This is a genomic window from Seohaeicola sp. 4SK31 (assembly GCF_028802875.1).
GTDB lineage: Bacteria > Pseudomonadota > Alphaproteobacteria > Rhodobacterales > Rhodobacteraceae > Seohaeicola.
This window is the reverse complement of the sequence record NZ_JARAMP010000008.1, coordinates 1-111757: the sequence shown is the minus strand read 5'-3', so window position 1 is coordinate 111757 and position 111757 is coordinate 1. Positions and strand designations below refer to the sequence as shown.

Genomic DNA, 111757 nt, shown 5'->3' with positions numbered 1-111757 from the left:
TGCAAAGGGCAAGGACACCCCTGCCCCGCCCTTCTTACGTGTCCATCTTCAGCGCGTTGATGAAGGCCTGCTGCGGGATCTCGACCTTGCCGAACTGCCGCATCTTCTTCTTGCCCGCCTTCTGCTTGTCCAACAGCTTGCGCTTGCGCGTCGCATCGCCGCCATAGCATTTCGCGGTCACGTCCTTGCGCAGGGCCGCCAGCGTTTCGCGCGCGATGACCTTGCCGCCGATGGCCGCCTGAATCGGGATCTTGAACATGTGGCGGGGGATCAGCTCTTTCAGCTTTTCCACCATCGACCGGCCCCGCATCTCGGCCCGCTCGCGATGCACCATGATCGACAGCGCATCCACCGGCTCGTCATTCACCAGAATCGACATCTTGACCAGATTGTCTTCCTGATAGCCGGTCAGCTGATAGTCGAAACTGGCATAACCCTTGGTCACCGATTTCAGACGGTCGTAGAAGTCGAACACAACCTCGTTCAGCGGCAGGTCATAGACGACCATCGCCCGGCTGCCCGCATAGGTCAGATCCATCTGCACGCCGCGCCGGTCCTGACACAGCTTGAGCACGTCACCCAGATAATCATCGGGCACAAGGATCGTGGCCTTGATGCGCGGCTCTTCCAGATGATCGACATAGGTCAGGTCGGGCATGTCGGCGGGGTTGTGCAATTCCTTCATCGTGCCGTCACGCAGATAGACGTGATAGATCACCGAGGGCGCGGTGGTGATCAGGTCGATGTCATATTCCCGCTCGATCCGGTCGCGGATCACCTCAAGGTGCAACAGCCCCAGAAAACCGCAGCGGAAGCCGAACCCAAGTGCGGCCGATGTTTCCATCTCATAGGTGAATGACGCATCGTTCAGCGCCAGCTTCTCGATGGCATCGCGCAGATCCTCGAACTCGGAACTGTCCACCGGGAACAGGCCGCAGAACACCACGGGCTGCGACGGCTTGAAGCCGGGCAAAGCCTTGGTCGCGCCCTTCTTTTCATGGGTGATCGTGTCACCCACACGGGTGTCGCGGACCTGCTTGATCTGGGCGGTGATAAAACCGATCTCGCCGGGTCCAAGCTGATCGACATTCTGCATCTGCGGGCGGAACACGCCGATCCGGTCCACCTGATGGACCGACCCGTTCTGCATCATCGTGATCCGGTCGCCCTTCTTCAGCACCCCGTCCATGATCCGCACCAGCACGACCACGCCCAGATAGGCGTCATACCAGCTATCCACCAGCATGGCGGTCAGCGGGGCATTGCGGTCCCCTTTGGGCGCGGGCAGGCGCTTGACGATCGCCTCCAGCGTCTCATGGATGCCGATGCCGGTCTTGGCGCTGACCCGGATCGCGTCCGAAGCGTCGATGCCGATCACATCCTCGATCTGCGCGGCCACGCGGTCACAATCGGCCGCGGGCAGGTCGATCTTGTTCAGCACCGGCACGATCTCATGATCCGCGTCCAGCGCGTGATAGACATTGGCCAGCGTCTGCGCCTCGACCCCTTGGGTACTGTCCACCACCAGAAGCGAACCTTCCACGGCGCGCATCGACCGGCTCACCTCATAGGCAAAGTCGACGTGACCGGGCGTGTCGATCAGGTTCAGCACATAGGTCTGCCCGTCATCGGCCTTATAGTCGATGCGCACGGTGTTGGCCTTGATCGTGATCCCGCGCTCACGTTCGATATCCATGCTGTCGAGCAGCTGTTCCTTCATGTCCCGGTCCTGCACGGTGCCGGTGGATTGGATCAGCCGGTCGGCCAGGGTGGATTTCCCGTGGTCGATATGGGCAACGATGGAGAAATTGCGAATGCGCGAAAGCTCTGTCATGCAGAGGGATATGATGGGGAAACGGCCTTTGGTCAAGGTGGCTTGAGGGGGGCGTTGCGACCACGGAAAACCGCAGCGGAAATGTCTTGACCGACCAGGGGCCTCGGGCCACCAACACGGGGCTTGCCCTGCGCGCGTCAAGCTGCGGGGGCCGCGTGAACCAGTTCATGTTTTGGAGCGCCGCAGAAAGGGCGTCGTGGCCTGTCTCGACATCACCGGCAACCTGCCCAATCCGGGGCATGAGATGACATCACGATTACCGTGACGCCTCCTGACAAGGGCGGGATGGTGCCACAGGTTCTCAAACGCGTCAGGGCATCCATGGCGGCAGCATCGCCCTCCGAGGGAGGATAGATCCCGCGTCTGGGTGCCGCAGGCCATGCAAGCCAATTGAAAAGGCCTCTGTCCTGCGGCATAGTCGCGCCAGAGCAGATGCGCCGCGCGCAACATGGCCGCAAAGGCCGGGGCAGCGGTTTTCAGACAAGAGGCGTGGAATGAAGCAGTTTCTGATGGCCGCCGTGATGGCCGTGGCCCTTACCCCTGTGACGGTCGTCATGACCCCCTCGATGGCCATGGCCGGACCGATTGACCGCGCCTGCATGGCTTCGGATCGCAGGGCCCGTTCGCCGCGCCTGTGCGCCTGCATCCAGCAGGTCGCCGATCAGACCCTGTCGCGCAGCGATCAGCGGATGGCGGCCAAGTTCTTCCGCGATCCGCAGATGGCACAGGATATCCGCCAGTCGGACAACCGCAATCACGAGACGTTCTGGCGCAAATACCGCGCCTTCGGCGAGACAGCCGCCGCCATGTGCAGCTGATCCGTCACGACGGGGGGCTGTCCGCCCCCCACGTCGAACGTTGTTCGACGCCCCCCCGAGGATATTTCCCGCAAGAAGAAACGGCAGACCCTGTTTCTTCTTGCCTCAAATATCCATCACGCAAGACTGGCCCCGCAGAGGCTCATCCGCCATCGGACGCGCGTGCAAAATCCGCGATGCAGGCCGTCAGACAGTCCAGACTGTCCGTCCAGGGCAGATCTCCGGGCAGCGCATGGGTCAGCAGCGACAGTTCGGTGCAGGCCACCAGCAGGTGATCCGCCCCTTGCGCGCGGGCTGCCCCGGCCAGCGCCGCCATGTCCGGGCTCAATGCGGCGACAGGCTGCCCCGCCTTGACCGCCCGGATCAGGGCCAGAAGCGGTGCTTCATCCTCAAGCCAGACCGGGGCAAGGCCACGCGCGGCAAAGGCCGCATCAAAGACAGCCGCCATCCGTGTGGCCGGCGAGGCAAGCATTCCCGGCCGGGTCACGCCTGCGCGGACAAGGTGATCGGCACTCGCCGTGATCATGTCGAGGAATGGCAGGTCGGTCGCCGCGCGGATCGCGCCCGCATAGTGATGCGCCGTATTGCAGGGCATGGCCAGCGCCTGCGCCCCAGCCGCCGCCAGATCCCGCGCCATCTGCGCCAGAACAGGAGCCGGGTCCGGTCCGCGCCCTTCGATCAGCCGCGCGATGCGGCTGGGCACCTGCGGGTTCTGATGCACGATCAGGGGGATATGATCCGCATCATCCAGCGGGCCGGTGGCAGCACGCGCCACAACACCCATGCATTTCTGCATCATGAGAATCGTCGCCTCGGGCCCCATGCCACCCAGAATACCGACCCGCCGCATCATGACAGGCTCACCCGCAGCCTTGCGACACACCTTTCAGCCCCTGAATACCATTGCCGGACCGGGTGGGGTCCGGCCACCTCATCTCGCTGGTCGCGGGCGCGGGGAAGTGTCGCAAGCGTCATGTCTCATCCTGTCCTGGGTGTCGCCAGTCTGGACATGGCATCGCATTTGTCCAGCCGGATCTGCGCGGCGCGGGCATGGCCCTCCATCCCCTCGATGCGGCTGATATGGGCGGTGACGCGCGCCAGATCGGGCAAGGCCGCACCGCTGACCTGCTGCCATGTCACGCATTTGAGGAACTTGTGCACCGACAGTCCCCCCGTATACCGCGCCGCCCCCGAAGTGGGCAGCACATGGTTCGGCCCCGCCGCCTTGTCGCCAAAGGCCACAGTGGTGTCTTCGCCCAGAAACAGCGATCCATAAGCGCGCAACCGGGACTGCCACCATCCAAGGTCCCGCGCCTGCACATGCAGATGCTCGGGTCCGATCCGGTCCGCGACCACGGCCATCGCCTCGGGCGTGTCGCACAGAATCACCTCGGCCAGTTCGGACCAGGCGGTCGTTGCGGCGCTGCGGTTGGGTTCGGGCAGATGGGCCAGACAGCCCGGCACCCGCGCCATCACCGCCTCGGCAAGTGCCGCACTGGTCGTGACCAGCCAGACCGGAGAGTTCGCCCCATGTTCCGCCTGACTGACCAGATCCAGCGCCACCAGTTCGGGATCGGCGCTGTCATCGGCCAGTACCATGGAATCGGTCGGTCCCGCGAACATGTCGATCCCCACGGTTCCGAAAATCTGGCGCTTGGCCTCGGCCACATATTGATTGCCGGGACCGACAATGATGTCCGCCGCACGCGCACCGAACATCCCCTGCGCCATGGCCGCCACGGCCTGCACACCGCCCAAAGCAAGGATGTGATCCGCCCCCGCCAGATCCATCGCATAAAGGATCGGCGCCGGGATGCCCTGCCCCGCCCGCGGCGGCGAGGCGGCGGTGACATGGGCCACGCCTGCCACCTTGGCCGTGGTGATCGTCATCAGCGCGCTGGCGATATGGGCATAGCGTCCACCCGGCACATAGGCCCCGGCCGCGGCCAGCGGGATATAGCGTTGCCCTGCGGTCAGACCGGGGCGCAGATCCACCTGCATGTCGGTGCAGGTGGCGCGCTGCGCCTCGGCAAAGCGGCGGATATTCTCATGCGCCCAAGCGATATCGTCGCGCAACGCCTGCGGCACAGTCGCGCTGAGGCGGGCCACCGTGTCGGGGTCCACCACGATCGGGCCGTCCCAGCCGTCCATCCGGCAGGCCAGATCGCGGGCCGCCGCCTCGCCATCGCGAGCCAGCTGCGCCAGCAGATCGCGCACCACCGCGGTTGTTTCGGCCTGCGCCTGAGGCGGCTGGGGGCGGGCGGTTTTCAAGTGTCGCATGGCCATGGCGCAGGTTCCTTCCTTGCGGCCATTGGGCGGCAGAACCGGACATCGGGCAAGAGGCAAGACAGACCCGAAAGCCCCATTTTCAAAGCCGCGAAAGACGGTTTCAGGAAAGCCGAAACCCCGCGCATCAGACTTGCGCCCATAGGGATGCGGGCTACTCTGGGTCTGGCGCATGACAGTGCACGGAAAGGGAAAGATGAAGCAGATCGTGATCCTGACAGGGGCCGGCATATCGGCGGAAAGCGGGCTTGGCACCTTTCGCGATGAAGGCGGCCTTTGGGCGCAACACCGGATCGAGGATGTGGCCACGCCCGAAGGCTTCGCCCGCGATCCTGCCCTTGTGCATCGCTTCTACAATGCGCGCCGGGTGCAGGCGGCTGCCGCGCGCCCCAATGCCGCCCATGACGCTCTGGCCCGGCTGGAACGCGACTATCCCGGTCAGGTCACCGTCGTGACGCAGAACGTGGACGGCCTGCACGAGGCGGCGGGCTCTGTCCGGGTGCTGCACATGCATGGCACCTTGGCGGGGGCGCTCTGCGCCGCCTGCGATCATCGCTGGACCGCCCCGCCGGAAATGGCACCGGGCCAGCCCTGCCCCGTCTGCGCCGCCCCCGCCGCACGGCCCGATGTCGTCTGGTTCGGCGAGATGCCCTATCACATGGACGACATCTGGGATCTGCTGCGGGCGGCGGACATCTTCGCCGCCATCGGCACCTCGGGGCAGGTCTATCCGGCGGCGGCCTTCGTGCAGGATGCCGCCCGCGCCGGGGCCCATACGGTCGAGATCAACCTTGATCCCTCTGCCGTGGTCTCGGACTTCGCCGAGACGCGCTTCGGCAAAGCCTCGGTCGAGGTGCCGCGCTGGGTGGACGGGCTGCTGCACCGCTGAAGAACCGCAGGGCCGGCCTCCGCCTGCCACGCAGGCCGGTGGGGTCAGGACAGATGCGCGAAGGCCACGACCCAGATCGACAACACCACCCCACAGATCAGCGTATAGGCACCATTCCAGACCAGCCCGACGCGGGTCGCGCTGATACCGCCAAAGGAACCGATCAGAAGCGTCGTCGCCGTGAAGGGCGAACTTGCGCCGCTCAGCGCCCATCCCGCCGTGATCGCAACCACAAGCGCGGTCGGCTGCACCCCAAGGTCAGCGGCGGCGGGAATCAGCGGCGCAATCAGCGTAACGGCCAGGATCGGGTTCATGCCGATCTGCCCGGCCAGCGGGATGATCCACACCAAGGCGACCAGAACGACCCAGGACGGCAGGGCCGACAGATCGAACCCGGTCGCCTGCACCATCGGCGCGAACAACTGTGCCCCCGCCGTGCCGATGAAACCCGCCATCATCAACAATGTCAGTTCTCCGCGATACCCCGGAAGCTCTTGCAGCACATAGGTCTTGATGCGCGTCCCCGTGGTGGACAGGGGCGCGTCGTCCCAATGCTGAATCAGCATCCAGACAACCGCGATACAGGGCACCAGAACCGCGACGATCCCCACCACCCGAACCTGCGTCAGCGTGCTCAGGGTCACCACGCCGACCAGCAGAACCGCCAGCAACAGCACCAGCGGCAACATCGTGCCCCATGTCCCCACCGGCGCGCTGCGGACCGGCGTGATCGTCAGCCGCGGCTTGAACAAAGTGTCCAGCGACCAGCCGATCCCCGCCAGCAGGATCGATGTCACCAGCCCCGGCACCAATGCCTTGCCCCAGGTGGCCTCGGGAATGACACTGATGGTGATCGCCACCGCAAAGGACAGCGGCGACCATGGCAAGGTCGACACGAAGGCCCGCTGTATCGCCAGCAGCATCCGCCTTATGCGATGCCCGCGGATCTCCAGATTGGGTTCGGCATTCGCATTCGTCGTCGCAAGCGACCCAAGCAGTTGCAAGGACCCATAGTTCAGCAGCAAGGCAAACGCCTGCCCACCGACCGTCAGGGCCGCATAGCGCCTGCCGGGGGGCTGACCGGCCAGAAAGGTTCCGGCCCGCTGGATCGCCGGAGAGGTCTGCGCCACCGTGCGCAGCGTGGACAATGCCGTGAAAAAGGCCCCGATGAACGCTGCGGTTTCCAGCCCGCGCGTGATGATCCCGCGCCAGTCCGGATGCGTGGCGACCAGCGCGCTGCTGATCAGCACCGCCACCGCGATAAACGCCTTGCGGGACAATCGCACCTGAAACAGCAGGATCGCCACCAGCGCAAGAACCAGCACCGGCTTGGCCGGCTGGGTCCACTCCGCCACGCCCCATTCCCGGCACACGACCAGCGCCGTGATCGCGCAAAGCAGAAGGCCGACCATCCTGTTTGCCACGCCGCCCATCACGATGACCTCTTCCTGCTTCGATGTGTCATCAGTGCAGCCTGCTTGCCCAAGTTGCAAGTTGACGCGGCTTGCAGAAACGCAAAAGGCCGGACCCGTGAAAGGTCCGGCCCCCCGACGGATCAGGTCAAATCCCGTCAGTCTTTCTTCATGCCGCCATGGGTCATGCCGCCATGCGCGCCCGCCTGCGGCTGGCGCTCCAGATCGACGGGGATCTGCACCGTCACGTCACCGGCCTGTTCGAAGGTCAGTGTCACGTCGATCATGTCGCCCTGCGCCATCGGTTCTTTCAGCCCCATGAACATGACATGATGACCCCCACGTTCCATGACGATCTGCCCATCTGCGGGCAGGTCGAACCCTTCCTCGACATGGATCATCCGCATGACCCCGTTGCTGTCCTCGCGATGGGTGTGCAATTCGACCTTTTCCGCCGCGTCCGAGGCGACACCGATCAGGCGATCCGCCGTGCCGCCCGCATTGGTGATCACCATGAAGGCCGCGCCCGTTGTCGCCATGTCCGAGGCGCTGCGGGCATAGGGGTCTTGCACCTCGATCCCGGCGGCAAGGGCGGGAAGGGCAAGGAAAACGGCCGCGCTGGCCGCAAGGATGGTGGATTTGAAAGACATCATGTCTCTCCCTTTTTCTGCTGTGAATCTGTCTGTCGGATGTGGAAACGGATCACATGACGGCAGGCGGATCACGCGCGGAAAAAGGCTGCACGGCCTGCGCGTGAACCTGCAGGCCCGTCGCGGGCCAGTCCAGCAATGACGCAGTCAGGGGACGGGTCGCCACCGCACTGCCCTGCGCCAGCATCACGATCAGCGACAGGGTGCAATCGGGGCAGATATGGGCGGGACCAACCGGCTGGCCCTCCGCATCGGTCAGAATCGTGACGGGTCCCGTCCCGGTGCACAGCACCACGGATCCCGCTGCCCCCGGCATCCCGCGCGCCACGGCCATGGACTGGGCCGTCAGGACCAGCAGCAGGGCCATCGCAATGGCGGCAAGAGGGCGGAACCGAAGCATCATCAGACCGATATATGTCCGCACGCACCCAGCGAAAAGAGGGATCTGCGCCCGCAGGCGGTCGCGCCCCTGCCACAAATGGACACAGCCCCGCCGAACCGGCAGGGCTGCTCCATAGTGAAACCGATCAAAGGGATCAGGCGGTGGCCTGTGCCTTTGCAATCTCTTTCTTGATCTTCAGCGCCGCGTCGGACAGCGTGTCGTCCTTGGCTTTCGCCAGAAACGCGTCCAGACCGCCACGGTGATCGACCGAGCGCAGGGCAGCGGCAGAAATCCGCAGCTTCACGACCCGGTTCAGGGTCTCGGACTGCAGCGACACATCGTTCAGGTTCGGCAGAAACCGGCGACGGGTCTTGTTGTTGGCGTGGCTGACATTGTTGCCAGACATCGGGCCTTTTCCGGTCAGTTCGCAGCGGCGCGACATGGCTTTATCCTCGTCTTGATCAGGGGCGCGTCGGGCGCCTTCAACACATAAGGGCACCGCGACCGGCGGCGCCCCGAATTCCGTTTGGGGTGATTAGGCGGAATCGCCACAGGCGTCAAGGCCAAAGCGGCAAGCGGAACCAAGGGCGGCGCTCACGCCGCCCCCTCCTCCAGTTCATCGCCCAGAAACCCGCCCGACTGCCGTGCCCAAAGCGCCGCATAAAGCCCGCCCGCCGCCAGCAGATCGGCATGCGTGCCCTCTTCCACGATCCGGCCCCGGTCCAGCACAACGATCCGGTCCATCTGCGCGATGGTGCTCAGGCGGTGGGCAATGGCGATCACGGTCTTGCCCGCCATCATGCCGTAAAGCGTGTCCTGCACCGCCGCCTCGATCTCGCTGTCCAGCGCACTCGTCGCCTCGTCCAGCAGCAGGATCGGCGCATTCTTCAGGATCACGCGGGCCAAGGCGATGCGCTGGCGCTGTCCGCCGGACAGCTTCACCCCGCGTTCGCCCACCTGCGCGTCAAAGCCGCGCCGTCCCGCGCCATCCTCCAGATCCGGGATGAACTCCAGAGCCTGCGCTTGGGCGGCGGCGCGATGCATCTCCTCCTCCGAGGCGTCGGGACGACCATAAAGCAGGTTGTCGCGGACCGAGCGGTGCAACAGCGCGCTGTCCTGCTGGACCATGCCGATATGGGCCCGCAGGCTGGATTGCGTGACATGGGCGATGTCCTGCCCGTCGATCAGGATGCGCCCCCCCTCTGCCGCATAAAATCGCAAAAGCAGCTTCATCAGCGTGGATTTGCCCGCACCGGACCGGCCCACCAGACCCACCTTCTCACCCGGCGCAATCCGCAGATCGACCTGCTCCAGCCCACCACCGGCACGGCCATAGCTGTGGCGGACGCCGTCCATCACGATCTCGCCTTTCGTCACCCGCAGCGGCACGGCATCCGGCGCATCGGGCAGGGTGATGGGCTGCGCGATGGTCTGCATCCCCTCGGCCACGACACCCAACTGTCGGAAAAACGTGGTCAGCGCCCACATGATCCAACCGGTCATCGCATTCAGTCGCAGCGTCAGCGCCGTCGCCGCCGCAACGGCCCCCACGCTGGCCTGCCCCTGCATCCACAGCCAGATCGCCCAGCCCACGACCCCCACGATCAACAGACCATTCAGAAAGACCAGACCGAAATCCATCTTGGAATACAGCCGCATCTCGGCCTGAAAGGTCTGACGCGCCTCCTCGATGGCCTCGCGCGCAAAGGCCAGTTCGCGCCCGTGCTGGTCGAACATCTTGACCGAATGGATATTGGTATAGCTGTCCACGACGCGGCCCGTCACCGCGCTGCGCGCATCCGACGCCGCCTCGGACGCAGGCTGCACGCGCTTGATCGCCCAGCGCATCAAGGCGGCATAGGCCACCAGCCAGACCAGCAGCGGCAGCATCAGCCGCGCATCGGCCTGCCCCAGAATCACTACCGCGCCCACCACATAGGCAATCGAAAAGGTGATGGCGTCAAAGATCTGGAACACGGCCTCGCCCGCCGCGGGCGGTGTCTGCATGATCCGGTTGGCAATGCGTCCCGCGAAATCATTCTCGAACCAGCCCACCGATTGACGCAGCACATGGGCATGCGCCCGCCACCGGATCAGCGTGCCGAAATTGGGCAGGATCGTATTGTTCAGCAGCAGCACATTCGCCGCCTGAATCGCGGGCCGCAGGATCAGGATGAAGATGACAAGGGCAATCAGCATAGCGCCATGCTCTGCCCAGACCTGCGCCGGATCGCCCTGCAACAGATCGACGATCCAGCCCATGACCCAGATCAGCGCGATCTCGACCGCCGCCACAAGAACCGAGGTGATGCCGGTGATCCAGAACACGCGCTTGAAGGGCTGCGCATAGTCCAGCATGAACCGCCACAAGGTCTGCGGCGGGTGGTCCTTTTCGGGATAGGGACCATAGGGATCGACAAGATTTTCAAAGAAACGGAACATGAGGAAAGCCTTCCGGGGGAATACGTGAAGCTAGGGCGCGGCAGCGCACCCACAATGCCCGTCAGCCGGGCCAATGTGCTCAGGTAAACCAGATCCCGCGATACATGGGGCGCATCCTCCGTCAATGGCGGCACGTTAGCGCGCCTTGTCGGGACTGTCACGCCCCTGCGGACCGAAATATCGGCAAGGCGTCGCGCATGAATCCCGCTTTCCACGCGGTCGCCCCCGCAGTATACGCGCGCCATGACTCATAACCCGCCCAGCCTTCGCCCCGACCTCGCGCCGCGCGCGCTGATCACGGATGCCCCCCGCCCCGGCCAGCCGACCATCGGCATGGTCAGCCTCGGCTGCCCCAAGGCGCTGGTGGATAGCGAACGCATCCTGACCCGCCTGCGCGCCGAAGGCTATGCCATCAGCCCCGATTATTCGGGGGCCGATGCGGTCATCGTGAACACCTGCGGCTTTCTGGACAGCGCCAAGGCCGAAAGCCTCGATGCCATTGGCGAAGCGCTGGCCGAAAACGGCCGCGTCATCGTCACCGGCTGTCTGGGCGCAGAACCCGACTACATCACCGGCGCGCACCCCAAGGTTCTGGCCGTCACCGGCCCCCATCAATACGAGGCGGTGCTGGACGCCGTCCACCGCGCCGTGCCGCCCTCGCCCGATCCTTTCATCGACCTTCTGCCCGCATCCGCCGTGTCCCTGACACCGCGCCATTACAGCTATCTCAAGATTTCCGAGGGCTGTAACCACAAGTGCAAATTCTGCATCATCCCCGACATGCGCGGCCGCCTTGCCAGCCGCCCCGCCCATGCGGTGATCCGCGAAGCGGAACGTCTGGTGCAGAACGGGGTCAAGGAACTGCTGGTCATTTCGCAGGACACCTCGGCCTACGGGCTGGACCTGAAACACGCCACCGCCAATGGTCACCGCGCCCATATCACCGATCTGGCCCGCGATCTGGGCTCGCTCGGCGCATGGGTCCGCCTGCACTATGTCTACCCCTACCCGCATGTGCGCGACCTGATCCCGCTGATGGCCGATCCCGCCTCTGGCGTGCTGCCCTATCTGGATATCCCCTTCCAGCATGCCCACCCCGACGTGCTGCGCCGCATGGCCCGCCCTGCCGCCGCCGCCAAGACGCTGGACGAGATCGCCGCATGGCGTGACATCTGCCCCGATATCACCCTGCGCTCCACCTTCATCGTCGGCTACCCCGGCGAGACCGAGGAGGAGTTCCAGACCCTACTCGACTGGCTGGACGAGGCGCAGCTCGACCGTGTCGGCTGCTTCCAATACGAAAACGTCGCAGGTGCCCGCTCGAATGCCCTGCCCGACCACGTGCCGGATGAGGTCAAACAGGACCGCTGGGACCGCTTCATGGAAAAGGCCCAAGCCATATCCGAGGCGAAACTGGCCGCCAAGGTGGGCCGCGTGATCGAGGCCATCGTGGACGATATCGACGAAGACGGGATCGCCACCTGCCGCACATGGGCCGACGCGCCGGAAATAGACGGCAACCTCTTCATCGACGAGGGCACCGCTGCACTGAACGTCGGCGACATCGTCCGCGTCGAGGTGGACGAGGCCGGGGAATATGATCTCTGGGGTCGGCTGATCTAAGGCCTCAGCCCTGCACCCTGAGATTCGCGGCACCGGGCGTCACCGCCGCACGAAAGGCCGCGCGATAGCTGCGCCCCACGGGCACACGCCCGCCCGTAGTCAGGACAATCTCGGGGCCATTCGCGCCCCTCTCGGTCCGCGCGACATGCGCAAGGTTGATCCACCACGACCGATGCACCTGCATCCCGTTCAACCCCTCAAGATCGCGCACCGCATCGCCCAACCGCATCAGCACCATGCAACTGCCTTTGGGCGTGGTAACCTCAAGATAATGATCCTGCGCCCGCACCGCCACGATCTCGCGGCCCAGATGATGGGGCAGCTTGCCCTGCAAGACTGTCGGCGCCGCTTGGCCGGACACTGCCTGCGGCACGGCGCTGGCCAACGGGGCGCGGCGCTCCTGCACCTCGATATAGGCATTGACCGCCAAGGTGACCCCGATCACCGATGGCGCGACATAGGCCGCAAGCGTCCCGATCCGCACCCCGCCTGATCCGAATGCGGTGGCCAATCCATCGGCCAGCCAGACCGTGCCCAAAACCGGCAGAACCCCCGCCGTCCCGGCCAGCAGCGCCACCAGCGCCCAGTTCCACCCCCGCGCCGCGGTCACCCGGTGGGCCAGCACCGACAGGAAGGTCATGACCAGCGACGACACCCCGATCACCATGCCCCAATAGACAAGACGTTCCGGAAAACTCAGCCGCTCCAGCGTGTAGTAAGGCCCGGCGACGGCCGCGATCAGCACCGCACCACCGACAACGATCCAGAAGGCCACGCCGCGCGCCATCCCCTGCACTTGGCGAAGCGTCAACGACATGGGGCCGTCATTCGCGGGGTTTTTCATGTCGGACACGTAACCTGCCTTGGCCTGCAACTGATCCGATTGAATAGGGTCTGCCCAGAAAGTTGCAAGCCCAAGGAAAGCAGATGACGGATACCCTTACAGACCTTGCCATCCATGCCCGCGGATTGGCCAAACGCTTCGGCCCGGTGCAGGCCGTGTCACGCATCGACCTTGATCTGGCACCGGGTCAGGCGCTTGGCCTGCTGGGCACGAATGGCGCGGGCAAATCCACCACGCTGTCCCTGCTGATGGGCCTGCGCGCCCCCGATACCGGACAGGCGTTGATCTTCGGTCATCCCGCAGGCAGCCCCGCCGCGCGCCGCCTGTCTGGCGCCACGCCGCAGGCCACGGATTTCCCCGATCAGATCACCCCGCGCGAGATTCTGACCTATGCCGCCGCCCGTTATGGCACGGCGCCCGACATTTCCGCGCTGATCCGTGATTTCGGCCTGAACGACCTGATCGACCGCCGCATCGCGGGGTTTTCGGGCGGACAGATGCGCCGCGTCGCATTGGCGCTGGCCTTCGTGGGCCAGCCTCGGCTGGTCTTTCTGGATGAACCCACATCCGGCCTCGACAGTGCTGCTCAGGATCGGTTTCGCATACAGGCCCGCGCCTATGTCGCGCAGGGCGGCGCTCTGGTGCTGACCTCGCATCACTGGGACGAGATCGAGGCCATTTGCGACACGATCGCCCTCATCGACAGGGGCGAGATCGTGCTGTCTGGCCGGATCGACACGATCCGCGCTCAGACCCGCATCACCCGCTTGGCTTTCGATCTGCCACCGGGCCGGATGCCGCCTCCGTGGTTGCTGGCCACGCCGGACGGTGCCCGCTGGCAAGCCGAAACCACCGACAGCGACACCACGCTGCGCCGCATGGTCACCGAAGGGTTGCCCTTTGCCAACCTCACCCTGCACCCGCTTGACCTCAAAGACCTGATCGACCGCCTGCAACACAAGGACAGCCGCCCATGACCCGCCACCTCTCTGCCGAAACCAAGCTGACGCTGCGCATCCTGTTCCGCCAACCGGGCTTCTGGGTGCCCACGGTCCTGTTCCCGGCCATGCTCTATGCCTTTTTCGGGGCCAACAGCGGCGGCGGGGCATGGGCCAGCCATGCGATGGCCTCTTTCGCGGTCTATGCCGTGCTGGGGGTGGGGTTTTTCCAATTTGGCGTGAGTGTCGCGCAGGATCGCGCCAGCCCCTTCGCCACATGGCAACGCAGCCTGCCCGGCCCTGCCGGGTTTCTATGGCTCGCGCGGATTCTGGCCTCTGTGATCTTCGTGGCCATCGCCGTGGCGCTGGTCGTCGCGGTATCGCTGGCCATGACCGATATCAGCCTGCCCGCCATGGCATGGGCGCGGCTGGCCGCGGTCTGCCTGATGGCCACGGTGGCCGCCACGATCATGGGCATCGCTCTGGGCTCCGTCGCCTCGGCCCGCGCGGCGGTGCCGCTGGCCAACCTGATCTATCTGCCACTGGCCTATCTGGGCGGGCTCTGGGTGCCGCCGATGGTCATGCCGGGTGTGATCAACGCCATCTCGGTCTGGACGCCGACACGGGCCATGGGCGAACTGGCTTGGGCCGCGATCGAGGGTCGCGCCTGGGCGGCACAGGATCTTGGCTTGCTGGCCGCATGGACTTTGGCCGCAGCGGCCCTTGTCAGTGTCGCGCAGATGCGCCAACGCCGCGCCCTTCTGCCTGCAAAACCACTCCAATCGTTAAAATATCCTGAAGGCCCGCGTGCAACCCATTGAATTCATTCATCTCGATTTTTGTCCCACGATGGGACAGGGCTTGTCCCGCAGCCCCGTCCCGCTACCTGCCAGGCATGACCCAGCCAGACACCCGCGTTCTCTACAACCACGCCTGCCCGGTCTGCCGGGCGGAAATCACCCATTACGCCGATTATGCCGGGCGCGAAGGTCTGGCCATCGGCTTCGATGATCTGAACCGCGTCGATCTGGGGATGTGGGGCGTCACCGCCGATCAGGCCGCACGGCGCCTGCATGTGGTGCGTGAGGGGCGGGTTCTGTCAGGCATCCCGGCCTTCATCACCCTGTGGCAGCAGATGCCCCGCTATCGCTGGTTGGCACGGATCGTGGCGCTGCCGGGAATCCGACAGGCCGCCACGCTGGTCTATGACCACATCCTCGCGCCCCTGCTCTACCGCAGCCATCTGCGACGGCAGCGCCGGGCCACGCAGACGCTCAGGCCCTGAGCGTCGCCATGATGTCCTTGTTGCGGCAATAGTCCGGTGCCTGGGCAGCATGGGGGTGCTCCGCCATCCATGCGGTGCATTCCCCTTCATGACCGCAGGCCACACAGCGCAGCACCGCCTGACGATACTCGCGCACCGCTTCGGGATGCTCCGCAATGGCCGCCGCGAAATCCACGTCCAGCGTTTCGGCCATACGGTTCATCACATCGGCGCGGTGGTCGATCTTGTTCAACAGTCCCATCAGTGGGCTCCCTTGTTTGGAAATCGGCGTTTCAGTTGTGTCAGGTCCCCCGAGATCAGACATCCCGGCGGCGGTGTTTCGGCCCGCCCGCCCGAGGCGGCAAGCCAGCTTTCGCAGGCGGCAACCAGCGGGCAGGTCCGGCAGCGGTTGACCATGGCGCGATAGTCCTCGCAGGGCAGATCCCCCCGCGCCAGCGCAGCCCCAAGATCTACCCCCATGACCCGCGCGACCGAACGCGCCAGCCAGAAATGCCGGTCCGGATCACCAAGTCCCAGAACCACGCCCATACGCGCGCCTCCGCCCGTCGCTTCAGCGCCGTCCGAGATCATCAAAGACCCCGGCGTTCCGGCAGTAATAGGGTGTGTCCGGTGCAGGGTGATCGGCGCCAAGAGCCTCCCTCTCGGCAAGGAAACCCTCGCAGCCTTTGGGATTGGCGCAACCCGTGCAGCGCAGCACCATGTCGGGCAAGGCATCCACGGCCAGCTGACCGCGCATCACGGCTTCTTCCAGATCCACGCCCCGCGCGCTGGCCATCCGGTCCACCAAAGCCGCGTGGCGGCGCAATGTGTTCTGTGACGGCATCTGCTTCTCCTCACCCAGTCCCATCTCCGAAAGCGGATGGGATAGCGTCAGGAAAGCACGACAGGCGGGGTGCGCGCCTTGACCTGAATCAAGCGCGCGGATCACGGACGCCGCAATGGATCAAACGAAGTTAGAGACCCATCCCCGCAGCGGTGCGTCGCACGGTGGCGACGCGGTCGGCATTGGGGGGATGGCTGCCCAGAAACCGGTCGCCCGGATCAGGGATGCGATTGAAGAACTCGGACCCGCGCAGCGGATCAAAACCCGCCCGCGCCGCCAGAACGGTGCCCAGAGCATCGGCCTCCAGTTCGAATTCCTTGGAATAGGTGCGCGCGCCCACCGTGGCGCCCAGCTCCTGCGCCGAGCGGATCGCCCCGGTATCGGCCCCCGTCAGCGAAGCCAGTCCGGCAAAGATCACCGCACCGGCAGCGGCGTTCTGCTGCTGGCGCGGGATATGACCCGCGATGTGATGCGCCGCCTCATGCGCCATAACAAAGGCCAGTTCGTCCGCGTTGCGCATGTCGTTCAACAGCGCCACGGTGAAACCGATCACCGGGTTGCCGTTGCGGTCCAGCGTCTGGAAGGCATTGGGCGGCTGGCCGGGGCGGCTGTCCACCACGATCTGGAAATCGCAGATCGTATTGGCACGCTGACGGCGGCATTCCTGCTCGGCCACCGGCTGCACACGGGCCTGGACCTGCTGGAACAGCTGCGGTGTGATCGGCTGGACAGGGCCAGAGGCGACAGGCTGCACCATGCCCGGGCGCGACGCCTCGGGCTGCGTGACCGGGCTGACGCACCCCGCCAGCATCATCATGGCCGAAAGAACAAACCAGCGCATCTGCATCCCTTTTGTCAGAAAACCGAAGTCTATCATTAGCAGCCCCACAGCGGGACGCCAGACCTGCTCACGCGCAGTTGACATGACATGGGTCCCGCGCGCGCGTGATCCCGCTGACAGGCCGGGCTTGCATTGACTAATTCCTGCCGTAAGCTGGCGGCATGTTTACTATCGAACACGAATTCGACGCCACCGTGATCACCCTTGTCGACGAGGGTGAAAGCCATTTGCAGGAAGATGTCATCGTCAATGCCTTCGAGGATTGCGTGACCATCGAACAGTTCGATCCCAGACTGAACGAGATGCGGCGCGTCACGCTGTCGATGACACAGCTGCGCGATCTGGCCGCCGCGCTGAACCTGCCCGAAGGCGTCTATCACCTGCGCCGCGAGACCTGAGGGCGACAGGCTTCTTTTTGCCCTAAATATCCCCGCCGGAGGCATCCGCCCGTGCCGCGCGCACCACGCGTGAGGCCGATGGACTTTCCGCCGCGGGCGGGGATATTTGACGCAGGACGCAACAGGCGGGGATGACATGGGGACGGGTTTTTTCTGGGATGAGCGCTGCTTCTGGCATGCGGGCGGAAACTATGCGCTGACGCTGCCGCTGGGCGGGCTGGTGCAGCCTCTGGCGGCGGGGGGCCTGCCCGAAAATCCCGAGACCAAGCGGCGGCTCAAGAACCTGTTGGATGTCACGGGCCTTTCGGATCATCTGGACATGCGCCGCGCCGCGCCCGCCAGTTGGGAGGATCTGGCCCGCGTGCATCCGGAAGAGTTTCTCAAGCGCTTCAAGGACATGTCCGACATGGGCGGCGGCGAGCTGGGCCTGCGCACGCCCTTTGCCAAGGGCGGGTTCGAGATCGCGGCCCTTTCGGCGGGTCTGGCCAAGGCGGCGTTGCTGGCGGTCTGGAATGGCGATTGCGAAAACGCCTATGCTTTGTCGCGCCCGCCGGGGCATCACTGCCTGCCGGACTGGCCGAACGGCTTCTGCCTGCTGAACAATATCGGCATCGCCATCGGTGCGGCGCGCGCCGCTGGCCATCATGGCCGCATCGCCGTGATTGACTGGGACGTGCATCACGGCAACGGAACCGAAGCGGTCTTCTATGACCGCGCCGATGTCCTGACCATCAGCCTGCATCAGGATCGCAACTATCCCACCGACACCGGTTTTGTCGAGGATCGCGGACAAGGCGAGGGGATGGGATTCAACCTGAACATTCCCCTGCCCCCCGGCGCGGGCCATGTCACCTATCTGGCCGCGATGGAGCGGATCGTCCTGCCCGCGCTGGACCAGTTCCGCCCCGACATGATCATCATCGCCTGCGGCTATGACGCGGGCTGTTTCGATCCGCTGGCGCGGATGCTGGCCACCGCCGACACCTTCCGCATGATGACGCGGCAGGTGATGGCGGCGGCCGAAAGGCTATGCGCGGGGCGGCTGGTCATGGTCCATGAGGGCGGATATTCCGAGGCCTACGTCCCCTTCTGTGGCCATGCCGTCATTCAGGAACTGGCGCGCAGCGACATCGACGCCCCCGATCCCATGGCGCCCATCGTGGCAGCCCGGCAGCCGTCGGCGCGGATGGACGCCTTTGTCGGGTCGCTGATCGACGAGATGGCGCAAACCCTGCTGCCCCTGCCCGCGCAACCTTGACCCCGCGCGCCGCAGCCCCGACATAAGAGACCAAGCCAGTCCGCCCGCCCCGCCGCGCGGACCAAGCGACTGCCCCGAGGTCAACAAAGGACCCCCGATGCCTGATCCCAATCCCGCCGCTCTTGATTTCCTGCTGAACCGGCGCTCGCGCCCGGCAAAGACCCTTGGTCTGCCCGTGCCCACGCCCGAACAGTTGATGCCGATCCTGACCGCCGCCAGCCGCAGCCCCGATCACGGCAAGCTCGAGCCCTGGCGCTTCATCGTGCTGGAAGGGATCGCCCTGCGCCGTCTGGGCGACCACGCCCGCGCGCGCGCCACGGCCCTTGGGCTGGACGGCGAGCAGGCCGACAAGGGCGCGCAGCAGTTCGAAACGGGCCATCTGGCCGTCGCGGTGATCGAGGTGCGCAAACCCTCGGACAAGATCCCCGAGATCGAGCAGACCTATGCCGTGGGTGGCGTCTGTCTTGCGCTGCTCAATGCCGCCCTGGCCAGCGGCTGGGGCGCCAACTGGCTTTCGGGTTGGCCCAGCCATGACCGTGGCTTCATGGCCGATGCGCTGGATTTGTCCGACCATGAGCGCATCGCCGGTTTTATCCATATCGGCACCGAATCCAGCGCCCCGCCAGACAGGCCGCGTCCCGATCTGGACCGGATCGTCACATGGCACAGGTCATAGGATGGGACTCGCGCTGATCCTGTCCAGCTTCGTCAAGGCGTTGCGCCAATTGGGTGATCGCCGCCTGTCGCGTGTGCTCTGGTGGGGCATCGGCCTTGCGCTGATCCTGCTGGCGCTGGCATCGGCGGGGGTGCAGGCCTTCTTGCTGTGGTGGGCGGGCGATGGGCTCACCCTGCCCTGGATCGGAGAGGTGACGTGGGTCGCCACCTTGGCCGGATGGTCCGGCCCGGTTGTCATGATCCTGCTGTCGGTGGTGCTGATGGTGCCGGTCGCCTCGGCCATGTCGGGGCTGTTTCTGGACCGGGTCGCGGATGCGGTCGAGGCCCGTCACTATCCGCAGGCAGGCCCCGGACAGGATATTCCTCTGCTGGAGGCCCTGCGCGATTCCATCGGATTTCTGGGTGTGATGATCGCCGCGAATATCGTGGCGCTTCTGCTGTATCTGATCTTCTCGCCCGTGGCGCTCTTCATCTTCTGGGGTCTGAACGGCTTTCTGCTGGGGCGGGAATACTTTACGCTTGTGGCCATACGCCATCTGGGGCGGGCCGGGGCGGCGCAGATGCGCAAACGCCACGGTGGCACGGTCTGGCTGGCTGGCGTGCTCATGGCGATGCCGCTGTCGATCCCGTTGATCAACCTTGCCGTGCCCGTGCTGGGGGCCGCCACCTTCACCCATGTGTTCCACGGGCTACGCGCGCGGGGCTGAGGCCTCCGCGCAGTCACCCTTATCCGCGCGGGGCCATTCGCCCGAACCAGTCGATATCCCGCACCGTCAGTGTGCCCGAGATGATCACATAGGCGATGATCGCCCACAGCACAAAGGCCACGGCGGTCGTGATGAGCGCGCGTTTTTTCAGCTGCGGCTCATGCGGCGCGCCAGCATGGGTGCCATGCACGATCTCGCCCACATCACCTTGGGTCTTGAGGCGGATCGGCAGCACGACCAGAAAGGTCATGAACCACAGCACCGCATAGAGTACGAGGGCGGATGTGATCGCCATCAGACCTGCTCCAACTCGACCAGACAGCCGTTGAAATCCTTGGGATGCAGAAACAGCACCGGCTTGCCATGGGCGCCGATCTTCGGCTCGCCCGACCCCAGCACCCGCGCACCCGTGGATTTCAGATGATCGCGCGCCGCGATGATGTCATCGACCTCATAGCAGACATGATGGATGCCGCCCGAGGGGTTCTTTTCCAGAAACCCGTTGATCGGGCTGTTTTCCCCCAAGGGGTAAAGCAGTTCGATCTTGGTGTTGGGCAGTTCGATGAACACGACCGTCACCCCGTGATCGGGTTCGTCCTGCGGGGCACCGACTTTTGCGCCCAGCGCGTCACGATATTGCGCCGAGGCCGCAGCCAGGTCCGGCACAGCGATAGCGACATGGTTGAGGCGTCCGATCATGGGCAACTCCTGTTCTCAAGCGGCTCTTCTGTCCGCATATGGCCTTCCCGCGCGATCAAGGCAAGACACGCCGGGGGCGGCATCGGCGCGCAGTGTGCTCAAGGCGCTGTGGGCGCGGCGGCGTTAACCCCATCTTAGGGATGATTCGACCAGTCTGAGAAGGCGAGTCGGACCTGTGTCTGGCCAAGGCCCCGCCTCGCGCCCATGGCTCACTCGGACGACAGGATGACACAATGGATGACCGCGATCCCTTCTCGACCATGCGTTTCCCCTCGGTGGCGCGGCCACTGTTGGGCCTGACCGTGCTGCTGGTGGAAGACAGCCGCTATGCCTCGGAAGCGATGCGCCTGCTTTGCATGCGCTCGGGCGCGCGGATCAGGCGGGCCGATTGCCTGACGTCGGCGCGGCGGCACCTGCAGGTCTATCGCCCCTCGGTGCTGATCGTTGATCTGGGCCTGCCGGATGGGTCGGGCGTCGATCTGATCGCCGAAGCACATGCCGCCACGCCCCGGATCGGGGTGATCCTTGGCATCAGCGCGGATGATCACGCGCGGATGCTTTGCCTTGCAGCGGGGGCGGATGGCTTTCTGGAAAAGCCTTTGCAATCGCTCGCCTTCTTTCAGTCAGAGATCCTCAGCCACTTGCCGCCGGAACGTCAGATCAACAGCCCCCGCCCGCTCCAGGACGAGGTTGTCAGCCCCGACAGCATCGCCTATCGCGATGACATGGCCCATGTCGCCGACCTGCTGGGATCCGGCGAGAATGCAGGCGTTCTGGACTATGTGACCCAGTTTCTTGAAGGCGTGGCCGGGCTGGCCGGGGATCATCCCCTGCTGGAGGCGAACAGATCGCTGCGCCTCGCACATCAAAGCGGCCGCCCGCTGCGCTCGGATCTGGCGCATCTGGCGGGGCTGTTGCAGGACAGATTGTCAGACCGGGTCGCGATCTGATCGGTGCCGGTTGCGTCACGTATGCAGGCTCCGCGTCACGTCTGCTTTACCATTTGCCCGATTGCTGCACCGCTTCCCTTCGCAAACCCGCCACAATCCGGGCGCAGAAGCATGGGATTGAACGGATGATGGCGCATCCCGCGCTCTGGAGTTGAAGATGGTGAAACGTCCTGTGGCCTTTTCGCGTGACGATTTGGGGGCGGTCAGCGCGGAATGGGTGGTGCTGGTCGCGGGCGTCCTCATGCTGGGGGTCGCGGCCTTCTTCGCGACGGAAACCGGTACGCTGGACCTGGCGCAGGGCACGGCGGACCACATGACCGACACATCCGACTGATCTGCCGCCCCGCCGCCAGCCATCCGCGCAGCAGCAGAACCTTATGACGCGGCGCCCGGGCGGACTGGTCACGGGGGACAGCCTGATGCTGAACGGCATTTCCGCCGGAACGGGATCAGATCACAGCCGATTGTCACCTGCCGGGGTTGCACCATCCTGTCCAAATGACACGGGCGGAGCCGCCCTTTACCGCCCCGCCCGTCACATTTTCAACTTTTCGCGCGCCCAGAAGGACCGCGCCGATTGCGGTCAATCCTGCGGGATCACGCGCAGGTTGAGTTCCATCAACTGCTGGCTCAGCGGCTCGCTGGGCGCGCCCATCATCAGGTCCTCGGCCCGCTGGTTCATCGGGAACAAGATCACCTCGCGGATATTCGCCTCGTCGGCCAGCAGCATGACGATCCGGTCGATCCCTGCCGCACAGCCACCATGGGGCGGCGCACCATATTGGAAGGCGTTGACCATGCCGCCAAAGCGCTTCTCGACCTCGTCCTTGCCATAGCCTGCAATCTCGAAGGCTTTGAACATGATCTCGGGCTTGTGATTACGGATCGCCCCCGACACCAGCTCATAGCCGTTGCAGGCCAGATCATACTGGAACCCGCGCACGGCCAAGGGATCGCCCATCAGCGCCTCCATCCCGCCCTGCGGCATGGAGAAGGGGTTATGCTCGAAGTCGATCTTGCCGGTTTCCGCGTCCTGCTCGTAGATCGGGAAGTCGACGATCCAGGCAAAGGCGAACCGATCCTTTTCGGTGAGGCCCAGTTCCTCGCCAATGACGGTGCGCGCCTTGCCTGCCACGCTTTCGAACTGCTTGGGCTTGCCACCCAGAAAGAAGGCCGCATCGCCTACGCCCAGACCAAGCTGCTGGCGGATCGCCTCGGTCCGCTCCGGTCCGATGTTCTTGGCCAGCGGACCGGCTGCTTCCATGCCCGATCCATCCTCGGCCTCGCGCCAGAAGATGTATCCCATGCCCGGCAGACCTTCCTTCTGGGCAAAGGCGTTCATCCGGTCGCAGAATTTGCGGCTGCCGCCACCGGGGGCGGGGATGGCGCGGATCTGGGTGCCCTCCTGCTCCAGCAGTTTGGCGAAGATCGCGAAACCAGACCCCGCGAAATGCTCGGACACGACCTGCATCTTGATCGGGTTGCGCAGGTCGGGCTTGTCGGTGCCATACCACAGCGCGGAATCGCGATAGGAAATCTGCGGCCAATCCTGCGGCGCATCGACCTTGCGCCCCCCGCCGAACTCCTCGAACACACCTGCGATCACGGGCGAGATCGTGTCGAACACATCCTGCTGCGTGACAAAGGACATCTCCATGTCCAGCTGGTAGAAATCCGTGGGGCTGCGGTCGGCGCGCGGGTCCTCGTCGCGGAAACAGGGCGCGATCTGGAAATACCGATCGAACCCCGACACCATCAGCAGTTGCTTGAACTGCTGCGGGGCTTGCGGCAGGGCATAGAATTTGCCCGGATGCAGACGGCTGGGCACCAGAAAATCCCGCGCGCCTTCGGGGCTGGAGGCGGTGATGATCGGCGTCTGATATTCGCGGAAACCCTTGTCCCACATGCGTTTGCGCATGGACGCCACCACGTCCGAACGTAGCGTCATGTTGCGCTGCATCGCCTCGCGCCGCAGATCAAGAAAGCGGTAGCGCAGGCGCGTTTCTTCGGGGTATTCCTGATCGCCAAAGACCATCAGCGGCAGTTCTTTCGCGGCCCCCAGCACCTCGATATCACGAATGAATACCTCGACCTCGCCGGTGGGGATCTTGGGGTTCACCAGTGACGCATCGCGCGCCTTCACCTCGCCGTCGATGCGGATGCACCATTCGGAACGCACCTTTTCCACCTGCGCAAACACCGGGCTGTCCGGGTCGCACAGCACCTGCGTGATGCCGTAATGATCGCGCAGGTCGATGAACAGGATGCCGCCATGGTCGCGCACGCGGTGCACCCAGCCGGACAGGCGGACCGTCTGGCCCACGTGAGAGATGTTCAAAACGGCGCAGGTATGGCTGCGATAGGCGTGCATGGGACGGTCCCTTCGGGGTAAATCGGTTGGCCCGATACACCGCGCCCGCGCTTGGAAGTCAAGGGATCAGCCCGAAAACATGGCGCTCAGCGTGTATCCCGGCGCATCTCGAACCGACAGGAGGCGTGCCCCATGGCGCAACAGCGTGTCTCGACACAGGTCAGGGCCGGATGAACAAGGCGCTGATAGAGCCGCGTAAAGACGCCCCGGTGCCAGTCGCAGACCGGATGATCCGCCACCTCGCCCCGCAACAGGGGGTTGGCGCGCAGTTCGAACACCTGCGGCGTGATCACAAGAAACTGCCCTGATCCGGCGAAGGTCCAGGCATTGCGGGCAATCGCCTGTGACAGCACCCGCGCCGAGATCCGCCACGGCAGCGCCCTCAGCAGCATTTGCACAGCCCGCGGGATGCGATGGGCCAGAATGTAATCCCCCGTCGCCAGCCCTGCCTGCCAGCCAAGGCCCGGCGCCAGATCGGGCCGGTCGCGGCGCATCGCCTGATGCAGCCGCGCCACGGGACCTTCGGGGATCATGCCGCTGCCATCGGGCAGCGCCGCAATCCCCGCTTGCGCCATCAGCACCGCGCGCCAGTCAGACCCGCCCGCCCGGTCCAGCAGCGGCACCAGTTGCAGCACCGCATTCGGCCCGATCAGCCCCGTCCCCGGCACCTGCATGGATCAGACATCCTCCATCTGATCAGCCCCGCCGCCGCAGGCTTTCACCTCGGCCCCGTTGGGCATCTTGAACCCCTTGGCCCGCTCCACCGCGCGCTCCTTGCCTTGCGCGCGCAGCGCCACGCGGCGTTCGGCAGCCCGCGCGGCCTTGTCGGCCGAGGCTTCCCAATCCTCCATCTGCGCCTCGGCGATGGTGCGGGTCTCGTCGAAATGGAAATCCAGCTTGTTCTTGGACTGCGGCCCCGTATAGCCGACCTTGCCCAGATCATAGAAGGTGCGCGCGAACCCGGCCTTCAGAAAGGCATGCAGGCATCCCAGCAGATAGCGCCGCCGAAACCCGGTGCCGCGCCACGGGTAATGGAACAGCGCCTTTTTCATGTAGAAGCGGCGGTAATTGTTCATCACCCCGTCCAGCAGCTCGCCCCGCGTCATGGCGGCGGGTTTCATGATGGGCGTCACGAAATTGTATCGGCTGAAATCGAAGACCTCGACCTGATCCTTCAACTCCTGAAACAATGGGGTAAAAGGCCAGGGCGTATACATCGACCAGTTCGCCAGATCGGGCTGCCAGTCCCAGGCCATCTTGTAGGTTTCTTCCAGCGTCTCTGGCGTCTCGTTGTCCAGCCCCACGATGAACTGCGCCTCCACCAGAATATCAGCCTCGCGCAGCAGGCGGATCGCGGTCTTGTTCTCTTCGACCTTCGTCTCCTTGTTGAAGATATCCAGCTTCATCTGCGCCGCCGCCTCGGTGCCAAGGGACACATGTACCAGCCCCGCCTTGCGATAGAATTTCAGCAGGTCCTTGTCGCGGTAGATATCGGTGACGCGGGTGTTGATGCCCCATTTCACCCGGTCCGGCAGGCCACGGTCGATCAACTCCTGACAGAATTCGATGAATTTCTTGCGGTTGATCGTGGGTTCCTCGTCGGCAAGTATGAAGAAGCCGACGCCGTGATTGTTCACAAGGTTCTCGATCTCGTCCACGACCTTTTTCGGATCGCGCACGCGGTAATCGCGCCAGAATTTCCATTGCGAGCAGAATGAACAGGTAAAGGGACAGCCCCGCGCAAGGTTCGGAATGGCGACGCGGGTGTTCAGGGGGATGTATTTGTATTTCTCCCACTCCAGAATCGACCAGTCCGGATCAATCCCGTCCAGATCCTTGACCGTGCTGGCGGCGGGCGTGGCCACGATCTGATCACCTTCCGCAAAGGCAATGCCTTTGATCTTGTGACGATCCGCAGGCCAGCGGCCATCCTCGACTGTCAACATCAACTCGGTCAGGATCTCCTCACCCTCGCCGCGCACGATCACATCGACCCAAGGGGCCTCGGACAGGACCTGCTTGAACATGAAGGTCGCATGCACGCCCCCCATCATCCGCACCGCGCGCGGGCAATGATCGCGCGCCAGCCTCAAGACGTCCTCGGCCCGGTAGATCGACGGTGTGATCGAGGTGACGCCCACCACATCCGGGTCCAGCGCCGCCATCCGCCGCGCCAGATCGTCATCCGCAATATTGTCGGTCATCGCGTCAATGAAATGGATGTCGTCGAAACCCGCACGTCGCAGGCTGCCTGTCAGATAGGCCACCCAGGCAGGCGGCCAGGTTCCGGCGATCTCGGCCCCGCCCGAGCGGTAATTGGGGTGAACGAACAGAATGCGCATGGCAGACTCCCTGAGATTTTCAGGAAATCTGACACATTAAATGTCAACTTAGATTGACACAGATCAAGCGCCCGAGGGGGCGGGCTCCATTTCCAGCCGGAATCGACAGGCATCGGCCCCGGCGGCCATGCAGGACGTCTCGACGCAGCGCAGGCGGCTATGCGCCATCCGGCGGAAAGTGTGCTGGAACAATTCCTCGTGCCAGACACAGATAGGACTGGCGCTGTGCTCCCCGCGCACAGTCGGGTTGTCGATCAACTGGAATTCGTTGGTCCCCAGAATGCTGAACTTGCCCGAGCCGCCAAAGGTCCAGGCGTTCTGCACCGCATGCCGCCCCAGCATCCAGACGGCCAGAGGATAGGGCATATTCGTCAGCAACAGACGCGCCCGCGCAGGCATCCGGTTGGCCATGATCCATTCCACCGCGTCGCGGGCTGCCTCGCGCTGAATCTCTTCCGCCGTGTCGGGATGGTTGCGGCGCAGCGACTGGTGCAGAACCGCCACCTGCCGTTCACGCACGGGCTCGCCCGGATCGGGCAGGTGCAGGAAACGCGCCTCATCCAGAAGCTGTGCCACAGCCTCTGTGCCCAGCCTCCGCTCGACCGCCGCGACCAGCGGCAAAACCGTCTGCGACCCCATCATGCCCTTGCGGCGGGGCGCGCGCAGCAAACCGGCCGTAGGGGCGGTCATGGTCGATATCCTTGCAGCTGCCGAAGCGGCGGTGCCATGTAGGTTCCTTCCCTCCGCGCCCATGTGATGGGACGGGACAGTTTCCTCATCGAAAGCGAAGATGGGTTAAAAAGGAAAAAGCGGCGTCGCAACGCCAACCATGACCCGAACTTGTCAATCAAAGTTGACATAAGTATGCAAATTCATGAATTCAAGGGCTGCGGGCCCTGCGAAAAAACCGAAGTTTCCACCGCCAAACAGGACTTGCGCCGCATCTTGGGATGTCTATAACCCACGAGAATTTGCGCGCGGGGCTGCCCCGCTGCGCCATGCTGCCGCGCGGGCGCCACCTCCCTGATGCGCCGCGCCATAAGGGGACCGACATGCCGAAAAGAACCGATATCTCCTCCATCATGATCATCGGAGCCGGTCCCATCGTGATCGGACAGGCCTGCGAATTCGACTATTCCGGCGCGCAAGCCTGCAAGGCGCTGCGCGAGGAAGGCTACCGGGTCATCCTCGTCAACTCGAACCCCGCGACGATCATGACCGATCCGGGTCTGGCCGACGCCACCTATATCGAGCCGATCACCCCCGAGGTTGTGGCCAAGATCATCGAAAAGGAACGCCCCGACGCGCTGCTGCCCACGATGGGCGGGCAAACCGGCCTGAACACCAGTCTCGCGCTGGCGGACATGGGCGTGCTTGAGAAATTCGGCGTGGAACTGATCGGCGCGAACCGTCAGGCCATTGAAATGGCCGAGGATCGCAAACTTTTCCGCGAAGCGATGGACCGCATCGGTCTGGAGAACCCCAAGGCCACCATCGTCGCCGCCCCCAAGAAGGAAAACGGCAAATACGATATCGCCGCTGGTCTGAAACAGGCCATGGACGCGCTGGAAGAGATCGGCCTGCCCGCCATCATCCGTCCTGCCTTCACCCTTGGCGGCACCGGCGGTGGCGTGGCCTATAACCGCGACGATTATGAATATTACTGCCGGTCCGGTCTGGAAGCCTCGCCCATGGCGCAGATTCTGGTCGATGAATCCCTGCTCGGCTGGAAAGAGTTCGAGATGGAGGTGGTCCGCGACAAGGCCGACAACGCCATCATCGTCTGCTCGATCGAAAACGTCGATCCGATGGGGGTGCATACGGGCGATTCGATTACCGTCGCCCCCGCCCTGACGCTGACCGACAAGGAATATCAGATCATGCGCAACGGCTCGATCGCCGTTCTGCGCGAGATCGGCGTGGAAACCGGCGGCTCGAACGTGCAATGGGCGATCAACCCCGCCGATGGCCGCATGGTCGTGATCGAGATGAACCCGCGTGTGTCGCGTTCATCCGCGCTGGCCTCCAAGGCGACGGGTTTCCCGATTGCCAAGATCGCGGCGAAACTGGCCGTCGGCTATACGCTGGACGAGCTGGACAATGACATCACCAAGGTGACGCCTGCCAGCTTCGAGCCGACGATCGACTATGTCGTGACCAAGATCCCCCGCTTCGCCTTTGAGAAATTCCCCGGCAGCCAGCCCAACCTGACCACCGCGATGAAATCCGTGGGCGAGGCGATGGCCATTGGCCGCACCATCCACGAATCGTTGCAAAAGGCGCTGGCCTCGATGGAAACCGGCCTGACCGGCTTTGACGAGGTCGAGATCGAAGGCGCACCCGAGAAATCCGCCGTGATCAAGGCCATCTCCAAGGCCACGCCCGACCGGATGCGCACCATCGCGCAGGCCATGCGCCACGGCCTTACCGATGACGAAATCCACGCGACCACCATGTTCGATCCGTGGTTCCTGGCCCGTATCCGCGAAATCGTCGAGGCCGAGGATGAGGTCCGCAAGAACGGTCTTCCTGTCACCGAATACGGTCTGCGCAAGCTCAAGATGATGGGCTTTACCGACGCGCGTCTGGCCCATCTGACAGGCCGGACCGAAGCGAACGTCCGCCGCGCCCGCCAGAACCTTGGTGTCAATGCCGTGTTCAAGCGGATCGACACCTGCGGCGCCGAGTTCGAAGCGCAGACGCCTTACATGTATTCCACCTATGAAGCCCCCGCGATGGGCGATGTGGAATGCGAAGCCCGCCCCTCTGACCGCAAGAAAGTGGTCATTCTGGGCGGGGGCCCCAACCGCATCGGTCAAGGGATCGAGTTCGATTATTGCTGCTGCCACGCCTGCTTTGCGCTGTCGGACGTGGGCTATGAAACCATCATGATCAACTGCAACCCGGAAACGGTGTCCACCGACTATGACACGTCGGACCGGCTCTATTTCGAACCGCTGACCTTCGAGCATGTGATGGAAATCCTGCGGGTCGAACAGACCAACGGAACGTTGCACGGCGTGATCGTCCAGTTCGGCGGCCAGACCCCGCTGAAACTGGCGAATGCGCTTTACGAGGAAGGTATCCCCATCCTTGGCACCACGCCCGACGCCATCGACCTTGCCGAAGACCGCGAGCGGTTCCAGCAGCTTGTCCAGCGTCTTGGCCTGAAACAGCCGCGCAACGGCATCGCCTCCACCGACGCGCAGGCGCTGGCCATTGCCGAAGATATCGGCTTCCCGCTGGTGATCCGCCCCTCCTACGTGCTGGGTGGCCGCGCGATGGAGATCGTGCGCGACATGGCCCATCTGGAACGCTACATCCGCGAGGCCGTGGTCGTGTCGGGCGACAGCCCCGTCCTGCTCGACAGCTATCTGTCAGGTGCCGTGGAAATGGATGTGGACGCGCTCTGCGATGGCAAGACCGTGCATGTGGCGGGCCTGATGCAGCATATCGAGGAAGCGGGTGTGCATTCCGGCGACAGCGCCTGTTCGCTGCCCCCCTACTCCCTGCCCCGGCACATCATCGACGAGGTTCACAAACAGACCGAAGCACTGGCGCTGGCCCTTGGCGTTGTCGGCCTGATGAACGTGCAATTCGCGATCAAGGACGACGAGGTGTATCTGATCGAGGTGAACCCCCGCGCCTCGCGCACCGTGCCTTTCGTGGCCAAGGCAACAGATTCCGCCATCGCCTCGATCGCCGCGCGTCTCATGGCAGGGGAGCCGATGTCGAACTTCCCCCATCGCGGCCCCTATCCTGCGGACGCTAAGCCCGGCACCCTGCCCATGGCCGATCCGCTGACTCTGGCCGATCCGGCGATGCCTTGGTTCTCGGTCAAGGAGGCGGTGCTGCCCTTCGCCCGCTTCCCCGGCGTCGACACGATCCTTGGCCCGGAAATGCGCTCGACCGGCGAGGTGATGGGCTGGGACGTGTCCTTCCCGCTCGCCTTCCTCAAGGCGCAGTTGGGGGCCGGCACCGATCTGCCGCGCGAAGGCAAGGTGTTCATCTCGATCCGCGACGCCGACAAGACCGCCGATATGGTCGAGGCCGCGCAGATCGTCACGGCGCTGGGTCTGACGATTGTCGCCACACGCGGCACCGCCGCATGGCTTGAGGAGAACGGCGTCGCCTGCGACGTGGTGAACAAGGTCTATGAGGGGCGCCCCAATGTGGTGGACATGCTCAAGGACGGCGGCATCACGCTGGTCATGAACACGACCGAAGGCGCGCAGGCCGTCGAAGACAGCCGCGAGATCCGCAAGGTCGCGCTTTACGACAAGATCCCCTACTTCACAACCGCAGCGGGTAGCCATGCTGCAGCCCTGGCCATGCGCGCCCGCGAAGAAGGCGATTTCACCGTAATGCCGCTGCAAGGCTGACCCGACCGGCAAGGCCCCTGAAAACCATGCATTAAATGATCATTGGATCTGGTCATTTTATGCATGAACAACGCATGTGACATTTCTGCGCCAAAGCATCAATGTCCATGGCGCGGGCAAAAACTGTTAATACTTTTTCCACCATTGGTTATATAATGTCATGGCTGCGTTTGGCTGCAGCGTTAACGAGTGTCCCCGTATCTCCAGCGGGGTTTGTTTAGATCCGTCGCGTTCTCACCCGGTCGGAGGGGATGAGGCCCGAAAGGGCAAAAGATGCGACGGATTGAACAAGGCAGCTCACGCTCTGATGGCTTGCCTTTGCCCCGCCCCGGCGGCTAGATCGCGCCCATGGCCAAGCTCTATTTCCATTACTCCACCATGAACGCGGGCAAATCCACTGTCCTGCTGCAAGCCTCGCACAACTACCGCGAACGCGGGATGCAGACCTATCTGTTGACAGCGCAAGTGGACGGGCGCGCAGGCCATGGCCGCGTCGCCTCGCGCATCGGCATCGGGCAGGAAGCGGATACATTCGCCCCCGGCGACAACCTCTTTGCACGGCTAGCCGCGCGACTGGACGCGGCCCCCATCGCCTGCGTCTTCATCGACGAGGCGCAGTTTCTGGAAGCCGCGCAGGTCTGGGATCTGGCCCGCGCCGTCGATGATCTGGGCGTGCCCGTCATGTGCTATGGTCTGCGCGTCGATTTCCGGGGCGAACTCTTCCCCGGCTCGGCCACGCTTCTGGCGCTGGCCGATGAATTGCGCGAAGTCCGCACGATCTGCCATTGCGGCAAGAAGGCCACGATGGTCGTGCGCAAAGGCCCCGACGGCCGCGCGCTGACCGATGGCGCGCAGGTCTTCATCGGTGGCAATGAAAGCTATGAAAGCCTTTGCCGCATCCACTGGCGTGAAGCCGTGGGCGACCGCCCCAAGACACAAGGCTGACGCCCCGCATCCCGCGTGCTAGGCTCGCCGCACTTGACGGAGTCCCCATGCGCGCCCTGATCCTTGCCCTGCTCCTGCTTCTGCCCGCCCTGCCCGTGATGGCGCAGGACCGCGCCGCCGTGGAACGGAAGTTCCGCACATGGCTGGATGACACCGTCTGGCCCCGCGCCCGTGCTGCAGGCGTGTCCCGCGCCACGCATGAGGCCGCGTTTCAGGGCGTCAGCCTGATGTGGGATCTGCCCGATCTGGTCCCCCCCGGCAGCAACGCCCCCGCCCCCGGCCCGCAGCGGCAGGGCGAATTCGGCAGCCCCGCCGCCTATTTCGCCCCCGCCACCGTTGCCGCGACGACCCGCGACGGCGTCAGCATGGCCCGCCGCCATGCCGCCACCCTCGCCCGGACCGAACAACAAACCGGCGTGCCCGGTCGCATCATCCTTGCCATCTGGGGTCGCGAATCCGCCTTTGGGCGCGCCGCGATCCCGCATGACGCCTATGCCGTGCTGGGCACCAAGGGTTTCATGGCGACCCGCGCGGACTACTTCACCGATGAACTCATCGCCGCCCTGCAACTGGCCGAAACCGCGCGGATCAACCCGCGCGGGCTGCGGTCAAGCTGGGCGGGTGCACTGGGACAGCCGCAATTCATGCCCTCGAATGTGCTGACCCACGCCCGTGACGGTGATGGCGACGGTCGCGCCGACATCTTCGGCTCGGAACCCGATACCATCGCCTCCATCGCAGCTTATCTGGCTCATCATGGCTGGCAGGCTGGGCGCGACTGGGGGTTCGAGGTGGTGCTGCCCCCGCAAGTCTCCTGCGCGCTGGAAGGCCCTGACCGGGGCCGGACCTTTGCCGACTGGGCCGCCATGGGCATCACCCGCACCGGGGGGCGCCCCTTCCCCGCTGCGGAGCTGCCGCGTGAAGGCTTTCTGATGCTGCCCGCAGGTCGCTTCGGTCCCGCCTTTCTGGTCACGCAGAATTTCTATGTGCTGAAAGCCTATAACATGTCCGATCTCTACGCCCTCTTCGTGGGCCATGTGGGCGACCGCATCGCCTATGGCATGGGCGATTTCACCGCGCCATGGGGCCGCGTGGGTGGCCTCATGCGCGGCGATGTCGCCGCCATGCAGAGTGCGTTGCAAGCCATGGGCCATGATACCGGCGGCGCGGATGGTCTGGCCGGGTTCCGCACGCGGCGATCCATCGGCGCATGGCAAGAGGCGACAGGCCAAAGCCCCACCTGCTTTCCCGATGCGTCGATGAAATCGGTCCTGCGTTAAACCCGCTGGATCAGCACCGATCCCACCGAATAGCCCGCGCCAAAGGAACAGATCAGCCCCATGTCGCCGGGCCGCAGATCCGCGGAATGTTTCGCAAAGGCGATGATCGACCCGGCCGAGGAGGTATTGGCATATTCCTGCAGGATATTGGGCTGCTCTCCCGGTTCCGGCTCACGACCCAGCACCTTGCGCCCGATGAAATCGTTCATCGACTTGTTCGCCTGATGCAGCCACAGCCGCCGCAACTGTGACGGCTGAACCCCTTCAGCCGCCAGATGCGCAAGGATATGGTCCGACACCATCGGCACCACCTCCTTGAACACTTTGCGCCCGTTCTGCATGAACTGCATGTCGCGCCGGTCGGCCACCCCATCGGGGCGCGAACGGCGCAGGAAACCGTTGTTGTTGCGGATATTGTTGGAAAACTGCGTCGCGCAACGGGTGGAAATCACCTTGAAATGCGCGCCCTTCGCGTCTTCCTCCCGTTCGATCACGGTAGCGGTGCAGACATCGCCGAAGATGAAATGACAATCGCGGTCGCGCCATTCCAGATGGCCCGAACAGATCTCGGGGTTCACCACGATCGCGCGCCGCGCCGATCCCGCGCGCACCATATCGGCGGCCGCCTGAATGCCGAAGGTGGCCGAGGAACAGGCCACGTTCATGTCGAAGGCAAAGCCGCCCGCGCCCAGCAACTGCTGAATCTCCACCGCCACGGCGGGATAGGCGCGTTCCATATTGCTGGCGGCACAGATCACCAGATCAATGTCGGCCCCGGTCAACCCCGCCATCGCCAGCGCCTTCCCACAGGCATCCAGCGCCATTTCCGCCATGACGCCCGGTTCCTCATCGCTGCGCTGGCGCAGCAACGGATGCATCACTTCAGGGTCCAGCACCCCTGTCTTGTCCAGCACATAGCGCTGCTCGATCCCGGATGCCTTGAAGATGAACTCGGACGAGGAATGTTCCTTCGCCACAACCTCACCAGCCGCGATCTCGGCGGCATGCGCGGCATTGTAACGATCGGCATAGGCGTTGAAGGCCGCGACAAGCTCGTCATTGGTGATGACCTGCGCGGGGGTGAACACCCCGGTTCCGCTGATAACAGGCTGATACATGGCGCGCCCCTTCCCTGATGGTGCCCCAGATCATCCCAAGGCACCGCCAAGGTCAAGAGGGCATGCCCCGCATGCCCTGCTGCCTTCCCCTGCGTCAGAGCAGATTGGGCGGCGGAGTCCCCGCGAAATGCGCGGCCAGATTGTCCAGCACCATCCGTCCCATCGCCTCGCGCACTTCCAGCGTCGAGGTGCCCAGATGCGGCAGCAGCGTCACATTATCCAGCTTTCGCAGCGCCACAGGCACGGCGGGCTCGAACTCATAGACATCCAGTCCCGCGCCTCCGATCTGTCCGGCCTGCAACACGGCGATCAGTGCCGCCTCATCCACCACATCGCCGCGGGCGATATTGACCAGATGGGCATGCGGCTGCATCGCGGCCAGAACCTCTGCCCCGATCAGATGATGGGTCTCGGCCCCGCCCGGCGTGGCCACCACAAGGATATCCACCTGCCCCGCCATGTCGGTCAGGCTGTCCACCTGCCGCGCAGGAAACTCCACCGATTTGGGCGAGCGGTTGTAGAACAGCACCTCCATTCCGAACCCGAAATGACAGCGCCGCGCGATGGCCTGACCGATCCGGCCCATGCCGACGATGCCCACGGTCTTGCCCGTCACGTGCAGGCCCAGCATCTGTGTCGGATGCCAGCCTTCCCACGCGCCGGAACGGACCAGCCGTTCTCCTTCCGCCGCGCGCCGCGCGCTCATCAGGATCAGGGTCATCGCGGTATCGGCGGTCGCATCGGTCACGGCACCGGGGGTATTGGTGACCTTCACGCCATGGGCGCGCGCGGCCTCCACGTCGATATGGTTGATCCCGACCCCGAAATTCGCCAGCATCTTGCAGCGCGGACGCCCGAATTCCGCAAATATCTCGGCCGAGAACTTGTCGCCCAGCGAGGGCATGATCGCATCATAGACCGCAAGGCCCGAGCGCATTTCGGCAGGAGTCATGGGCGTGGTCTTGTCGCGCAATTCCACGTCGAACATGGCATTTGCTGCCTCCAGCACGGAATCCGGCAAACGACGGCTGATCAGAACCTTGGGCATCAATGCATCCTTCCACCAAGCGGCACATCCAGATCGGGCGACAGCAGGACGATCCCGCCCGTCGCATCCGACACCCCCAGCACCAGCACTTCGGACATGAACGGGCCGATCTGCCGGGGCGGGAAATTCACGACCGCCATCACCTGTTTCCCGATCAACGTCTCGGGCGCATAATGGGCGGTGATCTGGGCCGAGGTCTTCTTTTCCCCGATCTCCGGCCCGAAGTCGACCCAGAGCTTGATCGCGGGCTTGCGCGCCTCTGGGAAGGGCTCCGCACGGGTCACGCGCCCTACGCGAATGTCGACTTTCAGGAAATCATCAAAGGTGATCTCAGCCACGGGACAGCTCCTTGGACCTTTCAGTGGCGGCCTTGATGGCACGGTCCAGAAGCGCGGGAAACCCGCTTTCCGGGTCCATCAGCACATTCAAGGCGGCCTGCGTGGTGCCATTGGGGCTGGTCACATTGATGCGCAACTGCGCGGGTGTCTCGTCCGTGCCTTCGGCCAGCGCACCTGCCCCGGCCACGGTCGCCCGCGCCAGTTGCAGGGCCAGATCAGGGGCCAGTCCCTGCGCCTCTCCCGCCGCCGCCATGGTCTCGATCAAGTGAAACACATAAGCGGGGCCCGAGCCTGACAGGCCGGTGACCGCATCCATCTGCCCCTCGTTCTCCAGACGCACCACCTGTCCCACGGCGGATAGCAGCGATTCCGCGGCCTCCAGCCCAGACGTGCCGGCATGGGCGTTGCCCACGATCGCGCTGATCCCGCGCCCCACGGCGGCGGGCGTGTTCGGCATGGCCCGTACGATGGGCGTTTGCGCGCCCAAGACCTCCTCGAAGCGGGCAATCGGCGTGCCTGCCGCCACAGAGATGAACAGTGTCGCGCCATTTCCCATCGCGGCCAGCGTGGGCAGCGCCGCACCCATCATCTGCGGCTTGACCGCAACGATCACGATGGCCGGATGTGGGGGAAGGTCCGCGTTGATCTGCACGCCGGTGCCGCGCAGCCAGTCCGACGGGTGGGGGTCGATCACCCAGACGCCCTTGGGCGACAGCCCCCGCGCTAGCCAGCCCGCCAGCATGGCCGATCCCATCTTGCCGCAGCCCAGAAGGACCAGCCCCCTGCGGCCAAGCTCTTGCATATCCATGGAAGTCCCCCCTCGGCTGTTTCGCGTCGGGGGGCAGTGTTACGCGCGCCCGTAGGCCTCTGCAATGGCGACCTGGATCGCATCGGCCGGGGACCGCTCGCCCCAGACGACCAGCTGGAAGGCCGGGTAATAGCGTTCCGCGCTCATCACGGCGGCATTGATCAGCGTGTCGATCTGTTCGGGGCTCGCCACCTGCTCGCCCGACAGCACCAGACCATAGCGCCAGACCATCAGCTTCTGCGCGGCCCAGAAGGTGAACGCCCCCGCCCAGCACTGATCATTGACCGCGTTCAGCGTCTCATACAGATGCGGCAAACGCGCGGCAGGCGGTTCCATCTCGAAGGTGCAGATCAGGCGCAGGGTCTCGTCATAGCTCGACCAGGCCAGTGTGATCGAATAGGTCCGCCACTGCCCCTCGACCGCCATGGCGATCTGGTCCTGACCGATCCGGTCGAAATCCCAGTCGTGATAGGCCGCGATATTCTCGACGATATCAATGGGGTGGATATCGTCCTCAAGGAAATGCTCGGATAGTGCCATGGCGCCACCTCTCTGCCTGTAGCGTGGGGGCGTTATACCGCCTCAACCGCTAGGTGCCTGCTCAAAGGACGGAGGCCATTCCCCGCGCCCCTACAAGATATGGTGGTCCAACACCCCTGCCCCTGTAAAGTGATTTCTTGGGGATAACCGCAACAAGTTGTGGATGACTCCACCAAATCCGCATGATCCTGATCAATCCACAGGCACTGGTGTCGGCTGCTTCTTCTTGCCCCAAATATCCATGACGACAGCAGCCCCGCATACCGCGCCATGAAAAACGCGCGCAACCCCGCAACCGGGGCGCGCGCGCCGCATGTCTCAATCGATCCGGAAAGGGCTTACTTGCCCTTGCCCTCCAGCGCATCCAGCCGCGCCTTCAGCGCCGCATTCTCCTCGCGCGCCTTCTGCGCCATGGCGCGCACGGCGTCGAACTCCTCGCGGGTCACGAAATCGCGATCCGCCAGCCAGCGGTCGATCATCGACTTCATCGCCGTTTCAGCCTCGTCCTTGGCCCCCTGCGCCACGCCCATCGCGTTGGTCATCAGTTGCGAGATGTCGTCCAGAATTTTGTTGCGCGTCTGCATTGCGGCTCTCCAGCGTTACCTTTACCTGCCTATATGGGCCGCAACGGGGCTGCCCACAAGGTTGACTTCCCCCCGACCCCAGAGGCAGACAGACGCAGATGCGCGCCATGATCCAGTTCCCCGACCTTTCGCCCGAGATTTTCTCGATCACCCTCTTCGGGTTCGAAGTGGCGCTGCGCTGGTATGCGCTGGCCTATATCGCGGGCATCGTCATCGCCTGGCGGATCAGCCTGGCCGCCATCCGCCGCCCCGCCCTCTGGCGCGGCAACGTGCCCCCGATGACAGCCGCCCAGATCGAGGATCTGCTGACATGGATCATCATCGGCATCATCGCCGGCGGGCGGCTGGGCTTCGTGCTGTTCTACCAGCCCGCCTATTATCTGGCCAATCCGGCGCAGATCCCGATGGTCTGGCAGGGCGGCATGGCCTTTCACGGCGGCTTTCTGGGTGTCGTCGTCGCGGCGTGGATCTTCACATGGCGGCACAGGATCCCCCGCCTTGCCGCCGCCGATGCCATCGCGCTGGGCGTGCCCGTGGGGCTGATGCTGGGGCGGATCGCGAATTTCATCAATGCCGAACTCTGGGGCCGCCCCACCGATCTGCCCTGGGGCGTGGTCTTTCCGGGGGCCGCCGCACAGGATTGCGCGGGCGTGGTCGGGTTATGCGCCCGCCATCCCTCGCAACTCTATCAGGCAGGGCTGGAAGGCGCGCTCCTGCTGGGTGTCATGCTCTGGCTCGCCTTCCGGCGCGACGCGCTCAAGGTGCCGGGTCAGATCACCGGAGTCTTCCTCGCAGGCTACGGGGCCGCGCGCTTTGTCGTCGAATATTTCCGTCAAGCGGACGCGCAATTCATCACGCCGGACAATCCGCTGGGCCATGTGATCCGCCTGGGCGACAGCGTCGGCATCACCATGGGGCAGCTTCTGTCGCTGCCGATGCTGGCGGCAGGCGTGGCGTTGATCCTCTATGCCCGCCGCCGCGCGCAAAGTATGCCGGCATGATCGACCAGCCGCGTGACATGAACGCGCTAGAACGCATCCTTCTCGACCGGATCAGGACCGAGGGTCCGCTGACCGTCGCCGATTACATGGCGCACTGTCTGCTACACCCGACCCATGGCTATTACACCACCCGCGATCCTTTCGGGGCGGCGGGCGATTTCATCACCGCGCCCGAGATCAGCCAGATGTTCGGCGAGATGCTGGGCCTGTGTCTGGCGCAAGTCTGGCTGGATCAGGGACAGCCCGCACCTTTCACGCTGGCTGAACTCGGTCCCGGTCGCGGCACGCTGATGGCCGACATCCTGCGGGTCACCGCCAAGGTGCCGGGCTTTCATGCCGCCGCGCATGTCCATCTGGTCGAGGCCTCTGCCCGCCTGCGCGCGGTGCAGGCCGCAACGCTGGCCTCTGTCTGGCCCGCCGCGCGGATCACATGGCATGACAGCCCGGATGACCTGCCGCAAAGGCCGCTTTATCTGGTGGCGAACGAATTCTTCGATGCCCTGCCGATCCGCCAGTTTCAGCGCACAGAGGATGGTTTCGCGGAAATGGTCGTAGGCACCGCCGCAGGCAAGCTGACCATCGGGCTTGTCCCGGCCCCGGCCAACCCGGCACTTGACGCAAGGCTTGCCGATACCCGACCGGGTGACGTGGTCGAGATCTGCGCTACCGCCCCGCTCATCGCGGGCCAGATCGGCCATCGTATCGCGGATCACGGTGGCGCGGCCCTGATCCTGGACTATGGCGACTGGCGCTCGCTGGGCGACACGTTGCAAGCCATGGGGCGGCAGGCCTATGCCTCGCCACTCGACAGGCCCGGCGAGGTTGATCTGACTGCCCATGTGGATTTCGAGGCGCTCGTCTGTTCCCTTCCCTGCGCCCATAGCCGCCTGACCACGCAGGGTGTGTTTCTGGAACGCTTGGGGATCACCGCCCGTGCCCAAACTTTGGCCGCCCATCTGACCGGTTCCGGGCTCGAGGATCATATTGCCGCACATCGGCGCTTGACGCATCCACAGGAAATGGGGACGCTCTTCAAGGTGGTGGCGCTCTATCCACAGAATGCCGCCCCGCCCCCCGGACTGGAAGCCTGACGCCGAAATGACTTTGGAAATACTGACATCAGAGGCGTTGATGCCGCTCCGTCACGGGTTCTTCACCCGGCGTGGCGGTGCCTCTTCGGGGGTGTTTCAGGGCTTGAACTGCGGCCCCGGTTCTTCGGATCAGGCGGAAATCGTGGCGATCAACCGCGCCCGCGTGGCGCAGGCGATGGATCTTGCCCCCGATCATCTGGTCACGGTGCATCAGGTCCATTCGGCGGATGTGGTGCATGTGACCGGCCCCTTGTCCGACAAACCCCGTGCCGACGGGATCGTGACCGCCACGCCCGGCGTGGCGCTGGCGATCCTCACCGCGGATTGTCAGCCTGTCCTCTTTGCCGATACCCATGCCGGCGTGATCGGGGCTGCCCATGCCGGATGGCGCGGCGCGCTTGACGGCGTGCTTGAAGCGACCCTTGATGCGATGGAGGGCCTTGGCGCGGACCGGGCGCATATCCATGCCGTGATCGGCCCCTCAATCAGCCAAAGCGCCTATGAGGTAGGACCCGAGTTTTTCGATGACTTCATGGCTGAAGACCCGGACAACGCCCGCTTCTTTGCCCAAGGGTCGGGTGACCGGATGATGTTCGACCTGCCCGCCTACGGGCTGCACCGCCTGCGCGGGGCGGGTGTGGGGCATGCGGAATGGACACGGCATTGCACCTATTCCGAGCCGGAACGCTTCTTCTCGTACCGCCGGACGACTCACGCGGGCGAGGCGGATTACGGGCGGCTCATCTCGGCGATCCGGCTCTGATCCGGGCAGGAATGGGGCGAATGCGCCTGAAATCCGCGCGCGGGCGGTGCAAATGTCAATGAACCCTCGCCTCGGCGCACGCTGCCGCTAGATTGCAAGTATATGATTTTGTTTGATTTTTAAATGTCCCATCGTGGGACATCCGGCTTCTGGCCGGTTTTCTGGCCATCTGGAACAGAATCCACCGCCGCGGCCAAAACAATGCCGCATTGATCCGGCAGATTGTTTCCATCAAGGCAGGCAGTCGACCGGAACACCGGCAGGAGACAAGATAGATGAAAACCAAACGCTGGATGAAATCGGTGATCGCCACCGCCAAAAGCCCCGAGATGGCTACGACATCCCTCCCCTGGCAGCGCGGCACCGCCCGCGCCGCGATAATCGCCAAGCGCCGCCCCCTTTTCAAGATTGCCCGCCAGGCCTGACGCTCCCTTCAAGGCCCGGACGCATCAAAGCCGCCCCGACAAAGGGCGGCTTTTTCATGTCCGGCCCTCCCGATCCACGAAAACCCGGATTCCGCCCCCACAGTCGCAGGTCGAATCAAATTGTGGCAGCTTTGTTCCAGCTGGTGAAACAAAGCCCCCGTCAAACAGATCATTGAATTGGCCGTGCCACAGATTGTCCTGAATTTTTGACAAAGAAGGCAGGAATGGGTCAATTGATCCCACTGAAAACGACCTGAAACCAAAGTCCTTTCGGTGTTGTCGGTGGGGGCCGACACGACTGCGACGCCAAGAAGTGGTGAAACGCATGGCATTTGATACCCCCCCTGCCAGACATCTGGCAGTCACGAAGACGTCGTCCGGAATCAGCCTGGCCCACGGAGCGCTGTCCACGCGCCGCCCGCTTGATGCCAAGCCCGGATTTCTGGCCCGTGACACGGTCACACAAAAACCCCATTGCGAAACACCGCGCCTGACAGGCACCCCTGCGATGGCGCGCAAGGCACCGCTGCCAATCCGTCCGGCGGCAGCCCCTGCTGCTGCGGCGAGCTCGCAGAAAATGCCTGTGATGCGCCGCTACGAGGTTACGTTCCTGGGCGCGAATGGCGAGATCGACTCGAGCCGCCACGTTGCCCCGGCCACGCCCCAGTTCGAAGCCGCCTTCTCGGCCTTCGCGCGCGGCACGCTGATGGCAACCACCCAAGGCCTCTGCGCGATCGAGGATCTGCTGCCCGGCATGCAGATCGAAACCGCCGAGTTCGGGCCCTGCCCTGTCCTGTGGATCGGGTCGATGACGATCCTGCCCGACGCCCCGGTCGAAACACCCGACCAGACGCGGATGACCCGGATCATGGCCGACACGTTCGGGATGGGTCGCCCCATGGCCGATGTGATGGCCGGCCCCGGTGCCCGCCTGCTGCATCGCCCGGCGGCGCTGCGCGAGTTGAACGGGACCGGTGCACGGTCGGGCCAGGTCTTCACGCCGGTCTCGGATTTCGAGGACGGGATGAACACGATCCGCATCACCCCGCCCCGCCCCGTGACCGTCTATAACCTGTGTCTGGACCGCCATGCCTCGATCAAGGTGTCGGGCATGGATATGGAAAGCTTCCATCCCGGTCTGGGACTCGAGCAGCGGATGGGGCCGAACATGCTGGCGCTGTTCCTGTCGCTGTTCCCGCATATCCGCAGCCTGGATGATTTCGGTCCGCTGGCCTATCCGCGCGCCACGCGTGACACGCTGGACAGCCTGACAGCGGCGTGAACAGGGCGATCAACACCAGAAAAGGGCGCCCATGGGCGCCCTTTTTCCATCATCTCGACAGTTTCACGATCAGGCAGAGCGGTTCAGTCGCGCCTCAAGCACGTCGAAGGGCACACCGGGTTCATCCTTGGCGCAGCGGATCACGAGGCTGGTCTTGACGCTGGCCACGTTATCGGCGGCGGTCAGTTGTTCGGTCAGTTGTTCGGTCAGGAAGGACTGGAAGGTGCTGAGGTCGGGGGCCACGCATTTCAGGATGAAATCCACCTCGCCGTTCAGCATGTGGCACTCGCGCACCAGAGGCCATGCGCGGCAGCGCGCCTCGAAGGCGGACAGATCCGCCTCGGCCTGACTTTGCAGACCAACCATGGCGAAGACCTGCACCTCGAAACCCAGTTCGCGGGGATCGACCTTGGCGTGATAGCCGCGGATATATCCGGCTTCTTCCAGCGTGCGGACGCGGCGCAGGCAGGGCGGCGCGGATATGCCCACGCGCTTGGCCAGCTCGACGTTGGTCATGCGGCCATCGGCCTGCAACTCTGCCAGAATTTTCCGATCAATCGGGTCAAGCCGCGTTCCGGCCATGTTCCTGCTCTCCTTGAAGACGGTTTCTTATAGCATCGCCAGTGGCGCGCGCAATATTCTTTCACCAAAGCGCAAGATCGTTTCGATCATCCCCCCCGCAGCGGAAGGTCGCAGCACCAAGCCCGGCCACGCTGGGGGGTTTTCGACCCAGCGAAGCGGGTCTATATGCTGTGTTCAACGCAGATTCAAAGACAAAGGTTGCCCGCATGGCCGAGACACGTCACACGAAAGTTCTGATCATCGGCTCGGGGCCTGCGGGCTATACGGCGGGGGTCTATGCCAGCCGCGCCATGCTGGAGCCGATCCTTGTGCAGGGGATCGAGCCGGGCGGGCAGCTGACCACCACTACCGAGGTCGAGAACTGGCCCGGGGACACCGAGGTGCAGGGGCCAGATCTGATGGTGCGGATGCAGGACCACGCCAAGGCGATGGGCTGCGAGATCATCGGTGACATCATCGTATCGCTGGACACGACGGTGCGGCCCTTCGTGGCCAAGGGTGACAGCGGCACGACCTATACGGCCGATGCCGTAATCCTTGCGACAGGCGCGCGGGCCAAGTGGCTGGGCCTGCCGTCCGAGGATGCCTACAAGGGCTTTGGCGTGTCGGCCTGCGCCACCTGTGACGGCTTCTTCTATCGCGGGCAGGAGATCGTGGTGATCGGTGGTGGCAATACCGCGGTCGAGGAAGCGCTGTTCCTGACCAATTTCGCGTCCAAGGTCACGCTGATCCACCGGCGCGACAGCTTGCGCGCGGAAAAGATCCTGCAGGAGCGGCTGTTCAAGAACCCCAAGATCGAGACGCTGTGGTTCCACGCGCTGGAGGAGGTTGTCGGTGAGGACAATCCCAAGGGGGTCACGGCGGTGCGAGTCAAGCATGTGGAGACAGGCGCCATCACGGAGATCCCCTGCAAGGGTGTCTTCGTGGCCATTGGTCATGCGCCCGCCAACGAGTTGGTCAAGGATGTGCTGGAGCTGCACAACGGGGGTTATGTCACCGTGAAACCCGGCAGCACCGAGACATCGATTCCCGGAATCTTTGCCGCAGGCGATCTGACGGACCACAAATACCGTCAGGCGGTCACATCGGCCGGGATGGGCTGCATGGCGGCGCTGGACGCTGAACGCTTTCTGGCCGAGCATCAGGGATAATCGACCAAACTCCTGCAAAAAAGAGTCACTTTGGTCCGAAGTCGCAGTTCGGGCCAAAGTCGGCTTGAATTTTGTCCCTTTCAGGGGCTAGACGGCCCGCGACCCTGCGGCCGTCTTGCAGGTTCGTCCCCGCCCCTGTTGTAGCCCGTGTTCCGCCTTATCCGCATTGAAAGCCCTGCCCATGTATACGCCCAATCTGGCCCCGATCCCCGAACTTTACGTCTCATATGAGAGCGCGCAGAAACTCAAGATCGAGGCGGGCCAGCTGATCAGCTGGGATCTGACACCGCGCCAGATCTGCGATCTGGAACTGCTGATGAATGGCGGGTTCAATCCGCTGAAGGGCTTCCTGAGCCAGGAGGATTACGACAGCGTGGTCGACACCATGCGTCTGGCGGATGGGACGCTTTGGCCGATGCCGATCACGCTCGACGTGCCCGAGGCCTTTGCAGACAAGCTGGAGGTCGGGCAGGACATTGCCCTGCGCGATCAGGAAGGCGTGATCCTTGCCACGATGACCGTGACTGACCGCTGGGTGCCCAACAAGGCGCATGAGGCGAAGATGGTGTTCGGTGCGGACGATTCCGCGCATCCGGCGGTGAATTACCTGCACAATACGGCCGGTTCCGTCTATCTGGGCGGGCCTGTGACCGGCATCCAGCAGCCGGTGCATTATGATTTCAAAGGTCGCCGCGATACACCCAACGAGTTGCGCGCGCTGTTCCGCAAGCTGGGCTGGCGCAAGGTCGTGGCGTTCCAGACGCGGAACCCGTTGCACCGGGCGCATCAGGAACTGACCTTCCGGGCCGCGCGCGAGGCGCAGGCGAACCTGCTGATCCATCCGGTTGTCGGCATGACCAAACCGGGCGATGTGGACCATTTCACCCGCGTGCGCTGCTATGAAGCGGTGTTGGACCAGTATCCTTCTGCCACCACGACGATGAGCCTGCTGAACCTTGCCATGCGCATGGCTGGCCCGCGTGAGGCGGTCTGGCACGGGTTGATCCGCAAGAACCACGGCTGCACCCATTTCATCGTCGGTCGCGATCATGCCGGTCCCGGCAAGAACAGTGCGGGGCAGGATTTCTATGGCCCTTATGACGCGCAGACCCTGTTCAAAGAGCATGAGGCCGAGATCGGGCTGGAGATGGTCGATTTCAAACACATGGTCTATGTGCAGGAAAAGGCGCAGTATTTCCCTGCCGACGAAGTGCCTGAGGGCGCGACCGTTCTGGACATTTCCGGCACGGAGTTGCGCCGTCGTCTGGCCGAGGGTCTGGAAATCCCCGAGTGGTTTTCCTTTCCGCAAGTGGTGGCCGAATTGCGCCGCACCCGTCCGCCGCGGTCGCAGCAGGGCTTCACCGTGTTTTTCACCGGCTTTTCCGGGTCGGGGAAATCGACCATCGCGAATGCGCTGATGATCAAGCTGATGGAGATGGGCGGGCGTCCGGTGACGCTGCTGGACGGGGATGTGGTACGCAAGAACCTGTCCTCGGAACTGGGCTTCAGCAAGGAACACCGCGACCTGAACATCCGTCGGATCGGCTATGTCGCGTCCGAGATCACCAAGAACGGCGGTATTGCCATCTGTGCGCCGATCGCGCCCTATGCCACCACCCGCCGCGCGGTGCGCGAGGAGATCGAGCAGTTCGGCGCGTTTCTGGAGGTGCATGTCTCGACCAGTCTGGAGGAATGCGAGCGGCGTGACCGCAAGGGCCTCTACAAGCTGGCGCGTGAGGGCAAGATCAAGGAATTCACCGGCATTTCAGACCCCTATGACGTGCCGGAGAGCCCTGAACTGCGTCTGGACACCGAGAATGTCGATGTGGACAACTGCGCGCATCAGGTGATCCTCAAGCTGGAAAGCATGGGCCTGATCGCCGGCTGACAGGGACCGCCCTGCGCTGACAATGCAAAAGGCCGCATCCCGAGGATGCGGCCTTTTTGGTCTGTCGCGCATTCCAGCGGGCCTGCGAGGCCCTGCCCAGATCAGTGAACAGTCACAGGGGCCATGTGGTTCTGGCGCGCCAGAACGAAGGCCAGCTTGCGGTCCTTGACCAGCGCGAGCTGCGCGCCGTTGGAGTCGTGCACAGCATATAGCGTGTCAATGCCCACGGCCTGCTGGCGGATCTCGTCCGGCAGGTCAGCCACCTTGACGGGGCGGACATAGACGATGGGATCTTCGCTTTGATCCAGCGCTTCGTATTTCGTATCCATGGGCTTATCCTTTCCTGATCCTGATCGTCTGCACCACTGTCTCGGGCTGGGCCCGGGTCAGATCGACATGCAGAAGACCGTTTTCCATGATCGCCTCACCGACCTCGACGCCATCGGCCAGAACGAAGCTGCGCTGGAACTGCCGCGCGGCGATGCCGCGATGCAGGTAGACGCGGCCGTCGGTATCGTCGCGCTGACGCCCCCGGATCACCAACTGCCGATCCTCAACGGTGATCGCCAGATCGTTCTCGGCAAAGCCGGCCACAGCCAGCGTGATGCGGTAGGAATTGTTCGAGGTCTGCTCGATATTGAAGGGCGGATAGCCCTCGTTCCCGGATTTCGCGTTGCGCTCCAGCAAACGCTCAAGCTGGTCAAAGCCCAGCAGGTAAGGGTGTGACCCCAAAGTCAGTTTCGTCATCGACACGTCCTTGTCAAAAGCGACCGTCCAAGATGCGGGTCCCGTTGTGGCAACCCGTCTCTGTCAAAATATGGGGCGTCATCCGGACCAGTGCAAGACCCTGGCGGAGGCTCTGGCTCCGTCCCTTGCAAAACCACGTCAGGTGAGCGAGATGTTTTGCGATTTTCTGGATTTTTCAGTATCTTGGTGTTCCGTGTCACGCACGGGGGAATCACCTGTCAGGGACTGTCGTGCCATGAACGCCATCAGCGATATCTCGATGAAGACGGACGATGTTCTGCGCGTGGAGCTTGAGGTGTTCCGCCGCGAACATCGCGATCTGGATGATGCCATTGCCGCCCTTGTCGCCAAGGGAACGGGCGATCAACTGACCATTCAACGGTTGAAGAAGAAGAAACTTCTTCTCAAGGACATGATCGCGCGGATCGAGGATCGGCTGACCCCGGATATCATCGCCTGATCGGTGACCCGGAATCGGGCGAGGTATCGGCCCGCCCGACGACAGGCAGCATAGCCTTTGTCACATGCTGACATGGGCCGTTTCAATCTGATCGGCGATACGGCGGACCTGCCTGTTCGGGATTGTTCAGGTCTGGTCGGCAGGCGGACGCTGGCCTTTGGGCGGGTCAAGCAGATGCGGAGATTGCGCCTGCGGCAAGGATCAAGGTCAAGGCACCGCGCAACACCTTTTTCAGCATTGTCCGCCCCTATGCAAACCTGACCCAAACCTGCTTGTCACACGGGTGCGCCTGACTATAGTACCGCCTTCCAGAGCGATGGGGAAGAAACAGCATGGCCGAGATCAAGGTGGGAATCATCATGGGCAGCCAGTCGGACTGGCCCACGATGAAAGAGGCGGCAGACATGCTGGATGCCCTTGGCGTGCCCTATGAGGCGCGGATCGTGTCGGCCCATCGCACCCCGGACCGGCTGTGGGATTATGGCAAGACGGCGGTGGAGCGTGGCTTGCAGGTGATCATCGCTGGTGCCGGAGGGGCGGCGCATCTGCCGGGGATGATGGCATCGAAAACCCGCGTGCCGGTCATCGGCGTGCCGGTGCAGACCAAGGCGCTGTCGGGCGTGGACAGCCTGTATTCGATCCTGCAGATGCCGCGCGGCTATCCGGTGGCCACCATGGCGATCGGGGCGGCAGGCGCGGCCAATGCCGGGCTGATGGCGGCGGGAATACTGGCGTTGCAGGATGCGGCGCTGGCGGCACGGCTGGATGGCTGGCGCAAAGCCTTGTCGGATTCGATTCCCGAGGAGCCGGTGGATGAGTGATATGCTGAAAACCGGGGCCACCATCGGCATCATGGGTGGCGGTCAATTGGGGCGCATGCTGTCGGTAGCGGCCAGCCGTCTGGGATTTCGCACGCATATCTTCGAGCCCGGGGCCCATCCGCCCGCCGCAGATGTGGCGCATCGGGTGACAACCGCCCCTTATCAGGATGCAGCCGCTTTGGGGGCATTCGCCGCCGATTGCGACGTGATCACCTATGAGTTCGAGAATATCCCCACGACGGCGCTGGACCTGCTGGAGCCGCTACGCCCGATCCGCCCGGGGCGTGAGGCGCTGCGGATCAGTCAGGACCGGATCACCGAGAAGGATTTTCTGACAGGGCTGGGTCTGCGGACCGCGCCCTACGCTGCCGTGGACGATGCTGCGTCTCTGGAGGCGGCGATTGCGGCCGTGGGCGTGCCTGCGATCCTCAAGACCCGGCGGTTCGGTTACGACGGCAAGGGGCAGTCACGGTTGATGGCGGCCGATGATGCGTCGCGCGCGTTGGCGGATATGGCGGGGGCGCCGGCCATTCTGGAAGGGTTTGTGGATTTCCAGTATGAGGTGTCAGTGATCGGGGCGCGCAACACACGTGGCGAGGTGTCGTGCTATGACCCGGGCGAGAATGTGCATCGCGATGGCATTCTGCACACGACGACCGTGCCCTCGCGCCTGTCGGCCAGCCTGCGGATGGATGCGGTGCTGCTGACGGCGAAGATCCTGAACGCGCTGGATTATGTGGGTGTTATGGGGGTCGAGTTGTTCGTGACGCCGCAGGGGTTGATCGTGAACGAGATCGCGCCGCGCGTGCATAATTCGGGCCACTGGACGCAGAATGGTTGCACCATCGACCAGTTCGAACAGCATATCCGCGCTGTGGCGGGCTGGCCCTTGGGCGACGGGTCGCGCCATGCGGATGTGGTGATGGAGAACCTGATCGGGGCGGACATGGACCGGGTGCCGGAATTGGCGAGGGAGCCTGCGACGGCGCTGCATCTTTATGGCAAGGCCGAGGTCAAGGCCGGGCGCAAGATGGGCCATGTCAACCGGATCGTCAGCGCCAAGCCCTGAGCAGATTTTTCAGATCGCCGGTTGCTGTGAGTATTTGCAGAACGATGAAGGGGCCAGTCAGCGAAACGCTGGCCCATGCGCCCAGATCGTCAGGGAATGGCGTAGCCCTGCTGTTACGGGGGTGACGCGATGCAGCAGGAAGCTGGGGAAGATGGTCGCATCGCCGCGCGCGGGACTGGCTTGCTGCACATGGGCGCTTGGCATGACTTCCAGTGTGCCGCCAACATAGCTGTCGGGGGCTGAGAGCTGCACCACCATGGTCAGCTTGCGCTGGCGGGCCAAGGGACCGTCGCCGATGTCGGAATGCCAGTCGAAATGGCCTTCGCGTGCGGAATCGTAGCGGGCGACCTGCGCGCTTTCGGAAAAGCTTTGCAGATCGAAGTTGAACGTGTCGCGATTGGCTTCGCGCACCACGTCGATGATGCGGTCCATCACCCAGTCGCTGCCGGGCACGTCATCCAGCCAGACCAGATCGGCGCGGCGCAGGTTGTGATCCTGGGTCTGGCCGACCAGTCGCGCATCGCGCGATGGGGCTGCGTCCGCCAGCGCGACGATCCGCTCGCATTCCTCGGCGGAAAAGGCCGCCGCCCGCGTGTGAACCGCGATCATCCTGTCAATCCTGTCTGTGGGTATGCGGCTTGTGCCGATCCGGCCTTGTCCGTGCGCGCCGGAACGCGACGCAAAGGTCGTTTTTCACCTTCTGTCGCTTGGGGGCATTTCAATCCTGCGCGGGGATTGCCATATCCGGTCCATGACCGAGCGCATCCCCAGCCTTGCCCAGATGGAACAGATGGCCCGCCAGACGGTGGACGGCCTTCCTGCGCCCTTTCGTGCAGCGGCCTTGCAGGTGGCGATCTGCGTGGTGGACTGGCCTGACGAGGACATGCTGGCTGAGTTGGAGATCGACGATCCGCTGGATCTGACCGGACTTTATGACGGCATCCCGATTACCGAGAAATCGGTCTTCGATCAGCCGATGGGGCCGGATACGGTCTGGCTGTTCCGCGAACCGATCCTTGATGAATGGCGCGCGCGGGGCGATGTGAGCATTGCCGAACTGGTCGCGCATGTCACGATCCACGAATTCGCGCATCACTTCGGCTGGTCCGATGATGACATCGCCGTCGTCGATCCGTGGTGGGAGTGATCAGCACAGGATCAATCCTTCATGAAACGGCGACGCGCCTCCTCGGCGATGGATTGGCGCATTTGCAGGTCAGCCAGACGCGCCATCGCGGCCTTGCGGGCCACCGCATCGGTGATCATGGCCAAGGCTGCCTGTTGGGCAGCCACCTGCTTCTTGAGGGTGATCTCCTCGGGCAGGACACCGGCTTCGGCCATGATGCGATAAGCCACCGCCTCGGCCGGGCTGACAAAGGCGGCCTCGGGTCGTTCCGGCAGCGGTGCGCCCTCGCCTTTCAGCCCCTGAAGCTGGCCTTTCAGCCGGGCCTTCTGGATCTGGCGTTCAACGATGCGGTCGAGCCATGACATTGCAGCACCCTCCGGATGGGCTGCGGTCAGTGTATCACGCGCCGCTGTCGTCGCGCCAGCGATTGACGATGGGATAGCGGCGGTCCAGCCAGAAGGCGCCGGGGCTGAGCCTTGTGCCCGGCGCGGATTGGAAGCGCTTGTATTCGCTGATGTAGAGAAGATGCTCGATCCGCTTGACGGTGGCGCGGTCAAATCCAGCGGCCACGCAGTCGGCGACCGAGGCGTCCTTGTCCACCAGCATCTCGAGAATGGCATCCAGCACCGCATAGGGTGGCAGGCTGTCCTCATCCTTCTGGTCGGGACGCAGCTCGGCGCTGGGGGGTTTGTCGATCACGCGGGGTGGGATCACCTCACCTGCCGGGCCCATCATCCAGTCGCGGTGATTGGCGTTGCGCCAGCGGCAGGCGGCGAAGACGCGGGTTTTATACATGTCCTTGATCGGATTGTAGCCGCCCGCCATGTCGCCATAGATCGTGGCATAGCCTACGGCGACCTCGGATTTGTTGCCCGTGGTCAGCAGCATGTTGCCGAATTTGTTGCTCATCGCCATCAACAGCAGGCCGCGCAGGCGGGACTGGATATTCTCCTCGGTCAGGTCGGGGGAGTGACCCTCGAAGAGGGGAGCGAGCGCCTCGGTCACCGCGGCGCGGGGGCCGGTGATGGGCACGGTGTCATAGGCACAGCCCAGCGCGGTGGCGACGGCGCGCGCATCATCAAGCGAGGCTTGCGAGGTGTATTCCGAGGGTAGCATGACGCAACGGACATTGGCGGCGCCAATCGCATCGGCGGCGATGGTGGCCACGATGGCGCTGTCGATACCACCGGACAAGCCAAGGATCGCGGTCTTGAAGCCGGTCTTGCGCATGTAGTCACGCAGGGATTCGACCATGGCGCGGTAATCCTGCTCCATCAGGTCGGGGATCGTTGCGCGCGGGCCTTGTGCCGCGATCCAACCGTCAGGCGTATGGGTGAAATCCACGCTTACCACCGCTTCGTCGAAGAGCGGCAGTTGCACGGCCAGCGCGCCGCCTGAGTTCAGCACGAAAGATCCGCCGTCAAAGACCTGATCGTCCTGTCCACCCACCATGTTCAGGTAAACAAGCGGCAGGCCGGTTTCGACCACCCGCGCGACCATGAGGTTCTGGCGGATCCCCATCTTGTCGCGGGCATAGGGGCTGCCATTGGGCACCAGCAGCAGTTCTGCCCCCGTCTCGGCAAGGGTTTCGGCCACATCCGGGTGCCATGCATCCTCGCAGACCGGGCTGCCGATCCTGAGCGGGCCGATGCTGTAGGGCCCCTGCGGCGGGCCTGGATGGAACAGGCGGTGTTCGTCGAAGACATCCTCGTTCGGCAGGTGCTGTTTGAGGACGCGGGCCTGAATGCGCCCGCCTGCCAGCACATACCAGCCATTGTGCAGTCGGCCATGTTCGATCACCGGGCCACCTATTCCGATGGCGGGCCCATCGGCGCAGTCGCGAGCCAGTGCTTCGATCGTGGCGATGGCGGCGGCGTGGAAGGCGGGTTTCAGGATCAGGTCCTGCGTCTGATAGCCGGTGATGAACATTTCGGGAAAAGCGACCATGTCGGCGCGTTCCGCGCGGGCCTGTTCCCACGCGGCACGGGCACGGGCGGCGTTGCCCGCCAGATCGCCCACCACGGGGTTCAGCTGTGCCAGTGTCAGGCGGAAATGCGTGGCCATGGTCTGCCCTCTGATCGATCACTTGTCCGTTGACTTAGCAGATCGGCAGGCAAGGGAAAGCCGATATGCGGCAAAAGACGTTGTCTGGCGGCCTGCCCTCCTTTAGGTTCGGCCCGGGCAAGGCCCGCCCACGTCGGGCGGGCCGAGAGTGTATCAGGGGCAGGCATGACACAGACGCGCGCAATCTTCGGGATGTGTCTCATGGCCGGGCTGATGCTGAGCGCCCCGCTCATGGCGCAGCAGACGGATGGGGTCCAGACCAAGCAATATGACGATGGCGGGGTCTATGAGGGCACGTTCCTGAACGGGTTGCAGCATGGCACCGGCACCTACCGCCTTCCCAATGGCTATGAATATACCGGTGATTGGGTCGAAGGCGAGATCCGTGGGAATGGTGTGGCGCGCTTTCCCAACGGCTCGGTCTATGAGGGCCAGTTCCAGCGCGGCAAGCCCGAGGGCGTGGGGCGGATCGTCTTTACCGATGGTGGCACCTATGAGGGCGAGTGGGTCGATGGCAAGATCACCGGACAGGGGATCGCCGCCTATGCCAACGGGATGCGCTATGAAGGTGGGTTCCTCGAGGCGATGCACCATGGGCGCGGAATCATGCAAAGCCCCGGTGGCTATGTCTATGACGGCACATGGGACCGCGGCGTCAAGGAAGGCAGCGCTACGATCACCTATCCCGATGGCGCTGTCTATGAGGGTCAGGTCGTGCGCGGCGCGCGCGAGGGTCAGGGCACGCTGACCATGCCTGACGGGCTGATCTATGAGGGAACGTGGAAGGACGGCCAGATCAATGGCGAGGGCAAGCTGACCCAATCCAATGGCGATGTCTATGAGGGGATGCTGGTCGATGGCCGTCGTGAAGGTCAGGGGCGCGTGACCTATGCCAGCGGGGACACCTATGTGGGCGGTTTCGTGAATGACCTGCGCGAGGGTCAGGGCACGTTCACCGGCACGGATGGCTATGTCTATGAAGGGTCCTGGGTGGCCGGGCAGATCGCCGGTCAGGGGCGCGTCACCTATCCCGACGGATCGGTCTACGAGGGCCAGTTCCGCGCTGATCTGCCTGATGGGGAAGGCAAGATCACCTATCCCGACGGCTCGACCTATGAAGGCGCATGGGCGGCGGGCGTGATTGAGGGCGAGGGCCGCGCGGTCTATGCCAACGGGCTGATCTATGAGGGCGGATTCCGCGAGGCGCGCAATCATGGGCGCGGCGTGATGACCTATCCGGATGGCTATCGCTATGAGGGAGAATGGCTGGATGGACAGCGGCATGGTCAGGGCGTGGCCACATATCCCGACGGCACGGTCTATACCGGGCAATTCGTGAACGGCCAGCGCGAGGGTACGGGCGAGATCGTGATGCCGGATGGATTCCGCTATAGCGGGGAATGGCGCGCGGGCGAAATCGACGGCCGCGGCACAGCGACCTATGCCAATGGCGATGTCTATGAGGGCATGTTCAGTGCCGGACGCCGTCAGGGCGAAGGCACGATGCGCTATGCCACCGGGCAGGAGGTGACGGGCGTCTGGCAGAACGGCACCCCGCCGGGTGCGGATGGGGCAGACGAGGCCGCCCCGGCAGCGGAAGAGACCCCGGCGGACGCCCCGGCGGCGGCACCGGAGGACACGCCGGCGGTGCCCGCCGACTGACCGGCGGTCCAGTGACGCAGTCGCGTATGGATATTTGAGGCAAAAAGAAGCAGGGCTGCTGCGCTGTCAGATGCGTTGCCCGGCCTGCATGCGTTTAAGGAATGCCTCTGCCTCGGCCAGAACGGTCGTGCGACGGTCTTCGGCCATCCGGTCCCATGTAGCATACATCTGGCCCATGCGGGGATTTGCGCTGAAGCGGTCGCGGTGGCGGATCAGGAAGTGCCAGTAGAGCAGATTGAACGGGCAGGCGCGCGGGCCTGTCTTGTCCTTGACGCGGTAGGCGCATGATCCGCAATAATCCGACATCCTGTCGATGTAATTGCCAGACGAAACATAGGGTTTCGAGGCAATGATGCCGCCATCGGCAAAGAGGCTCATCCCCACCACGTTCGGAGCCTCGACCCATTCATAGGCATCGGCATAGACGGCCAGATACCAGTCCTGCACCTCAGCAGGATCAATGCCTGCCAGCAGCGCAAAATTGCCCGTCACCATCAGGCGCTGGATGTGGTGGGCATAGGCGTTTTCCGCCGTCTGGGTCACAGCGCGTTCCATGCAGCGCATATCGGTGGGCGCGCCCCAATAGAGATCCGGCAGCGCATTGGTGTGGCCCAGCACGTTGCGGCGGGTATAGTCCGGGCCTTCGCGATACCAGATGCCGCGCACATATTCGCGCCAGCCGATGATCTGGCGGATGAAGCCTTCGGCGGCGTTCAAGGGGGCGCGGCCCGCTTTCCAAGCGGCCTCGACCCGCTGGCAAACTTCGAGCGGATCAAGCAGGCCAGCGTTCAGGTAAAGCCCGATCAGCGCGTGATACATGAAGGGCTGATCGGCCAGCATCGCATCCTGATAATCACCGAAGCCCGGCAGGCCGCCCGTGATCCAGTGATCGAGATGCTGGAGCGCCTGGTCACGGTCTGTGCCGAACCAAAAGGGACGCAACTGTCCGAAATGGTTGGAAAACCGCGCCTCGACCAGATCCAGCACCTCGGCCGTCACGGCATCAGGTTCAAACCGTAGCGGGCCCTTAAATGTGATGGCATCGGGCGCGGCTTTGCGGTTGTCGTGGTCATAGTTCCACTGACCACCTGCGGGTTGATCCCCCTCCATCAGCAGGCCGGTTTTGCGGCGCATCTCGCGGTAAAAGTATTCCATCCGCAACTGCTTGCGCCCCTTGGCCCAGTCCTCGAACACGACCGAGGAGGCGATGAAGCGGTCGTCCCGCAGAAGGTGCAACTTTAGCGGCATCTCTTCCAATGATGCGCGCAAGCGCCAATCGCCGGGTTCGGTTCCGATGACGCCCGTCGCCTTGTATGCGGCGGCGCGACGGATCAATTCGCCGGGGATGGTGTCGGTATTGTCGGGATCATCAAGGCGTGAATAGGCGACGCGCCATCCCTTCCCTTCCAGCCGCGCCGCGAATTTGCGCATGGCGGCGAACAGAAACGCGATCTTCTTGGGGTGATGGGGCACATGTCCCGCCTCCCCTCCCACCTCGGCCATCACCACGATGTCACGGGTGGGATCGGCGGCTTTCAGGGCAGCCATGCTGTCAGACAGTTGATCCCCGAGGACCAGAACCAGGCGCGTCACCACGCCACCCGTTTGCCCTGCCAGTCGAAGAACCCGCCCGTATCTGCCGGGCTCAGCCCTTCAATCACGCCCAAGAGGTTGGCCGCTGCCTGTGCCGGGGCGACGCGGTCATGACTGGCTGCATAATCTTCGGTAAAGCGTGTGGCCACGGTGCCCGGATGCAGCGCGACGCAGAGCGCGTGGCGGTGGCTGCGCGCCAGTCCGATGGCGCCCGTGTGGATCATCTGGTTCAGCGCCGCCTTGGCCGTGCGGTAGCTGTACCAACCACCCAGAGCGTTGTCGCCGATCGACCCCACCCGCGCGGACAGCGCCGCAAAGACCGCCCGCCTGTCACGCGGCAAAAGGCGCAGACTGTGTTTCAGCACCAGAGAGGGCCCGATGCAGTTGAGCGCGAATTGGTCCACCATGGCGCGGGCCGTCACACGGCGGATCGTCTTTTCTGGCTCTGCCCCGTCGATCACCAATGCGCCAGTGGCCACAAGGATCAGATCAAAGCCAGGCTCCAGCGCACCAAGGGCGACGGAAACGCTGTCCTCATCCGTCACGTCCAGACCGTCATCACGCCGCGACAGGGTCGTGACGGCCACGCCCCGCGCCGTCAATGCGGCTGTGATCGCCGCGCCGATGCCGCCCGAAGCCCCTATGATCAATGCCTTTTCCATGGGCCACAGCTAGCGGCGCGGCGACGGGCTTCAATGCGCAGGGTGCGAAATTCGGGCTTTTCATTTGCCTGAACCCGCGTATAACCTGACGTCATGACGATTTTGGCACATAAGGCGACCCCGGCCCGCGCATCCCGCGCGGCACTCGCTGCTGCCCTTCTGCTGTCGCTAAGCCGCCTCTGAGCGTGCCGGCCCGGCGCGACCGCTCAGAGGATGTGCATCCCGCGCCAAGCCCCATCAGCAGACATGAAAAGAGACCCGACATGACCGATACATCAGAACAAGACCGCGTCTTGATCTTTGACACGACCTTGCGCGACGGCGAACAAAGCCCCGGCGCCACCATGACCCATGCCGAGAAACTGGATATCGCCGAATTGCTGGACGATATGGGGGTGGATATCATCGAGGCAGGATTTCCCATCGCCTCGGAAGGGGATTTCCGCGCGGTGAAGGAAATTGCCGAACGCTCAAAAGACGCGGTGATCTGCGGGCTGGCGCGCGCCAATCTGGCCGATATCGACCGCTGCTGGGACGCCGTGCGCCATGCGAAACAGCCGCGCATCCATACCTTCATCGGCACCTCGCCCCTGCACCGGGCGATCCCGAACCTGACGCAGGACGAGATGGCCGAGCGCATCCACCAGACCGTCAGCCATGCGCGCAACCTGTGCGACAACGTGCAGTGGTCGCCCATGGATGCGACACGGACGGAACATGATTACCTCTGCCGGGTGATCGAGATCGCGATCAAGGCGGGGGCCACGACGATCAACATCCCCGATACCGTGGGCTATACAGCGCCGCGCGAAAGTGCCGATCTGATCCGCATGATCCGCGAGCGGGTGCCGGGCGCCGATACGGTGATCTTTGCCACCCATTGCCACAACGATCTGGGCATGGCGACGGCAAACGCGCTGGCCGCGGTCGAGGCGGGCGCGCGGCAGATCGAATGCACGATCAACGGTTTGGGCGAGCGCGCGGGCAATACAGCGCTGGAAGAGGTGGTGATGGCGCTGAAGGTGCGCAATGACATCATGCCCTACCGCACCCGCGTGGATACGACCAAGATCATGAACATCTCGCGCCGCGTGGCCACAGTGTCGGGCTTTGCGGTGCAGTTCAACAAGGCCATCGTGGGCAAGAACGCCTTTGCGCATGAATCCGGCATCCATCAGGACGGGATGCTGAAGAACGCCGAGACCTTCGAGATCATGCGCCCCGAGGATATCGGACTGACTGCATCCAACCTTGTGATGGGCAAGCATTCGGGCCGCGCGGCGCTGCGCGACAAGCTGCGCCAGTTGGGGCATGAGGTGGGGGATAACCAACTCAAAGACATCTTTGTGCGGTTCAAGGAATTGGCCGACCGCAAGAAGGAAGTCTATGACGAGGATATCGTGGCGCTGGTTTCGGCCACGGCGGATGCGGGCAATGACCGGCTGCAGATCGTCTCGCTCAAGGTGCTGTGCGGCACGGGCGGCCCTGCCGAGGCTACGCTGGAGATGGAGATCGACGGCAAGGAGATGATCGCCACCGAACATGGTGACGGGCCGGTGGATGCCACCTTCAAGGCGGTGCGCGCGCTGCATCCCAACAAGGCGCGGTTGCAACTCTATCAGGTGAATGCCGTCACGGAAGGCACCGATGCGCAGGCCACCGTCAGTGTGCGGCTGGAAGAGGACGGGATGATTGCCACGGGCCAGTCTGCGGATACAGACACGGTCGTCGCCTCGGCCCGCGCCTATGTCAATGCGCTGAACCGTTTGCTGGTGCGGCGCGACAAGGCTGGCCCCGGTGCCGACCGGCGCGAGATCAACTACAAGGATGTGAGCTGATCCGCACCGGACGACAATGAAACCGGCCCGCCGCTGCCAGAGCGGCGGGTCTTTTCTGTTGCGGCTGCTTCTTTTTGCCCGAAATATCCTCGGGGGGATCGTCGAACACAGTTCGACGCAGTCGAACGCGGTTCGGCGTGGGGGGCAGACAGCCCCCCTTTTCCGGCCTCAACCCTGCGCGAAAAGAGCGGTCAGTCGCTTGGCCTCGTCCTCGGTGCCGTAAGGGGCGTTCACGATGAACAGTCCTGACCCCACCATCCGGTGACCGGCGCGAACCGGCGGAAAGCGCACCTCGTGGCGTAGCGCACCCGGCAGGTTCTGAGCCGCGAGCGCCGCCAGCATCGGACCATGCGCAGCACTTGTCAGGATCGGATACCACAGGCAGATGATGCCCACGTTCCATTTGCGGTGCAGTTTCGCGATTTGGGCGGGGATCGTCTCGTAATCGGTCTTCACCTCATAGCTGGGATCGATCAGCATGAGGCCCCGGCGCGGGTCGGGGGGGCAGATGGCCTGCGCCATGCCAAAGCCGTCCTGTCGGTAGATGCGCGCACCAAAGGGAGACATCGCAAACTCAAGCGCGCCATGCTCCTGCGGGTGCAGTTCGGCCAGATGCATCCGGTCCTGTGGTCGCAGGATCATTGCCGCCAGCAGGGGCGATCCGGCATAGGCCCGCGGTCCGTGCGCCGCGCGCACCTGCGCCAGCGCGGCAAGATAGGGATGATCCGCCGCCATACCCCCCTGCCGAAGAAGCGACTCGATGCCTGCGGCCGCCTCGCCGGTCTTGACCGCTTCTGGCGCGTCCAGCATGTAGAGCCCGCGCCCGGCATGGGTTTCGATATACCCGAGCGGTTTGTCCTTCACCGTCAGGTAGGACAGCATGCGGCACAGCAGCGCGTGCTTGTGCACATCCGCCGGGTTGCCCGCGTGGTAGATATGTTGATAGGACAGCATCGCGCGTCCATAGCCCATTGACGTCTCAGGCGGAAGTGTGCTGATACAAAATGAAGGTGGGTCTTTCACAAAGGGCACCTCAGCCCTATAAGGGCATCTGGCCACCTCAAGCAGAGTCGCTGGCTACTTGCACAATTTCAACAATGGGACATGAGACCATGTCAATTTTCGATAAGATGCCCAGCTTGTTCGCCTCGGATATGGCGATCGACCTCGGCACGGCCAATACACTGGTCTATGTCAAGGGTAAGGGTATCGTGCTTAGCGAGCCATCGGTCGTGGCCTACCATATCAAGGACGGTGTAAAGAAGGTTCTGGCGGTGGGTGAGGATGCCAAGCTGATGCTGGGCCGCACCCCCGGCAGCATCGAGGCGATCCGTCCGATGCGGGACGGGGTCATCGCCGATTTCGACACTGCCGAAGAGATGATCAAGCATTTCATCCGCAAGGTCCTGAAGCGGTCCACCTTTTCAAAACCCAAGATTATCGTCTGTGTGCCCCATGGTGCGACTCCGGTGGAGAAACGCGCGATCCGGCAGTCGGTGCTCTCTGCGGGGGCGCGCAAGGCGGGTCTGATCGCCGAACCCATTGCGGCGGCTATCGGTGCCGGGATGCCGATCACGGACCCCACGGGCAACATGGTAGTGGATATCGGCGGCGGCACGACCGAGGTGGCGGTGCTGTCTCTGGGTGACATCGTCTATGCCCGTTCGGTTCGCGTCGGGGGCGACCGGATGGACGAGGCGATCATCAACTACCTGCGTCGCCAGCATAACCTTCTGGTCGGCGAGGCGACGGCGGAACGGATCAAAACCTCGATCGGTACGGCACGCATGCCCGATGACGGTCGGGGCACGTCGATGATGATCCGGGGACGTGACCTGCTGAACGGTGTGCCCAAGGAAACCGAGATCAGCCAGGCCCAAGTGGCCGAAGCCTTGAGCGAACCGGTGCAGCAGATCTGCGAGGCGGTGATGACCGCGCTGGAAGCGACGCCCCCCGATCTAGCGGCCGATATCGTGGATCGCGGCGTGATGCTGACGGGCGGCGGCGCGCTTCTGGGCGATCTGGATCTGGCGCTGCGCGAACAGACGGGCCTGGCCGTATCCATCGCGGACGAGGCGCTCAACTGTGTGGCGCTTGGGACCGGCAAGGCGCTGGAATATGAAAAACAACTGCGCCATGCGATTGATTACGACAGTTGATCACCCCTTCCTCTGAGGGGCTCTGACAAGGACAGGAACAGACCTTGGCAAAGGACAGATCACAGGCGGATGACTTTCTGGGCCCCCTCAAGCGGTTGCTTGTGGGGGTTCTGGTCTTGTGCCTTGTCGGTCTTTTTCTGGTCTGGCGCATCGACAGTCCACGGGTCGAGCGCTTTCGCGCGGCGGTGGTGGACCGCGTGGTGCCAAGCTTTGACTGGGCGATGGCCCCGGTGACGGCAACCGTCAATCTGGTGCGCGATTTCCAGAGCTATCAGCGCATTGTCCAGCAGAATCAGGATCTGCGGAACGAATTGCAGAAGATGAAGGCGTGGAAAGAGGCGGCGCTGCAACTGGAGCAGGAGAATGCCCGGTTGCTGGATCTGAACAAGGTCCGCCTGGACCCACGCCTGACCTTTGTCACGGGTGTCGTGCTGGCGGATAGTGGCTCGCCCTTCCGGCAATCGGTTCTGCTGAATGTCGGGGCGCGCGACGGGATCGTCGATGGCTGGGCCACGATGGACGGGATCGGACTGGTCGGTCGCATTTCCGGCGTAGGGCGCGATACATCGCGCGTGATCCTGTTGACCGATCCGGCCAGCCGGATCCCCGCGACGATCCAGCCCTCGGGTCAGACCGCGATCGTGCAGGGCGACAATACGGCGGCCCCGCCGATCTCGTTCCTTGAGGATCCGGATCTTGTGCGGCCCGGTGACCGGGTGGTCTCCTCGGGCGATGGCGGTGTGTTTCCGGCTGGCCTGCTGATCGGTCAGGTTGCCGCCGATCCGGGCGGGCGGCTGCGGGTGGTTCTGGCTGCGGACTACGAGCGGCTGGAATTCCTGCGTGTGCTGCGCAATCCCGGCACCGAGGTGATCCGTGATCCCGGCGCGCTGGTGGCTCCGTTGGAGCAGCGCATGGCACCGGCCCCCTTGCCCGAAAGCGGCGACATTCTTTCGGAAACGGAGGATGGCAATGGCTGAAGGAAGCGCCCCCCGCGTCTGGGGTATGCGGATGCTTTACCTGGGCCTTGCCCTTGCTGTGATCTTTGCCAAACTGATCCCGCTGGATTTTCAGCCTCAGGTGTGGGCGGGGCCGGATCTGCTGGTGGCGTTGACATTCGCCTGGGCGTTGCGGCGGCCCGAATTCGTGCCGGCCCTGTCGGTCGCCGTGATCGTTCTGCTGGCGGATCTGCTATTCCTGCGACCGCCGGGTCTGTGGGCCGCTTTGATGGTGATCGGCACGCAAGCTTTGAAGAATCGGGCGCGCAATCTGCGCGATCAGCCCTTCATGATGGAATGGCTGGCGGTAGCGGGCATCTTTCTGGCCGTCTCTTTGGGGAACAGACTGGTTCTGGCGGTGCTGATGGTGCCGCAGGCCCCGCTGGGCCTGACGGTAATCCATGTCGTCATGACCTTGATCTGCTATCCTGTGGTTGTCATGATCTCGCAATGGGTGTTCGGCGTGCGCAAGGCCGCACCCGGCGATCTGGACAGGCTGGGGCAACGGATATGAGACGTAATCCCAAGGACAGCGCGGATTCAGCCCGCCGGATCACCCGGCGTGGCCTTGTCATGGGCGGCTCCATGCTGGCCTTCATGGGGGTTCTGGGCCTGCGGATGCGCTATATGCAGGTGGAGCAGGCCGACCAGTTTCGCGTGCTGGCCGAGGAGAACCGGATCAGCATCCGGTTGATCGCGCCGGCCCGCGGCCAGATCTATGACCGCAACGGCGCGGTGATCGCCGAGAACCAGCCCAGCTATCGCATCATCATGGTGCGCGAGGACGCGGGCGATATCGACATGGTCATGCGTCGCTTGGCCACACTGATCGACCTGGGGCCCGAGGATCAGGAACGCGCGCTCAAGGAAATGCGCGAAAGCCGGGGCGACACGCAGGTGACCGTAGCGGACCGCGTCAGCTGGGACGATATCTCGAAAGTGGCCATCAACGCCCCCGCTCTGCCCGGCGTGACGCCCGAAGTGGGTCTGTCGCGGTTTTATCCCACGGGACCGGATTTCGCGCATGTGGTGGGCTATGTCGGCCCCATCAGCGATTACGATCTGCAGAAGATCGAGAACCCCGACCACCTGCTGCGGATCCCCCGGTTCCAGATCGGCAAGGTCGGGCTTGAGGCGCGGCAGGAAGAAATCCTGCGCGGCAAAGCCGGCACCAAGCGTGTCGAGGTGAATGCCGCCGGTCGGGTAATGCGCGAGTTGGACCGGCAGGAGGGCAAGGCGGGCGCGAATATCCAGCTGACGGTGGACAATGCGCTGCAAAGCTATGTTCAGGCGCGGCTGGCGGGCGAAAGTGCGGCCGCCGTGGTACTGGACTGCGAAACGGGCGACATTTTGTCTATCGCATCCGCTCCCAGTTTCGATCCCAACCTGTTCGTGCGGGGCATTTCCGTGGCGGACTATTCGGTGTTGACCGAGAACAAGTATCGCCCGCTGGCCAACAAATCCGTACAGGGACTTTATCCGCCGGGCTCGACTTACAAGATGGTCACGGTGTTGGCCGCGCTGGACGCGGGCGTGATCACGCCTGAAGAGACCGTCTGGTGCCCCGGGCATCTTGAAGTCTCGGGGCGGCGGTTCCATTGCTGGAAACGTGCGGGTCATGGGCATATGAACCTTGAAACCGCGCTGCGGGAAAGCTGTGACGTCTATTACTATGATCTGGCGCTGAAGGTCGGGATCGACGCGATGTCGGCCATGGCTGAAAAGCTGGGCATCGGGGTGCGTTTCGATCTGCCCATGTCCGCCGTGGCGCGGGGCCGGGCACCCACGCGCGACTGGAAGCGCGAAAGCTTTGGGCAGGAATGGCGCGTGGGCGATACGGTCAACGCCTCGATCGGGCAGGGCTATGTGCTGACCTCTCCCTTGCATCTGGCGGTGATGACCGCGCGTCTGGCCGTGGGGCGCAAGATCGAGCCGCGGTTGATCCGCAGCATCGACGGAGTCGAGCAGCCCGTGGTGGCCGCCGAACCCCTGGGCTTTAACGAGAACCATATGCGCGCCATCCGCCGCGCGATGTTCGAGGCGACAAACAACCGGCGCGGCACGGCCTATGGCAGCCGTATCATCACGGATGGCTATCGCATGGCGGGCAAGACCGGCACCAGTCAGGTGCGCAACATCACCGCTGCCGAACGGGCCCGAGGTGTGATCCGCAACGAAGATTTGCCTTGGGAACGTCGCGACCACGCGCTGTTCGTGAATTACGCACCCTATGACAACCCGCGCATCGCCGTGGCCGTCGTGGTGGAGCATGGCGGTGGCGGCTCGGCCGTGGCGGCCCCTGTGGCGCGGGACATCACGCTGCAGGCGCTTTACAAGGGCGATCCGCCGCTTGATGCCTATCCCGAGGCTGAACGGTCTCGCGCGCAAGCCCTTCAGGAGCGTCTGCGCCGCGAGCGGCCGCAGGTTCTGCGCCCGGGACAGGATCGCGCATGAGTTATCTTGAGTATACCGTCAAGACGGTGCCTTCTGGCTTTCGCAAGGTGCTCTATCTGAACTGGCCGATCCTTTTGCTGCTGGTCGCCGTGGCCAGTGTCGGCTTTCTCATGCTCTATTCCGTGGCAGGCGGGGCGTTCAGCCGCTGGACGGAACCTCAGATGCAGCGTTTCGGGCTTGGTCTGGTGGTCATGTTCGTGATCGCGATGGTGCCGATCTGGTTCTGGCGGAACATGGCGGCGCTGGCCTATCTGGTCTCGCTTCTGCTGCTGTTGGCGGTGGAATTCTTCGGCGCGACCGGGGGCGGGGCGCAGCGATGGATCGACCTTGGGTTCATGCGACTGCAACCGTCGGAACTGGCCAAGGTCACACTCGTGCTGTTTCTGGCGGCCTATTACGACTGGTTGCCCATGAAAAAAGTGTCGCATCCCTTCTGGGTGGCGGTGCCGGTTTTTTTCATCCTGCTTCCAACCGGTCTTGTGCTGACGCAGCCCGATCTGGGCACAGCCTTGCTGCTGATCTTTGGCGGAGCCGGTCTGATGTTCGTGGCAGGTGTCCATTGGGGCTATTTCGCGGCCGTGTTCGCCAGCGGGGTGGGGCTTGTCGCGGCGGTGGTGCAATCGCGCGGCACATCATGGCAGTTGCTGAAAGACTATCAGTATCGCCGGATCGACACTTTCCTTGATCCGTCGCAGGATCCGCTGAACGCTGGCTATCACATCACGCAGGCCAAGATCGCGCTGGGATCGGGGGGCTGGACAGGCCGCGGCTTCATGCAGGGCACGCAAAGCCGGCTGAACTTTCTGCCCGAGAAGCATACCGATTTCATCTTCACCACGCTGGCCGAGGAATTCGGCTTCATCGGGGGGATCTCGCTTCTGGGGCTATATGCGCTGATCATCGTTTTCTGCGTCGCCACGGCCCTGTCGAACAAGGACAGGTTCTCGTCCCTGCTGACATTGGGGATCGCGCTGACGTTCTTTCTGTATTTCGCCGTGAACATGTCGATGGTGATGGGGCTGGCCCCTGTCGTCGGTGTGCCGCTGCCGCTGGTCAGCTATGGCGGCTCGGCAATGCTGGTGCTGATGGTGGCCTTTGGCCTTGTCCAAAGCGCGCATATCCACAAACCCCGCTGATTTTCCCCGAACCGACCGGAAGGCCCAGACATGACCGTGAATATCCTTTTCGCCGCCAAACCCGACAGCTGGGCCGCCTATGAGGCACCACTGACCACCGCCTTGGCCGAGGCGGGCGTTGCGGCGCATCTGTCGCGGGATATCGCGCCGGATCAGGTGGATTACATCGTCTATGCGCCCAACAGCACGGTGCAGGATTTCACACCCTATACGCGTTGCAAGGCGGTGCTGAACCTTTGGGCGGGGGTCGAGCATGTGGTGGGCAACACCACGCTGACACAGCCCTTGGCGCGGATGGTGGATCACGGGCTGACGCAAGGAATGATGGAATGGGTGACGGGGCACGCGCTGCGCCATCATCTGGGGATGGACCGGCATATCCACGGGCTGAACGGGGCGTGGGACAAGCATGTGCCCCCGCTGGCCGAGGATCGCCACGTGACGGTTCTGGGTCTTGGTGCGCTGGGATCGGCCTGCGCGCAGGCGATGGCGGGGCTGGGTTTCAACGTAACCGGCTGGAGCCGGAGTCCGCGCGCGGTCAACGGGGTTCGCTGCCTGCATGGGGATGAGGGGCTGGTGCAGGCGCTGTCCACTGCCGAGATTGCGGTGCTGCTGCTGCCGCTGACAGCGGCGACCGAGAACCTGCTGGACGCCGACCGTCTGGCGCTGCTGCCGCGGGGAGCGGTCATCCTGAACCCCGGACGCGGGGCGCTGATCGACGATGCTGCGCTGTTGGCGGCGCTGGACAGCGGCCAGATCGGTCATGCCACGCTGGATGTGTTCCGGGTGGAACCGTTGCCCTCGGATCATCCGTTCTGGGCGCATCCGTCCGTCACCGTCACGCCGCATATCGCGTCAGAGACGCGGCCCGCCTCAGCCTCACGCGTGATTGCCGAAAACGTGCGACGCGGCGAGGCCGGAGAGCCGTTCCTGCATCTGGTGGATCGCAAGCTGGGCTATTGACCCCCTGCCCTCGTCTCTAGCGCAGCTTGGGCGGTTTTGCGGGGTCCGAGCCGGGGGCCATGCGCAGCACTTCCTGCACCGCTTCGACAGGCTGGGGCAGATCAAAGCGCAAGCCGTGCTGTGCCAGCCGCGCCGCCATCGGTTCGGACGCGCGGAAGAAGGCCACGTCCAAGGCCCCAGCCTCGATACCTGAAAACGTGAGGGCCTCGGCCACCGCTTTGGCCAGAGCCCCTTGCGCGCCGGGGGCGGCATCGACAAAGGCCAGCATATGACTCTTGCCGCCGCCCTCGTAGGTAACGCCCAAAAGATAGGCTGCCTCGGCCAATCCGGCGGCACTGGCCAGCTTGGTGTCCAGCGCCGTCAGCAGCAATTCGGGAAGGCCGCGCGGGGGAGCCAGCGCTTCGATCCGGGCCTCGGCCTCGGCCGGAGCATTGCCAAGTGTGCCCGCCAGCCACGTCACCGCTTCGGGCGGGATCAGGATGGATGAGGGGGCTACCTCGAGATTGACCCCAAGTCCGATCCCCTGTTCGGCCAGAAGGCCAGCGATGACCCTGCCCGACAGAGCCGCATAGGGCGCGGGTTTGCCCACGAACTGCGCCAGACGGTCATCACGATCGAAGACCAGCACGAAACTGGCATCACCCAGATCGAAAACCTCGGGGGTGATGTTGTCGCCCACGGCTTCTTCGGTCAGAAGAAGGTAAAGTTCGCAGTCGGCCAGCCGCTCGTAGAAGCGCAACCGCGCCGCATCGTCGGCGGGCGATGCCTCCATCGCGGCATGGGCGGCATCAAGCGGGGTCAGGTTGGTCATTCATCACTCTCCGGACAGCGGCGCGCAGCGCGGGCAAAACCTCGGCGTCGAACCACGGATTTTTGCGAAGCCAAGCGGTATTGCGCCATGAGGGGTGAGGCAAGGGGAAAACCCCGGGGCCATGTTCGCGCCAGTTGGCCACGGTCTGCGACACGGGTGTGCGCGTGCCCAGATGCCAACGGTGGGCATGGCCGCCCACCAGCACGCGCAATCGCACCTTGGCCAGCCTTGCCATTACCTCCGCATGCCATGTCCGCGCGCAGATGGGGGGTGGTGGCAGATCCGCTCCCTTGGCGTCATAGCCCGGAAAACAGAAGGCCATGGGTACAATTGCCACGCGGCTCTGGTCGTAGAACTCATCGAGGGACAGCCCCAACCAGTCGCGCAGGCGATCGCCCGAAGGGTCGTGAAAGGGTCGGCCCGACTGATGCACGCGCATCCCCGGCGCCTGCCCTGCGATCAGAAGCCGTGCCTCGGGTCGGAACCAGACCACGGGTCGCGGGTCGTGGCCCGTGGCGGTGGCGGCAAAGCGTGGCGCACAGAGGCGGCAAGCGGCAATCTGCGGCTCAAGATCTGAGGTTGGGCTGTTCATCCAATGCAGTCTAGCACGGGGTTTCGTCGGGTCCAGCAGGCGGCGACAGCATGGCGCGCACCCCCACAGAGACGAGGCTTGGTGAACGCAGCCTTCCTACGGTATAGTCACGCGCGCATGACATAATTTTGCCGCGAAAGATTGCGATTTGTCAGCAATGGCTCGACATGCGCCCAAGGCCATTGCTAAGTGAGAGTTAACTCAACCCCGCTAAGAGGGTGGGCAGGAGCAGACCGGAGCGTTGAATGCTCGAATTCGATAACGTCAGCAAGTCCTTCTGGACGGGCATGCAGCGCAAGGTAATCCTTGACAGGGTGAGCTTTCGCGTCGAATTGGGCAAATCTCTGGGTATCCTGGCGCCGAACGGCACAGGCAAGACGACCTTGATCAACATGATGGCCGGGCTGGAAAAACCTGATGAGGGGTTCATCCGTCGCGAGTCGCGGATCAGTTTTCCGCTGGGCTTCATGGGGGGCGTGGTGTCGCGCGTGTCCGCCGTCGAGAATAGCCGCTACATCGCGCGTCTCTACGGACTGGACCCCGACTATGTCGAGGCGTTCTGTCGCTGGCTTTGCAACCTGGGTGAATATTTCGATCAGCCTCTTGGCACCTATTCGTCGGGGATGCGCGCGCGGTTCTCCTTTGCGCTGATGCTGGCGCTTGATTTCGACATCTACCTGATCGACGAAGGCATGCCCTCGTCGACTGACGCCGAGTTCAACCGGAAGGCAGGGGACATCCTGCGGGAAAGATTGCGCAATACGACGGTGATCATCGTGTCGCACCAACCGCAGGTCCTTGAGAAATTCGCCCGGAACGCCGCCGTGTTGATGGACGGCAAGTTGCATATGTTTGACACCTTGGAAGAAGCGAAAGAGCTGTATGATTACGAAACCCAAGGCTAGAAAATTCCGTATCCGGCGCAGCCTGACCGAAGCGTTCTCGGGTGTCGAACAAGAACCGACCCGCGCCCAAGCAGGCCACAGCGGTCCGACCCCGCTGATCCCGAACCGCCCGTCCGGCCAGCGCCCCGGCGCGCCGCAGGTGGACAGGCTTGACCCGCCCGCACAGCAGACAGCCAGCACACGGGACATGTCGCCCATTCCCGATGACGCCGCACCTGATATGTCGCAGTTGTTGACGGGATCACCTTATGCCGAAGCCGGCCCAGAGATCGACGCGATCCGTCGCGAAGGCTTAACGGGGCGACAGTTGCGCATGGCGCGTCGCGTGGCCCAGAAACACGGGCTTGCGCCCACATCGGATTTCGATGCCGTGCGTCTTCTGCGCGCCGAAGGGATCGACCCCTTCCAGCGTGCCACGATGCTGGACCTTGTGATGCCGCGCGAAGATGAGACGGAAGAGGATGAGGTGCCCGCTGCCCGTCCCGCGGCCCGCGCAGGCACACCTGCAAGCATGCCGGGCGGGGGGACGCCGATCGGACGGGTGCAACTGCCCCAGACGATGCCTTCGGGCAACCCCTACCTGCCCTCGACCGAGGTCAGCCCCTCCGAACGGCGGGCGCGCGACATCATGGACATTCAGCGCGACATCGCCCGCAGGCGGCGGCGCAAACTGCTGTTGCTTCTGACCCGTCTGACGACCTTCGTGTTCCTGCCCACGCTTTTGGCCGGCTGGTATTACTTTGCCTATGCCACGCCGATGTATGCGACCAAATCCGAGTTCCTGATCCTTCAGGCCGATGCTCAGGGCGGTAGCAGCGGGTTGGGCGGCTTGTTGAGCGGCACTCAATTCGCCACCAATCAGGACAGTATCGCGGTGCAATCCTACATGCAGTCCCGTGATGCCATGATGCGGCTGAACGAGGACATGGGGTTCAAGGATCATTTCCGGCAGGAATCAATCGACCCGATCCAGCGGCTTGAGGCCGACGCCACCGATGAGGCGGCCTACAAGATCTACAAGAAGAACGTCAAGATCGGCTACGACCCGACCGAGGGCGTGATCCGGATGGAGGTTATTGCCGCCGATCCGCAGACCAGCGCCGCATTTTCCTCGCATCTCATCGACTATGCGGAAGAGCGCGTGGACGAACTGTCGCGGCGCAAACGTGAAGACCAGATGCGCGATGCCCGCGCCAGTCTGGAGCAGGCCAAGGCCGAACGGCGCGAGGCGCAGGAACGTCTGGTGAAACTTCAGGAAGGCTCGATCCTTGATCCGCAGGGCGAGATTGCCAGCATCCGCGCCCTGATCAACGCGGTCGAATTGCAGGTGCAGGAAAAGGAACTGGCGCTGAACTCGCAGTTGAACAACGCGCGCCCCAATGCTGCGCGCGTGGACGCGTTGCGGTCCGAAGTGCGCTTGCTGCGTGAGGATCTGGACCGCCAGAACCGGCGTCTGACCAATGCGACCGAAGGACAAAGCTCGCTTGCGGCCGTGACCGCGCAGATCCAGATGGCACAGGCCGATCTGGCGACAGCGGACCTGTTCCTGCAATCGGCGCTGCAGAACGAAAAGCAGACCGAGCTTGAGGCGAACCGTCAGGTGCGATACCTGACAACCAGCGTGCGGCCCGTGGCCCCGGACGAGCCGACCTATCCGCGCGCGTTCGAGAACACGATCCTCGCCTTCCTCATCTTCTCGGGAATTTATCTGATGATCTCACTCACCGCCTCGATCCTGCGCGAACAGGTTTCAAGCTGACATGAAGACGGTTTCGATCGGCTCTCTTGGCGTCGGCAATGACGCCCCTCTGACCGTGATCGCCGGTCCGTGCCAGTTGGAAAGCGCGGATCACGCGATGATGATAGCCGCCCGCATGCAGGAGGTTTGTGCCACCGCCGGCGCGCAGTTCATCTTCAAGGCCAGTTATGACAAGGCCAATCGCACCTCTGTCGCCGGTCAGCGCGGACTGGGGCTGGATGAGGGATTGCGCGTTTTGCAGCATGTGAAGGACAGTCTGGGCGTGCCGGTGCTGACCGATGTGCATAACGAGGGTCAGTGCGCCCCCGCGGCCGAAGTGTGCGACGTCTTGCAGATCCCGGCGTTTCTGTGCCGCCAGACCGATCTTTTGCTGGCCGCCGGGGCGACCGGGGCTGCGATCAACGTCAAGAAAGGTCAGTTTCTGGCCCCTTGGGACATGCCCAATGTGATCGACAAGATCGAAAGCACCGGCAATACCCGCATCCTTTTGACCGAACGTGGCACTTCGTTCGGGTATAACACGCTGGTGGCCGATATGCGCGCCCTGCCCCAGATGGCTGCGACCGGCTATCCCGTGGTGATGGACGCGACCCATTCGGTACAGCAACCCGGCGGGAAGGGCGGCTCTTCTGGCGGTCAGCGGGAATTCGCCCCTGTGATGGCCCGCGCGGCGGTGTCGCTTGGCATTGCCGCCGTTTTCATTGAAACCCATGAGGACCCGGACAATGCGCCGTCCGATGGGCCGAACATGATTCCGCTCGACCGGATGGCGGTGCTGATCCAGAGCCTGATGGCCTTTGACCGGCTGGCCAAGGCTGATCCGATCCGTCTTTGACTTTTTTCAGACAAGAAAGATTGCACCCGTGACCAAACCCGCGCCTTCCGTGACACAAAACACATGGGAATTCCTGCGTGATCCGATGATCACGCCGACCGGCTTTCGCGAATATGATGCGCGCTGGAAATATCCCGATCAGATCAACCTGCCCGGCGTGACGGCGCTGGGTCTGGGTCTGGGCACCCAGATGCGTCGACGGGGCATCGCGCCTGTGATCGCGGTCGGAAACGACTATCGCGACTATTCGCTGTCGATCAAGAACGCTCTGATGCTTGGACTGATGCAGGCCGGGATCGCGGTCAAGGATATCGGCCCCGCCCTGTCGCCCATGGCCTATTTCGCGCAGTTCCATCTGGATGTGCCTGCGGTAGCCATGGTTACGGCCAGTCATAACCCCAACGGCTGGACCGGGGTCAAGATGGGCTTTGACCGCCCCCTGACCCATGGCCCAGACGAGATGGCGGAACTGCGCGATATCGTGCTGAATGGCGAGGGTGAGGCCGCGCCGGGTGGCTCTTACGAATTCGTTGATGGTGTGCGCGAGGCCTATCTGGACGACCTCGTTGGTGATTTCCGCATGACGCGCAAACTGCGCGTCGTCTGCGCCACGGGCAATGGCACGGCATCGGCCTTTGCCCCCGAACTGTTCCGTCGTCTAGGGGTCGAGGTGATCCCTTCGCACAACAGGCTGGATTACACCTTTCCGCATTACAACCCCAACCCCGAAGCGCTGGAAATGCTGCATGACATGTCGGACAGCGTGAAAGCCTCGGGCGCGGATTTCGCGCTGGGTTTCGATGGTGATGGCGACCGCTGCGGCGTGGTGGATGACGAGGGCGAGGAGATTTTCGCCGACAAGATGGGCGTGATCATGGCGCGAGACCTGTCGAAACTCTATCCCGGCAGCACCTTTGTGGCGGATGTGAAGTCTACAGGGCTGTTCGCGTCGGACCCCGAGTTGATCGCGAACGGTGCCAAGGCGGATTACTGGAAAACCGGACATAGCCACATGAAGCGGCGCGTCAAGGAACTGGGCGCGCTGGCGGGGTTCGAGAAGTCGGGCCACTACTTTCTGGCCGGTCCAATCGGGCGTGGCTATGACTGCGGGATGCGTGTCGCGGTCGAGATCTGCAAGCTGATGGACCGCAACCCGGACAAGTCGATGTCCGACTTGCGCCGCGCCTTGCCGCAGACATGGGCGACGCCGACCATGTCACCCTATTGCGCCGATACCGAGAAATATCAGGTTCTTGAGCGGCTGGTGGCCAAACTGGTGGCCAAGCACGCGGCGGGTGAGACGCTGGCCGGGCGCAAGATCGCCCAAGTGGTTACGGTTAATGGCGCGCGGGTCATACTGGACAATGGCGGTTGGGGTCTGGTGCGCGCCTCGTCCAACACCCCCAATCTGGTTGTGGTCTGTGAAAGCCCCGAGTCCGAGGCCGAGATGCGCGCGATTTTCGCCGAGATCGACGCTGTGATCAGAACAGAACCCAGCGTTGGCGAATACGATCAGACGATCTGATGTTCCGTGACAGAGACAGAAAGGCCCCGGACACCCGGGGCCTTTTGCGTTTCAGGCAGCCAGCCCGCGTCCTTTCAACAGTGCGTCCACCCCGGGCAGGCGCCCGCGGAAGGCCGTGTAAAGCTCTGCCGGTTCTTGCGATCCGCCTTTGGACAGAATGAATTCTTCCAAAGCCTTGGCGCGCTCGGGATCAAAGGCGCTGCCTGCTTCCTCAAACGCGGCAAAGGCATCGGCGTCCATCACCTCGGACCACATGTAGCTGTAATAGCCGCTGGAATAGCCATCACCCGAGAAAACATGGGCGAAATGGGGTGTGGCGTGGCGCATGGCGATGGTCCGCGGCATGCCCAGATCGGCCAGAATCTCGGCCTGTTTGGCCATCGGATCGGCGGGCGGCGCGCCCTCGTGAAAGGCCAGATCGACAAGAGCCGAGGCCACGTATTCCACCGTTTGAAAACCCATATCAAAGGTTGCCGCCCCCAGTAGACGGTCGAGCATGTCGCGCGGCATCGGCTGACCCGTTTCAGCATGGGTGGCAAATTCCGCGAGAACCTCGGGCACCTCCAGCCAGTGTTCGTAAAGCTGGCTGGGCAGTTCCACAAAATCGCGGGCCACCGAGGTGCCCGAGATGGATGGATAGGTCACGTCCGACAGCATCTGGTGCAGAGCGTGGCCGAATTCATGAAACAGGGTGCGCGCATCGTCATAGGACAGCAGCGCGGGATCGCCCTTGGCGAAGTTGCACACATTGATCACGATGGGGTGGCGCACCTCAGGGTATTTGGCCTGACTTTGCATTGCCGAACACCACGCGCCCGACCGTTTCGATCCGCGCGCGAAGTAATCGCCAATGAAGACCGCAACATGCTGGCCGTTCCGCGTCACCTCCCATGCCCGCGCATCGGGGTGATAGAGCGGCACATCCAAAGGCGAGAACTCCAGACCGAACAGGCGGTTGGCGCAGGCAAAGCTTGCCTCGATCATCCGATCGAGTTGCAGATAGGGCTTCAGCGCAGCCTCATCCAGATCATGTTCGGCCTGCCTGCGGCGCGCGGCATAGTAGTGCCAGTCCCAAGGCTCCAGATCGCCGTTGATGCCGTCCTCGTGCATCATCCGCTCCAGAACCTTTGCATCCGCCTCGGCTTGCGCGCGGGCGGGAGTCCAGACCTGCATGAGCAGATCGCGCACGGCGTCAGGCGTGCGGGCCATCTCGGTTTCCAGCTTGTAGTCGGCAAAACTGTCATAACCCAGAAGCGCGGCCCGTTCGGCACGAAGGGACAGGATTTCGGCCGCTATGGCGCGGTTGTCGGTCTCGCCGCCATTGGCACCACGCGCGACAGAGGCGCGCCATGCCACCTCGCGCAGATCGCGGCGGGGCGAGAATTGCAGGAACGGCGTGATCAGCGACCGGGACAGGGTGATGACCGGCCCCTCCGCGCCCTTTTCCTTGCCCGCAGCGCGGGCGGCCGAGATCAGGAAATCGGGCAACCCTTCCAGATCCTCCTCCGACAGGGGCAGGACCCAGGACCGCTCATCCGCGAGCAGGTTTTGGGTAAACTGCGTGCCCAGCACGGCCAGCCGCGATTTGATCGCGGCCATGCGCGCATCCTCGGCCCCGGTCAGGGCGGCCCCGGAACGGACAAAGCCGCGATGGGTCAACATCAGAACGCGGGCTTGCTCATCGCTCAGCCCCAGATCGTCGCGCCGTGCCCAGAGGTCGGCCACGCGGGCGAACAGCGCCTTGTTCGCCGTGATCGCGGCCCAATGCGCGGCAAGACGGGGGGAAAAAGTGCGCTGCAATTCCTCGCGCGCGGGGGTGCTGTCGGCCCCGGCGACGGTGTAGAAGACGGACAGGACCTGATCGAGGTCCTTGCCTGCCGCCTCGAGCGCGCCGATGGTGTTGTCAAAATCGGGTGCGGCGGGGTTGGCGGCAATCGCGTCAATGTCTGCCTTATGCGCGGCAAGGGCCGTGTCAAAGGCAGGGGCGAAATCCGCGTCCGTGATCCGGTCGAAGGGGGCCAGACCGAAGGGCGTGGTCCATGTCTCAAGCAGCGGGTTGGTCATCGGTGAAATCTCCGGTTGGGCGGGATGCGGCGCAGATGGGGCAAGCGTCGCGCGGGTGCAGGCGGATGGTGCGGTGTTCGGCATATAGTGCGTCATGGATCAGCATGCGCCCGCGCAGATCCTGACCCGCGCCAGTGATCAGTTTGATCGCCTCAAGCGCCATCATGGACCCGATCACGCCGGGCAAGGGGCCGATCACTCCGGCCTCGGCGCAGCTTGGGGCCAGACCGGGGGCGGGAGCCTCGGGGAAAACGCATTGATAGCAAGGGCCGCCGCGCGCCGGGTCGAACAGGGCGATCTGCCCTTCCCACTGCGACAAAGCCCCCGAGATCAGAGGTTTTCCCAAAGTGACGGCGGTGTGGTTCACCAAATAACGTGTGGCACTGTCATCTGTGCCGTCCAGGATCAGATCGTAATCGGCAAACAGATCGTGGGCCATGTCAGCGGTAAGGCGGCGATTGTAGGGGCGCACGGTCACGAATGGATTTTGCGCGCGCATCGCGGATTCAGCCGAAAAGACCTTGGGCATGCCGATGCGGTCATCGGTGTGGATCACCTGCCGTTGCAGATTGGAGTTGTCGACGGCGTCATCATCAATCACGCCGATGGTGCCGACTCCGGCAGCCGCAAGATACAGCAGCGCAGGCGCGCCAAGCCCCCCTGCCCCGATCACCAGAACACGGGCTTCCTTGAGCTTTCGCTGCCCGCTTCCGCCCACCTCGCGCAGCACGATATGGCGGGCATAGCGGTCCAGTTCAGTGTCTGAAAACGGACCTTGCAGCGTAGAGGGCGCGGGATCAAAAGTCGTCCCGTCAGCTTTAACGCGCAGGCGCGACAGAAGCGCGCGATAGGTCACGATAAGCGCAGCGAAGCCGCCCAGCAGCAGCCACGGTGCCGCACTTTCCCCGGTAGCCAGGCGCAGTTGCGCCGTTGCAGGCAGGGTCAGGTGGATCACCACAACCCCGATCCAGAGAATGCCGATCATCGACCAGCGCATCCGGCGCGGCGTGCCCATGAAGGCGCCGATCCCCCAGAGAACAGCAGCCATGATGAAGACCAGAGCCATCCGTCAACCCCGCCCAGTCGAGCCGAAGCCGCCCTGCCCGCGCGCCGTATCCTCCAATGTGTCGACCAGATCGAACGTCGCCCGCAGCACCGGCGCCAAGACCATCTGGGCGATGCGGTCGCCATGGGAGATGTGGAACGCCTCATGCCCGGCATTCATGACGATCACACCCAAGGGGCCGCGATAATCGCTGTCGATGGTGCCGGGGCTGTTGGGCAGGGTGATGCCATGCTTGAGGGCAAGCCCCGAGCGCGGCCTGATTTGCACCTCATGACCTTCGGGGATCGCCAACCTGAGGCCGGTGGGAACAAGTGCACGCGTGCCGGGATTCAGCGTGATGCCATCCCGTTGATCCGGCGGAAAGTTTGCCCGCAGATCGGCGCCAGCAGCGCCGCTGGTCTCATAGGACGGCAAGGGCACGGCGGGATCGGCGTCAGGTGTTCTGCTGCAACGGATGGTCGGCATGGGGCACCCTTTGGATGGTGGTGTCTGCCCCTCCTGACCACGCGACAGTCCGGGGGCTGATCCGAGACATAACCGAAAGGACCCGCGTTGCAAGGTATCACCGGGTTTTGATCGGGCAAGCGCGGCCACGCGCTATGCGGCGCGGGGTTTGAGGTTTAGGCTGCTTTAGCAACGGGAATGCGTGGCGCGACGCTGGTGTCGGCAATCCTGGCAGGCATGAAGCTTCACATCTTTTGACTGACTTTCTAACACCTTTAGCAATATTTGACCGCCAAGTATGGAATATCAGCAATGATTCTGCGATTTTTGATTGTCAGCTGGTTTGTCGCAGGCGTGGCTTTCGCAGACCCCGATAGGGTCACTATTCAAGGGCAGTTTGCGGGATCGGGGGATGACCTTCCTTGGCCTGTGGCAGCGTCCTTGTCCGGGCCGACAGATCGCTATCCGCACAATGTGCTGGGTCGCATTCCGGCTTTGACCACCCTCACCGTGACCGCACAGGTTTGTGCGGGTTGTGCGGTGCCGGACGTCACGGCACAGTTAACGCTATCCGCACCGCTGGTGTTCGAGGATGTTGCGCCGCGTCTGTGGGATGTCACGGGTGATGGGCGGCCCGAGATCGTGGTCGTGCAAAGCCATGCTCAGCTTGGCGCAAGGTTGACGGTCTGGGCGCTCAGGGAACCGGGAGACAGCGATGCGCCGCTGTTCCGAATGCTGGCCTCGACTGATTTCATCGGGACGCGGTTTCGCTGGCTGGCCCCCGTGGGCATAGGTGATTTCACCGGCGACGGGCGCATCGAGATCGCCTATGTCGAGACCCCGCATCTGGGCAAGACTCTGCGTCTTGTCGGGCTGGAGGCGGACCGGCTGGTGGAACGGGCGGCGCTGTCCGGCGTGACCAATCACCGGATCGGCGAGGAGGTGATCGCGGGTGGTGTCAGGACATGTGACGGACAGAGCGAGGTGATACTGGCATCGAGCGACTGGCGGCGGGTCGTGGCAGTAGGCTGGCAGGATGGTGCCCTGACCAGCCGGGATCTGGGACCGCTGCGGGATCGGCAGGACTTCACCGCCGCCCTTACCTGCGGGCGCTGATATCCCGTCAGGTCAGCGCAGCGGCAATCCGCGCGGCCAGTTTTTCGGCGACAGCCAGTTTCGACATGCGCGGCCAATCCTCGACCCCGTTGGTTGTGATCAGATGGACGGCATTTTCGGTGCCGCCCATGATCCCCGTGGCGGGGCTGACATCATTGGCGACGATCCAGTCACACCCCTTGCGCGCGCGTTTGGCCGTGGCATGGGCAATCACATCATCGGTTTCGGCGGCAAAGCCCACAACCAGCGTGGGGCGGTCGGATTTGCGCTGACTGACCATGGCCAGGATGTCGGGGTTTTCGGCAAACTCCAGAACCGGCAGACGGCCCGCGTCTTTCTTGATCTTGGAGCTTGAGGTCGAAGCCACGCGCCAGTCGGCCACTGCGGCGGCGAAGATGGCGGCATCGGCGGGCAAGGCCGCCTCGACCGCGTGCAGCATCTGCTGTGCCGTCTCGACCCGCACGACTTTGACACCTGCGGGCGGCGGCACATCAGCAGGACCGGTGACGAATACCACCTCTGCCCCCAAAGCGGCCAGCGCCCGCGCAATCGCCGTGCCTTGTGCGCCGGATGATCGGTTGGCGATGTAGCGGACCGGGTCGATGGGTTCGTGGGTGGGACCGGAAGTGACAAGGATACGCTTGCCCGTCAGTGGTCCCTGCCCCAGCCCAGCCTCGATCGCGGCGACAATCTCAAGAGGTTCCGACATCCGTCCGGGTCCATATTCTCCGCAGGCCATATCACCGGAGTTGGGACCAACCACGCGGATGCCGTCAGCCAGAAGCTGCGTCAGATTGCGCTGCGTTGCCGGGTGATCCCACATGCGGACGTTCATCGCAGGTGCCATCAGGACGGGGGTGTCTGTCGCCATCAACAGGGTCGAGGCCAGATCATTGGCGTGGCCATGAGCCATTTTCGCCATTAGATCGGCGGTCGCCGGGGCGACCACAACCAGATCGGCACTGCGCGACAATTGGATATGGCCCATCTCGGCCTCATCCGTCAGGTCGAAGAGATCGGTAAAGACCTTCTCGCCAGCAAGGGCAGAGACGGACAGCGGAGTTACGAACTCGCCCCCCGCACGGGTCAGAACCGGAGTCACCGCCGCCCCCCGTTCACGCAAACGGCGGATCAGATCAAGCGATTTATAGGCCGCGATCCCGCCGCCGATGATCAGAAGAATACGTTTGCCTGCCAGCATGCGCCGACCCTCCGCCAGTTGCGCCGACACTAGGACCAGTGTGGGATGCTGACAAGGCCGCGCCGGATCATCCCTTGTTCCGAAACGCCTCGCAGGGGTCGGGACGATCGACGGCCGGGGCGGACAGAATGGCATCGAAGCCGCCGGGTGCGCCTGCGCCGTCTTCCTGCTGGCCGATCGTGAACACGTCGAGATCGGGGCGCAGCCGTGTCAGATAGGCAGGCACGCCCCAATCCTCGCGCGCGTGGCCGTTGCCGGTAATCACGATCACAGGGCCGCCAGTCTCGTCCAGTGCGCGCAGGGTCTCGCGTGCCAGAACCGCATCGCGCAGCCGTTGCAGATCGACCATCACGGGCAGCATTTCGGGTGGCATGGCGTTGCAATGGGCTTGCTGTTGCAAATCCTCCTGCGCGGCCTGTTCTTCGGCTGGCAAAGGCGTGGTCAGTCCGTAATCCGCCGCATCAGTCCCGAAGCTTTCGGCGATACCCGCCTGCATGGCCGCGCGGGCGGCATCGCGGGGGACGGCGGCACCAAAGATCGCGGCTCCTGGGGCTGCTGTGAAGATCGGATGATACATGGAGAAATCGGGCCAGCCGCTCTCGGCCCAATCAAGGGAGTCGGCCAAGGCTGTCTGATCAGCACGATTGTCCGGCGTTACCAAATCAGCCTGTGCTTCGGTCAGCATCTCGAACACGATGGCGCTGGGTTGAACATGGGAGACGATGTCAGCCTGCGCGGCGTGATGGGCCGGGTTGTCATGCACCTCGCCCACAATCACGACGGGGGCATCTGCGACACGCTCCAGCAGTTCAACAGCCAAAGGGCCCGCAATAGCGGGCCCACAGACGAAAGCGGCGATCAGAGCAAGACATCTCATGCGAGGAAGTCTTGCACCTCGCGCGACTGACTTTCCAGCTTTTTGCGCATCTTGGCGAAAGCGGCAGCTTCAAGCTGACGGACACGCTCTTTCGACAGGCCAAGCTCTTCGCCCAGACTTTCCAGCGTGCGGGGATCGTCGCGCAGTTTACGCTCGCGCACGATGAAACGTTCACGGTCATTCAGCGCGGCCAACGCTTCCAAAAGCCAGTTCCGCAAAGCGGCGGTATCATGGGCGGTTTCCACGATTTCGGCGGCTTGGCTACCTTCGTCCTCGATCGTGTCGATCCATTCACGTCCCTCATCCTCGGAGGATTGGGTTGCATTGAGCGAAAAGTCCGAGCCGGACAGACGCCCCTCCATCATCTCGACGTCATGCAGCGGAACGCCAATCTCGGTCGAGATCATCTGGCGCATCTGGTGACGATCCAGTTCCTCGCCCCGCGCCTGCGCCTCGCGCTCCAGCCGCGCCTGCACCCGGCGCAGATTGAAGAACAGCGATTTCTGGCTCGAGGTCGATCCAGTCCGCACCATCGACCAGTTGCGCATCACATAGTCCTGAATGCTGGCCTTGATCCACCAGACCGCATAGGTCGAAAAGCGCACGCCACGGTCCGGGTCGAACTTGTCGGCAGCTTTCATCAGACCAAGTCCGGCCTCTTGAATCAGGTCATTCATCGGGGCGCCGTAGCGACGGAATTTCGATGCCATCGAGATTGCCAAGCGCATATAGGCCGTGATCAGGCGGTGCAGCGCAGCCTCATCCCGCTGATCCCGCCAGGCATAGGCCAGCCGCAATTCGGTTTCGGCATCCAGCAGTTCTGCTTTCATCGCCTTGCGCGACAGGGTCATGTCATTTGGTGCATCAAGTGCCATATTTACCCCCAGACTGTGGCCCTGTGCGCCTTGGGCGCTAGATGAGCCGTTTTTGTTTGTCTTTGAGTTTGATACGCAGCCAAAAACGGATCGGATCAAAAAACATGAGTCTTGCATGTTGCCAAAACTGACTCTGGTGCTGGGAGGGGCCGCCTCCGGCAAGACGGCCTGGGCCGAAGCATTGGTCCTGAGGACGGGCGAGACGCCTGTTTATCTGGCTACGGCACAGGCTTGGGATGCGGAAATGCAGGCCAAGATCGACCGCCACCGCACCTTGCGCGGGGACGGCTGGCTGACTGTCGAGGCTCCGCTTGATCTTGCTCCGGCGCTCCGCGAGGCCCGTGCAGGGCAGGTTGTGTTGCTGGACTGTGCGACACTCTGGCTTAGCAACATCATGCTGGCCGAGGGTGATCCCGAAGCAGAATCGGCAGCCCTGTTGCGGGCCGTTGCGACCTGCGCGGCGCCTGTCGTCGTGGTCAGCAACGAGGTCGGCGCCGGGATCGTGCCCGAGAACGCACTGGCGCGCCGGTTCCGGCAGGCGCAGGGCGAGTTGAACCAGAAGATGGCTGCTGACGCCGGCTTGGTTGTGGCCGTGATGGCCGGTTTGCCGCTGGTCCTGAAAGGGCAGATCCCGGGGCCGAGCACATGAGCCGTTTTTTCTGGGTCAGGCATGGGCCCACACATGCGAAATCCATGGTCGGATGGTCCGACCTTCCTGCCGATCTGACCGATACCGCGCGCCTAGAGCGCTTGTCGGAATCCTTGCCCAGAGATGCCGTCGTGATCTCATCCGATCTGATCCGCGCGAGTGCCACGGCGGATGCGATCGCAGCGTCACGCTTGCGCCTGCCGCATGATCCCGACCTGCGGGAGATCCATTTCGGCGACTGGGAACTGGCGCGTTTTGACGAGATCGAGGATCAGGAAAGGCTACGCGCCTATTGGGATCATCCGGGCGATGTCCGGCCACCGGGCGGCGAAAGCTGGCATGAGGTCTCGGCCCGTGTCGCCCGCGCGGTGGATCGTCTGCTGGCAGCACAGGAGGGGCAGGATATCATCGTTGTGGCGCATTTCGGCGTGATCCTGACGCAGGTGCAGGCGGCGCTTGGAATAGGCGCCTATGAAGCGTTCAGCCACCGGATCGACAATCTTTCGGTGACCGAGCTGCATCGGGACGGAGCGTCCTGGAAGGCGCTGAGGATCAACCACCTGCCCTGATGGTTACTCCAGTTGCAAGGCTTGCACTGACAATGTCACCTGTGACGAAGCCTTGCAGAAGGATATTTGCAGCAAGAAGAAACCAGGCGGACCACGTTAACCATTCTGAAAGGATAGATGCCTAGTCATTAACCTTGGTTCAGGGTGAGTGCAGCAATGGTGGCGCGGGCCTATACAGTGGCTTTCGAAGGGGTGTCCGCCCGCACGGTCGAGGTGCAATGCGCCGTCACGCCGGGCTTGCCCGCTTTCGCCGTCGTGGGACTGCCGGACAAGGCGGTGAGCGAAGCGCGCGACAGGGTGCGTGCGGCCCTCAGCGCGATGGGCATTGCCCTTCCCAGCAAGAGGATCACGGTGAACCTGTCACCGGCAGATCTGCCCAAGGAAGGCAGCCACTTCGACCTTCCGATCGCGCTGGCGCTTCTGGCCGCTCTCGAGATCGTGCCACCCGACGCGGTGGAACGGACGACAGCGCTGGGGGAATTGTCGCTGGATGGATCGCTGATCGGGGTGCTGGGGGCCCTGCCCGCTGCCATGGCCGCAGCCGAAGAGGACCGAACCCTGCTTTGCCCCCGCGCCTCGGGGGCGGAAGCGGCCTGGGTCGGGGCCTGCCAGGTGATTGCCGCCGCTTCACTGATGGAGGTGGTGCGCCACTATACGGGCCAGGCCCCCATCACGCCGGCCGAACCCGGCGAGGTGACGGGCGAGGCGGGGGGGCGCTGCCTGCGTGATGTGAAAGGTCAGGAGCGCGCCAAACGCGCCTTGGAGATCGCGGCCGCAGGGCGGCATCACATGTTGATGCTGGGCACGCCCGGATCTGGAAAATCGATGCTGGCGGCGCGCATACCGGGCATCCTGCCGCCGCTCACAGCGGGCGAGGCGCTGGAAACCTCGATGATCCATTCATTGGCGGGCTTGCTGGACGAGGGCGGAATCTCGCGCGCACGGCCCTTCCGCGAGCCGCATCATACGGCCTCGATGGCGGCCATCGTGGGCGGTGGCCGCAGCGCAAAACCCGGCGAGATCAGCCTTGCCCATAATGGTGTGCTGTTCATGGACGAATTCCCGGAATTCCCGCGCGGCGTTCTGGAAACCCTGCGCCAACCCATCGAGACCGGCGAGGTGATGGTGGCGCGGGCCAATGCGCATGTGCGCTATCCCTGCCGGTTCATGCTGGTGGCCGCCGCGAACCCTTGCAAATGCGGCTATCTGACGGATCCGGCCCGCGCCTGCACCCGCGCCCCGGTCTGCGGCGAGGATTACATGGGGCGGATCAGCGGGCCGCTGATGGATCGTTTCGATCTGCGTGTCGAGGTGCCGCCGGTGGCCTATACCGACCTTGATCTGCCCGCCTCGGGCGAGACTTCTCAACAGGTTGCGGCACGGGTAGCGGCGGCCCGCGCGGTTCAGGCGGCGCGTTTCTGCGAGGTTGAGGGGATGCATCTGAACGCCGATGCAGAAGGCGCGGTGCTGGACAGGATCGCCACACCCGATGCGGCGGGACGCGCGCTGCTGGGCAAGGTGGCAGACCGTTTCGGACTGACCGCGCGTGGGTATCATCGCGTCCTGCGGGTGGCCCGCACGATCGCAGATCTCGACGGGTGCGACGCGGTGATCAGCGACCATGTGGCCGAAGCGGTGAGCTATCGGCTGGTTGGGGTCAAGGATGCGTAACGCGGATCAGGCGCGTTTCGCCTCGATCCGCTCCCAGATCCTGGCGGCGATATTGACGCCGTCAAACCGCTCCAGTTCCTGTATGCCCGTGGGTGACGTGACGTTGATCTCGGTTAGCCAGTCCCCGATCACGTCGATCCCGACGAAAACCTGTCCCTTCTCACGCAGGACCGGACCAATGCGGGCGCAGATCTCCAGATCGCGATCCGTCAGGCCGATCTTCTCGGGTCGCCCTCCCACATGCATGTTGGACCGCGTCTCGCCTGCGGCTGGCACACGGTTGATCGCCCCGACAGCCTCGCCGTCAACAAGGATCACGCGCTTGTCGCCCTTTGTGACCGCTGGCAGGTATTTCTGGACGATCAGCGGCTCCCGACTGAAGCCGGTGAACAGTTCGTGCAGGGATGACAGATTGCGGTCATCCGTGGTCAGCCGGAAGACCCCCGCGCCGCCATTGCCGTAAAGCGGTTTGAGGATCACGTCGCCATGCTTGTCCTTGAAGGCGCGGATCGTAGCGAGGTCACGCGCAATCGTCGTGGGCGGCGTCAGGTCCGGGAAGTTGAGCACCAGAAGCTTTTCTGGCGAGTTGCGCACCCAGAATGGGTCGTTGACGACCAGCGTCTTGGGATGGATCCGGTCCAACAGATGGGTGGTCGTAATATAGAACATGTCAAAAGGCGGGTCCTGCCGCAACCAGACGACATCGTACTCCGCGAGGTCCACCTCGGTCTCGGCCCCCAGCGTGTAATGATCGCCCGCCACCCGCTGCACCGTCACAGGCCAGCCTCGCGCGGTGATTCGACCTTCCTGATAAGAGAGCCGATCCGGCGTATAGTAAAAAAGCTCATGGCCCCGGGTCTGTGCTTCCTCCATCAGGCGAAAGGTGCTGTCCGCATTGATGTTGATCGGCCCGATCGGGTCCATCTGAAAGGCGATTTTCATGTCCGGCTCCCCTGAGGATAGAGCCTTTACATGGCGCAAGGCCGTGCCCGAGACAATGCGAAATCCCGCAAAAGCAGGATGGGCCGCAGTGCACCGACCCAGGGCCCGTCAGTTCAGTCCCCTTCGCCGAAGGCATTTTCCATGATCCGGACCGCGCCGAAGTCGTTCACCATCGCCAGATCGACACGCGCTTCGGTCAATTGCCCCGCAGCCATGTCGCCCAGAAACTCTGTCGCGGCAAGAACGATCCGGCGGCGCTGCGCTGGCCCAATAGCCAACAGCGCCGCATCAAAGCTGCGGCTTTTCTTGACTTCGACAAAGACCACGACATCCCCATCGCGCAGGATCAGGTCGATTTCGGCGCCGGAGCCGCGCCAACGTCGGGCAAGTATCGTCATGCCACGGTCTGTGTAATCGCGTGCGACACTGTCTTCGGCGGCGAGACCCGAGAGGTAGGCTTTGCGTCCACGCCCTTTCCTTTGATCGCGCACCTGGCGGGATGGTTGCCCCGCCGACCGCGCAACCGGAAACTCTAGCGGAAGGTCAAGCTGCACGGCCGTTGCCACAGCCTTGCGCGGATCAAACCATGTTGTCATTCACCCTGCTCCAGTTTCAAGGCCATCTGATAGACCTGTCGACGCGGCAGACCCGTCCGGACCGCCACAGCATCTGCTGCATCGCGCACAGTTTGCCCCGACAAGGCCTCCCTCAACATCTCTTCTAAATCGGATTCGTGAATATTCTCCGAAGATTTCCGCTCTATCAGCACCACGATCTCGCCTTTCAGGCTGCGGTCGGCGCAAGCTACGGCAAGGTCCTGCAGAGTCCCGCTCAGAATTTCCTCGAATTTCTTGGTCAGTTCACGGCATACTGCGGCCTGCCTCTGGGGTCCCAGCACCTCGGCCGCATCGCGCAGCATGGCGGCGATCCGCTTGGGTGATTCGTAAAAGACGAGTGTTCCCGGAATATCGGCATAGCGCCGAAGGGCGGTTTTTCGCTGACCGCTGGCATTCGGCAGGAAGCCGGCGAAAAAGAAACGGTCGGTCGGCAATCCGCCGACGGTCAGCGCCGTCACCACCGCGGAGGGTCCGGGTGCAGCTACGACGGCATATCCGGCCTCGCGCGCGGCGCGGGCCAGATCGAAACCGGGATCGGCGATCATCGGCGTGCCCGCCTCGGAAGCATAGGCCAGCGTCAGACCCTGCTCCAGCAAGGCCAGCAGGCGCGGGCGCATCTGCGCGCCGTTATGGTCATGATAGGCCAGCACCTGTCGTTCACCCAAAGCGATGCCGTGGATTTCCATCAGTTTACGCAGGGTGCGGGTGTCTTCGGCGACCAGAACATCCGCGCTGGCCAGAATGTCCAGCGCCCGCAACGTGATGTCCCGCGCCGTGCCGATGGGCGTCGCCACGAGATAAAGACCGGGGTTCAGTTTGGCGGCTTTCGGATTCAACACTGGACCCTCCCTGTGGGGTGTCTATTATCCCCGATACGTGCCGGTGGCGCAGATCACCGCCATTGTCGAGGGAGAAGTAGCCACCATGTTTGCCTTTCTGTCACCTGCCCGCAACCCGCTGCGCCTGACACTGGATGAGGCCCGCACGTCCATCGTTGCCGCCACCCGCGCAATCGGACGGACGCTCTGGCCTGCGCGTCGCGGCGTGATGATGATGGCGGCCATGGGCGCCCTGGCGGCTTGCGAGCCTGTCGATACCTCGCTCGGGCGGTCCGCCCCCGCGATCAACACGTCTGCCCCTGTGCCTGTCGCACTTCTGGTGCCGCGCGGATCGGGTAATGCGAGCGACGAGGTTCTGGCACGTGCGCTTGAGAATGCGGCGCGGCTGGCGATTTCCGATCTGGGTGATGTCGCCATCGACCTGCGGGTCTATGGGACCGCGGGATCGGCGGCCACGACCCAGCAGGTCGCGCTTCAGGCGGTTGCCGACGGGGCCAGAATCATCTTGGGCCCGGTCTATGGTGAGAACGCGAACGCCGCCGCCGTGGCGGTGGCGTCGAGCGGGGTCAATGTGTTGGCCTTCTCGAACAACACCTCGATTGCCGGGGGCAACCTTTTCATTCTGGGACCGACGTTCGACAACACGGCAGACCGTCTGGCGCGCTATGCTGTGCGGCAAGGCAAGGGCCGCACCGTCGTTGTCTATTCCGAGGATGTGTCGGGCCGGGCCGGACGCGCCGCGGTCGAGGCCGCGCTGGCACGCAATGGCGGGACGGCCGTCGGTGCGATCAGCCACGAATTCTCGCAGAACGGCGTCGTTCAGGCCATTCCCCAGATCGTCAGCGCCGTGCGCAGCGGGGCGGCGGATTCGGTCTTCATGACCGCAGACACCGCGGGAGCCCTGCCGCTTCTGACCCAGCTTTTGCCCGAGGCGGGTATTTCGCCCGCGACGACCCAGTATATCGGACTGACCCGCTGGGATATTCCCAGCCAGACCATTGATCTTCCGGGTGTGCAGGGGGGCTGGTTCGCCCTGCCCGCCCCGGAGATGTCTGCACGATTCAGCAGCCGATATGAGGCCGCCTATGGCGAGAGCCCGCATCCGATCGGTGGTCTGGCCTATGATGGCATCGCGGCCATCGGCGCTTTGATCAGTTCGGGTCGAAGCGACGCGCTGAGCCGTGCATCGCTGACGCAAAGCGCAGGTTTTCAGGGCGTGAACGGCATTTTCCGGCTGCTCCCGGATGGAACGAACGAACGTGGTCTGGCCGTGGCCCAGATCCGCGACAGACAGGTGGTTGTGATTGACCCTGCCCCAAGAGCCTTTGGCGGTGCCGGATTCTGATCCGGCATCGGCCCTGAATCCCCAGACCCTGCCGCAGGCACCGGACGATCTGATCTGTCCGGCCTCGCAGATATTTGACGCAGGCTTAGTGGCCCGTGCCCTGCACGAGGCCACGGCGGGGCTGACCCCGGCACAGATGCGGGGGGCTGTCGTGCCTGTTCTGTCGCGAGCCTTGCAGGATGGGCGCACCGCCATTGCCGATGCGTTTGCGGCCCGCCCCTTCGATGCGCGTCCCGTCACCCGCGCCTATGCCTGGCTGACCGATTGCATCGTGGCCTGTGCGCAAGATGTGGCCATCCGGCAGGTTCATCCTCTGGAGCACCCTTCCACGAATGAGCGGATCGCGCTGATCGCCGTGGGCGGATATGGCCGGGGGGAAATGGCCCCGCAATCGGATGTGGATCTGCTGTTCCTCAGCCCGACACGGATCACGCCCTGGGCCGAGGCGGTGATCGAAACCATGCTCTACATCCTGTGGGATCTGCGTCTGAAGGTGGGGCATGCCAGCCGCACCGTGAAGGATTGCCTGCGTCTGGGGACCGAGGATTTCACGATCCGCACGGCCCTTCTGGAACACCGCTTTCTGGGCGGAGATGCCACCCTTGGAGCGGAACTGGACCGCCGCCTGAAGACCGATCTGTTCAAAAGCACGGCGCGGGATTTCATCGAGGCCAAGTTGTCAGAGCGTGACGCCCGCCACGAAAAGCAGGGTGGCCAGCGTTACATGGTCGAGCCGAACGTCAAGGAGGGCAAGGGCGGCCTGCGCGACCTGCAATCGTTGTTCTGGATCGCCAAGTATCTGCACGGCGTGCAGAACCCGGAAGAACTTGTGCGGATCAAGATGTTCCGCCCCGAGGAATACGCCACCTTCCAGAAGGCCGAGAATTTCCTTTGGGCGGTGCGCTGCCATCTGCATCTGATCACCGGGCGGCCTGCGGACCAGCTGACCTTTGACCTGCAGGTGCAGGTGGCCGAGCGCATGGGCTATGTCGACAAGGGCGGACGCCGCGCTGTCGAACATTTCATGCAGGACTATTTCCGCCACGCCACCTCGGTCGGGGATCTGACACGGATCTTCCTGACCAAGCTTGAGGCGCTGCATGTCAAATCCGGCCCGCTGCTGGAGCGGATCTTCCGGCGCACGCCGAAGGTAAAGCCCGGCTATCAGGTGATCCACAACCGTCTGGCGATCGAGAACGAGGCCGCCTTCCTCAAGGACAAGCTGAACCTCTTGCGTCTGTTCGAGGAAGCGTTGCGCACCGGCATGCTGATCCATCCGGATGCGATGCGCCTTGTCACGGCGAACCTGCATCTGATCGACGACGAACTGCGCACCACGCGCGAGGCGCAGCAGATCTTCATGGATCTGCTGCTGAAACACGGCAACCCGGAACGCGCGCTGCGTCGGATGAACGAGTTGGGGATGCTGGCCGCTTTCATTCCCGAATTCGAACCCATCGTGGCGATGATGCAGTTCAACATGTATCACAGCTATACGGTGGACGAGCATACGATCCAGTGCATCCGCAACCTTGCGCAGATCGAACGGGGCGAGCTGGTCGAGGAATTGCCGGTCGCCTCGGGCATCCTGAGGGCCGGGGTGAATCGCAAGGTTCTTTATATCGCGCTGTTGCTGCACGATATCGGCAAGGGCCGGACCGAGGATCATTCGGTCCTTGGCGCGCAGATCGCGCGTCGTGTTGCCCCCCGGCTGGGCCTGAACAAGGCCGATTCCGAAACCGTGGAATGGCTGGTGCGCTATCATCTTCTGATGTCGGACATGGCGCAGAAGCGCGACCTGTCGGACCCACGCACCTTGCGCGATTTCGCCAAGGCGGTGAAGACGCGCAAGCGTCTGGATCTGCTGACGGTGCTGACGGTCTGTGACATCCGCGGAGTCGGCCCGCAGACCTGGAACAACTGGAAGGCCATGTTGATCCGCCAGTTGCACCGCGAAACGACCCGCGCACTGGAACACGGGCTGGAGGATCTGAACCGCGAACATCGCGGGGCCGAGGCCAAATCCGCCCTGCGCGATGCGCTCAAAGGGTGGGACTCTGCCGCCCTCAAGACCGAGTTGGGGCGTCACTATCCGCCCTACTGGCAGGGTCTGGATACGCGGACGCAGGTCGTCTTTGCCAATATGCTGCGCGATCTGCCCGATGATGAGATCCGTATCGACCTTGTTCCTGACGAGGACCGCGACGCCACCCGCGCCTGTTTCGCGCTGTCGGACCATCCGGGCATCTTCTCTCGCCTTGCAGGGGCACTGGCGCTGGTGGGGGCGAATGTGGTGGATGCGCGCACCTACACGTCGAAAGACGGCTTCGCCACCGCCGTATTCTGGATTCAGGACGAGAGCGGCAGCCCCTATGACGCGACACGCCTGCCCCGCCTGCGGCAGATGATCGACAAGACCCTCAAGGGAGAGGTGGTCACGACCGAAGCGATCAAGAGCCGCGACAAGATCAAAAAGCGCGAGCGCGCCTTCCGCGTGGCCACGTCGATCACCTTCGACAACGAGGGATCCGAGATCTACACGATCATCGAAGTGGATACCCGCGACCGTCCCGGCCTCTTGTTCGACCTGACCCGCACGCTGGCCAATGCCAATGTCTATATCGCCAGCGCGGTTATCGCGACCTATGGCGAACAGGTGGTGGACACCTTCTATGTCAAAGACATGTTCGGGCTGAAGTTCCATTCCCTGCCCAAGCAGAAGGCGCTGGAACGCAAGCTGCGCGAGGCCATCGAGAAAGGCGTCGAGCGGGCCATTTCCTGATCCCGCGTTTCGCCCTCTTTCATGGGGGGCAAGCTTGGGATAGTCCTGCACAAGACGCAGCAAGGGGCCGCCTGTCATGAAACCCATCCGCCTGATCGCCGGCTTCATGACCGTGGGCCTGTGGACCCTGCTCAGCCGCGTGCTGGGGTTTGTGCGCGATGCGATGATCCTGGCCTATCTTGGCACCGGCCCCGCCTATGAGGCCTATGTCGTGGCTTTCCGCTTGCCCAATATGTTCCGCCGCTTCTTCGCCGAAGGCGCGTTCAACATGGCCTTCGTGCCGATGTTTTCCAAGAAATACGAGGCCGGAGAGGATGCGCAGGGCTTTGCGGAAACCGCCTTCGCAGGTCTGGCCTCGGTGCTTATCCTGCTGACGCTGGCGGCACAGGCTTTCATGCCGTGGATGATCTATGCTTTGGCCAGCGGCTTTGCAGGGCAGGAACAGTTCGCGTTGTCGGTTGAATTCGGGCGGATCGTCTTTCCCTATATCCTGTTCATCTCCTTGGCGGCGCTGCTGTCGGGCGTGTTGAACGCAACCGGCCGTTTCGCCGCCGCTGCGGCCGCGCCCGTGTTGCTGAACGTGATCCTCGTCGCTGCCATGGTGGGTGCCGCAACGATGGGGCTTGATGTGACCATGGCGCTGATCTGGGGCATCCCGGTGGCGGGTCTCGCGCAGCTGGCGCTGGTCTGGCATGCGGCGCGCCGCGCGGGCTTCACTCTGGCACCGCGTCGCCCCCGCTGGACACCCGAGATGAAACGCCTTGTCCGCATCGCCATTCCCGCGGCCTTGGCAGGAGGGGTGGTACAGGTCAACCTGTTGGTGGGTCAGCAGGTCGCGAGCTATTTCGACCGCGCCGTGGGCTGGCTTTATGCCGCGGACCGTCTGTATCAGTTGCCGTTGGGTGTCGTAGGTATCGCAATCGGCGTGGTGCTTCTGCCCGACCTCTCGCGCCGTCTGGCCGCAGGGGATGACGCGGGCGGGCGCAATGCGCTCAGCCGTGCGGCCGAAGTGTCGCTGGCCTTGACCATCCCCGCCGCCGTGGCGCTGGTGGCGGTGCCACTGCCGCTGGTTTCGGTGCTTTTCGAAAGAGGGGCGACCACTGCGGATGACAGCGCGGCGATTGCGATGGCCGTGGCGGTCTACGGCCTTGGCCTGCCCGCCTTCGTGATCCAGAAGATCCTGCAACCACTGTATTTCGCGCGCGAGGATACGCGCAGCCCGTTCCGCTATGCCGTGGTGGCGATGATCGTCAACGCGGCTATTGCCATCGGGCTGGCCCCGCTGATCGGCTGGATCGCCGCCGCCATCGCGACCACGCTCGCCGCATGGGTCATGGTCGCGCTGCTGGCACTCGGCACCCGGCCAATGGGGGACGTCGCCCGGTTCGATGCGCGGTTCCACGGCCGGATCTGGAGGATCATCGCAGCCTCGGTGGCGATGGGCGGGGTGCTGTGGGGCGCGATGGTGGTGATGACACCTTTCTTCGCCATGGCAGGCTGGCGCTATCTGGCGCTGCTTGGACTGATCCTGATCGGGATCATCAGCTATTTCGGGATCGGACAGATCATTGGTGCCTTCCGGCTGGGCGAATTCAAACGCGCATTTCAGCGCGGGGGAAGCGCCTGAGGACTCACGCCTCGGCCTGCGCCAGCATGGCGATGACATCCCTGTCTTCGACTTGCGCGAAATCGGTGTAATAGGCCCCGACCGCGCCGAAGGTCTCGGGTGCATGCAGACAGATCACATCATCTGCCAGAGCCTGCATCGCCTCAAGCGTCGCGGCCGGAGCCACAGGGACCGCCAGCACCACATGCGCCGCGCCTTGACGCCTGACCGCACGCAGGGCCACACGCATGGTCGCCCCTGTCGCGATCCCGTCATCCACGATGATCGCCGTGCACCCGGCCAGAGGCAACGGCTTGCGTCCGGCCATATACAGCGCGCGGCGGCGCGTGATCTCGGCCAGTTCCGGCTCTGCCAGCCTGACCACGTCAAGGCGGTCCAACCCGGTCATGCGGGCAATGTCGTCGTTCATCTCCAGATCGGGGCGTTCGCCATCGACCACGGCCCCCAGCGCCACCTCGGGCTGCCCCGGCACACCGATCTTGCGCACCATCACCAGATCGAGCGGTGCCCGCAATGCGCGCGCCACTTCCAGCGCGACGGGCACTCCGCCGCGTGGCAGGGCAAGTACCACCGGAGCGGGCCAGTCCCGTCCCGCCATCGCCTGCCCCAACTGTTCTCCTGCTTCCGTCCGATCCGCAAACCGCATCGCGCAGCTCCCAGCCGGTCACAGCCCCCAGCCGGGGCTGTCTCATCTGCCATCAGACTACCTGATTCTGTTTCTTCTTGCTTCAAATATCCCCGCGCGGAGCGCATCCGCCCTCGCCGCAGGTGCCTCAGTCGTGGCGGATCTTTCTCCGCAGCCGCGCGAACCCGCCGGGGCTGACGGCAAAGGACAGGGCAAAGCCGAAGGCAAATCCCGCCAGATCGGCGATCCAGTCTCGGCTGCCGCCGAACAGGATGCCGAAGACAAGCTGGATTCCCATCAGAAAGGCGATCAGCGTGAAGGCGCGGATCTGCGGACCGCCCTCCAGCCCCAACCTGAGCCAGAGCAGATAGGTAAAAGCACCGATCAGGCCGTAGACGCCCGGAAAGGCCCCGACCAGAGGCACCGCTGATACCGCCAGCACGCCATAGATCAGCGCCCCACCGATAGAGGCCCCGAAGAACACGGCCAGCACAGCCCAGCCGCGGAACACCTCGCTCACGAATTTGCCCAACGCGAGCACCATCACGCCTGCAAAAAGCGCATGGGTGAAGCCCGCATGAATGAAAGGATAGGTGATGAAGCGCAGCAGATGTTCCGGCGGCCAGCGATTGTTGGCCAGCATCCACTGGAAGATCTCGGCCGAAAAGGCATAGCCCTGCATGGCGCCCAGCCTCCACCCGATGGCCTGCGGACCGCCGATGATACCCTGTGCCCCAAGGCTGAACATCGCCTCGATCGCCATGATGATCACGAACAGCGCGACCACGACGGGGGGCAGCGGGTTCACGGGGCTGATGTTGGGGCCGTCTTGATGCCGGGGATCGGGATACATGATGGACCTTTGCTTGACGGGGCTATGGGGCATGGGTAAGCCAGCCGCACCCATAAATCCAGACGGAGATGTCATCATGGCGGATGCGGTCCACACGCAGTCCAACCCGAACGCGGGATTTACCCCGCGCGTCTTCTCGGGGATCCAGCCCTCGGGCGGGCTGACCCTTGGCAATTATCTGGGCGCGATCAAGCGTTTCGTCCAGATGCAGGACAGCGGAACCCCCACGATCTATTGCGTGGTCGACATGCATGCCATCACCGTCTGGCAAGACCCCGCCGCCCTGCGCCGTCAGACGCGCGAGTTAACCGCTGGCTATATTGCGGCCGGTCTGGATCCGTCCAAATCGATCCTGTTCAACCAAAGCCAGGTGCCCGAGCACGCGCAACTGGCGTGGATCTTCAACTGCGTGGCGCGGATGGGATGGATGGGTCGCATGACCCAGTGGAAGGACAAGGCGGGCAAGAACGCGGAAAATGCCTCGCTTGGCCTGTTCGCTTACCCTGCGCTGATGGCCGCTGACATTCTTCTGTATCATGCCACGCATGTGCCTGTGGGCGAGGATCAGAAACAGCATCTGGAACTGACCCGCGACGTGGCGGCCAAGTTCAACCATGACTACGGCGTGGATTTCTTCCCCATCACCGAACCCGTGATCGAAGGTGCCGCCACCCGCGTCATGTCGCTGCGGGACGGGTCGAAAAAGATGTCGAAGTCCGACCCCTCGGATGCCTCCCGCATCAACATGACCGATGACGCCGACACGATCGCCAAGAAAATCCGCAAGGCCAAGACTGACCCGGATGCTCTGCCCTCCGAAGCCGCAGGTCTGGAAGGTCGCGCGGATGCCCGCAACCTTGTGAACATCTATGCCGCCCTGTCCGACAGTACGGTGGATGCGGTGCTGCGCGATGTGGGCGGCAAGCAGTTTTCCGAGTTCAAGCCGATGCTGGCCGATCTGGCGGTAGCGAAGCTTTCGCCCATCTCGACCGAAATGGCGCGGCTGATGCAGGAGCCTGACGAGATTGACCGCATCCTTGGCGACGGCGCACGGCGCGCGCGTGAGATTGCAAGTCCGATCCTGCAACGGACCTATGACATCGTGGGGATGATCCGAAGCTGATGACCCAAGGGGCGATCCGCTGGCTGGCGCGACTTGTGCTGACCAGCCTGATGATCGCGTCACTGGTGCTGGCGGGGGTCAACCTTGCGACACTGGCCCGCGCGCCGGCGGGCGCCGCTTTTGTCGAGCGCAGCACCGCCGGGATTGAGGCCGCGACCGAGCGGGCTCTGTTGGTCCATGCCACGCCTGATACCATCACGACCCGGCTGACCAGCCTGCTGACCGAGGAGCCGCGCAACTGGTTTGCCATCGAGGCGGTCGAGTCATTGGCAGCAGAGCGTGCCTTGTCCCTGCCCGTCGACCTGCGGCACAAGCGCGCCGCGGCGTGGGAGCAGGACAACGGCTTCTGGCAGAGCGCGGGGGAGTGCGCGCGGTGCGCCTGGGATGCCCGGACATGTGAGTTGTCGACCATCCTGATGTGCCGTGCCCCGGTTGATCTGTCTCCTTTGGGCGATCTCGCCGGGGTGATCCGGGGCGGGCTTGCCTATCTGGCCGGCCGGGACGTAGACGAGGTGGATGTGATCCTGTCCGCCATCGGCTTGACAGCTGTGGCGCTGGCGGTCTGGACAGGCGGAAGCAGTCTTGCAATCAAGGCGGGCGCGGGTCTGGGAAAACTGGCGAAATCCATCAACCGCCTGCCCGACGCCGTGACCCGTCCACTGGTCCGCGCCTTCCGCGAGGGGGTGGAGTGGAACGGGATTGCACGCGTGCGCAGCTTGGACGATCTGCCGCGCCTCTATCGCCCGGAGATCATGCGCCCCGCCGTCATCATTGCCGAAGATGCGGGGCATCTGGTCAGCAGGACGTCGATCCTCGGTGCGCTCCATCTGATGAGGTATGTGGATGACCCTGCTGATCTGTCGCGGATGGCCCGCGCCTCGGATGCGCTGGGGCCGCGCATGGTCGGCACCATCGAAGTGCTTGGGAAAAGCCGTCTGATGCGGCTGACGATGCGTGTCGCGGACGAGGTCTGGCTGGTGGCTACGGGCCTGATCGGCGCACTGGCGGCGCTGTTGGGACTGCTGCAATCGGCGCTGAGCACCGGCCTTCTGCGCCTGATCCGGCGACTGGCACAAGCGCCGAGCAGCCGATAGAGCGCGCCACATGATGCAGGTCAATCCAGAGCGGCGCGTGATCTGATAGGCTATGCCCCTCAACAAAGGGGAAGATCATGGCGAGAGAAGCAGGAAAATCCGCGCGAACCGCATGGCAACCCTCCGTCGAAAGCTTGCCTGCCGTCATACCCGTGTCCAATCCCGTCACGAAGGGGAGGACCAAACCCGTTCACCCGCATCAGAACCTTGACCGCAGCGTGATGGCAGCGATGGCGCGTGTGACGGGGGGTGTTTCGCCCCATGCCGTCGCAGACGCATGGACGGACTGGTGGCTGCACATGGCGCGTGCACCGGGCCGACAGTTGGAATTGATCGAGCGCGCGCAACAAAGTGGCCTCAAGCTGATGAGCCACGCCCTAAATGCCACGAGCGGCAAGATCGAGCCTGCGCCTTTCACACCCAAGGCTCATGATACGCGCTGGACCCATTCCGATTGGGCCAAACCTCCCTTTAGCCTGTGGCAACAGGGTTTTCTGGCAATGCAGGACTGGTGGGACCATGCGACCGACGATCTGCGCGGGCTTCGCCACAAAAGCGCGGAACGCACCGGTTTCATGATGCGGCAATTGCTGGATACCGTCTCGCCCTCGAACTTTCCGGGCATGAACCCCGAGATCATTGCCAAGACGCTTGAGACCAGCGGCCGCAATCTGGCCGAGGGGGCAGCGCATTTCGCGACGGACGCGGTGCAGACACTGACGCAAAGCCGCCGCGAGATCCCCGCGGCCTTTGCTTTGGGCGAGCATCTTGCCTGCACCCCTGGCAAGGTCGTCTATCGCAACGACATCATGGAGCTGATCCAGTATAGCCCGCAGACCGAAACCGTGCACCCCGAGCCGGTGTTGATCGTGCCGGCCTGGATCATGAAATATTACATCCTTGATCTGTCACCGGACAATTCGCTGATCAACTGGCTGGTCGGTCAGGGACATACCGTCTTTTGCATCTCATGGTGCAATCCGACCGCCGATCAGGCCGATCTGTCTTTGGAGGATTACCGAAAGCGTGGTGTCATGGCCGCGCTTGAGGCGATCAACGCCATCGTGCCAGAGCAGAAAATCCATGCCAACGGCTACTGCCTGGGCGGCACGATGCTGGCCATCGCGGCAGCGACCATGGCGCGGGACGGGGATGATCGCCTTGCCTCGGTCACGCTGATGGCGGCACAGGTCGATTTCGTGGAAGCGGGCGAATTGTTGCTGTTTCTGGACGAAAGCCAGGTGGCATATCTTGAGGACATGATGTGGGAGCAGGGCTATCTGGACCGTCCCCAGATGGCGCGGACCTTTGCCGCGATCCGGTCCGAGGACCTGATCTATACCCGCGCCGTACGGCGGTATTTTCTGGGGGTCGAGGATTTGCCCTCGGACATCACCGTCTGGAACGGCGACACGACGCGGATGCCCGCGCGGATGCATTCGGAATATCTGCGCGGCATTTTCCTTGAGAACCGCATCACGGCCGGACGCTTTGCCGTCGAGGGGAAGGTGATCGCCCTCAAGGATATCGCGGTGCCCATGTTTGTGGTGGCGACCGAAACCGATCACATCGCGCCGTGGCGCTCGGTCTACAAGACGCAACTGTTCACCGACAATGACCTGACCTTCGTGCTGACGAAGGGGGGCCATAACGGTGGCATTCTGAGCGAACCCGGCCACAAGGGACGACATTACCGCATCAGCCACCGCCGCGCCGGGGCGCGCTATCTTGGGCCGGACAGCTGGATCGCCGGCCATGACCCACAGCCAGGCTCGTGGTGGGAGGAGTGGGGCTGCTGGTTGGCTGCGCAGAGCAGTGACAAGGCACGACCGCCCCGGATGGGGGCGACCGAGAAAGGGTATCCCCCGATTTGTGATGCACCGGGGACCTATATCCATCAGACCTGAGGGACAGTCGATCCGGTGGCGGATCGATCAGATCAGGCGAACCTGCGTTCCAACCTTTGCAAAGCCGAAAAGTTCTTCGATGTGATCGTTGTATAGTCCGATGCATCCATCCGACGAAGCGCGCCCGATCTTGCGCGTGTCATGGGTGCCATGGATCAGGTAATACTGCCAGCTAAGGTAAAGCGCATGGGTCCCCAGCGGGTTTTCCGGCCCCGCGGCAATCGTCACCGGCAGGCTGGGATCGCGTTCGCGCATCGAAGGGGTCGGCGTCCATGTCGGCCCAATGCGGGTGCGTACAATCTTTGTGTATCCCAATCGGGTCAGGTCATCACTTGCGGGAACCGAACTGGGATAGAGGCGGTAGATGCTTTCATCCTCGGACCAGAAATGCACCGCGCGCGAGCGGGTGTCGGCCAGAATCACGCCATTCTCCAGCGAGTCGAAATGGTCCTGCCAGCGCACCATGCGGAAAGAGGACAGGTTGTTGCGCACACCCGCACTATCGGGACGCTCCTGCGGCTCTTGCGCCGCGCCTGCCCGTCCGGCCAGAAGGCTTGCCACCCCCCCTGCCAGAAGTGTGCGCCTGCTCCAATTGTCTGCCATCTTGCCTCCTTCGGGTCTGCTCGACCCCGGTCTGTCAACATTCATTTTGCGCCAATGCCCTGTGGCGCGTTGTTCGGCCCAAAAACCCTATCCGGGACACATGCTCAAATCACGATGTCTTGTGATGCGCGTCATCTGCGCCGCTGCACAGCACCAGTGCAGCCATCCGCCTTAACGCAGCTTGCCGAAAAGCGCATATTGGCAGCACGAAGGAGACTCTGCCATGACAAGCTATACCGCCCATCCAGAAACCCGCATCGGGCATGTCCATCTGAAGGTGTCAGACCTAGAACGTTCCATCGCGTTTTACCGCGATGTCATGGGGTTCGAACTGCAACAGCGCTATGGCGATCAGGCCGCTTTCCTGTCTGCCGGAGGGTATCACCACCATATCGGCCTGAACACATGGGAAAGTCGCGGGGGCAAGCCGGCACCACACGGCCACACCGGGCTTTACCACACCGCCTTTCTCTACCCCGACCGGGCATCACTCGGGGCAGCGTTGGCGCAGGTTCTGGCGGCAGGTGTCGAGCTGGACGGCGCGGCTGATCACGGCGTGTCGGAGGCGGTCTATTTCCGCGATCCTGACGGCAACGGGATCGAGATCTATCGCGACCGCGCAGCTCAGGACTGGCCACGCGATGCCTCAGGCGAGTTGTCGATGGTCAATCGCCGGCTTGATCTGGCAGCCCTGCTGGCCGAGGGGGCCGCACAGGGAGATTGATGAGAAGATCATGAGGTGGGCCCTGCTGTCCTGATCCTTTGGTGCCGATCCGGCCCAGAAATTGCGCCCTCCGCGTCACGAAAATGACACCCGACCCTGTCAATCTGGATTTACCACGTCGATGGTGAGGATGCGGTTCATCCCGTCGCAGCCCTCGTGCATTAAGGGTGACCAGTAATGCTGTATTTCCAGCCTTTCAGGGAAGACGTGTACCAACTGTATTTGAGTAGCTGCCAGCCCGGCCCGGATCTTCCGGGTCGGGTTTTTCATGGCAAACCTGCATTTGGTCTGCCGGTCGTGCGGTGCGGATTTCCTGACTTTACCCTGTGAGCGGTTCCGGTGCAGGGTAAGTCAGGAGATGCCTGCCGGGCAATCCATGACGCGGGTATGGCGGCGCAAGGAACAGGGTCGCGATGCATATCAAAAGCAAGAATGCCGTGATCGGCGAGGCGCTGGAGGATTGGCGCGACCGTGGGCTTCTGGACACGGACACCGCCCTGCGTCTGCGCGCCGATCTGGACCGCGGCGGGCAAAGCTTCAGCTTCAACGCCTTTGTGATCACCGCCGGGGTCGTCTGCCTTTGCTTTGCCGCCATGACCTTCGTGGCGGCCAACTGGGACCAGATGAGCCGGCTGACACGGCTGATGCTGGTGGTGCTGGCGCTGTGGACAGCCTGGGGTGCCGCCCTTTGGACAGGGCTGCGCGGGCTGCATTGGTGGCACCAGGGGTCGATGCTGCTGGCCTGCGGCATGTTTGGCGCAGGCATCATGCTGGTCAGCCAAATCTATCATATCCAAGGCAATGCCGCCGATGCGGTCTGGCTCTGGGCTGTGGGAACCATGCTGGGCGCAGCGCTGACACGCGGCAGGATGGTGCTTGTGCTGGCCATCGGGTTATTCGCAGTCTGGCACGGGATGCAGATTGAAGGGTTTAGGCCGGACAGTGACCTGAACATGCCCTATCTGGGCTGGTGGGGGGCCGGGGCCATGCTCGCGCTGTGGCTCCAAAGCCGGATCGCGGCCCACATGACCGTTCTGGCCCTGTGTTTCTGGCTGATCAGCGCGCTGACCACTGTCGCGTCACCCGTGCTGGCTGCATTGATCCTTGGCGGTCTGGCCCTGACGGCGATATCGGGGATGCTGGCCTCGTTGTCGGGCCCCCGACTCCTGCGCGGGTTCGAGGGCGCAGCTCTGGCCTATGCCGTGCTGATGCTTGGTATCGTCACATTCTACCTGACACTCAGCCTGACCGAGGCGGGTTTTCGCGACCCGTTCGAGACCGAGACAGACCCGCACGGCTGGATCATCCCGACCCTGTTGCTGATCCCGTCGCTGGCTCTGGCGATGTTGGGTCAGTTCCGCCGCTGGGCATTGCTCTATGATCTGTGGGTGACTGTGGCCGCGGGCGTGCTGATCCTTGGCATGCATCTGGTGTTCCCCTTGCCTCTTCTGCCCGAAGCCTTGCTTCTGGCCGTCTTCATCTGGGTGACGCGCATGGGCTGGCGGCTGGACCAACGCAGTCTTCGGGTCATCGGCATGGGAGGTTTTATTCTGGCCTTGCTGATGGTCTACGGCGTGACCGTGGGCACGCTGATCGGCACTAGCGGTTTCTATCTTGGCGCAGGTGTGATCCTGCTGGGTGGAGCCTGGGTGGCGACGCGGCTGGATCCGAAACGAAAGACCGGATCATGACGCGCGTCGCTCCCCCGTCCAGACCGGCGGCCCGGTGGCTGATCCCAGGGATCGTTGCCGTTGCCCTGTTGCAAACCGCCGCTCTGGGAAAGATGGTGACAGATCGTGCCGCCCTGTTGCGCGATGGGTTCGAGGTGGTGCTGGAAACAGGCGCCATCGACCCGCGCGATTTGTTCCGCGGGCATTACGCCATCCTGAACCTTGCGATCACGCGCCTGGACAAAGGTGACGTGACCGTCGATCCCGCGCTTGCAAGCGGTGCCCCCGTCTATGTCACCCTGACCGCAGGCGAGGATGGCTACTGGCAGGCGCAGGGGCTGTTCGCGGCGCCTCCCGACAGCACCACGCCGGTCCTAAAAGGTGTTTTCGAATATGAGATCGACCAGCAGTTGATCCTGAGCTTTCCTTTCGACCGCTATTTTGCGCCCGAAGACCGCGCCCTCGAGCTTGAGGCGCTGGACCGGGCCGACCGCATGGGCGTGATCCTTGCTCTGGACGGCAAGGGAAATGGCGCCATCAAGGGCCTGATGATCGACGGCACATTGGTCTATGAGGAACCTCTTTTCTGACGGGCCGCGATCCGCGCTTTACCCTTCGGTGCGGGCTGGTAAAGTCGCAGGCTCACGGCAAGAGGACAGACCATGGCGACCGGCACCGACATCCGCACCTATTTCAATGGACAGTGGCATGATGGCGATGTCCCGATCATGCGCGCGGCGGATCACGGTGCATGGCTGGGCAGCACCGTGTTTGACGGCGCGCGCTATGTGGGCGGCATGGCCCCTGACCTTGAGGCGCATTGCGCCCGCGTGAACCGTTCGGCCGAAGCGCTGATGATCACACCGACGGTAGCTACGCAGGAGATGGTCGGGATCGTGCGCGAAGGACTGGCCGCCTATCCCAAGGATGCCGCTGTCTACATCCGGCCGATGTATTGGGGGATCGACGGCGATCCAACCGCGATCATCCCCTCGCCCGACCGGACCGGATTCGCGATCTGCCTTGAGGCGATCCCGATGCCGCCCGAGGGCGCGACGACCACCTTGACGCGCACGCGCTTTCGCCGCCCCGTGCTGGAAAGCGCAGTGGTCAATGCCAAGGCGGGCTGTCTTTATCCCAATAACGCGCGGATGCTGGCCGAGGCGCGGGCCAAGGGATTCGGCAATGCGCTGGTGGCCGATGCCATGGGCAATGTGGCCGAAACCGCCACGGCCAATGTGTTCATGGTCAAGGACGGCGTGGTTTTCACCCCCATCCCCAACGGCACCTTTCTGGCGGGCATCACTCGCGCGCGGCATATGGCCAACCTGCGCGCTGATGGCGTGGACGTGCGTGAGGCGGTGCTGACATTCGAGGATTTCCACACTGCGGACGAGGTCTTTCTGTCAGGCAACATGAGCAAGGTGACACCTGTCACGGCCTTTGACGACACGACCTATGCGGTGGGTCCGATCACACAGCGCGCGCGGCAGCTTTACTGGGACTGGGCGGCGACGGCCGGGTGACCTTGCGGCGTTCCGGCGGCGGCGGCCTTGCCTGCGCTCCGTGCGGGGATATTTGAGGCAAGACGAAATGCAAGGTCAGGATGGCGCGCCAACAGTTGCGCGCCTCTGCGCCATGGGCCATGATTGTGCCCAAGGGAGAATGCAGAATGCGCAAGTTTCTGGTCGTGCTGGATGACAGCCGCGAATGTCTGAACGCGATGCGCTTTGCCGCAATGCGGGCCGCGCGAACCGGCGGCGGGGTCGAGATCCTGTCAGTGATCCCGCCTGAGGAGTTCAACCACTGGATCGGCGTGGGCGACATCATGCGCGAAGAGGCGCGGGAGCGTATCCATGCCCATTTCGAGGTCTTTGCCAAATGGATGCGGGACAAGCAGGGGGTGGACCCCGAGCTTGTGATACGCGAGGGCGAACCTGTGACCGAAATTCTGGCCCAGATCAGCGAGGATAATGACATCGGTGTTCTGGTGCTTGGGGCGGGAACCGACAAGGGTGGCCCCGGACCGCTGGTCACGCAGTTGACGCGCAGCGCAGGCACACTGTCGGTGCCCATCACCATCGTGCCGGGGGACCTGTCCAAGGAGCGGCTGGAAGCCATCACCTGACGCAGAAAGACGGGCAAGGGTTTCCCCCTGCCCGCCTGTTTCACTGACCGAAATCAGGCGCGGTTCGTGCGCGCCGCTCCACGATGGCGCAGGAAGGCCCAGATGCGCGGGCCGAAAACCGCAAGGATCGCGATGGCATAGATCGCAAGCGCGATCTTGGAGGTGACAAGAAAACTCCAGTCACCGCGATTGATCATCAGGCCCCGCCGCAGTTGCTCCTCCGCCAAGGGTCCGAGAATTGCTCCCACCAATGCCGGCGCCAGCGGATAACCGAAGCGGCGCATCAGAAAGCCGACCAGACCGAAACCCAGAAGCAGGATCAAGGCAAAGGCCGAGCCCTGTGCCCCGACGATGCCCAGCGTGGCAAAGGTCAGGATCCCGGCATAAAGCCATGGGCGCGGAATGGTCAGCAGCTTCACCCAGATGCCGATGAAGGGCACGTTCAGCACCACCAGCATCAGGTTGGCGATGAACAGGCTGGCAACCAGACCCCAGACCAGTTCGGCATTGTTGGTGAACAGCAAAGGTCCCGGTTGTAGACCGTATTGCTGGAACCCCGCCAACATCATCGCCGCCGTGGCCGAGGTCGGCAGCCCCAGCGTCAGCAGAGGAATCAGCGTGCCTGCGGCCGAGGCGTTGTTGGCGGCCTCAGGCCCGGCCACACCCTCGATGGCGCCGCGCCCCTCGTCGAAATCCCGCCGCCCCTCGCCCGTGGCCAGCCGTTTCTCGGTGGTGTAGGACAGGAAAGTCGGGATTTCCGCACCGCCCGTAGGCAGAGGGCCGAACAGGAAACCCAGCCCGGTGCCCCGGATATAGGGGCGGATGCAGCGTTTCAGATCGGTCCAGTTCAGCCAGACCGAGCCCTTGACTGCTTCGGCCTTGGTCTTGTGGTTGATATGTTGCGAGGCAAGGAACATCGTCTCGCCAATCGCGAACAGGCCCACGGCGACGATGGCGATCGAGATGTTGTCGCTCATTTCCGGCACGCCGAAGGCCAGACGCACCTGCCCGGTCAGCTTGTCCGTGCCGACCAGACCGATGGTCAGGCCGATGAAAAGCGCCGTCAGGCCGCGCGTGACCGATCCACCGAAAGCCGCCGAAACGGTCATGAAGGACAGCACCATCAGCGCGAAATACTCCGCCGTCCCGAAAGACAGGGCCACCGCAACCATCAGCGGTGCGATCAGGGCAAGGCCCATGGTGGCGAAGGTGCCGCCGAAGAACGAGCCGATGGCCGCCGCCCCCAGCGCCTTGCCACCCGCGCCGCGTTTGGCCATGCGGTTGCCCTCAACCGCCGTCATGATCGAGGCCGTCTCGCCCGGTGTGTTGAGCAGGATCGACGAGATCGCGCCGCCATACATGCCGCCATAGTAGATGCCTGCAAACATGATCATCGAGCCGGTGGCACCGAAAGACAGGCTGACCGGCAGAAGCAGTGCCACTGTCAAAGCAGGCCCGATCCCCGGCATCACGCCCACGGCGGTGCCCAGCATCACGCCAAGCAGCGCGAACATCAGGTTCATGGGTTGAGCAGCCGTAGCCAGACCGTCGAGAAGAAGAACGAATGTATCCATGATGTCCTACCGCAGAAGAAGGTCGATGCTGCGCTCCAGCGGGCCGTTCGGCAGGGCAAGGCCCAGACCATAACGGAACAACAGAAACAGCAGGGTGGACATGACCGCGCCGATGGCGAAGTTCAGCAGATGGGTGGTCTGGCCAAAGGCACGCGCGGAAAAGGCGAACAGCACTGTCGAGGCGGCGATGAAGCCGGTTCCTGCGAACAGCATGATGATTTCGGTGACGATGGCCGCGACGATCCAGAACAGACCGGAATAGTTCAGACGCGCCCGCGCTTCGAACCCGCCACGCCATGCGATCACGGCTGTGAACCCCGCCAGAACAACGATGCCGAAGGCGATGATGTAGGGGAAAATCTCGGGGCCGAATTGCGCGTAAGAGCGGCGGACCGGATAGCTTGAGGCGTCGCCATAGATCACGAGGGCCAGCGCGAACAGACCCGCCGCGATCCCCAGACCGGCAAGGTCACGCAGACCGCTGCCCTGACCCACCTCATCCTCGCCGTGCAGCCGCACCTCGGGCGCGGATTGATCGGCGGACAGCCGGGTTTCCCCGGCTGTCTCTTGTCTGTCGGCGGGCATCACTCTGCGATCCCGAGGTCTTTCAGGATCTCGCCCGTCGCCGCGATTTCCTGCTCCAGATAGGCGGCGAAATCGTCGCCGGCGAGGAACGTGTTGACCCAGCCCTTGGTCGCCAGCGCCTCGGCCCATGTGTCCGAGGCGGCCATGGTTTCGATGGTGCCCAGAAGCGTCGCCTTCTGCTCGTCCGTGATGCCCGGAGCTGCGGCGATCATGCGCCAGTTCTGCACTTCGACATCAAATCCCTGTTCAGTGAAGGTAGGCGCGTCCAGATAGTCCTGACGTTCGGGAGCGGTGATGCCGATGACCTTGAGGGCACCCGCTTCGATCTGGGCTGAAAACTCCGAGAAACCAGAGACACCGACGCTCACCTGACCGCCAAGGATCGCGGCCAATGCCTCGCCGCCACCAGCGTAGGGGATGTAGTTGATCTCCTCCGGAGCGACACCCGCCGCCTTGGCGAACTGACCGGCGGCGATGTGATCGACACCGCCTGCGGAACCACCGGCCCAAGTGACTGCACCGACATCTTCGCGCAGGGCATTGGCCAGATCCTCGGCCGTGTTGATCGGGCTGTCTGCGTTGGCGACAACCACCACATATTCACCGGTCAGACGTGCCAGCGGCGTGATGTCGGACAAACCGACGGGCGAGGCATTCGCGATGATAGCCCCCACCATCACATAGCCGCCCACGATGGTGGCCGTGGGATCGCCGCTGGAGCGGTTGACGAATTGCTGCAGGCCGATGGTGCCACCCGCACCTGCCACGTTCTCGACCTGAATATTGGCCACCAGCCCTTCGGTTTGCAGCGTGGACTGGATGGTGCGCGCGGTCTGGTCCCAACCGCCGCCGGGGCCTGCCGGGGCCATGATCTTGAGTTCCGACATCTGGGCGAATGCCGTGGGGGCCAGCAGCGTGGCCGAGATGAGTGCTGCGATACCAAGTTTCTTCATGATGTCCTCCCGTGACAATCTGTGCGGCGCGATGGCCGAAAGTGGACAGGGAAGGATGGGGTTCAGTCTGTCACGGGATGGGCCAAAGCGCGGCGTGAGCCCAAGGGCAGCACCAAACGCGCGGCTTTCTCCCTGCCTGCAGAGGAACCGGACACCTCCCATGTCCAGCATGGACCGAGAATAGCCGTGTTTCCTGTCATGGTCCTGTCATGGGCAGATCTGGCGGCACAGGTGCCGGATCAGGGCGCACCGGGCGAGACAATTTCGCGCCATGTCGCCAGAAAGCGGCTGCGGCGTTGCGGGTCGAGTGCCACCATCAGGACCGGACCAAGGGCGATGGGCTGAATGGTGCCACGTCCCATGGCCGAGATCCGTTCCTGCGTCCAATAGCCCTGCGCCGCGGGCATCACCGCACCCAAGGCTGCCTGGCCTGCGGCGACGGATTGCCCCGCAGGCGACAGGGCGAAATCCACAAAAGCGCGTGCCAGATCGGCGTTTGCCGCCTTGCGCGGGATCACCATCGTCCGGGTCAGAACCAGCACATAGTCATCCGGCACGATGATCCCGATGGGCGCGCCTGCCGCCTGCCTTGCAAAGGCATAGGAGCCAAGCACGTTGTAACCCAGCGCCAGATCGCCCGCCGCCACGCGATCAAGGATCGCAGGGCTGGAATCGCTTAGCCATGCCCCCACCCGCCCGAAGGCCGCCGCAAGACGCCAGAATTGCGATGAGATCTGCTGATCCTGCGCTGCGAGCAGATAGCCCACACCGCTGCGCGAGATGTCATAGGTGGCGATGCGCCCCCGGAACCTGTCCGGATCACGTTCCAGCATCTCGGCCAGTTCCAGATGGCTGCGCGGCTGCGTACCGGGGGGAAGCCATGCAGGGCTGTAGATGATGACCGCGGGTTCGTAGGTGAAGCCGATCACCTCGTCGCGCCAACTGGCCCAGGGCGGCAGACTGTCACTCCAGTTCGACGTATGGGCCAGCGCATGGCCATCATTGGCCAGTTTCAGTTGCAGATCCGAGGCCGAACTGATCAGCAGATCCGGAGCTACGGGCAGATTGCCGGCCAGAAACCCCTCGTAAAGGGCGATACTGTCGGTCTCGACATAGGTCACGGCGACTGAAGGGTTCTGCGCCTGAAAGGCGGTGATGAAACCCGCGAAAAGCTGCGTGTCAGTGGTGCCCGCGATATGCAGCCGCCGCGTTTCGGGCTGGTGCGACGGGTAGACGAGAGGTTCATTGGCCACTGACAGGTCAGGCATAAACAGCAGTGTGCCCAGCAGCACCATCGTGCGGCCCGCGCGGTTTCGTTTTTGTGCCGCTGCCGCATGGGTTTGCATCGGAAGTTCCAGCACGACGCGCAGACCGCCCCCCACCCGATCCGACAGGGTCAAGGTGCCGCCATGTGTCTGCGCCACCCGGCTTGCGATATCCAGACCCAGCCCCGAGCCGACCGTGTCCTCGTCTGTTGTGCCCCGCACGAAACGCTGGATCACGCGCGGCTTGTCAGCGTCGGGAATGCCGGGGCCACGATCCAGCACCGAAAGGACGATCCGGCCAGCTTGTGACAGGCGAAGGTCAATCTCGACAGGTCCGTCGGAATAGATCAGCGCATTGCCGATCACGTTGGCCAACGCTTCGCGCAGGGCGATCCTGTCACCCTGCACAACGGCGGTCTCGGCCCCCGCCGCGAAGGTCACAGACACCCGTGGTGCCAGATCAGGATCAAGCCGGCCGACCACCTCTTCGACAACCGCAGCCACCGAAAGCGGACGCGTTTCGCTCTTATCCATCCGATGCGAGATCGTGGCATCCATCAAGAGCTGTGACACCAGATGGCTGGATTGCACCGCCAGCGTGTTGATCCGCGCGACCCTTGCGCGCAAACGGGCCTCGTCCGGTTCGGTCAAGGCCATGTCAGATTGTGCCCTGAGCGCCGCCAGCGGGTTACGCACCTGATGCGCGGCCTCGGCCACCAGTTCGCCCATGCGACCCATGGACACGCCCAACCGGGCCATGAAGCCATTCAACCCCTCGACCAGACGCTGCACCTCGATGGGAACCGGCACATCCAGTGGCGACAGATCATCGGGGCGGCGCTGCCGCAAGGCACGGTCTATCGTGGCCAGCGGCGCGAAGGCCCGTCCGATCACGACCCAGACCATGCCAAGGGCCAGAAGGGTCAGCACCGCCACCGGCACAAGCGCATTGCGCTGGATCTCGGTCGCAAGCGTCGTCCGGGCGCCCCGCGTTTCGGCCACGCGCACGGTGACCCAGCCGGTTTCCTCGGCGGTCGAGATCAGGCGGCCGACGGTCACCAACCGCACGTCCTCACCGTTATGGGCGGTGTCGGCGAATTGCGGCACGGTCGAGGCGGCCAGAGGCGCGTCGCGCGCAAGATCGGAATAACCTGTCACATGCGCGCCGTCCGGGCCTAGCACGCTGTAGAAAACCCGTTCCTGCCCCGAAACCATGGCAAAGGCCGCCACCGGCAGTTCCAATGCCACCGCCCCATCTTCGACCTGCACCGCCCCCGCGATGGAAAGGGCCGAGGCTGACAGAAGCCGGTCAAAGGCGCGATCCGCCGCCTGAAAGGCATAGTCGCGGATGAATGTGATCAGCAGCGCCGCTGCCATCAGCAGCATGACCGCCGCCAGCACCAGAATACGGCGGCGCAACGACAGTGACGAAGACCTAGACCCGGTCATCCCGGCCATTCTCCCCGGTTCTGCCATCCCGCGCCAGATAACCCACCCCCCGCACCGTCACGATGTCGACCCCGGCCCCGGCGATCTTGCGCCGCACACGCGAGACCAGCAGTTCCAGTGCGTTTTCGGACCCGCCATCCTCCAGATCGAAAAGCCGCGACATCAGACGCTCGCGCGTGACCACCCGCCCGGCCATCCCCATCTGGGTTTCCAGCAGGCGAAACTCGCGCAGGCCCAGATCGACCAGACGCCCTTCCAACCAGAGAACCTTGCCCGCAGGTTCCAGTTCCAGCAGCCCCAGTTCCAGCCGAGAGGCCACATGCCCGGCTGGACGCCGCGTCAGGGCGCGCAACCGCGCCTCAAGCTCTCGCATGTCGAAGGGTTTGACCAGGTAATCGTCCGCCCCCTGATCCAGAAGGCTGACCTTGTCGTCGATTTCTGCCTTGGCGGTGATGACCAGCACCGGCAGATCGCGTCGGTTGCGTCTGAGTTGCCTCAGGATGGTCAACCCGTCCGCTTCCGGCAGGGTCAGATCAAGAATGATCGCGTCGGGCTCGTCCAGCAAGACCTCGTCCAGAACGCCCTGACCATCGGTATTCCATGTGACCAGATGACCGGCCGCACGCAGGCGACGCTCGATCGCCTCACCCAGATCGTGATTATCCTCGACCAGCATGATGTTCATGAGACCCATGCAAACAACAGCCCGGTGCAGTTGTATAGTGCGAACTGTACCTGACTGACCGTTGCGCCTTGGACACACACAACCTAAGGACGGCTCATCTCTCTTAAGATACCGCCATTTACGAGATCTTGCCTCATTTTTGCTCTGATTCCCGGATTGAAATGTTCCCAGACCATAACGGCACGGGACAGCGCCGGATGATCAAGAAGGACAGAAGAATGAGCGCAGGATTTGTCGCATTGATCGTATACCTTGCCATCGCCTTTGTGGCGATGCTGGCTTTTTGCCGTGCCGCAGCGCGCGGTGATCGACCGATGGACAAACAGCGCGCCGCGTGACTGTTGCAGCAGGGTGCCTGGACGTTCTGTTCGGACATCCATGCGGCGACCTCAATCCCGCCCACCGCATCCCCCGCAGCACCTTCGGCGGATTGACGCGACTGTGACCGTTACCCGGCACAAGTGACGTGCCGCCATATCCAGAAGGCATGGCGCATCAGGTTGACTCCAAACTGTGATCCAGAGGTAACCCGCAGAGGTCGAAGCACTGATGACCGCGTGGACGTCACGGGCAACCCGATTGCCCGGCGTGAGACTCTGAAAAGTGGATTGCAGCAAGTCGACCTGACAAGAGCCGAGTAGCCACTGTCTGTCCGGGAAAGCGCTCTCTACGGGCGCTCAGATACTCCCTTCGAGTCGATCAGCGATTGCCTCTTGAAACTGCAAGCACTTAAAGTCCATCGACGCTCGGCGAGACCCACCTAACCCATTGATTTATAACAAGTGATCTCAACGCTCGCTCAGCCATTTGTCCACTATGAAAGCATTACTTGTCCACTCGTCGTTTTCGCGCAGCACCCGCCTCGGATAGAGATCTTGGCGTCTGAAACAGAAAAAGCCGCCCCTCGGGGCGGCCTTGTCTTTTCGTTGAATCTGCGCAGCTTAAAGTTAAGCGTCAGCTCGGCAGGGCCTTCTCGACGTCCGAAAGCCGGTAGATATCAGCCCCGACCTGGTTCCATGTGAGAACAGGCTTCACCCTGACCTCCTTCAGCGAGGCCTTCAGTTCTTTGATCCCGACACCGCGCATTTGAGCGACGCGTGCAATCGTCGCAAAACGTTCTGCGAAAGCTGCGACGCTTTCGGGAAGGAAGCGCGTTATCGTGACGTCAGTGCTGACGCCGGTGATTTCGACGAGAGCAAGCGACACCTCCTCCCGATGATGACCCACAACTGCCCACCCGGTATCGACATTGAGGTTCGCGGCGGAGAAAGCAGCGGATGCTGTCATTCCGACGAGCCGCGCGCTGGAGACAGCTTTGACCTCCTCTGAGCTAACCCGCAGTCCTTCGATGCCGGGAAGACCGTCGAGGCGCACAACGTTCGAAAGCATTTTGGCACAGATGAGCTGCACGACGCACACAGCGGGGATCTTGGCTTTTTCGGCCGCTTTCGAAACTGTCACCAGACCCTCTGCGTCTTCTTTGCATGTCGAGTTCGCTTCAAGAGAAGCAACAAGAGCATCGACATCTTTCCCATCGACGCCTTTCTGGAGCTTACCGTGGATGCCAGGAGATCCATAATACACCGGGGTCAACAGCCTTTCATCGCAGAATTGCTCTACCAAAGGCCGGGTGCATCCCATGGCTTTGGTCAGATCTTTCATCTTAACGATCCGGCTCACGCGAGCGGCCACCTCCCGCCCGACGCTAACCGGGATGGCAAAATGCGACGCCGCCCGATCGGGAATGATGCCTTCCCCGACGAGAACATTGTAGAGGCGCCGTGTGTCGTGACCGGACTCATTCGCCAGTGACGCCACGGTGTGCAGACGGCGCTCCGGCAGGACCTGACCAAGGACTTTCGTGCCAGCAGGCATCGCCATGTTGGAAAAGATGAACTCCCGCGTGATGCGCGCGATGTCACCTGGGTCCTTCAAGGATTTCGAGTGCGCCAGTGCGTTATAGAAGCACCCGAAGGTCGCGCGAGTCCCCGGCGATCCTTTCGCGTCCGTCAACTTGTCAAACTGAAGCTGCAACGCCTCAATGATACCCGCCTCGCCTCGTGCAGTGTAGGCATAGCCGACGCGACCAGCTTGGTCCCAGTCGTCCTGAGACAGCTTAGGCAGAAGTTGCGACGGTCCGAACTCAAGCAGGACGCCCAACAGCTCCGTAGCCCGGACTGCCTGATCCAAGCTCTGCGCATCCAACCACTGAGGGCCCTGATCCCCTTCCAACCGACCCAGAGCGTAATCTTGAAGCGGCGACGGCGCACGGCATGCCGACACCGTTGCGAGGTGTTTCAGCGCTTCCCCCTTCGCCGAGACAATGTGATCCAAAGAGCGAAGATGGTCGTTCCAGGCTGCCTTGGTCCTGTGCTTGAGGGCAATGTTGTGCACGGGACAGGTGCGCACCACAGCCAGGCTCCAGTGCCAGCGCGAACGGCGAGCCCCTGCTCTGTCATCATCATGCAGGCAGGCCGGGCAGTAGACGATCTTCGGACTGGAAAGAAACTCGGCAGTGACAATCTCACCGCGAAAATCATAGGCGCGATCACCCAGCGGAACGGCAACACTCCGGCGAAGAGTTTTCTCGGGAACACCGGAAATCTCGGAAAGGCGAGCCAGTGCAACCGGTTTGTTCGAAGCCAGATCAAGAGGCTTGATGCCGAGATCTGCGACGATGTCCGTCAGTGCACGCCCGGTGTGGAAACGGCTCATGCGGCACGCATACGAAATCGGGGTTTCATCGGTGCAAAACGGGAGGAAAGGAACCAGCATCTCAGCGCCCCCCCTTCTGGCTGGCAACTTTATTCTGACCGAGATCAATCTGCGCCCAGTTTTTCGCGAGAAAGACGTTTCCGCCCATCACGCAGCCCTCCTGACGCGCCCACGCCGTTGCGAAGTGGCGCATCTCAAGGTCACTCGCGCAATCCTGAGCGGCAACCTCGAGGGCCGCCAGAATGTTCTCGATGAAGCGTCCGAAGCGGCCACGGCTTGCATGCACCAAGCGGCCGAGCAGGTCGGCCCCTACAGGCGCGCTCATCCCCACCTCGGCGCAAAGGACGCGCACGATCTGCGAGAGTAACTTTTCGTCTGCGACCGCAGAAATCGAGGCAAGCGGCATCTTGGCGTAGCGCCGGTTCACCTGTTCGTCGCAAGACGTGAGTGCCCAGAGCGTGTCAATCCCACTCAGGATGACGCTTACGGCGCCGCGTCCCTGCATGATATTCTTCAGCGCTTTCTGTGTATCTTGGACCTGGACCGGTGCGGCACTACCGAAGAGATCATGTGCCTCGTCGATCCACAGGAACACAACACCCAGGAGTTGCAGGCGGTGCCGAACCATCTGCCAGATTTCTTGTTCGGAGTTCCTCCGAGAGACATCCTCGTATCCGCTTGCCAAAAGGATCGCGATGCCGAGGCTCTTCGTGGTCGCGGGGCTGGGCGCGAGGACCTTCAGCCAGGGGCGATGATCGTCATGTTTCGGTTGCAGCAACGGGTGACGGGACAGCCCTTGCTCGATGAGCGAGGATTTTCCACCTCCAGCCGCTTCGATGACGGCCAGACCTTTCGCATCCCCCGTGCCGGCATCCTTCCGCGGCGTGGCAATCGCGATGCCGCTCGCGTCTCGGGCGAACAAACGGTCCAGCTGAAGCCGAAAGTCCTGATCGCGTTTCGTGGGGATATACTTCCGTGCTGCCCGATCCACGGCTGCGAGCAGATGGTCAGGGGTCATAATCATGGTTGTCATCGTTTACTTGTCCCAAAGTTTCAAAATGTCCTCATCATCCTCGTCTCCGCCTGAGGCGGCAGGATGATGTGCGGACGAACATTGGAACGACGCTTTGCGCATTTCGCGGAATTTGGGCAGTGATTTCGCGTGATCTCGGGCACGCGTTTCACGGCATCGCGGGCAGCCATTTCACGCCCTCGGGCAGGCTGGCCAACGGGTTTCATAGAGTCAGGGCT

Annotated in this window: 109 protein-coding genes; 53 read left to right on the top strand and 56 right to left on the bottom strand. The window is 63.4% G+C overall.

All coding sequences use genetic code 11. The features are described from left to right. Positions 1-34: 34 nt before the first annotated feature. Complete coding sequence (lepA, locus tag PVW27_RS08755) at positions 35-1834, bottom strand: translation elongation factor 4 (protein WP_274556922.1); 1800 nt, start codon at positions 1832-1834, stop codon at positions 35-37. A gap of 494 nt (positions 1835-2328) precedes the next feature. Here lepA and PVW27_RS08750 point away from each other — a divergent pair, with 494 nt between their 5' ends. Continuing rightward, positions 2329-2652 (top strand): hypothetical protein, encoded by a 324-nt coding sequence (locus PVW27_RS08750; RefSeq protein WP_274556920.1) that lies wholly within the window; start codon positions 2329-2331, stop codon positions 2650-2652. A gap of 142 nt (positions 2653-2794) precedes the next feature. Here PVW27_RS08750 and PVW27_RS08745 read toward each other — a convergent pair whose 3' ends face one another. Next, entirely contained in the window at positions 2795-3505 is a 711-nt protein-coding gene (locus PVW27_RS08745) for an aspartate/glutamate racemase family protein (RefSeq protein ID WP_338019944.1), read from the bottom strand. 125 nt (positions 3506-3630) lie between these two features. Further along, positions 3631-4938, bottom strand: a complete 1308-nt coding sequence (hisD, locus tag PVW27_RS08740) for a histidinol dehydrogenase (protein ID WP_274556918.1) — start codon at positions 4936-4938, stop codon at positions 3631-3633. A 196-nt stretch (positions 4939-5134) separates the two neighbouring features. Between hisD and PVW27_RS08735 the strand changes: the two genes are divergently transcribed. Next, positions 5135-5827: an NAD-dependent deacylase gene (locus PVW27_RS08735; protein WP_274556916.1), complete on the top strand. Its 693-nt coding sequence runs from the start codon at positions 5135-5137 to the stop codon at positions 5825-5827. A 44-nt stretch (positions 5828-5871) separates the two neighbouring features. Here the strand turns inward: PVW27_RS08735 and PVW27_RS08730 are convergent, their stop codons facing one another. From PVW27_RS08730 to PVW27_RS08710, 5 genes are all read right to left on the bottom strand, one after another. After that, positions 5872-7260 (bottom strand): hypothetical protein, encoded by a 1389-nt coding sequence (locus PVW27_RS08730; RefSeq protein ID WP_274556915.1) that lies wholly within the window; start codon positions 7258-7260, stop codon positions 5872-5874. A 137-nt stretch (positions 7261-7397) separates the two neighbouring features. Further along, a complete protein-coding gene (locus tag PVW27_RS08725) occupies positions 7398-7889 on the bottom strand; it encodes a copper chaperone PCu(A)C (protein ID WP_274557032.1) in 492 nt (163 codons plus the stop codon). A gap of 52 nt (positions 7890-7941) precedes the next feature. Then, the gene (locus PVW27_RS08720; RefSeq protein WP_274556913.1) at positions 7942-8292 is read right to left on the bottom strand and encodes a hypothetical protein; all 351 of its coding nucleotides are present in this window, start codon (positions 8290-8292) and stop codon (positions 7942-7944) included. 133 nt (positions 8293-8425) lie between these two features. Continuing rightward, positions 8426-8713, bottom strand: coding sequence for a 50S ribosomal protein L28 (gene rpmB / locus PVW27_RS08715; protein WP_230801486.1), 288 nt, complete (start codon positions 8711-8713; stop codon positions 8426-8428). A 152-nt stretch (positions 8714-8865) separates the two neighbouring features. Further along, complete coding sequence (locus PVW27_RS08710; RefSeq protein ID WP_274556903.1) at positions 8866-10713, bottom strand: ABC transporter ATP-binding protein; 1848 nt, start codon at positions 10711-10713, stop codon at positions 8866-8868. A gap of 243 nt (positions 10714-10956) precedes the next feature. Between PVW27_RS08710 and rimO the strand changes: the two genes are divergently transcribed. Then, the gene (gene rimO / locus PVW27_RS08705; protein WP_274556901.1) at positions 10957-12336 is read left to right on the top strand and encodes a 30S ribosomal protein S12 methylthiotransferase RimO; all 1380 of its coding nucleotides are present in this window, start codon (positions 10957-10959) and stop codon (positions 12334-12336) included. Between the two features lie 4 nt (positions 12337-12340). Here the strand turns inward: rimO and PVW27_RS08700 are convergent, their stop codons facing one another. Further along, on the bottom strand, positions 12341-13153 hold the full coding sequence (locus tag PVW27_RS08700) for a LytTR family DNA-binding domain-containing protein (RefSeq protein ID WP_274556899.1): 813 nt from the start codon (positions 13151-13153) through the stop codon (positions 12341-12343). A 110-nt stretch (positions 13154-13263) separates the two neighbouring features. Here PVW27_RS08700 and PVW27_RS08695 point away from each other — a divergent pair, with 110 nt between their 5' ends. The 3 genes from PVW27_RS08695 (at position 13264) to PVW27_RS08685 (ending at position 15403) form a co-directional block, all read left to right on the top strand. Next, a complete protein-coding gene (locus PVW27_RS08695; protein ID WP_274556898.1) occupies positions 13264-14157 on the top strand; it encodes an ABC transporter ATP-binding protein in 894 nt (297 codons plus the stop codon). Continuing rightward, a complete protein-coding gene (locus PVW27_RS08690; protein ID WP_274556896.1) occupies positions 14154-14939 on the top strand; it encodes an ABC transporter permease in 786 nt (261 codons plus the stop codon). Before PVW27_RS08695 ends, PVW27_RS08690 begins: the two co-directional genes overlap by 4 nt. 74 nt (positions 14940-15013) lie before the next feature. Further along, positions 15014-15403, top strand: a complete 390-nt coding sequence (locus PVW27_RS08685) for a thiol-disulfide oxidoreductase DCC family protein (RefSeq protein ID WP_274556894.1) — start codon at positions 15014-15016, stop codon at positions 15401-15403. On the opposite strand, the gene PVW27_RS08680 is transcribed toward PVW27_RS08685, so the two are convergent. From PVW27_RS08680 to PVW27_RS08665, 4 genes are all read right to left on the bottom strand, one after another. Further along, positions 15393-15644, bottom strand: a complete 252-nt coding sequence (locus tag PVW27_RS08680) for a DUF6455 family protein (RefSeq protein ID WP_274556892.1) — start codon at positions 15642-15644, stop codon at positions 15393-15395. The two genes, PVW27_RS08685 and PVW27_RS08680, sit on opposite strands and share 11 nt — an antisense overlap. After that, positions 15644-15973 carry a DUF6455 family protein gene (locus PVW27_RS08675; RefSeq protein WP_274556890.1) on the bottom strand — a complete coding sequence of 110 codons (330 nt, stop codon included), beginning with the start codon at positions 15971-15973 and terminating at the stop codon, positions 15644-15646. Before PVW27_RS08675 ends, PVW27_RS08680 begins: the two co-directional genes overlap by 1 nt. Continuing rightward, positions 15954-16226 (bottom strand): DUF6455 family protein, encoded by a 273-nt coding sequence (locus tag PVW27_RS08670; protein WP_274556888.1) that lies wholly within the window; start codon positions 16224-16226, stop codon positions 15954-15956. Before PVW27_RS08670 ends, PVW27_RS08675 begins: the two co-directional genes overlap by 20 nt. 130 nt (positions 16227-16356) lie before the next feature. Beyond that, positions 16357-17067, bottom strand: coding sequence for a M48 family metallopeptidase (locus tag PVW27_RS08665; protein WP_274556886.1), 711 nt, complete (start codon positions 17065-17067; stop codon positions 16357-16359). A gap of 161 nt (positions 17068-17228) precedes the next feature. Here PVW27_RS08665 and PVW27_RS08660 point away from each other — a divergent pair, with 161 nt between their 5' ends. The 4 genes from PVW27_RS08660 to PVW27_RS08645 all read left to right on the top strand — a co-directional run bounded on the left by PVW27_RS08660 (position 17229) and on the right by PVW27_RS08645 (position 20105). Further along, on the top strand, positions 17229-17465 hold the full coding sequence (locus PVW27_RS08660) for a hypothetical protein (protein WP_274556884.1): 237 nt from the start codon (positions 17229-17231) through the stop codon (positions 17463-17465). Positions 17466-17601: 136 nt separating this feature from the next. Further along, the gene (locus PVW27_RS08655; protein WP_274556882.1) at positions 17602-18723 is read left to right on the top strand and encodes a class II histone deacetylase; all 1122 of its coding nucleotides are present in this window, start codon (positions 17602-17604) and stop codon (positions 18721-18723) included. 97 nt (positions 18724-18820) lie between these two features. Next, positions 18821-19399 carry a nitroreductase family protein gene (locus PVW27_RS08650; RefSeq protein ID WP_274556880.1) on the top strand — a complete coding sequence of 193 codons (579 nt, stop codon included), beginning with the start codon at positions 18821-18823 and terminating at the stop codon, positions 19397-19399. Between the two features lies 1 nt (position 19400). Continuing rightward, positions 19401-20105, top strand: coding sequence for an EI24 domain-containing protein (locus PVW27_RS08645; RefSeq protein WP_274556879.1), 705 nt, complete (start codon positions 19401-19403; stop codon positions 20103-20105). A 19-nt stretch (positions 20106-20124) separates the two neighbouring features. Here PVW27_RS08645 and PVW27_RS08640 read toward each other — a convergent pair whose 3' ends face one another. After that, positions 20125-20400 (bottom strand): DUF1467 family protein, encoded by a 276-nt coding sequence (locus PVW27_RS08640; protein WP_274556877.1) that lies wholly within the window; start codon positions 20398-20400, stop codon positions 20125-20127. Beyond that, positions 20400-20804, bottom strand: coding sequence for a methylmalonyl-CoA epimerase (mce, locus tag PVW27_RS08635; protein ID WP_274556875.1), 405 nt, complete (start codon positions 20802-20804; stop codon positions 20400-20402). The genes PVW27_RS08640 and mce overlap by 1 nt, the downstream gene beginning before the upstream one ends. A gap of 233 nt (positions 20805-21037) precedes the next feature. Here mce and PVW27_RS08630 point away from each other — a divergent pair, with 233 nt between their 5' ends. After that, complete coding sequence (locus PVW27_RS08630) at positions 21038-21754, top strand: response regulator (protein ID WP_274556873.1); 717 nt, start codon at positions 21038-21040, stop codon at positions 21752-21754. A 157-nt stretch (positions 21755-21911) separates the two neighbouring features. Further along, positions 21912-22088, top strand: a complete 177-nt coding sequence (locus tag PVW27_RS08625; RefSeq protein ID WP_274556871.1) for a hypothetical protein — start codon at positions 21912-21914, stop codon at positions 22086-22088. 249 nt (positions 22089-22337) lie between these two features. On the opposite strand, the gene aspS is transcribed toward PVW27_RS08625, so the two are convergent. The 4 genes from aspS to bchJ (PVW27_RS08605) form a co-directional block, all read right to left on the bottom strand. Further along, positions 22338-24125, bottom strand: coding sequence for an aspartate--tRNA ligase (gene aspS / locus PVW27_RS08620; protein ID WP_274556869.1), 1788 nt, complete (start codon positions 24123-24125; stop codon positions 22338-22340). 86 nt (positions 24126-24211) lie between these two features. Beyond that, positions 24212-24799, bottom strand: coding sequence for a bacteriochlorophyll 4-vinyl reductase (gene bchJ, locus PVW27_RS08615; RefSeq protein ID WP_274556868.1), 588 nt, complete (start codon positions 24797-24799; stop codon positions 24212-24214). A gap of 3 nt (positions 24800-24802) precedes the next feature. After that, positions 24803-26467, bottom strand: a complete 1665-nt coding sequence (gene bchE / locus PVW27_RS08610; protein ID WP_274556867.1) for a magnesium-protoporphyrin IX monomethyl ester anaerobic oxidative cyclase — start codon at positions 26465-26467, stop codon at positions 24803-24805. 63 nt (positions 26468-26530) lie between these two features. Next, positions 26531-27157 carry a bacteriochlorophyll 4-vinyl reductase gene (gene bchJ / locus PVW27_RS08605; protein ID WP_274556866.1) on the bottom strand — a complete coding sequence of 209 codons (627 nt, stop codon included), beginning with the start codon at positions 27155-27157 and terminating at the stop codon, positions 26531-26533. 362 nt (positions 27158-27519) lie between these two features. Between bchJ (PVW27_RS08605) and carB the strand changes: the two genes are divergently transcribed. The 3 genes from carB to PVW27_RS08590 all read left to right on the top strand — a co-directional run bounded on the left by carB (position 27520) and on the right by PVW27_RS08590 (position 33074). Further along, positions 27520-30849: a carbamoyl-phosphate synthase large subunit gene (gene carB / locus PVW27_RS08600; RefSeq protein ID WP_274556865.1), complete on the top strand. Its 3330-nt coding sequence runs from the start codon at positions 27520-27522 to the stop codon at positions 30847-30849. Between the two features lie 348 nt (positions 30850-31197). Next, positions 31198-31794: a thymidine kinase gene (locus PVW27_RS08595; protein ID WP_274556863.1), complete on the top strand. Its 597-nt coding sequence runs from the start codon at positions 31198-31200 to the stop codon at positions 31792-31794. Positions 31795-31841: 47 nt separating this feature from the next. After that, positions 31842-33074, top strand: a complete 1233-nt coding sequence (locus tag PVW27_RS08590; protein WP_274556861.1) for a lytic murein transglycosylase — start codon at positions 31842-31844, stop codon at positions 33072-33074. Here the strand turns inward: PVW27_RS08590 and PVW27_RS08585 are convergent. The 6 genes from PVW27_RS08585 to PVW27_RS08560 form a co-directional block, all read right to left on the bottom strand. After that, positions 33071-34192, bottom strand: coding sequence for a beta-ketoacyl-ACP synthase III (locus PVW27_RS08585; RefSeq protein WP_274556860.1), 1122 nt, complete (start codon positions 34190-34192; stop codon positions 33071-33073). The genes PVW27_RS08590 and PVW27_RS08585 overlap by 4 nt on opposite strands. Positions 34193-34286: 94 nt before the next feature. Continuing rightward, positions 34287-35240, bottom strand: a complete 954-nt coding sequence (locus tag PVW27_RS08580; RefSeq protein ID WP_274556858.1) for a 2-hydroxyacid dehydrogenase — start codon at positions 35238-35240, stop codon at positions 34287-34289. Continuing rightward, on the bottom strand, positions 35240-35578 hold the full coding sequence (locus tag PVW27_RS08575; protein WP_274556856.1) for a tRNA-binding protein: 339 nt from the start codon (positions 35576-35578) through the stop codon (positions 35240-35242). Before PVW27_RS08575 ends, PVW27_RS08580 begins: the two co-directional genes overlap by 1 nt. Then, positions 35571-36386: a pyrroline-5-carboxylate reductase gene (gene proC / locus PVW27_RS08570; protein ID WP_274556855.1), complete on the bottom strand. Its 816-nt coding sequence runs from the start codon at positions 36384-36386 to the stop codon at positions 35571-35573. The genes PVW27_RS08575 and proC overlap by 8 nt, the downstream gene beginning before the upstream one ends. 39 nt (positions 36387-36425) lie before the next feature. Then, complete coding sequence (locus PVW27_RS08565) at positions 36426-36926, bottom strand: YbjN domain-containing protein (RefSeq protein WP_274556853.1); 501 nt, start codon at positions 36924-36926, stop codon at positions 36426-36428. A 338-nt stretch (positions 36927-37264) separates the two neighbouring features. Beyond that, positions 37265-37510 carry an accessory factor UbiK family protein gene (locus PVW27_RS08560; RefSeq protein ID WP_274556851.1) on the bottom strand — a complete coding sequence of 82 codons (246 nt, stop codon included), beginning with the start codon at positions 37508-37510 and terminating at the stop codon, positions 37265-37267. A gap of 98 nt (positions 37511-37608) precedes the next feature. On the opposite strand from PVW27_RS08560, the gene lgt reads away from it, so the two are divergent. The 5 genes from lgt to PVW27_RS08535 all read left to right on the top strand — a co-directional run bounded on the left by lgt (position 37609) and on the right by PVW27_RS08535 (position 42072). Continuing rightward, entirely contained in the window at positions 37609-38511 is a 903-nt protein-coding gene (gene lgt / locus PVW27_RS08555; protein WP_274556849.1) for a prolipoprotein diacylglyceryl transferase, read from the top strand. 17 nt (positions 38512-38528) lie between these two features. Continuing rightward, positions 38529-39602, top strand: a complete 1074-nt coding sequence (locus PVW27_RS08550) for a class I SAM-dependent methyltransferase (protein WP_274557030.1) — start codon at positions 38529-38531, stop codon at positions 39600-39602. A gap of 7 nt (positions 39603-39609) precedes the next feature. Continuing rightward, positions 39610-40365, top strand: a complete 756-nt coding sequence (gene pgeF, locus PVW27_RS08545; RefSeq protein WP_274556848.1) for a peptidoglycan editing factor PgeF — start codon at positions 39610-39612, stop codon at positions 40363-40365. A 275-nt stretch (positions 40366-40640) separates the two neighbouring features. Continuing rightward, positions 40641-40790: a hypothetical protein gene (locus PVW27_RS08540; protein WP_274556846.1), complete on the top strand. Its 150-nt coding sequence runs from the start codon at positions 40641-40643 to the stop codon at positions 40788-40790. A gap of 325 nt (positions 40791-41115) precedes the next feature. Next, positions 41116-42072, top strand: coding sequence for a Hint domain-containing protein (locus tag PVW27_RS08535; RefSeq protein ID WP_274556844.1), 957 nt, complete (start codon positions 41116-41118; stop codon positions 42070-42072). 69 nt (positions 42073-42141) lie between these two features. Here the strand turns inward: PVW27_RS08535 and PVW27_RS08530 are convergent, their stop codons facing one another. Continuing rightward, positions 42142-42654 carry an Lrp/AsnC family transcriptional regulator gene (locus tag PVW27_RS08530; protein WP_274556843.1) on the bottom strand — a complete coding sequence of 171 codons (513 nt, stop codon included), beginning with the start codon at positions 42652-42654 and terminating at the stop codon, positions 42142-42144. A 206-nt stretch (positions 42655-42860) separates the two neighbouring features. Here PVW27_RS08530 and trxB point away from each other — a divergent pair, with 206 nt between their 5' ends. Next, a complete protein-coding gene (gene trxB / locus PVW27_RS08525) occupies positions 42861-43805 on the top strand; it encodes a thioredoxin-disulfide reductase (RefSeq protein ID WP_274556841.1) in 945 nt (314 codons plus the stop codon). Between the two features lie 181 nt (positions 43806-43986). Beyond that, positions 43987-45693, top strand: coding sequence for a bifunctional sulfate adenylyltransferase/adenylylsulfate kinase (locus PVW27_RS08520; protein ID WP_274556839.1), 1707 nt, complete (start codon positions 43987-43989; stop codon positions 45691-45693). Between the two features lie 101 nt (positions 45694-45794). Here PVW27_RS08520 and PVW27_RS08515 read toward each other — a convergent pair whose 3' ends face one another. Together PVW27_RS08515 and PVW27_RS08510 are read right to left on the bottom strand one after the other, a co-directional pair. Then, a complete protein-coding gene (locus PVW27_RS08515; protein ID WP_274556838.1) occupies positions 45795-46022 on the bottom strand; it encodes a DUF1150 family protein in 228 nt (75 codons plus the stop codon). A gap of 4 nt (positions 46023-46026) precedes the next feature. Further along, on the bottom strand, positions 46027-46440 hold the full coding sequence (locus PVW27_RS08510) for an Hsp20 family protein (RefSeq protein ID WP_274556836.1): 414 nt from the start codon (positions 46438-46440) through the stop codon (positions 46027-46029). A 235-nt stretch (positions 46441-46675) separates the two neighbouring features. On the opposite strand from PVW27_RS08510, the gene PVW27_RS08505 reads away from it, so the two are divergent. The 3 genes from PVW27_RS08505 to PVW27_RS08495 all read left to right on the top strand — a co-directional run bounded on the left by PVW27_RS08505 (position 46676) and on the right by PVW27_RS08495 (position 48790). Next, positions 46676-46900 (top strand): YdcH family protein, encoded by a 225-nt coding sequence (locus PVW27_RS08505; RefSeq protein WP_274556834.1) that lies wholly within the window; start codon positions 46676-46678, stop codon positions 46898-46900. 332 nt (positions 46901-47232) lie between these two features. Continuing rightward, positions 47233-47721, top strand: coding sequence for a 5-(carboxyamino)imidazole ribonucleotide mutase (gene purE / locus PVW27_RS08500; protein WP_274556832.1), 489 nt, complete (start codon positions 47233-47235; stop codon positions 47719-47721). Next, on the top strand, positions 47714-48790 hold the full coding sequence (locus tag PVW27_RS08495) for a 5-(carboxyamino)imidazole ribonucleotide synthase (protein ID WP_274556831.1): 1077 nt from the start codon (positions 47714-47716) through the stop codon (positions 48788-48790). The genes purE and PVW27_RS08495 overlap by 8 nt, the downstream gene beginning before the upstream one ends. Positions 48791-48847: 57 nt before the next feature. Here PVW27_RS08495 and PVW27_RS08490 read toward each other — a convergent pair whose 3' ends face one another. Further along, positions 48848-49399 carry a 2OG-Fe(II) oxygenase gene (locus PVW27_RS08490; RefSeq protein ID WP_274556829.1) on the bottom strand — a complete coding sequence of 184 codons (552 nt, stop codon included), beginning with the start codon at positions 49397-49399 and terminating at the stop codon, positions 48848-48850. A gap of 142 nt (positions 49400-49541) precedes the next feature. On the opposite strand from PVW27_RS08490, the gene PVW27_RS08485 reads away from it, so the two are divergent. Then, positions 49542-49937 (top strand): metallopeptidase family protein, encoded by a 396-nt coding sequence (locus tag PVW27_RS08485; RefSeq protein ID WP_274556827.1) that lies wholly within the window; start codon positions 49542-49544, stop codon positions 49935-49937. Positions 49938-49948: 11 nt separating this feature from the next. On the opposite strand, the gene PVW27_RS08480 is transcribed toward PVW27_RS08485, so the two are convergent. Both PVW27_RS08480 and PVW27_RS08475 read right to left on the bottom strand, forming a co-directional pair. Continuing rightward, positions 49949-50281 (bottom strand): J-domain-containing protein, encoded by a 333-nt coding sequence (locus PVW27_RS08480; protein ID WP_274556825.1) that lies wholly within the window; start codon positions 50279-50281, stop codon positions 49949-49951. A gap of 34 nt (positions 50282-50315) precedes the next feature. After that, positions 50316-51980, bottom strand: a complete 1665-nt coding sequence (locus PVW27_RS08475; RefSeq protein WP_274556824.1) for an NAD+ synthase — start codon at positions 51978-51980, stop codon at positions 50316-50318. Positions 51981-52145: 165 nt separating this feature from the next. On the opposite strand from PVW27_RS08475, the gene PVW27_RS08470 reads away from it, so the two are divergent. After that, complete coding sequence (locus tag PVW27_RS08470) at positions 52146-53642, top strand: MORN repeat-containing protein (RefSeq protein WP_274556822.1); 1497 nt, start codon at positions 52146-52148, stop codon at positions 53640-53642. 66 nt (positions 53643-53708) lie between these two features. On the opposite strand, the gene PVW27_RS08465 is transcribed toward PVW27_RS08470, so the two are convergent. After that, on the bottom strand, positions 53709-55235 hold the full coding sequence (locus tag PVW27_RS08465) for a cryptochrome/photolyase family protein (RefSeq protein ID WP_274556820.1): 1527 nt from the start codon (positions 55233-55235) through the stop codon (positions 53709-53711). Continuing rightward, positions 55232-55897 (bottom strand): SDR family oxidoreductase, encoded by a 666-nt coding sequence (locus PVW27_RS08460; protein ID WP_274556819.1) that lies wholly within the window; start codon positions 55895-55897, stop codon positions 55232-55234. The genes PVW27_RS08465 and PVW27_RS08460 overlap by 4 nt, the downstream gene beginning before the upstream one ends. A gap of 263 nt (positions 55898-56160) precedes the next feature. Here PVW27_RS08460 and PVW27_RS08455 point away from each other — a divergent pair, with 263 nt between their 5' ends. Next, the gene (locus PVW27_RS08455) at positions 56161-57735 is read left to right on the top strand and encodes a 2-isopropylmalate synthase (RefSeq protein ID WP_274556817.1); all 1575 of its coding nucleotides are present in this window, start codon (positions 56161-56163) and stop codon (positions 57733-57735) included. A 168-nt stretch (positions 57736-57903) separates the two neighbouring features. Here the strand turns inward: PVW27_RS08455 and PVW27_RS08450 are convergent, their stop codons facing one another. Continuing rightward, positions 57904-58689: a 23S rRNA (adenine(2030)-N(6))-methyltransferase RlmJ gene (locus PVW27_RS08450; RefSeq protein WP_274557028.1), complete on the bottom strand. Its 786-nt coding sequence runs from the start codon at positions 58687-58689 to the stop codon at positions 57904-57906. A gap of 158 nt (positions 58690-58847) precedes the next feature. On the opposite strand from PVW27_RS08450, the gene PVW27_RS08445 reads away from it, so the two are divergent. The 6 genes from PVW27_RS08445 to PVW27_RS08420 are packed head-to-tail and all read left to right on the top strand — an operon-like array spanning position 58848 to position 65442. Continuing rightward, positions 58848-59894 carry a rod shape-determining protein gene (locus PVW27_RS08445; protein ID WP_274556815.1) on the top strand — a complete coding sequence of 349 codons (1047 nt, stop codon included), beginning with the start codon at positions 58848-58850 and terminating at the stop codon, positions 59892-59894. Positions 59895-59938: 44 nt separating this feature from the next. Further along, entirely contained in the window at positions 59939-60871 is a 933-nt protein-coding gene (gene mreC / locus PVW27_RS08440) for a rod shape-determining protein MreC (protein ID WP_274556814.1), read from the top strand. Then, a complete protein-coding gene (locus PVW27_RS08435; protein ID WP_274556812.1) occupies positions 60864-61403 on the top strand; it encodes a rod shape-determining protein MreD in 540 nt (179 codons plus the stop codon). Before mreC ends, PVW27_RS08435 begins: the two co-directional genes overlap by 8 nt. Continuing rightward, on the top strand, positions 61400-63343 hold the full coding sequence (mrdA, locus tag PVW27_RS08430) for a penicillin-binding protein 2 (protein WP_274556810.1): 1944 nt from the start codon (positions 61400-61402) through the stop codon (positions 63341-63343). Before PVW27_RS08435 ends, mrdA begins: the two co-directional genes overlap by 4 nt. Beyond that, complete coding sequence (rodA, locus tag PVW27_RS08425) at positions 63340-64479, top strand: rod shape-determining protein RodA (protein ID WP_274556809.1); 1140 nt, start codon at positions 63340-63342, stop codon at positions 64477-64479. Before mrdA ends, rodA begins: the two co-directional genes overlap by 4 nt. Before the next feature lie 30 nt (positions 64480-64509). Next, positions 64510-65442 (top strand): 2-hydroxyacid dehydrogenase, encoded by a 933-nt coding sequence (locus PVW27_RS08420; protein WP_274556807.1) that lies wholly within the window; start codon positions 64510-64512, stop codon positions 65440-65442. Between the two features lie 16 nt (positions 65443-65458). Here PVW27_RS08420 and PVW27_RS08415 read toward each other — a convergent pair whose 3' ends face one another. Beyond that, positions 65459-66253, bottom strand: coding sequence for an SseB family protein (locus PVW27_RS08415; RefSeq protein WP_274556806.1), 795 nt, complete (start codon positions 66251-66253; stop codon positions 65459-65461). After that, positions 66231-66845: a uracil-DNA glycosylase family protein gene (locus tag PVW27_RS08410; RefSeq protein ID WP_274556805.1), complete on the bottom strand. Its 615-nt coding sequence runs from the start codon at positions 66843-66845 to the stop codon at positions 66231-66233. Before PVW27_RS08410 ends, PVW27_RS08415 begins: the two co-directional genes overlap by 23 nt. Before the next feature lie 245 nt (positions 66846-67090). Between PVW27_RS08410 and PVW27_RS08405 the strand changes: the two genes are divergently transcribed. From PVW27_RS08405 to PVW27_RS08390, 4 genes are read left to right on the top strand one after another with little or no spacing between them, the layout of a single operon-like run. Next, the gene (locus PVW27_RS08405; protein ID WP_274556804.1) at positions 67091-67750 is read left to right on the top strand and encodes an ABC transporter ATP-binding protein; all 660 of its coding nucleotides are present in this window, start codon (positions 67091-67093) and stop codon (positions 67748-67750) included. Beyond that, positions 67728-69509: a capsule biosynthesis protein gene (locus tag PVW27_RS08400; RefSeq protein WP_274556803.1), complete on the top strand. Its 1782-nt coding sequence runs from the start codon at positions 67728-67730 to the stop codon at positions 69507-69509. The genes PVW27_RS08405 and PVW27_RS08400 overlap by 23 nt, the downstream gene beginning before the upstream one ends. 1 nt (position 69510) lies before the next feature. After that, positions 69511-70344: a 3-deoxy-8-phosphooctulonate synthase gene (kdsA, locus tag PVW27_RS08395; protein WP_274556802.1), complete on the top strand. Its 834-nt coding sequence runs from the start codon at positions 69511-69513 to the stop codon at positions 70342-70344. 28 nt (positions 70345-70372) lie between these two features. Then, complete coding sequence (locus PVW27_RS08390; protein WP_274556801.1) at positions 70373-71869, top strand: phosphomannomutase/phosphoglucomutase; 1497 nt, start codon at positions 70373-70375, stop codon at positions 71867-71869. A gap of 51 nt (positions 71870-71920) precedes the next feature. Here PVW27_RS08390 and PVW27_RS08385 read toward each other — a convergent pair whose 3' ends face one another. From PVW27_RS08385 to dut, 3 genes are read right to left on the bottom strand one after another with little or no spacing between them, the layout of a single operon-like run. Further along, entirely contained in the window at positions 71921-73933 is a 2013-nt protein-coding gene (locus PVW27_RS08385) for a M3 family metallopeptidase (protein WP_274556799.1), read from the bottom strand. After that, entirely contained in the window at positions 73914-74999 is a 1086-nt protein-coding gene (locus PVW27_RS08380) for a HesA/MoeB/ThiF family protein (protein ID WP_274556797.1), read from the bottom strand. The genes PVW27_RS08385 and PVW27_RS08380 overlap by 20 nt, the downstream gene beginning before the upstream one ends. A 3-nt stretch (positions 75000-75002) precedes the next feature. Then, the gene (dut, locus tag PVW27_RS08375) at positions 75003-75464 is read right to left on the bottom strand and encodes a dUTP diphosphatase (RefSeq protein WP_274556795.1); all 462 of its coding nucleotides are present in this window, start codon (positions 75462-75464) and stop codon (positions 75003-75005) included. A gap of 420 nt (positions 75465-75884) precedes the next feature. On the opposite strand from dut, the gene PVW27_RS08370 reads away from it, so the two are divergent. Beyond that, positions 75885-76559 (top strand): FG-GAP repeat domain-containing protein, encoded by a 675-nt coding sequence (locus tag PVW27_RS08370; RefSeq protein WP_274556793.1) that lies wholly within the window; start codon positions 75885-75887, stop codon positions 76557-76559. Positions 76560-76566: 7 nt separating this feature from the next. Here PVW27_RS08370 and coaBC read toward each other — a convergent pair whose 3' ends face one another. From coaBC to PVW27_RS08355, 3 genes are all read right to left on the bottom strand, one after another. After that, the gene (gene coaBC / locus PVW27_RS08365; protein ID WP_274556792.1) at positions 76567-77760 is read right to left on the bottom strand and encodes a bifunctional phosphopantothenoylcysteine decarboxylase/phosphopantothenate--cysteine ligase CoaBC; all 1194 of its coding nucleotides are present in this window, start codon (positions 77758-77760) and stop codon (positions 76567-76569) included. 67 nt (positions 77761-77827) lie between these two features. Further along, positions 77828-78637, bottom strand: a complete 810-nt coding sequence (locus PVW27_RS08360; RefSeq protein ID WP_274556791.1) for a ChaN family lipoprotein — start codon at positions 78635-78637, stop codon at positions 77828-77830. Beyond that, complete coding sequence (locus tag PVW27_RS08355) at positions 78634-79512, bottom strand: RNA polymerase factor sigma-32 (RefSeq protein WP_274556789.1); 879 nt, start codon at positions 79510-79512, stop codon at positions 78634-78636. The genes PVW27_RS08360 and PVW27_RS08355 overlap by 4 nt, the downstream gene beginning before the upstream one ends. 115 nt (positions 79513-79627) lie before the next feature. Here PVW27_RS08355 and cobU point away from each other — a divergent pair, with 115 nt between their 5' ends. From cobU to PVW27_RS08340, 3 genes are all read left to right on the top strand, one after another. Then, on the top strand, positions 79628-80161 hold the full coding sequence (cobU, locus tag PVW27_RS08350; protein ID WP_274556787.1) for a bifunctional adenosylcobinamide kinase/adenosylcobinamide-phosphate guanylyltransferase: 534 nt from the start codon (positions 79628-79630) through the stop codon (positions 80159-80161). Continuing rightward, the gene (locus PVW27_RS08345; protein ID WP_274556786.1) at positions 80158-80730 is read left to right on the top strand and encodes a histidine phosphatase family protein; all 573 of its coding nucleotides are present in this window, start codon (positions 80158-80160) and stop codon (positions 80728-80730) included. Before cobU ends, PVW27_RS08345 begins: the two co-directional genes overlap by 4 nt. Before the next feature lie 156 nt (positions 80731-80886). Further along, positions 80887-82401, top strand: coding sequence for a YifB family Mg chelatase-like AAA ATPase (locus tag PVW27_RS08340; protein WP_274557027.1), 1515 nt, complete (start codon positions 80887-80889; stop codon positions 82399-82401). 6 nt (positions 82402-82407) lie between these two features. Here the strand turns inward: PVW27_RS08340 and gshB are convergent, their stop codons facing one another. The 3 genes from gshB to rsmI form a co-directional block, all read right to left on the bottom strand. Continuing rightward, positions 82408-83343, bottom strand: a complete 936-nt coding sequence (gene gshB, locus PVW27_RS08335; protein ID WP_274556784.1) for a glutathione synthase — start codon at positions 83341-83343, stop codon at positions 82408-82410. 113 nt (positions 83344-83456) lie between these two features. Further along, positions 83457-83939, bottom strand: coding sequence for a YraN family protein (locus PVW27_RS08330; RefSeq protein ID WP_274556782.1), 483 nt, complete (start codon positions 83937-83939; stop codon positions 83457-83459). Beyond that, complete coding sequence (gene rsmI, locus PVW27_RS08325) at positions 83936-84796, bottom strand: 16S rRNA (cytidine(1402)-2'-O)-methyltransferase (protein WP_274557026.1); 861 nt, start codon at positions 84794-84796, stop codon at positions 83936-83938. The genes PVW27_RS08330 and rsmI overlap by 4 nt, the downstream gene beginning before the upstream one ends. Positions 84797-85007: 211 nt before the next feature. Between rsmI and PVW27_RS08320 the strand changes: the two genes are divergently transcribed. From PVW27_RS08320 to murJ, 3 genes are all read left to right on the top strand, one after another. After that, positions 85008-86144, top strand: a complete 1137-nt coding sequence (locus tag PVW27_RS08320) for a penicillin-binding protein activator (RefSeq protein ID WP_274557025.1) — start codon at positions 85008-85010, stop codon at positions 86142-86144. Next, on the top strand, positions 86104-88926 hold the full coding sequence (locus PVW27_RS08315) for a [protein-PII] uridylyltransferase (protein WP_432762068.1): 2823 nt from the start codon (positions 86104-86106) through the stop codon (positions 88924-88926). Before PVW27_RS08320 ends, PVW27_RS08315 begins: the two co-directional genes overlap by 41 nt. Positions 88927-89002: 76 nt before the next feature. Beyond that, positions 89003-90553 carry a murein biosynthesis integral membrane protein MurJ gene (gene murJ, locus PVW27_RS08310; protein ID WP_274556780.1) on the top strand — a complete coding sequence of 517 codons (1551 nt, stop codon included), beginning with the start codon at positions 89003-89005 and terminating at the stop codon, positions 90551-90553. A 4-nt stretch (positions 90554-90557) separates the two neighbouring features. Here the strand turns inward: murJ and PVW27_RS08305 are convergent, their stop codons facing one another. Both PVW27_RS08305 and PVW27_RS08300 read right to left on the bottom strand, forming a co-directional pair. Further along, entirely contained in the window at positions 90558-91199 is a 642-nt protein-coding gene (locus PVW27_RS08305) for a phosphoribosyltransferase (RefSeq protein WP_274556779.1), read from the bottom strand. A gap of 127 nt (positions 91200-91326) precedes the next feature. Further along, positions 91327-92031 (bottom strand): rhomboid family intramembrane serine protease, encoded by a 705-nt coding sequence (locus PVW27_RS08300; RefSeq protein WP_274556777.1) that lies wholly within the window; start codon positions 92029-92031, stop codon positions 91327-91329. Between the two features lie 76 nt (positions 92032-92107). Between PVW27_RS08300 and trpS the strand changes: the two genes are divergently transcribed. The 3 genes from trpS to PVW27_RS08285 all read left to right on the top strand — a co-directional run bounded on the left by trpS (position 92108) and on the right by PVW27_RS08285 (position 96155). After that, positions 92108-93154: a tryptophan--tRNA ligase gene (gene trpS, locus PVW27_RS08295; RefSeq protein ID WP_274556775.1), complete on the top strand. Its 1047-nt coding sequence runs from the start codon at positions 92108-92110 to the stop codon at positions 93152-93154. Continuing rightward, the gene (locus PVW27_RS08290; protein WP_274556774.1) at positions 93154-94248 is read left to right on the top strand and encodes a hypothetical protein; all 1095 of its coding nucleotides are present in this window, start codon (positions 93154-93156) and stop codon (positions 94246-94248) included. The genes trpS and PVW27_RS08290 overlap by 1 nt, the downstream gene beginning before the upstream one ends. Before the next feature lie 77 nt (positions 94249-94325). Beyond that, positions 94326-96155, top strand: a complete 1830-nt coding sequence (locus PVW27_RS08285; protein ID WP_274556772.1) for a PHA/PHB synthase family protein — start codon at positions 94326-94328, stop codon at positions 96153-96155. A gap of 27 nt (positions 96156-96182) precedes the next feature. Here the strand turns inward: PVW27_RS08285 and PVW27_RS08280 are convergent, their stop codons facing one another. Next, positions 96183-96758 (bottom strand): L,D-transpeptidase, encoded by a 576-nt coding sequence (locus PVW27_RS08280; RefSeq protein ID WP_274556770.1) that lies wholly within the window; start codon positions 96756-96758, stop codon positions 96183-96185. Between the two features lie 223 nt (positions 96759-96981). Between PVW27_RS08280 and PVW27_RS08275 the strand changes: the two genes are divergently transcribed. Continuing rightward, on the top strand, positions 96982-97482 hold the full coding sequence (locus PVW27_RS08275; protein WP_274556768.1) for a VOC family protein: 501 nt from the start codon (positions 96982-96984) through the stop codon (positions 97480-97482). 99 nt (positions 97483-97581) lie between these two features. Here PVW27_RS08275 and PVW27_RS08270 read toward each other — a convergent pair whose 3' ends face one another. Beyond that, positions 97582-97752, bottom strand: a complete 171-nt coding sequence (locus tag PVW27_RS08270) for a hypothetical protein (RefSeq protein WP_274556766.1) — start codon at positions 97750-97752, stop codon at positions 97582-97584. Positions 97753-97895: 143 nt separating this feature from the next. Between PVW27_RS08270 and PVW27_RS08265 the strand changes: the two genes are divergently transcribed. The 4 genes from PVW27_RS08265 (at position 97896) to PVW27_RS08250 (ending at position 101280) form a co-directional block, all read left to right on the top strand. Beyond that, complete coding sequence (locus PVW27_RS08265; protein ID WP_274556765.1) at positions 97896-99173, top strand: DUF2157 domain-containing protein; 1278 nt, start codon at positions 97896-97898, stop codon at positions 99171-99173. Next, a complete protein-coding gene (locus PVW27_RS08260; protein WP_274556763.1) occupies positions 99170-99742 on the top strand; it encodes a GDYXXLXY domain-containing protein in 573 nt (190 codons plus the stop codon). Before PVW27_RS08265 ends, PVW27_RS08260 begins: the two co-directional genes overlap by 4 nt. A 72-nt stretch (positions 99743-99814) precedes the next feature. Then, on the top strand, positions 99815-100678 hold the full coding sequence (locus tag PVW27_RS08255; protein ID WP_274556761.1) for a branched-chain amino acid aminotransferase: 864 nt from the start codon (positions 99815-99817) through the stop codon (positions 100676-100678). A 146-nt stretch (positions 100679-100824) separates the two neighbouring features. Then, on the top strand, positions 100825-101280 hold the full coding sequence (locus PVW27_RS08250; RefSeq protein ID WP_274556759.1) for a universal stress protein: 456 nt from the start codon (positions 100825-100827) through the stop codon (positions 101278-101280). Positions 101281-101333: 53 nt separating this feature from the next. On the opposite strand, the gene PVW27_RS08245 is transcribed toward PVW27_RS08250, so the two are convergent. The 7 genes from PVW27_RS08245 to PVW27_RS08215 form a co-directional block, all read right to left on the bottom strand. Further along, positions 101334-102854 (bottom strand): tripartite tricarboxylate transporter permease, encoded by a 1521-nt coding sequence (locus tag PVW27_RS08245; protein ID WP_274556758.1) that lies wholly within the window; start codon positions 102852-102854, stop codon positions 101334-101336. Positions 102855-102860: 6 nt separating this feature from the next. Next, positions 102861-103439, bottom strand: a complete 579-nt coding sequence (locus tag PVW27_RS08240; protein ID WP_274556756.1) for a tripartite tricarboxylate transporter TctB family protein — start codon at positions 103437-103439, stop codon at positions 102861-102863. Continuing rightward, positions 103439-104392, bottom strand: coding sequence for a Bug family tripartite tricarboxylate transporter substrate binding protein (locus PVW27_RS08235; protein WP_274556754.1), 954 nt, complete (start codon positions 104390-104392; stop codon positions 103439-103441). Before PVW27_RS08235 ends, PVW27_RS08240 begins: the two co-directional genes overlap by 1 nt. A 239-nt stretch (positions 104393-104631) precedes the next feature. Beyond that, positions 104632-107115, bottom strand: a complete 2484-nt coding sequence (locus PVW27_RS08230; RefSeq protein WP_274556753.1) for a sensor histidine kinase — start codon at positions 107113-107115, stop codon at positions 104632-104634. Beyond that, entirely contained in the window at positions 107093-107800 is a 708-nt protein-coding gene (locus PVW27_RS08225) for a response regulator transcription factor (RefSeq protein WP_274556751.1), read from the bottom strand. The genes PVW27_RS08230 and PVW27_RS08225 overlap by 23 nt, the downstream gene beginning before the upstream one ends. A gap of 945 nt (positions 107801-108745) precedes the next feature. Next, entirely contained in the window at positions 108746-110566 is a 1821-nt protein-coding gene (locus PVW27_RS08220) for a TniQ family protein (RefSeq protein WP_274556749.1), read from the bottom strand. Between the two features lies 1 nt (position 110567). After that, a complete protein-coding gene (locus PVW27_RS08215) occupies positions 110568-111539 on the bottom strand; it encodes a TniB family NTP-binding protein (RefSeq protein WP_274556747.1) in 972 nt (323 codons plus the stop codon). Positions 111540-111757 lie beyond the last annotated feature (218 nt).

Coding starts and splice junctions, on each gene's coding strand:
- lepA (WP_274556922.1), bottom strand. CDS start 1,834: ATGACAGAGCTTTCGCGCATTCGCAATTTCTCCATCGTTGCCCATATC.
- PVW27_RS08750 (WP_274556920.1), top strand. CDS start 2,329: ATGAAGCAGTTTCTGATGGCCGCCGTGATGGCCGTGGCCCTTACCCCT.
- PVW27_RS08745 (WP_338019944.1), bottom strand. CDS start 3,505: ATGATGCGGCGGGTCGGTATTCTGGGTGGCATGGGGCCCGAGGCGACG.
- hisD (WP_274556918.1), bottom strand. CDS start 4,938: ATGGCCATGCGACACTTGAAAACCGCCCGCCCCCAGCCGCCTCAGGCG.
- PVW27_RS08735 (WP_274556916.1), top strand. CDS start 5,135: ATGAAGCAGATCGTGATCCTGACAGGGGCCGGCATATCGGCGGAAAGC.
- PVW27_RS08730 (WP_274556915.1), bottom strand. CDS start 7,260: ATGGGCGGCGTGGCAAACAGGATGGTCGGCCTTCTGCTTTGCGCGATC.
- PVW27_RS08725 (WP_274557032.1), bottom strand. CDS start 7,889: ATGTCTTTCAAATCCACCATCCTTGCGGCCAGCGCGGCCGTTTTCCTT.
- PVW27_RS08720 (WP_274556913.1), bottom strand. CDS start 8,292: ATGATGCTTCGGTTCCGCCCTCTTGCCGCCATTGCGATGGCCCTGCTG.
- rpmB (WP_230801486.1), bottom strand. CDS start 8,713: ATGTCGCGCCGCTGCGAACTGACCGGAAAAGGCCCGATGTCTGGCAAC.
- PVW27_RS08710 (WP_274556903.1), bottom strand. CDS start 10,713: ATGTTCCGTTTCTTTGAAAATCTTGTCGATCCCTATGGTCCCTATCCC.
- rimO (WP_274556901.1), top strand. CDS start 10,957: ATGACTCATAACCCGCCCAGCCTTCGCCCCGACCTCGCGCCGCGCGCG.
- PVW27_RS08700 (WP_274556899.1), bottom strand. CDS start 13,153: ATGTCGTTGACGCTTCGCCAAGTGCAGGGGATGGCGCGCGGCGTGGCC.
- PVW27_RS08695 (WP_274556898.1), top strand. CDS start 13,264: ATGACGGATACCCTTACAGACCTTGCCATCCATGCCCGCGGATTGGCC.
- PVW27_RS08690 (WP_274556896.1), top strand. CDS start 14,154: ATGACCCGCCACCTCTCTGCCGAAACCAAGCTGACGCTGCGCATCCTG.
- PVW27_RS08685 (WP_274556894.1), top strand. CDS start 15,014: ATGACCCAGCCAGACACCCGCGTTCTCTACAACCACGCCTGCCCGGTC.
- PVW27_RS08680 (WP_274556892.1), bottom strand. CDS start 15,644: ATGGGACTGTTGAACAAGATCGACCACCGCGCCGATGTGATGAACCGT.
- PVW27_RS08675 (WP_274556890.1), bottom strand. CDS start 15,973: ATGATCTCGGACGGCGCTGAAGCGACGGGCGGAGGCGCGCGTATGGGC.
- PVW27_RS08670 (WP_274556888.1), bottom strand. CDS start 16,226: ATGCCGTCACAGAACACATTGCGCCGCCACGCGGCTTTGGTGGACCGG.
- PVW27_RS08665 (WP_274556886.1), bottom strand. CDS start 17,067: ATGCGCTGGTTTGTTCTTTCGGCCATGATGATGCTGGCGGGGTGCGTC.
- PVW27_RS08660 (WP_274556884.1), top strand. CDS start 17,229: ATGTTTACTATCGAACACGAATTCGACGCCACCGTGATCACCCTTGTC.
- PVW27_RS08655 (WP_274556882.1), top strand. CDS start 17,602: ATGGGGACGGGTTTTTTCTGGGATGAGCGCTGCTTCTGGCATGCGGGC.
- PVW27_RS08650 (WP_274556880.1), top strand. CDS start 18,821: ATGCCTGATCCCAATCCCGCCGCTCTTGATTTCCTGCTGAACCGGCGC.
- PVW27_RS08645 (WP_274556879.1), top strand. CDS start 19,401: ATGGGACTCGCGCTGATCCTGTCCAGCTTCGTCAAGGCGTTGCGCCAA.
- PVW27_RS08640 (WP_274556877.1), bottom strand. CDS start 20,400: ATGGCGATCACATCCGCCCTCGTACTCTATGCGGTGCTGTGGTTCATG.
- mce (WP_274556875.1), bottom strand. CDS start 20,804: ATGATCGGACGCCTCAACCATGTCGCTATCGCTGTGCCGGACCTGGCT.
- PVW27_RS08630 (WP_274556873.1), top strand. CDS start 21,038: ATGGATGACCGCGATCCCTTCTCGACCATGCGTTTCCCCTCGGTGGCG.
- PVW27_RS08625 (WP_274556871.1), top strand. CDS start 21,912: ATGGTGAAACGTCCTGTGGCCTTTTCGCGTGACGATTTGGGGGCGGTC.
- aspS (WP_274556869.1), bottom strand. CDS start 24,125: ATGCACGCCTATCGCAGCCATACCTGCGCCGTTTTGAACATCTCTCAC.
- bchJ (WP_274556868.1), bottom strand. CDS start 24,799: ATGCAGGTGCCGGGGACGGGGCTGATCGGGCCGAATGCGGTGCTGCAA.
- bchE (WP_274556867.1), bottom strand. CDS start 26,467: ATGCGCATTCTGTTCGTTCACCCCAATTACCGCTCGGGCGGGGCCGAG.
- bchJ (WP_274556866.1), bottom strand. CDS start 27,157: ATGACCGCCCCTACGGCCGGTTTGCTGCGCGCGCCCCGCCGCAAGGGC.
- carB (WP_274556865.1), top strand. CDS start 27,520: ATGCCGAAAAGAACCGATATCTCCTCCATCATGATCATCGGAGCCGGT.
- PVW27_RS08595 (WP_274556863.1), top strand. CDS start 31,198: ATGGCCAAGCTCTATTTCCATTACTCCACCATGAACGCGGGCAAATCC.
- PVW27_RS08590 (WP_274556861.1), top strand. CDS start 31,842: ATGCGCGCCCTGATCCTTGCCCTGCTCCTGCTTCTGCCCGCCCTGCCC.
- PVW27_RS08585 (WP_274556860.1), bottom strand. CDS start 34,192: ATGTATCAGCCTGTTATCAGCGGAACCGGGGTGTTCACCCCCGCGCAG.
- PVW27_RS08580 (WP_274556858.1), bottom strand. CDS start 35,240: ATGCCCAAGGTTCTGATCAGCCGTCGTTTGCCGGATTCCGTGCTGGAG.
- proC (WP_274556855.1), bottom strand. CDS start 36,386: ATGGATATGCAAGAGCTTGGCCGCAGGGGGCTGGTCCTTCTGGGCTGC.
- PVW27_RS08565 (WP_274556853.1), bottom strand. CDS start 36,926: ATGGCACTATCCGAGCATTTCCTTGAGGACGATATCCACCCCATTGAT.
- PVW27_RS08560 (WP_274556851.1), bottom strand. CDS start 37,510: ATGCAGACGCGCAACAAAATTCTGGACGACATCTCGCAACTGATGACC.
- lgt (WP_274556849.1), top strand. CDS start 37,609: ATGCGCGCCATGATCCAGTTCCCCGACCTTTCGCCCGAGATTTTCTCG.
- PVW27_RS08550 (WP_274557030.1), top strand. CDS start 38,529: ATGAACGCGCTAGAACGCATCCTTCTCGACCGGATCAGGACCGAGGGT.
- pgeF (WP_274556848.1), top strand. CDS start 39,610: ATGACTTTGGAAATACTGACATCAGAGGCGTTGATGCCGCTCCGTCAC.
- PVW27_RS08540 (WP_274556846.1), top strand. CDS start 40,641: ATGAAAACCAAACGCTGGATGAAATCGGTGATCGCCACCGCCAAAAGC.
- PVW27_RS08535 (WP_274556844.1), top strand. CDS start 41,116: ATGGCATTTGATACCCCCCCTGCCAGACATCTGGCAGTCACGAAGACG.
- PVW27_RS08530 (WP_274556843.1), bottom strand. CDS start 42,654: ATGGCCGGAACGCGGCTTGACCCGATTGATCGGAAAATTCTGGCAGAG.
- trxB (WP_274556841.1), top strand. CDS start 42,861: ATGGCCGAGACACGTCACACGAAAGTTCTGATCATCGGCTCGGGGCCT.
- PVW27_RS08520 (WP_274556839.1), top strand. CDS start 43,987: ATGTATACGCCCAATCTGGCCCCGATCCCCGAACTTTACGTCTCATAT.
- PVW27_RS08515 (WP_274556838.1), bottom strand. CDS start 46,022: ATGGATACGAAATACGAAGCGCTGGATCAAAGCGAAGATCCCATCGTC.
- PVW27_RS08510 (WP_274556836.1), bottom strand. CDS start 46,440: ATGACGAAACTGACTTTGGGGTCACACCCTTACCTGCTGGGCTTTGAC.
- PVW27_RS08505 (WP_274556834.1), top strand. CDS start 46,676: ATGAACGCCATCAGCGATATCTCGATGAAGACGGACGATGTTCTGCGC.
- purE (WP_274556832.1), top strand. CDS start 47,233: ATGGCCGAGATCAAGGTGGGAATCATCATGGGCAGCCAGTCGGACTGG.
- PVW27_RS08495 (WP_274556831.1), top strand. CDS start 47,714: ATGAGTGATATGCTGAAAACCGGGGCCACCATCGGCATCATGGGTGGC.
- PVW27_RS08490 (WP_274556829.1), bottom strand. CDS start 49,399: ATGATCGCGGTTCACACGCGGGCGGCGGCCTTTTCCGCCGAGGAATGC.
- PVW27_RS08485 (WP_274556827.1), top strand. CDS start 49,542: ATGACCGAGCGCATCCCCAGCCTTGCCCAGATGGAACAGATGGCCCGC.
- PVW27_RS08480 (WP_274556825.1), bottom strand. CDS start 50,281: ATGTCATGGCTCGACCGCATCGTTGAACGCCAGATCCAGAAGGCCCGG.
- PVW27_RS08475 (WP_274556824.1), bottom strand. CDS start 51,980: ATGGCCACGCATTTCCGCCTGACACTGGCACAGCTGAACCCCGTGGTG.
- PVW27_RS08470 (WP_274556822.1), top strand. CDS start 52,146: ATGACACAGACGCGCGCAATCTTCGGGATGTGTCTCATGGCCGGGCTG.
- PVW27_RS08460 (WP_274556819.1), bottom strand. CDS start 55,897: ATGGAAAAGGCATTGATCATAGGGGCTTCGGGCGGCATCGGCGCGGCG.
- PVW27_RS08455 (WP_274556817.1), top strand. CDS start 56,161: ATGACCGATACATCAGAACAAGACCGCGTCTTGATCTTTGACACGACC.
- PVW27_RS08450 (WP_274557028.1), bottom strand. CDS start 58,689: ATGCTGTCCTATCAACATATCTACCACGCGGGCAACCCGGCGGATGTG.
- PVW27_RS08445 (WP_274556815.1), top strand. CDS start 58,848: ATGTCAATTTTCGATAAGATGCCCAGCTTGTTCGCCTCGGATATGGCG.
- PVW27_RS08435 (WP_274556812.1), top strand. CDS start 60,864: ATGGCTGAAGGAAGCGCCCCCCGCGTCTGGGGTATGCGGATGCTTTAC.
- mrdA (WP_274556810.1), top strand. CDS start 61,400: ATGAGACGTAATCCCAAGGACAGCGCGGATTCAGCCCGCCGGATCACC.
- rodA (WP_274556809.1), top strand. CDS start 63,340: ATGAGTTATCTTGAGTATACCGTCAAGACGGTGCCTTCTGGCTTTCGC.
- PVW27_RS08420 (WP_274556807.1), top strand. CDS start 64,510: ATGACCGTGAATATCCTTTTCGCCGCCAAACCCGACAGCTGGGCCGCC.
- PVW27_RS08415 (WP_274556806.1), bottom strand. CDS start 66,253: ATGACCAACCTGACCCCGCTTGATGCCGCCCATGCCGCGATGGAGGCA.
- PVW27_RS08410 (WP_274556805.1), bottom strand. CDS start 66,845: ATGAACAGCCCAACCTCAGATCTTGAGCCGCAGATTGCCGCTTGCCGC.
- PVW27_RS08405 (WP_274556804.1), top strand. CDS start 67,091: ATGCTCGAATTCGATAACGTCAGCAAGTCCTTCTGGACGGGCATGCAG.
- PVW27_RS08400 (WP_274556803.1), top strand. CDS start 67,728: ATGATTACGAAACCCAAGGCTAGAAAATTCCGTATCCGGCGCAGCCTG.
- kdsA (WP_274556802.1), top strand. CDS start 69,511: ATGAAGACGGTTTCGATCGGCTCTCTTGGCGTCGGCAATGACGCCCCT.
- PVW27_RS08385 (WP_274556799.1), bottom strand. CDS start 73,933: ATGACCAACCCGCTGCTTGAGACATGGACCACGCCCTTCGGTCTGGCC.
- PVW27_RS08380 (WP_274556797.1), bottom strand. CDS start 74,999: ATGGCTCTGGTCTTCATCATGGCTGCTGTTCTCTGGGGGATCGGCGCC.
- dut (WP_274556795.1), bottom strand. CDS start 75,464: ATGCCGACCATCCGTTGCAGCAGAACACCTGACGCCGATCCCGCCGTG.
- coaBC (WP_274556792.1), bottom strand. CDS start 77,760: ATGCTGGCAGGCAAACGTATTCTTCTGATCATCGGCGGCGGGATCGCG.
- PVW27_RS08360 (WP_274556791.1), bottom strand. CDS start 78,637: ATGAGATGTCTTGCTCTGATCGCCGCTTTCGTCTGTGGGCCCGCTATT.
- PVW27_RS08355 (WP_274556789.1), bottom strand. CDS start 79,512: ATGGCACTTGATGCACCAAATGACATGACCCTGTCGCGCAAGGCGATG.
- cobU (WP_274556787.1), top strand. CDS start 79,628: ATGTTGCCAAAACTGACTCTGGTGCTGGGAGGGGCCGCCTCCGGCAAG.
- PVW27_RS08345 (WP_274556786.1), top strand. CDS start 80,158: ATGAGCCGTTTTTTCTGGGTCAGGCATGGGCCCACACATGCGAAATCC.
- PVW27_RS08340 (WP_274557027.1), top strand. CDS start 80,887: ATGGTGGCGCGGGCCTATACAGTGGCTTTCGAAGGGGTGTCCGCCCGC.
- gshB (WP_274556784.1), bottom strand. CDS start 83,343: ATGAAAATCGCCTTTCAGATGGACCCGATCGGGCCGATCAACATCAAT.
- PVW27_RS08330 (WP_274556782.1), bottom strand. CDS start 83,939: ATGACAACATGGTTTGATCCGCGCAAGGCTGTGGCAACGGCCGTGCAG.
- PVW27_RS08320 (WP_274557025.1), top strand. CDS start 85,008: ATGATGATGGCGGCCATGGGCGCCCTGGCGGCTTGCGAGCCTGTCGAT.
- murJ (WP_274556780.1), top strand. CDS start 89,003: ATGAAACCCATCCGCCTGATCGCCGGCTTCATGACCGTGGGCCTGTGG.
- PVW27_RS08305 (WP_274556779.1), bottom strand. CDS start 91,199: ATGCGGTTTGCGGATCGGACGGAAGCAGGAGAACAGTTGGGGCAGGCG.
- PVW27_RS08300 (WP_274556777.1), bottom strand. CDS start 92,031: ATGTATCCCGATCCCCGGCATCAAGACGGCCCCAACATCAGCCCCGTG.
- trpS (WP_274556775.1), top strand. CDS start 92,108: ATGGCGGATGCGGTCCACACGCAGTCCAACCCGAACGCGGGATTTACC.
- PVW27_RS08290 (WP_274556774.1), top strand. CDS start 93,154: ATGACCCAAGGGGCGATCCGCTGGCTGGCGCGACTTGTGCTGACCAGC.
- PVW27_RS08285 (WP_274556772.1), top strand. CDS start 94,326: ATGGCGAGAGAAGCAGGAAAATCCGCGCGAACCGCATGGCAACCCTCC.
- PVW27_RS08280 (WP_274556770.1), bottom strand. CDS start 96,758: ATGGCAGACAATTGGAGCAGGCGCACACTTCTGGCAGGGGGGGTGGCA.
- PVW27_RS08275 (WP_274556768.1), top strand. CDS start 96,982: ATGACAAGCTATACCGCCCATCCAGAAACCCGCATCGGGCATGTCCAT.
- PVW27_RS08270 (WP_274556766.1), bottom strand. CDS start 97,752: ATGAAAAACCCGACCCGGAAGATCCGGGCCGGGCTGGCAGCTACTCAA.
- PVW27_RS08265 (WP_274556765.1), top strand. CDS start 97,896: ATGCATATCAAAAGCAAGAATGCCGTGATCGGCGAGGCGCTGGAGGAT.
- PVW27_RS08260 (WP_274556763.1), top strand. CDS start 99,170: ATGACGCGCGTCGCTCCCCCGTCCAGACCGGCGGCCCGGTGGCTGATC.
- PVW27_RS08255 (WP_274556761.1), top strand. CDS start 99,815: ATGGCGACCGGCACCGACATCCGCACCTATTTCAATGGACAGTGGCAT.
- PVW27_RS08250 (WP_274556759.1), top strand. CDS start 100,825: ATGCGCAAGTTTCTGGTCGTGCTGGATGACAGCCGCGAATGTCTGAAC.
- PVW27_RS08245 (WP_274556758.1), bottom strand. CDS start 102,854: ATGGATACATTCGTTCTTCTTCTCGACGGTCTGGCTACGGCTGCTCAA.
- PVW27_RS08240 (WP_274556756.1), bottom strand. CDS start 103,439: ATGCCCGCCGACAGACAAGAGACAGCCGGGGAAACCCGGCTGTCCGCC.
- PVW27_RS08235 (WP_274556754.1), bottom strand. CDS start 104,392: ATGAAGAAACTTGGTATCGCAGCACTCATCTCGGCCACGCTGCTGGCC.
- PVW27_RS08230 (WP_274556753.1), bottom strand. CDS start 107,115: ATGGCCGGGATGACCGGGTCTAGGTCTTCGTCACTGTCGTTGCGCCGC.
- PVW27_RS08225 (WP_274556751.1), bottom strand. CDS start 107,800: ATGGGTCTCATGAACATCATGCTGGTCGAGGATAATCACGATCTGGGT.
- PVW27_RS08220 (WP_274556749.1), bottom strand. CDS start 110,566: ATGCTGGTTCCTTTCCTCCCGTTTTGCACCGATGAAACCCCGATTTCG.
- PVW27_RS08215 (WP_274556747.1), bottom strand. CDS start 111,539: ATGACAACCATGATTATGACCCCTGACCATCTGCTCGCAGCCGTGGAT.